Source organism: Flagellimonas aequoris (genome assembly GCF_003584165.1).
In the GTDB taxonomy this organism is placed as follows: Bacteria; Bacteroidota; Bacteroidia; order Flavobacteriales; family Flavobacteriaceae; genus Flagellimonas; species Flagellimonas aequoris.
In genome coordinates this window covers 251522-336725 of record NZ_QXFJ01000031.1, presented here as the reverse complement: position 1 = coordinate 336725, position 85204 = coordinate 251522, and the positions used below count along the sequence as shown (strand labels likewise).

Here is an 85204-nt window from a genome sequence, read left to right as displayed (position 1 = left end):
CGTAGTCTCAGGCAGACTCGAACTGCCGACCTCTACATTATCAGTGTAGCGCTCTAACCAGCTGAGCTATGAGACTGTCTTGGCCTAAAAATTCGCCAGTATATCAAAAAAACATATTGTGAACGACAGCATAAAGGTAAAGGACCACCTCGTGCGGGGCCCGAACAACCTCCGGGCGTCTCTTTCTCTAGAAAGGAGGTGTTCCAGCCGCACCTTCCGGTACGGCTACCTTGTTACGACTTAGCCCTAGTTACCGATTTTGCCCTAGGCCGCTCCTTGCGGTGACGGACTTCAGGCACTCCCGGCTTCCATGGCTTGACGGGCGGTGTGTACAAGGCCCGGGAACGTATTCACCGGATCATGGCTGATATCCGATTACTAGCGATTCCAGCTTCACGGGGTCGAGTTGCAGACCCCGATCCGAACTGTGACCGGTTTTATAGATCCGCGCCCCCTTGCGGGGTGGCTTCCCTCTGTACCGGCCATTGTAGCACGTGTGTGGCCCAGGACGTAAGGGCCGTGATGATTTGACGTCGTCCCCACCTTCCTCACGGTTTGCACCGGCAGTCCCGTTAGAGTCCCCATCTTTACATGCTGGCAACTAACGGCAGGGGTTGCGCTCGTTATAGGACTTAACCTGACACCTCACGGCACGAGCTGACGACAACCATGCAGCACCTTGCAGGCAGTCCGAAGAAAGGGATGTCTCCACCCCATGCAGCCTGCATTTAAGCCCTGGTAAGGTTCCTCGCGTATCATCGAATTAAACCACATGCTCCACCGCTTGTGCGGGCCCCCGTCAATTCCTTTGAGTTTCATTCTTGCGAACGTACTCCCCAGGTGGGATACTTATCACTTTCGCTTGGCCACGGAGCACGAATGCCCCACAGCTAGTATCCATCGTTTACGGCGTGGACTACCGGGGTATCTAATCCCGTTCGCTACCCACGCTTTCGTCCATCAGCGTCAGTACATGGTTGGTCACCTGCCTTCGCGATCGGTGTTCTATGTGATATCTATGCATTTCACCGCTACACCACATGTTCCGGCAACCCCACCATGACTCAAGACCTGCAGTATCAAAGGCAATTTTATGGTTGAGCCACAAACTTTCACCCCTGACTTACAGGCCCGCCTACGGACCCTTTAAACCCAATGATTCCGGATAACGCTCGGACCCTCCGTATTACCGCGGCTGCTGGCACGGAGTTAGCCGGTCCTTATTCTTACGGTACCGTCAGCCACCTACACGTAGGTGGGTTTCTTCCCGTATAAAAGCAGTTTACAACCCATAGGGCCGTCATCCTGCACGCGGCATGGCTGGATCAGTCTTCCGACCATTGTCCAATATTCCTCACTGCTGCCTCCCGTAGGAGTCTGGTCCGTGTCTCAGTACCAGTGTGGGGGATCCCCCTCTCAGGGCCCCTAACCATCGTTGCCTTGGTAAGCCGTTACCTTACCAACTAGCTAATGGTACGCATGGCCATCCCTGTCCGATAAATCTTTAATCAGGTCATCATGCGATGTCCCGATACCATGGGGCATTAATCCAAGTTTCCCTGGGCTATTCCCCTGACAGGGGCAGGTTCCATACGCGTTCCGCACCCGTGCGCCGGTCTCAAGGGTGCAAGCACCCTCTACCCCTCGACTTGCATGTGTTAGGCCTGCCGCTAGCGTTCATCCTGAGCCAGGATCAAACTCTTCATTGTATTTCCTTGAATGTCTGTCCGACACCCGGAAATATCCGGGCCCCCGCATCAAAATGGTTCTTATTCTCTTTACGCTGTCGTTACAATATGTATATGAACTTCTTCTTGTTTTTCCCGAAAAAAAAATCGGCCACTCGACCAATCCCCCTCTCGAAAACGCCCTGCCTCATCAGCTAAGCGGGTGCAAATATAAGAACGTTATCCCGACTCCACAAAATGTTTTTGGATATTTTTTTAAAAAATTTACACCTCACTGAAAACCAGACTTTTAAATTACAAAAAAATATTATTTCCACCAAAAAAAGCGTACTGAATTTTATAACGCACTGATTGAACATAACTTACTAAATGAGTGACGACCCTATTGTAAGCATCAACTCAAGATAGTATCTTTGCGCTCCATGTATAATATAAGGATTAAATGATTGAGATTACATTGCCAGATGGCGCGGTAAAGAAAGTTCCCGAAGGAACTACTCCCATGGATATTGCTAAGAGCATCAGCGAAGGATTCGCACGAAACGTTATTTCGGCCAAATTCAACGATACTACCGTGGAGACGGTAACCCCTCTTACCGAAAACGGTTCCCTTACCTTATATACATGGAACGACGATGCCGGAAAGAAGGCCTTTTGGCATTCCACATCGCACGTAGTGGCACAAGCCTTGGAGGAATTGTACCCCGGCATTAAGCTGACCATTGGGCCAGCTATTGACAATGGCTTCTATTATGATGTCGATTTTGGCGACCAATCCATCTCGGAAAAAGATTTGCCAGAAATTGAAAAGAAAGCCTTGGAAATTGCCCGTGGTAAGTTTGACTATAAAATGAGGAGCGTTTCCAAAGCGGATGCCCTTAACTATTATAAGGACCAAGGCAACGAATATAAGGTAGAGCTTATTGAAAACCTGGAGGACGGAACCATTACTTTTTGTGACCATAGCACATTTACCGACCTATGTCGCGGTGGACATATCCCAAATACGGGTATCATCAAGGCCATAAAGTTGTTGAGCGTGGCCGGTGCCTATTGGCGTGGTGATGAAAAGAACAAGCAATTGACCCGGGTGTATGGAATCTCTTTTCCAAAACAAAAAGAGTTGACCGAATATCTTGAACTTTTGGAAGAGGCCAAAAAAAGGGACCATCGTAAATTGGGCAAAGAACTGGAACTTTTCACTTTCTCACAGAAAGTAGGACAAGGTCTTCCGTTGTGGTTGCCCAAAGGTGCAGCACTCAGGGAACGTTTGGAGCAGTTTTTAAAGAAGGCCCAGAAGAAGGCCGGTTATGAAATGGTGGTCACTCCCCACATCGGCCAAAAGGAATTGTATGTTACTTCTGGGCATTATGCCAAATACGGAGCAGATAGTTTTCAACCTATCCATACTCCAAAAGAGGATGAGGAGTTTTTGTTGAAACCCATGAACTGCCCCCACCACTGTGAGATATACAACAGCCATCCGTTCAGCTATAAAGATTTACCCAAACGTTATGCTGAATTTGGCACTGTATATAGATATGAACAAAGTGGCGAATTGCATGGTCTTACCCGTGTACGAGGATTCACCCAGGATGATGCCCACATTTTCTGTACCAACGAGCAACTGAACGATGAGTTCAAAAATGTAATCGACCTTACCTTATATGTATTGAATTCTTTGGGCTTCAACAATTTTACGGCACAGGTATCGGTCCGTGACTTGGAACATCCTGAAAAATATATTGGGAATTCGGAGGATTGGGAAAAGGCCGAACAGGCCATCATTGATGCCGCGGAAGAAAAAGGATTGAACTACGTGGTAGAAAGCGGTGAGGCCGCATTTTATGGTCCTAAATTGGACTTTATGGTGAAGGACGCCTTGGGACGTAACTGGCAATTGGGAACTATTCAGGTGGATTACAACCTACCCAAACGTTTTGACCTTACCTATAAAGGAAGTGACAACGAGCTCCACCGTCCGGTCATGATCCACCGTGCACCTTTTGGCAGCATGGAACGGTTTGTGGCGCTTTTGCTGGAACACACCGGAGGAAACTTCCCATTGTGGTTGATTCCCGTACAGGCTATAGTACTGCCCGTCAGCGAGAAACATGAAAAATATGCCGAAAAAGTTTTGAATTCGCTGGAAAATAACGAAATTCGCGCGCTCATTGATAACAGGAATGAAACGGTAGGGAAAAAAATCCGTGAGGCCGAACTGAAGAAAATCCCGTTCATGCTTATCGTTGGGGAGCAGGAAGAAGCTTCCGGAACTATTTCGGTAAGAAGGCATGGAGGTGAGGATTTGGGAAGCTTGAGCACCGATTCATTTTCCGACTTGGTATCTACTGAAATAAATAGTACCTTAAAGTCGTTCTAAAAAATTAAGTTTAACTAAAAAGTATACGTCATAGCAATACGAAGAAAATTTAAGCCCCAACCCCAGAGGGAAAACAAAAACCCTCACAATATCAATGAAAAAATAAAGGCCCGCGAGGTAAGGCTTGTGGGAGATAATGTGGAGATGGGTGTTTACCCCATTGCCAGAGCAATGGAAATGGCCAACGAACAGGAACTGGATTTGGTAGAGATTTCACCAAACGCCAATCCTCCTGTTTGTAAGATTATCGATTACAAAAAGTTCCTTTACGAGCAAAAGAAAAGGGACAAGGCCCTGAAGGCCAAGGCAACCAAAGTTGTCATCAAGGAAATTAGGTTTGGTCCACAGACGGATGACCATGATTATGACTTCAAGAAGCGACATGCGGAAAAATTCTTGAAGGAAGGTGCCAAACTGAAAGCCTATGTGTTCTTTAAAGGACGATCCATCGTTTACAAGGACCAAGGTGAGATTTTGTTGCTCAAACTTGCCCAAGAACTTGAAGAATGGGGAAAAGTGGAGCAAATGCCAAAATTGGAAGGTAAGCGTATGACCATGTTCATTGCGCCCAAGACAAACAAGAAATAAAAAAATACTGGACACTGTCCAGGATAATAAGCGGAGTTAAAAACTAGGAAAATGCCTAAGATGAAAACAAAATCCAGTGCCAAAAAGCGTTTTAAGCTTACCGGCTCTGGTAAAATCAAGAGAAAGCACGCTTTTAAGAGTCACATTTTGACCAAAAAGTCTAAAAAGCGTAAGCTTAAGTTGACTCATTCCACATTGGTACACCCATCGGATGAGAACAGCGTTTTGGAACAATTGCGTTTAAAATAATCGTTCCAACGGTACATTAATTATTAACCCTGGAGTTGGGCCCATAAAGTTCCCGTTTTGGGACGCCTGCTACAAAAAAATGACACATTATGCCAAGATCAGTTAATTCAGTTGCTTCACGCGCTAGGAGAAAAAAAGTGATGAAGCAAGCCAAAGGTTACTTCGGAAGACGTAAAAACGTTTGGACAGTAGCCAAAAATGCGGTAGAAAAAGCAATGCTATATGCTTACCGCGATAGAAAAACCAAAAAACGCAACTTCCGTTCCCTATGGATCACCCGTATCAATGCCGGGGCCAGAATGCACGGAATGTCTTACTCCCAGTTCATGGGGAAAGTTAAATCCAACGGAATTGAGCTTAACAGAAAAGTTCTTGCGGATTTGGCCATGAACCATCCTGATGCTTTCAAGGCCATCGTGGAAAGAGTAAAGTAAAAATCAATATAAACTTACCCCGCTTATTAAAAATCCCGCCCAGTGCGGGATTTTTTATTTATTGGCCTAAAACAAGTTGACACGAATTATTCGAATTGGCTCGAATGGTTCTGTTTTTATTGCTTCCTGTAAAAAAAAGAACAAACCGATTGTTGCCCTGCCCTATCTAGCTCCTTAAATTGTTTATTGAAAATTGCACATTGTCAATTGTTTATTGTCCAAAAGCAGTGATGACCAGCTTTCTTCCAAAGGCATGGTTTCTGTGCTCACACAGGTAAATACCCTGCCATATGCCCATGTTCAGTCGCCCTTGGGAAATCGGAATCTGTACCGAAGCACCCATCAAAGAAGCCTTAATATGTGCCGGCATATCATCTGGCCCTTCATAATTGTGAACATAATAAGGGGCATTTTCAGGCACCATTTTGTTCATGTGGCTTTCAAAATCCGTACGTACGGTTGGATCGGCATTTTCATTAATGGTCAAACTGGCCGAAGTATGTTTGATGAATACCTGCAACATTCCCGTTTCAATTTTACTGAGTTCCGGCAATGACTCTAAAACGGTGTCCGTAATTAAATGGAAGCCTCGCTTATAGGGCCTTAGTTGTATTTCCTTTTGATAATATTGCATAGTTGTGGTACTGGTGCTGCACGAAATTAATACAAACTTTACCAAACAACCATGAATCTTTGATAGGAAGGGAATACCTTTGCAGCTTAATTTTTTAGCATGGACCTATCGCAGATAAAAATGGTGGTTTCCGATATGGACGGCACTTTGTTGAATTCCAACCACGAAGTGAGCCCCCGTTTCTTTGAGATTTTCAAAGAGCTCCAAAAAAGGAACATCACCTTTGTTGCCGCCAGCGGAAGACAATACCACAGTATGGTGGATAAGTTGGATTCCATAAAGGATGAAATCATTGTGATAGCGGAAAACGGGGCCCTTGTTAAACAACAGGAAAACGTACTGCTCACAACGCCCATCCATAAATCGGAAGTAAATCGAATTTTGGATACCGTAACTCCTTTGGAAAATGTACATCCCGTACTTTGCTGTCAAAACAATGCTTTTGTGGGAAGCGACTCCGATGCCTTCCTCACCATGCTCAAGGAGTATTACTCCGAATTTCGAATTGTGGAGGATCGGGCCAATGTGGACGAAGAGGTCCTTAAAATCGCCATTTATCATTTTGAAAGCTCAGAAAAATATATCTACCCTGCGGTTAAACATCTTGAAAATGAACTTAAGGTAAAAGTTTCGGGCGCCAATTGGGTCGATGTTTCCGATATGAACGCACACAAAGGGTATGCATTGCATAAAGTGATGGAACAGCATAACATAGCACCCCATGAGGTTATGGTCTTTGGGGACTATAACAACGATCTTGAAATGTTGGAACTTTCGGAATACAGCTTTGCCATGGCCAATGCACACCCCAACGTACTAAAGGCCGCCAAATTCAAAACATTGAGCAACAATGAATTTGGCGTGGAAAGGGTTTTAGAGAAACTTCTTTAAGTTTTCTGTTTCTTTTTTCTAGCTGCCGGGAACAATACGTTGTTCAAAATCAACCGATATCCCGGTGATGTCGGGTGAAGGTCAAGTTCCGTTTTGGGATCCCCTACCCTGTGTTGGTAGTCTTCCGGATCATGGCCCCCATAGAACGTAAAGAAGCCTTTTCCTTTTATACCGTGGATATAGCGGGCCTCCCCATTGATTTTGTTTTCTCCCAATACCATTACGGTAGGTTTTATCTCATCCCTTGCAAAAGCAGTAGTCTGCCCCATAAACCCCTTTACCAAACTGGTATGGTTCTGGGTCAACATAGTGGGTACGGGATCCCATTTGGCAGAGAACTCCATCAAAGAAAAGTAATCGGACTCCTTGGGCACATTGCCTCTTCGGTTGGTCATATCGATTGAAGAAAACTCATAACGCAAGGGGTTACGTTCCAAAATAAAATTGGTAAATGCAAAGGTATTCCCAAAATCCAATTTGGCCTGATAATTGGCATCCGAAGGATCACCATCGAACATGGGTTCGCAGATATCCACATTTTCTGCGGCCAAGGCTATATCAAAACTATCCGTTGCGGAGCACATGGCGAACATAAAGCCACCTCCGATCACATAGTTCCTGATTTTGAGGGCCACGGCCAACTTTTCGTCGGATACTTTGGCATAGCCCAATTTTTGGGCCAATGCCTCAGCTTCTTCCTTGGCCTCAATATACCATGGAGCTGCTCTATAATGTCCATAGAATCTACCATACTGACCTGTAAAATCTTCGTGATGCAGGTGCAACCAATCGTAAAGGGCCAATTTGTCTCCCAACACTTCTTCGTCATAAATAGTGGTATAGGGTATCTCGGCATAGGTAAGTACCATGGTCACGGCATCGTCCCAAGGTTGATTTTCCTTTGGGGAATACACAGCAATTTTGGGTGTTTTTTCCAAAATTACCGCATCTTGGTTTTGGGAAGGACTGCTGATCTCATCCAAAATCTGTTCCGCTTGCCCGTCCGAAAGTACCTCGAACGAGACGCCCCTAATCTGGCATTCCTTTCGTATGGCATCCCCATCGGGCAACAAAAAAGAACCACCCCGATAGTTGAGCAACCATTGTACTTTTTGCTGTTTGGACAGCACCCAATAGGTAATCCCGTAAGCTTTTAAATGATTTTCCTGACTCTCGGCATCCATGGGAATAAGGATGACGGAGGCGAAAGATTTGCCAACAAACAGGAAAAGTAAAAGAAGAATGGTGAGATTTCGCGCTTTTGCTCGAAATGACAAAAATTGAACTATTTTAGAACGGCACGTCGTTATCATCTGGGTCATCGTCACTGTTCATTGCGCTGCCAAAAGCTTCGTCCGCACTAGGGAATTTTGGCGTTGCAAAGGGATTTTCCTCATCCGCATTCATCTTCGATTGGAATTCGAATGGGGAATCAAAGTCATCCAAGTTATCAAATTTACCCAGAGCACCCACAAATTTTAACCTAATATTATCCAAACCACCGTTACGGTGCTTGGCCACAATGAACTCTGCTTGACCTTGGGTCGGGGTGCGCTCTTCATCGTCCCACTCGTCAATTTTGTAATATTCGGGCCTATAGATGAACGATACAATATCGGCATCCTGCTCAATGGCCCCAGATTCCCTAAGGTCTGAAAGTATGGGGCGCTTGCTTCCCCCACGGGTCTCCACCGCCCTGGAAAGCTGTGAAAGAGCAATAACTGGTACATCCAATTCTTTAGCCAATGCCTTCAGGTTTCGGGAGATGGTAGAAATCTCCTGTTCACGGTTCCCTCCTTTTTGGCTCCCTCCTGCCGTCATCAACTGCAAATAATCGATGATGATGAGCCTGATCTTGTGCTGTGATGCCAATCGGCGTGCCTTGGCCCGCAGGTCAAAAATGGAAAGCGAAGGGGTATCGTCAATGAACAAAGGTGCCTTTTCTAAAGCCTTCACCTTTACGTTCAATTGTTCCCATTCGTGTTTTTCGAGTTTACCGGTCCTTAATTTTTCAGAAGAAAGACCGGTTTCCGAAGAAATCAAACGGGTAATCAACTGTACCGATGACATCTCCAAGGAAAAGAAAGCAACCGGAATATCCGAATTTACGGCGATGTTACGTGCCATGGACAAGGTCAAGGCCGTTTTACCCATACCAGGTCTGGCCGCCACAATGACCAAATCACTGGGTTGCCATCCTGAGGTTAAACGGTCTAATTTGTCAAAACCGGATGGAATTCCGCTGAGTCCTTCCTTATTGGAAATTTCCTCAATTTTCTTTTTGGCCTGGATCACCAAATTTTGGGCAGTTTCTGCAGACCGTTTCAAATTACCTTGGGTTACCTCGTACAATTTGGCTTCCGCAGTGTCCAAAAGATCAAAAACGTCAGTGGAATCGCTATAGGCATCCTCAATGATTTCGTTTGAAATCTTGATAAGGCTCCGCTGAATATATTTTTGTAGAATAATCCGGGCATGGAACTCGATATGCGCGGAAGAAGCCACTTTTTGGGTGAGTTTTATCAAATAAAAATCCCCTCCAACAGCTTCGAGCTTACCATCCTTCTTTAATTGCGAGGAAACGGTTAATAAATCCACTGGTTCAGAGGATTCGAACAATTTGAAGATAGCCTCGTAAATGTATTTATGGGCATCCTTATAAAAAACGTCGGGGTGTAGGATATCTATTACTTCATCCACCCCTTTCTTGTCAATCATCATAGCGCCCAACACAACCTCCTCTAAATCAACTGCTTGTGGAGGTATTTTACCTTTTTCAAGGCTTATCAGAGTAGATTTATCCACTCGATGTCCGACTACGGGGCTAGGCTTATCCATGAATGCGAAAGTAGCTAATTAACCTTTAGTTAACTTTAATAATGACAGAAGCGATTTCCACAGGTACTCAACAATTAAAATGTTGATAACTTAAAATACCTGTTGATAACATAAAAAAATTCTAGGATATAACCTAATTAAAAAGGTTAACCTCTGAAAACCATGACTTATTCGTCGTAGACACCCATTTCGGAGTATTTTTCCATTCGGGTTTTGACCAGTTCTTTTGGTGATAACTTTTTAAGTTCCTCGTAATGAGATGAAATTTTATTTTTGACGGTCTCAAAAGTTTTCTCTCTATTGCTATGTGCCCCACCAAGGGGTTCCTTCACGATCTCATCGACCAATTTCTGCTTTTTCATATCGGCAGCGGTCAATTTTAGCGCATCGGCAGCTTGTTCTTTAAACTCCCAGCTTCTCCATAAAATGGATGAACAAGATTCAGGGGAAATTACCGAGTACCACGTATTTTCCAACATCAATACCTTATCGCCCACTCCAATGCCCAAGGCACCGCCTGAAGCTCCTTCCCCAATGATGATGACAATGATCGGCACTTTAAGTCGGGTCATTTCTAAAATATTTCGGGCAATCGCCTCACCCTGTCCTCTTTCTTCGGCCTCGATACCTGGGTATGCTCCTGGGGTATCTATGAAACTCACCACAGGAATCCCGAATTTCTCGGCCGATTTCATCAATCTTAAAGCCTTTCTATATCCCTCAGGGTTGGCCATACCGAAGTTACGGTACTGCCGAGTTTTGGTATTGTATCCTTTTTGTTGGCCGATGAACATATAACTCTGGTCACCTATCTTGCCCAAACCACCGATCATGGCCTTGTCATCCTTCACATTCCTATCCCCATGTAGTTCCAAAAAGGTGTCTCCACAAATGGCCTTGATGTAATCCATGGTGTAGGGCCTATTGGGATGTCTGGACAGTTGTACCCGTTGCCATGCGGTCAAATTTTTATAGATATCCTTTCGGGTCTCTTCCAGTTTCTTTTCAATCTGTGAGCAGGTCTCTGTGACGTCCACATCACTTTCTTCCCCGATGATCATACATTTTTGAAGTTGTTCTTCAAGTTCTTTGATGGGAAGTTCAAATTCTAGATATTCCATGGAAAGTTGATATTTTCAATAAAAACAATGGGGACAAATATATAACATTATAGGTTACCCAAATAAATTGTCCAAGCCATTTAACGTCAATTCAATACGAGGTTTTTATGTATTATCGTTTGGCCTTCATGAGCATGTAAACGGCAAAGGCACCAAAAATTAGGTTGGGGATCAGCACCGCCAATAAAGGCGAAAACCCTGATTGCTCGGCCAAGGTGCCGAATACCTTGTCAAAGAAAATATAGACAAAGGCCACGCCTATACCGAACGCCAGATTGAGCCCCATTCCACCACGTCGTTTTACGGAAGAAACCGCTACTGCAATCACGGTTAGAATGAACGCAGCAATGGGCAATGCCCAACGCTTGTACTTGACCAGTACATAGGCATTGATGTTAGATGCCCCTTTGCTTTTCTGGTCCTTGATAAAATCATTCAGTTCGAATAGGTTTTTGGTCTCAGCGATATAAGAAACAGGAGTAAGATCATCTATCTCGAATGAAAAAATGGTATCCAACCTACGTTTTGAATTTATGTATTCCGTTTCGTTCCTGACCTCGCGTTTCTCATAATTGGTCAATCGATATACGCTGTCCTTTTCCACCCATCTGATGTTACTGGCAGATATTTTATAATCCAACTTACCGATGGTATCAAAATGTTCATAGGTAAAATTGTACCCGATCTGTCGGTTGGGGTCGAAACTGCTCACATAGATATAATCCGTTTCGTTCAACTGATTGAAAATGTTTTCCGTGACCCGGTCCTGACGGCCTTTTTTGAAGTATTTGTACTCGAACTCGTTGAATCCAATACTCGCATGGGGCACAATGAACATTCCCATCATAAAAATAAGGATGGCGACCAATGTGGCCCCGATGAAATAAGGCCGTAAGAATCGCCAATACGATACCCCCGAACTCAAAATAGCCACAATTTCGGTATTGCTCGCCAACTTGGAGGTAAAGAAAATAATGGAAAGGAAAAGGAATATGGGCAATAACAGATTACCGATCACTAAAGTGAAATTGCCGTAAAAGACCATGACTTCGGAAAGTGGCGCCTCATTATCGATGATCTTCCCAATCTTTTCCGCCAGATTGGCCATGATCCCAATGGGAACAAAAAGCATGAGCATTCCCAAAAAGGTGACCAGATAGCGTTTTAAGATATACCTGTCGAGTATGGTGAGCATCAGAGTCTTTTATCCATTTGTTGAACCATTTTGGTTTTCCATTCCAGAAAATCCCCTGCTAAAATACGTTCTCTGGCCGTACGTACCAACCAAAGATAAAATCCCAGATTATGGATAGTAGCAATCTGTTTGCCCAAATACTCATTGGCCGCGAACAAATGTCGCAAATAGGCCTTCGAATATTCCGTGTCCACAAAAGTGATTCCCATCTCATCTATGGGAGAAAAATCGTTCTCCCATTTTTTATTTTTGATGTTGATGGTGCCGTGTGCTGTGAACAACATTCCATTCCGGGCATTTCGGGTCGGCATGACACAATCAAACATGTCCACCCCCAATGCAATATTCTCCAAAATATTGATCGGTGTCCCCACGCCCATCAAATAACGGGGTTTATCCTCTGGAAGAATGTCGCAGACCAGTTCCGCCATTTCGTACATTTCTTCGGCCGGTTCCCCTACCGAAAGCCCTCCAATGGCATTTCCTTCGGCACCAACCGAAGCTATATATTCTGCTGATTGCTTTCTTAAGTCCTTATACGTGGAACCTTGAACAATGGGGAAAAAACTTTGTGCATATCCATATTTATATGGAAGCTTCTCTAAATGGTTGATGCAACGGTCCAACCATCTGTGGGTAAGGTGCATGGAACGTTTGGCATAATTATAATCGCAGGGATATGGGGTACATTCATCAAAGGCCATAATGATATCAGCCCCGATGGTACGCTGGATCTCCATCACATTTTCTGGGGTGAACACGTGATGGGAGCCATCAATATGGGATTTGAACTTTACTCCTTCCTCTTTAATCTTCCGGTTTTCGGAGAGCGAATACACCTGGTATCCCCCACTATCGGTTAGAATATTTCGGTTCCACCCCATAAATTTATGCAGTCCCCCTGCCTCTTCCAAAATTCCTGTGCCGGGTCTAAGGTATAAATGGTAGGTGTTGCCCAAAATGATGTCAGGATTGATCTCATCCGTCAACTCGCGTTGGTGAACCCCCTTTACCGAAGCAACGGTACCCACCGGCATAAAAATAGGGGTTTGGATGGTGCCATGATCCGTGGTCATCTCCCCTGCCCTGGCCTTGCTTTGGCTATCCTTCTTTATTAAGGTAAAATCCAATGGTTTCGTTTAAAAGCGCAAATATAACGATCTCATTTTCGCCAACCCTTAACAAAAAAATAAAGTTTGTCAATAAGGCTCTTGATAAATAATGCGTTTCCGTTTGTTTAGCCGATCGAATGCTTTTACTTTTGATACATTAAATATTACGCAATGCCAAATACGAAAGAATTACAGGACTTGGTCATACAGGTCAGAAGGGACATCTTACGAATGGTCCACAACGTAAATTCAGGACATCCGGGAGGATCCTTGGGCTGTACCGAATTTATGGTAGCCCTCTACAACGAAATTATGGATCTAAAGGAAGGGTTTGATATGGATGGAATTGGAGAGGACATCTTCTTTTTGTCCAACGGACACATCTCCCCTGTTTTTTATAGCGTTTTGGCGCGAAGGGGTTATTTCCCCCTTGAGGAACTCAACACTTTCAGGTTGATCAATTCAAGATTACAGGGACACCCTACCACCCACGAAGGCCTACCTGGCGTACGCGTGGCATCCGGTTCATTGGGCCAAGGGATGTCCGTGGCCATTGGGGCCGCATTGGCCAAAAAATTGAACGGGGACGACCATTTGGTATTCAGTCTCCATGGGGATGGAGAACTTCAGGAAGGACAGAATTGGGAGGCCATCATGTTTGCCGCAGGCAACAAAGTAGATAACCTCATTTCCACCATAGACAGAAATGGCCAACAGATAGACGGCCCTACCGAAAAAGTACTGCCGTTGGGCGATGTTGCCGAAAAATTCCGGGTGTTTGGATGGGATGTATTGGAAGTGGAAAGTGGCAATGACCTGGAAAGAGTGGTCGCCGGATTGAAAGAAGCCAAAAGCAGAACGGGAAAAGGCAAACCCGTTTGTATGGTTATGGATACCGAAATGGGCCATGGAGTGGATTTCATGATGCACACCCATGCTTGGCACGGTAAAGCTCCAAATGATGAGCAATTGGCCACTGCATTAGCGCAAAACCCAGAAACTCTAGGCGATTATTAATTAAGAAACAGACACCATGACTAAATATACAGATCAAGGAAAACAGGATACCCGAAGCGGCTATGGCGCAGGAATGACGGAACTGGGAAGGACCAACCCCAATGTGGTGGCACTTTGTGCCGACTTGGTAGGTTCCTTAAAAATCGAAACGTTCATTGAGGAGAATCCCGAAAGATTTTTTCAAGTGGGGATTGCCGAAGCGAACATGATGGGCATCGCAGCTGGATTGACCATTGGTGGAAAAATCCCTTTTGCCTCTTCCTTTGCCAATTTTGCAACAGGAAGGGTCTACGACCAAATTCGCCAGTCCATTGCCTATTCGGACAAGAATGTAAAAATATGTGCTTCCCATGCGGGTCTTACCTTGGGAGAAGATGGAGCCACCCACCAAATTTTGGAGGATATCGGTTTAATGAAAATGCTTCCCGGGATGACGGTGATCAACCCCTGTGACTTTAACCAGACCAAAGCGGCCACCATTGCCATTGCAAAACACCATGGCCCAGTCTATCTTCGTTTTGGAAGACCTAAAGTGGCCAACTTTACCCCAGTTGATCAAAAATTCGAAATTGGGAAAGCCCTTATGTTGAGTGAGGGAACCGATGTCACCATCGTTGCTACCGGACACTTGGTATGGGAAGCCCTACAAGCAGCCGAAAGTTTGGAGAACCAGGGCATTTCTGCAGAAGTGATCAACATACACACCATCAAACCCTTGGACGAAAAAGCCATTTTGGACTCCGTGAAAAAGACAGGATGTATAGTGACCGCGGAAGAGCATAATTATTTGGGAGGCCTTGGGGAAAGCGTGGCCGGCGTATTGGGTATGCACCATCCTACCCCTCAAGAGCTTGTGGCCACCAAGGATACTTTTGGAGAAAGTGGTACACCCGAACAACTCATGGAGAAGTACGGTTTGAACAATAAAGCCATAGAAGCGGCCGTTTTAAGAGTGTTGAAGCGGAAATAGTTTCCGATATCTTTTGATATTACTTCAACCCATTAAAACGAACATGTATGAAAAAAACGCTTCTAGTAGCAGTATTTGCCCTTATTGGGGCAACTGCCTTAGCCCAGAGTGGCTCAGGATTCGGTATTAAGGCCGGATTATCTTACAACAAAAATGGTGACTTGATCAGTTCTGTAGGCGATGGCGGACAGGATATCGTTGAAGGTGCCAAGGGTAAAGCAGGGTATCATTTTGGTTTTTGGGGAAAATTGGATTTTCCCAAAATTTACCTTAGACCTGAATTGGTATATTCCAAAACCAAAAGTTCCTATGACGTGGATGGAGACACCCAAGATTACGACATCTCCAAATTGGACATGCCGGTGCTCTTGGGGTATAAACTGATCGGCCCTTTGCACATTTTTGCAGGTCCAGCCTTCCAATATACCTTGAACAATGACTTGGGTGATTTGGAAGTAGAGGATGTTAAAAATGACTTCACCGTTGGATTAAATGCCGGTGTCGGGGTCAATTTAGGAAATATTGGATTGGACGTACGCTATGAACGTGGCTTCTCTAAAAATGAAGCAGAATTTATTAGTGATAATGTTGCGGATTTATCCGGAAGGGTCGATTCCAGGCCTTCACAGGTTATATTCGCTCTTTCACTCAAGTTGTAAAATGTAAAATCCACAAATTGAAATAAAAAAAGGCCCGATGGATCCATCGGGCCTTTTTTATGTTTAATTGGTATCTGGGTCCAAGTAATCCGGAATCCCATCCCCATCCTTGTCCGGATAGGGTTTTATGATGTTTCCATTATCATCGGTAATTTCATTTCTTGTGGAAACCCCATCCCCGTCATCGTCCGCATCATTAAAATTAGGTGAGGGGGGAGCAAAGCGACTTTCGCTGTCCGCATCCGTATTGTCATCATTCAAATATCCGTTCCCATTCAAATCCTCTTCTATGGAAGGTATGCCATCATTATCCCTATCCGTATTTTCCACATACAGCCCCAATTCAATCTTGAAAACCAAAGGTGAATAACTGGGTATAAGGGAGCTGTTTGAATTATTGAAGTATGCAAGACCAGATGGTATCACAATTATTCCCAAGCCGCTATTCGTGATATTGTAGGTCCCATCAGGGTTTTCAACTATTTGGTCTTCGGTGCCCGCATTAAACTTGGATACTCCATTACCATACCCTCTCACCGTAATAGGAAGTTCCTGCCAAACAAAGTCCTGGCTTTCATCGAACAATTTTCCGTTCAACAGGGAACCTTGATATCTAACCAAAGTGGAATCGGCAAAAGTTGGGCTGCCCCCACCTCCTTTACGTACCTCAATGTAGTACAGGGTATGGGAAATGTCCTCTTCGCCTGCACTTAATCCCAAGTAACTGGAGGAAACTTTGATGACCATGGATTGGGCATCTTCCATCAGGGATCGTTTACCTGCATTGTCCCCAGATAGGGTATCGATGACAATTTTATGGTCAAACCCATCGGGCTCGTTTTCAAAATCCTCGTAATTATAGAAATGTGTATTCAGATATTCCCTGATCGTTGCATCATCTTCCGGAGCCACATCGCTCAATAGACTCGGTGGTACTTCCACCACACCATTATCATCCTTTTTACATGAAACAACGGCCAATACAAAAATCAAAGAAACAAAAATCCCGTACCTCATCAAGTATGTCATTTAGCTGCGCAAGATACAATTTTCCGTTATTTTTGCTCTGTCCATTAACAAAGAATTGCAAAGCCATGCGGATTGACAAGTACCTTTGGTGTACCAGATACTACAAAACCAGGAACCTCGCCTCCACTGCCGTAAAGAAGGGTCAGGTGAAGGTAAATGGAAGCGATATAAAGCCTTCGAGGGAAGTGTACCCCATGGACAAGATTGTTCTTCGCAAAAACCAGATTGACTACCAACTGACCGTTCTGGACATTCCCGAAAACCGTGTAGGGGCCAAATTGGTGGACATTTATAGAAAGGACACCACCCCACAAGAGGCCTTTGAACATAACGAACTGCTCCAACATGCAAAAACCCATTACCGTAAAAAGGGATTGGGGCGCCCCACTAAAAAGGATAGACGGGACATTGAGGATTATTTGGACGAATCTGAATGAACTGTTTTATCTTTGATAACCTTAAGCAACAATATAATGAACCGCATACTTACCCACGAACAGATCCAGCATATTGCAAAACGCATTGCCTACCAAATCTACGAGACCAATGTGGATGAAAAAGAGATCATCATCGCCGGAATAAATGGTGGTGGGATGAGTTTTGCAAAGAAGATTGCGGCCATACTCAAAAAAATCACTGATGCCGACATTATATTGTGCAAGATGGATATGGACAAAAAAAATCCATTGAAAAGTGGGGTGAACACCTCTATGGATGAACAGGAGTATACTAATAAGTCTATTGTTTTAGTGGATGATGTACTGAATTCCGGCACTACCTTGATCTATGGCACCCATCACTTCTTGAAAACGCCCATCAAACAATTAAAGACGGCCGTACTGGTGAACAGGAATCATAAAAAATACCCGATTAAAGCTGATTTTAAGGGTATTTCACTTTCCACTTCTTTGAACGAACACATCAAAGTGGTGTTCGAGGCCAACAATGATGCCGTTTACCTAGAATAAGATTTTTTTGATTTCCGCCATGACCGTTGCAGGGTCTCCCTTTCCATTCACCATATGATTAGCTTGGGAATAATAAGGAACGCGTTCAAACAGGTGTTTCCCCACAAATTCTGGCAAATCCATATCGGGAATATCCTTAACTAACGGGCGATGTTCTTTCTCCCCGGCAATCCGGTCCACCAAATCGGGGATGGACATTTGTAGGTAGATAGAGCAATCTGCTTGTTCCAAAATGGTTTGTAAATTATTTCCGTAGCAAGGGGTGCCCCCTCCGGTAGACAATACAACGGATTCGTTTTCCTGCAATATTTTTTGTAGGGTCCGGTGCTCCAATTTCCGGAAATAGATTTCACCTTTTTCAGAAAAAATATTTTTGATGGATTTTTTTTCCTGCTCCTCGATATAGTCATCAAGGTCGATGAACCGTATCCCTAATTCACTGGCCAACAGTTGCCCAACGGTTGACTTTCCACTTGCCATATATCCCATCAAAACTATTTTCATATACTCGGATTCCTAGTGATTTCAAAAAAACACAAATTTATCATTAATTCACCTTGTAAAATAGATTATTGATGTTATATTTGCAGCCGCTTAGCAAAACAGCTTGGCACTGTTAAAATGACCTGGTAGCTCAGTTGGTAGAGCATTTCACTTTTAATGAAAGGGTCCCGGGTTCGAGCCCCGGCCAGGTCACTTGAAACGATTTCAAACCATATCAAAACCTTGCAATCAATTGATTTGCAAGGTTTTTTGTTTTTGGGCCACACCAAACTTGCCACCACACAGATCTATACCAAGGTATTGGACAAAAAGGTCAGTGATGATTTCAACCGACTGTGATTAAAGCTTGGGGGAATGATATGTCTTAATTCAACTTCCATCATGGTGATGGTATTTTCAAGATTAAAGAGTTAATAATGTTAGCGACATCTATGAAACACCTTCTAGGTACATATCTCAACAGACATTTTTTTATAATCTGTCAGTGGAGTATGAGTATAATCTCATTTGTCGATTTTCCATCCATCCCGTTATGACCATAATAGACACCAAGACCAATTCATGCGATATGCACAAGATGATTTTCTCCGGTATTTACAAATTACAGTAAATAGTGTTGATGCTTTTCCTAAAAAATATTGTATAATCCTGAAAACAAAGAAATAAGAAGTTTTATGTGTATGGTTTTGGACATTCCCATTATTCGGTTTCCTTTTGTAACACCGAAATAGGGGTATTCCTTACAATCCCAACATTACTGCCAACCCCTATGACAAAAACAAGAAAGGTTATGGTCGGCAATATGATGACAAAAGGTACTGAAGAAGGCACAAAAGCTGTATCGAACAACATATATGCCAATAAGGAACTACCCACAACGGACAATACCACTCCCATAAAAGCACCCAAAAATCCCAAAACGGCATATTCCAAAGCTATCATCTTTAAAATCTGGGAGCTTTTTGCTCCTAAGGTCCGCAATAATGCACCTTGTCTCATCCGTTGATGCTTGCTACTGTATATAGCTCCCACAAGTACAGCAATGCCAACAAATATGCTGAAAAAGGCCATAAAATTGATGACCCAACCTATTTTACCCAGGATATCCTCCAGTAATCCCAAGATACGCTTGAGGTCCAGTATGGAAACATTGGGAAATTCACCAACCAATCGTTGTTGCAATTTGGCGGAACCTTCATCCGTGGAAGTTCTAGTGGTCATTACCCCAAACTGTGGAGCATTTTCAAGCACGCCAATCGGAAAAACAATGGAGAAGTTAGGTTGCAATCGGGTCCAGTCCACTTCCCGAATACTCCCAACTATTGTCTTCATTATCTTCCCCTGTACATTAAATGTTATCTCATCCCCAACGTTGACTTTTGCCATATTTGCAAAATCACTACTGACGGAAATGGGTATGCTATTTTCATTTTGTGCTCTCGAAATCCAGTGGCCAGCCAAAATTTTCTCAGAGTTGACCAAACTATCGCGGTATGTGACCCTGAATTCATGGTTTAAAATCCATCGACCTATTTCCGAAGTGGAATCCTTTCGAATTTCCGACACATGTTCATCTTTCAAAGCTTCTACCCGCATGGTCACAATCGGGATTTTATCAATCACGGGGAATCCTGAAGATTGAATGGTTTTTGCCACGTTGTTCACTTGTGTAGTCTGGATGTCCATCAAAATCATATTTGCCGTATCGGCCCTATCTTCAATGGCCGCTTTCTCCAATAACATGTCTTTGGTAAAATACAGCGTACTGATCAAAAAGGTTCCTATCCCTATGGACAAGACCAAAACCAAGGTTTGATTCTGTGGTCTGAACAAATTCCGTAAACTTTGTCGTGCAACAAATCCCCAAGAATGTGGAAAGAACTTTTTGAGCATCGACATAAAAAATTGTGCCACGGCGGTAAGAATCAAAAACACCGCAAATAGCCCTGAAACAAAATAAAGTGACCTCGCCAGATCGCCCAGCAACCAATAGGCAAAGCAGAACACAAACCCTACAATGCCCAATCCTACGGCGACGGTTGCCCTGGTTGACCTAGAGGTATTTTCCTTTACTACCCTTAACGTCTGTAATGGAGAGATATATAAGGTCCTCATCAAGGGATATAGCGCAAACAAAACGGACATGGCCATGCCAAGGGAGAGTCCCAAAAGTACACTTTGGAAGGACATGGTAATGTTTACATCGACTGGAAGGAGGTCTCCCAACAAAAATGGAAACAATTGCTGCAGAAGATACCCGAGCAAAATTCCGAAAACACCTCCTATCAATCCCATACAAACAATCTGGATAAAGAAAATGAGATAGCTCTGCTTTTTGGAAGCTCCCAAACATTTTAGGATGGCAATAGATCGTATTTTCATTTGTATATAAATGCCCATACCACTGGCAATGCCCACACAACCCAACAATAGCGCAATAAACCCAACAAGGTTCAAAAACTTTCCAAAGTTATCGTAGCGTCTACCCAATCGTCTGGCTTCGGACAGGTGGGTATCCATATCGGCATGCTCCTCGTCCAATGTGGACCGCAACTTCTTGTTCAAATCTTCCAGATCTTGGTTGTCCTTGGCCCTGAAATAATATTTGTAGTCAATTCGACTACCGGTCTGAATGAGCCCCGTTTCCTCAATAGTAGCCAAGGGAATCAGTACTGGGGGTGCTATAGCACCAAAAACCGAGGTACTGCCCGGGACAGATTCCAAAGACCCGGCGATTGCAAAGCTTTTGACTCCCAATTTTATACTATCCCCAACTTTTAGGTTGAACTGGATCATGGTAGTTGCATCTACCAAAGCCTGCCCTTTGGAATAGGTCGAGGCAGCCTGCTGGGGTATTGTTTCCAATTCTCCATAAAATGGGAAACCAACATCTACACCTCTGACCTCAACAAACTTGGATGCCCCTTTTTCTGGAAAGGAGGCCATGGATGGAAAATTGATTTCCCGAGCATCGGCACCACCAAGGGAATCTATGATCCTTGCCACTTTTTCCGTTATGGGTTGATCGCTTTGAATTACAAAATCGGCCCCTAGGAGAGCCTTGGAACGTTGGGAAATATTTTCCTTGAGCAATCCACTAAAACTGTAAACACTCACCACAGCCGCAACGCCCAAGGATATGGAAAAGACAAAAAGGAGAAGCTTGCCGTAACTGGCCTTTCCGTCTCGCCAAGCCATTTTTACCAACCATAAAAAGCCTGCTTTCGTTTCCATTCCCATGATCAACCGATTGTTTGTTCGATCCTACCGGACCTCAGTCTGATATTTTTGTCCGCTTTTTGAGCCAATTCCATATCATGGGTAACAATCACCAGTGCTGTCCCCTGTTCTTTATTCAATTCGAAAAGTAATTTTTCTATTTTGGCCCCGGTCTCGTCATCCAAATTCCCAGTGGGTTCATCCGCAAAAAGGATGGTGGGTCTATTTGCAAATGCACGTGCCAAAGCCACTCGTTGCTGTTCACCTCCAGACAATTGGGATGGATAATGCCCCGATCGATTCTCCAATCCGACCTTGGCCAACAATTCCCTACCCTGTTCCGCTGCCTTCTTGGTTCCCCTCAACTCCAAAGGAACAATGACATTCTCCAATGCCGTCAACGTGGGTAACAACTGAAAATCTTGAAATACAAAACCAACATGCTGATTGCGTAACAATGCCCTTCCGTCTTCGTCCAATTCGACCAAATTTTGATCACAGAGCCAAATTTCGCCGTCGTCCACTTTATCCAAACCTGCACACAATCCCAGTAATGTAGTCTTCCCGCTTCCAGAAGGCCCCACAATGGCAAAGGTTTCGCCACTGGCCACTTCAAAGGAAACATTATTGAGCACATGAAGGTGCTGATCTCCGCTCCGATAGGTTTTAGAGAGGTTTTGAACTTTTAATATCTTTGACATAACACGTGTTTGGTTGAATTTCTCAAAATACTAAAATTGATCATGACCAAGATACCATCCAGCAACCCATTGCCGTTAATGTTTTGTTATTTTTTGATGTTGATTTGCATAGCTTGTGGTGAAAATGCTTCAAAAAAAACGGAAGAGACAACCACTGACGATACCAATCAAAAAATTGAAACTACCAGTTCAAGTTCCAAAATTCTCTTTTTTGGAGACAGCCTTACGGCTGGATATGGCTTAGAGGTAAGCCAGGCCTTTCCTGCCCTCGTTCAACAAAAATTGGATTCTTTGGGATTGCAATACAGTGTTGTAAATGCAGGTTTGAGTGGAGAGACCACTGCAAGCGGAAAGAATAGGCTGAATTGGGTGTTGGAGGAAGGTATAGATATTGTGGTCTTGGAACTGGGAGCCAATGATGGTCTTCGTGGCATCCCATTGACGGAAACGCGGTCCAATCTACAAAGTATGATCCAAATGATCAGAAATAGACTTCCTGAAGCCAAGATTATTTTGGCGGGGATGAAAATACCACCGAACATGGGACCTGAATACACCTCAGAATTTGAAAGCATCTTCCCCGAACTGGCCACACAGGAAAATGTTGCCCTGATCCCTTTTTTACTGGAAGATGTAGCGGGAATTCCCGGTCTCAATCAAGAGGATGGAATCCATCCTACATTACAAGGTCAAAAAATAGTGGCCAATAATGTTTGGGATGTCTTGGCTCCGTTGTTGTAGTTCCATCACTCCCTCTAAAAGGGACTATGCCTTTATTTTCAAACATATCCAAATGTGTAACCTCTCTTACCCTATTGTCACTATCTGAACAGGACAGATAAATCCATCCTATATAAAAAGAAATGGCAGGGATTTCTCCCTGCCAGCCTTCATCTACTAACGCAACAACTAAAACTAACTAATCGAATTATAATTATGTATTCCAAATACACAGCTACATACATAAGACTTCAAAAACATGACATCCAAGCTTATACATTTTGGCATATTTGTTTCTGTCTGCCCAAATGTTCTATTTCAAGTTCGAGAATATCTTTCCGTTTCAAGTAAACCTTCACCTGGAGGGGTACCAGTAAGAACCATATCACCTTCCTCCAACGTCATGAACTGGGATAGGTAAAAAATGATAAAATGCACGGAAAAAATCATATTATCGGTGTTTCCTGATTGTATGTTGGCCGTTCACCCAAAGTTTGCATTTTCAACTCTTGAGGGTTTTCAATGAAATCCACATCCAGTAAAAAAGGCCATATAGGTGTGAAATTATCGCATGATTTGCCCTTTGTCCATTGCCCTCCCCGTTCCAACTGAAAGGCTCTCTCCGAAACGTCATTGGCCAAACAATAACCTTTGGGTTCTTCCACAGAACCCAGATATCTTGCTCTTTTGCCCATGCCGAAATCAAACTCATCAAGGAAGCAGTAAAACAATTTGACCAATTCTATTTGGCCCAGTGTACGATTTATACTAGCCTGGAACCATGCCCTATGTGTGTACCCCTGCCATTTATTGCAGTGGTATTGGCAGACTGGTTAATGTTTTGGACAAGGCCAAGTACTATGATATTGTTGGAAGGGAAAATCCAAATTGGGTCTTGGGATTCCCTACAAGGGAGATATTATAGAGTGGTGCAAGAAAAGTGGAAGTTTTAGTCCGTTTTTGCACAAAAATGTTAGTGAAAAACACCTTGTGAAAACAGGAAGATTATAGGTTTCCATCTTTTTTTTAATTTCAGTCCATTGGGGTTGTAGCAAAACAGATAAGGATTTTACCCTAGATGAAAAAAAAGGGAAAGCACAACAATAGGAAACATTCGATGCAGTTTGGAAGAAATAGATGGATAATTTCCAGAAATCGTCATGAACTAAAAGCATAAGGCCAAACAATCAATGATTATTTGGCCTTATTTACTGAACTATCAAGGTGCACTTTAACAGTCTATTTAACTCGCTGTATTTTCATAGGATTTTCATAGGATTTCCTTAGCCTTGCAAAAAAAAAGGGAACCCAAGAGGTCAACTTCGTGCGATTATGGATTTTCATGTTCTAGATGAGCTCCATAAAAATTTGAAATATCATGCCCATGCTATGGATTTTGGTCATTCAATATTTCAATTGTTACTATGGAACCAAGGCATACGTAAATTCTATATTGGTTTGGACAATGCTTCCATCCACTTCCGTAATGTTATAAACATTGGAATACGAAAATTTCGTTTCATCTTCATTGAATTCCAAGGCAGTGATATACAACTGGCATGAGGTGACCAGACTCAAGTTATTGGTTCGCAACTGCCAAGTTCCTTTGGAAGGGATGGTGTAATCACAATCCTCGGCATTGCGTCCCAACTCATAGGTATAACTACGATCCGTTTTAAAGATATAAACCACATCCTTTTCACAATCACTGTATTGCACAAAAATATCCTTTGAGGGATTGTCCGTGTCATCGTCCGTCAAATCAATTTCCTTTGCCGACAGAACCCCTGATAAGACCCACTCCCCTACCAATGGCTCCTCCTCAGTTATCAAGGCTCCGCTAAAATTGGCGGGACAATTGGTTTCCCCATCTGAATTACACGATAAAAGCATTATACCGACCATCAATACCGATAGTACATTCAAAAACTTCTTTTTCATTTTTTTACTTTGCTTGTTTATCGATGAGATGACCAATTTGAAAATTGGTTGTGTATAACCGTACATGAATTTTTCATTCCACTTTTGTCATGATTATTTTCAACCAAATTCAAATACTCTGGTTGCGTATTTTTTTCTCCACTGATCATTTTTCAGTAATGGGTAATTCGTCCGTACACACCATAGCCATCCATCATATATAGGGAATACCACCATGCTCTGGACATCTTGTCTTTGTGATTTGGGTAGTATTAGAAATTTTGGCTATCTCCATATCGGGCTTAAGTATCACCTTTTCTTTCCCAATGGAGTAGGCGGAACGACCAATGCAGTAGCCAAAATGAAAGTAGCTTTAGGTATCAAACCATTTAGGTTAATCGAGTAATTAAAATCCTTTTTATTGCTTGTCCCTATTAATTCCCCTATTTAAAAACCATTGATGATCTCTTTCTTTTTGGAACCGATTGCTAATAGAAACAAGTCCATCGCTTAAATGGATACCATCCATTATAATAGGCCGGGAATCATGGCCCGGATTGTTCATTTCTGTTCTGTAAGCTAAATCACAGATTGGATAAAGGGAAAAAATGGTATCATAAAGGAAAAAACTCCTCAATATCCTGTCTTCCCTCTACCAAATCCAATATGGTCGTGTTCTCCAATACCTTGATGAATTTGGATTTGTTCGCACCAACAAGTTTATGGAGTACACAGGGATTGTCCATATCACAATTATGGATACCCATGACGCACGAGTTTACCCTTCTTTCCCCGTCAATGACTTTGACAATATCCATTAAGCTCCGTTTCCGGTCCTGCTCACTTAAATAAAACCCTCCTTTGGCTCCCCTGGTGGAGGAAATGACTCCCTGTCGGGACAACTCCTGTAGCAATTTGGCGAGATAGGCTTCCGGAACATGGACCACCTCAAAGATATCCCTGACCAGAACCTTATGGTCCTCATCTGAGTTCAGGGCCAAGTAGAGTACCCCTTTGATGGCATATTTGGTGGAGTTGGACAGCATAATCCCAAATGTTAAACAAAGATTAAAAGATATTTTTATCCTTTTTATGATTTATATCATGTTACAGTCCCTATACCCTATTTACATTTGACCAGAATTTTAACCATTTATCACATGAAAACGATAACAAAAACCTTAGTCCTGCTCATTTCCCTGTTCATAATCGCGTGTGGAGGAAAGAAAGAGGAAAAAAAAGAGGAGGGTTTCACTGTACAACGAAAAAAGGCCGAAACGGAGCAACCTGTTGAGTCCAGTACCACCAGTGATGCAAAGGCTTCCGAACGTGTGGATCTGACCAATAAGGGAATAGGCCCCATCAAATCGGTTGAACTGGCCCCCGAAGTCGACCAAGCCCTGGCCGAGAAAGGCAAAGGGATTTATGAACAAATGTGCCTGGCCTGCCACAGGATAGGTAAGAAATTCATCGGACCACCTCCCAATGGGGTATTGGAAAGAAGGACCCCGGAGTGGGTGATGAACATGATCCTGAACCCTCAGGAAATGGTGCAGCAAGATCCCTTGGCAAAAGACCTGCTCCAAGAGTTCAACGGGTCGCCCATGTCCAACCAAGGGTTGACCGAAGACCAGGCAAGGGCCGTTCTCGAATACTTCAGGACATTAAAATAATCAATATGAGATCAACCATTAGACTTAGCATGATGGGGCTGGTACTACTGCTCGCACTAAACAGCAGTTGTAAGGACAGGCCCGAAAACGAAACCCTGGTTTCCGACCAAAACGAGTCGGAGGCCATTTTGGAAAACAACAAGGGACAGGCCTTTATTGAGGATGATGAATCCACTCCCAATGTATTGCAGATAGCCATGGGATCGCCCGACCACAGTATCTTGGTTGCGGCGGTACAGGCCGCGGAATTGGAGAACGCCTTGGTCAACGCAGGGCCCTTGATGGTATTTGCCCCTACCAATGCCGCCTTCGATGCATTACCCGCAGGTACCGTTGAAGACTTGCTAAAGCCAGAGAACAAGGAGGCCTTGGCCAACATCCTCAAGTACCATGTAACCCCTGGTAATTATTCCAAGGACTTTTTGAAAAAATTCAAAAAACTCGGACAGGCGAACAACCAAAATGTCCCTGTCGAGACCAAAGGCGATGATGTGTATGTCGGGGGTGCCAAGATCATTGCCAGCATCCCTGCGGGCAATGGAATCGTCCATGTGGTGGACAAGGTCATCCTACCTCCTACCCAATAAACCATGTAAAACCAGAAAAACGAATAAATCCAAAAACGATGAAGATTCATAACCATTTGATTTTGACCTTTGGAACGGCCCTGATGCTGTTTTCCTGCGGTCAACAGAACCAAAATTCCAACGGGGCCCTGTCGTCCAGTGCCGCCGAAAAAGTATATGTTGCCCCTGGGGAGCAGGATGAATTTTACGCCTTCCTTTCCGGGGGATACAGCGGTAACCTAACCGTATATGGACTGCCATCAGGCAGAATGTTCAAGGAAATTCCTGTGTTCTCCCAGTTCCCTACTTCAGGATACGGATATTCCGAGGAAACCGTTCCCATGTTGAACACCTCCCATGGATTTGTGCCTTGGGACGACCTTCACCACCCCGATATTTCCCAGACCAACGGGGAATTGGACGGCAGGTGGATCTTTGTGAACGGGAACAACACGCCTCGTGTCGCCAGGGTAGATCTGAGTACATTCGAAACTGCTGAGATCATCGAGGTTCCCAATAGTGCCGGGAACCATAGTTCGTCCTTCATCACGGAGAATACCGAGTATGTGGTGGCCGGCACACGATTCTCCGTTCCCGTTCCCCAACGCGATATGCCCATAAATGAATATAAGGGAAACTTCAAAGGGGCGTTGACCTTTATCAGTGTCGATCCCGAGCATGGCCATATGGCAATCAAATTCCAGCTTTTGATGCCCGGATTCAACTATGACCTCTCCCATCCTGGCCGTGGAAAGTCCCATGGATGGTTCTTCTTCACCACCTATAACACGGAAGAGGCCAATTCCCTTTTAGAGGTGAACGCCTCCCAGAACGACAAGGATTTCATTGCAGCCATCAATTGGAAAAAAATCGAGGAATATGTAAACAACGGTGGCGGCACCAAAATGCCAGCCCACTATGCACACAATGTCTATGATGAACATTCCCATACCGGGACATCCACTATGCGCAAGGAGGTACTGACAGTGGATCCTACCAAAGTACCGGGAGCAGTTTATTTTCTGCCCACCCCTAAATCACCCCATGGATGTGATGTGGATCCCACTGGCCAGTACATCATTGGTAACGGTAAACTCTCCGCTGACCTTACCGTACATTCCTTTGACAAAATGATCGCTGCCATCGAGGGCAAAAAATTCGATGGGGAAGCCTATGGAATCCCAATACTAAAATTCGAGGATGTATTGGCCGGACAAGTGAAAAGTGGTGGCCTTGGCCCACTACATACTGAGTTTGACGGCGAGGGCAATGCCTATACCACTTTCTTCATTTCCTCCGAAGTGGTAAAATGGCAATTGGGCACTTGGGAGGTCCTCGATAGAAAACCCACCTATTATTCTGTGGGTCACTTGATGATTCCCGGAGGAAACTCCAGAAAACCTTTTGGTAAGTACGTCGTTGCCATGAACAAGATCACCAAGGACCGGTATTTGCCCACAGGCCCTGAAATGGAACACTCTGCTCAATTGTATGACATCTCCGGGGACAAAATGGAATTGATCTATGACTTCCCGACCCATGGTGAGCCCCACTATGCCGCTGGATGTCCCGCTGAATTGTTGACCACGAATTCCAAAAAAATCTACCGCTTGGATGAAAATAGGCACCCTTATGCGGTGACCACGGCCGATGGATCCAAAGTGATCCGTGACGGAAACGAGGTCCATGTGTACATGTCCACCATCCGAAGCCATTTTACCCCTGACAACATCGAGGGCATCAAGGTCGGCGACAAGGTATATTTCCACATTACCAATCATGAACAGGACTTTGATGTGCCCCATGGCTTTGCCATCCTGGGCCAAAACTCATCCGAACTCCTCGTGATGCCTGGACAGACCAAGACTTCTGTTTGGGAACCCAATGAGGTTGGGGTATGGCCTTTCTACTGTACTGATTTCTGTTCCGCCCTGCACCAGGAAATGCAAGGATATGTGAGGGTCTCCCCTGCCAATTCCAATGTAGAACTGAAATGGTCCCTAGGTGAATAGTAAACCATCATAAAACAAAGCGGGCCGTGTCGATGACCTGCCCGCTTTTTTACAAATGGAATCAAAAGCAATCCACCAAGAAACCGTTCCCAGTTTGTAACCTCTAAATCGAAAAAAATGAAAAAGGCTAGTATACTCATGATCCTTGGCCCACTCTTCTTATTGGGACTCTACGTCTTCCCGCTTTGGAACATCATGTTGGGTGCTCCCCAATACCCGGACCCATTGGGATTGAACATCCACATCAGCGGTCTAAAGGGTGTCAATGAATTTGATATCCAGAACATTGATGGCCTCAACCATTATATCGGCATGCACACCCTTCCCAAAGTGGAGGACATGTGGGAATTTGGCACATTTCCGATGGTCATAGGCGTCATGGTCGCCCTAGGGGTTGTCATAGGTGTTTTGGGCTATTGGGACAAGGTAAGCTATAAATGGTTTCTGGGGTGGTTCCTGCTCATGTCCGTTATGGGTATATTGGGCATGTACGATTTCAATGCATGGTTGGTGGATTATGGTACCGATCTAGATCCCAATGCCATCATGAAACTGACCAATCCGGATGGAAGTCCAATGACCTATAAACCCCCGTTATTGGGCCATGTTAAAATGCTCAATTTTGATGTCACCTCTTTACCGGCCATCGGGGCCTGGTTGATGTTCGTAGGTATGATGCTCACCCTGGTGGCCGGCATTTTGGGGTGGAAAAGCACTAAGAACAATAATTTGACTCCCATGAAAAAACAGATTATCCCCTTGTTGGTTTTCCTTGGCCTTGCCCTCGGATGCTCCGTAAGTCCCCAGCCCATTGACTATGGCCATGTGGGTTGCCATTACTGCAGCATGACCATTGTGGACAAACAACATGCCGCGCAATTGGTCACTTCCAAGGGCAAGGTCTTCAATTTTGATGCAGTGGAATGTATGATGAACTCTTTAAAAAGTGGGAATGTTTCGGACATTTCCCTCTTTTTGGTCAATGATTTTGACCATCCCGGGGAATTGGTGGATGCCACCAAGGCCACCTACCTGATCAGCGAGAAGATTCCCAGCCCCATGGGGGCCTTTCTCAGTGCTTTTTCCGAACAGCAGGCCGCCCAACAGGTATTGGCCATGAACGATGGAACCCTTTTATCCTGGAACGATTTAAAACAACAATACGAACAATAGCAAAACATCCAAGGCCCATGTATAAGATCGATATCGATAACTCCATTGCCCAACAACCGTTCCATGACCTTCAAGTGGCAGTAGTGGTCAAAAACCCAACAATGGAAATCTTGAGCATCAGTTTGGCAAGGGATTCCCTCTTCCCAAAACACATCTCCCCAAAAGATGCCCACTTGATCGTCTTGGAAGGCTCCATTAATTTTTATATCGAGAACCAAATCATTAATTTAACAACACAACAACATTTTAGTTTTTCCAAGGAAGTGGAACATTGGGTGGAAGCCTTGGATGATTCCAAATTTCTCATCATCAGATAATCGACCCTTTCCCGAAAAGAAACATCATGGTACTCCACAATACATATCATAGATATCTCCTTTGCCTGCTCATGCTCCTTTTGGGGCACCCTATGTGGGCCAAAACATGGACCATATGCCCAAGTTGTGTGGATAGTACCCTAAAAGGTACCATTGCACGTGCCCAAGCAAATGATACGCTATTGGTCCAAAAGGGCACCTACAGGGAATTTGAGATCATTGTGGACAAACCGTTGGTGATCAAGGGTATCGGTTACCCAATAATTGATGGAGGGAAAAAGGGTGAGATCTTCAGGATACAATCTGACAACGTGACCCTTGATGGTCTGTTCATCATCAATGTCGGTGTAAGTTATACCAAGGACAACGCCGCTATCCGGGTGGTCCGCAGCAAAAATTTTCTTATCCAAAACATGGTGTTGGAGCAATTGTTCTTCGGTATCTATTTGGAAAAATCCTCCCATGGCAAGGTGTTCCACAATAGGATCATTGGGGAGGCCGTGGACGAATACAATTCGGGCAACGGTATCCAGCTCTGGTATTCCACAGACATCGAGGTACGCAAGAACCATGTCCAAGGTACCCGAGACGGCATCTACCTGGAGTTTTCCGACCGTATCACCATCACGGAAAATGTGAGCATGGACAACCTTCGCTATGGGCTCCATTTTATGTTCTCGAACCATGATGTCTACACCCGGAATACCTTTGAAAACAATGGGGCCGGGGTTGCCGTCATGTTTTCCAAGTTCATCACCATGAAGGACAATACCTTCCATAAGAATTGGGGGACCGCCGCCTATGGCATGTTGTTGAAGGAAATCAATGATGCCGAGATCGTTGGCAACACCTTTGAGGAAAATACCATTGGGATCAACATAGAGGGGTCCAACCGAATCCAATACACCAACAACGACTTTATTGGCAATGGCTGGGCCATTAGGGTCATTGGGGCCTGTTACACCAATAGTTTCAAAGGCAACAATTTTTTGTACAACTCCTTTGACATCTCTTATAACAGTAAGTTGAACGACAACGTGTTCGAAGGTAACTTTTGGAGCAGTTATACCGGCTATGACCTGGACAGGAACGGTATTGGTGATGTGCCCTATCGTCCGGTCAAATTATTTTCCTATGTGGTGAACCGGACCCCGGAGACCATTGTACTGTTACGGAGCCTGTTCATGGATATCATCGATTTCTCCGAAAGGGTCTCCCCTGTATTCACTCCGGACAACCTTAAGGATACCCAACCCTTAATGAAAATACGACCATGACCATAGAAATCAAAGATCTTTACAAACAATTCGGTAAGAACCAAGTTCTAAAAGGGATCGATCTCTCCATCGGCGAAGGTCGTATTTATGCCATTTTGGGGCCCAATGGCTCGGGCAAGACCACCTTGATCAAGAGCATCTTGGGGATGGTAATACCGGACAAGGGGCATATCACCGTACTGGAAAGGCCCGTAAAAAAAGATTGGAAGTATCGGAAAAAAATAGATTACCTGCCCCAGATTGCCAATTTTCCCCCCAACATCAAGGTAAAAGAGCTGATCCATATGATCAAGGACCTCAGGAACAGTCCCAGTGCCGAGGAAGATTTGATCCAGCTCTTTGGCCTTGGACCCTTCTTGGGCAAAAAGCTGTCCACCCTATCCGGCGGAACCAAACAAAAAGTAAACATTGTCCTGACCTTTATGTTCGACAGTCCCCTCATTATCCTGGACGAACCGACCACGGGACTGGACCCCATGGCATTGATCCATTTAAAGCAATTGATCCTAAGGGAAAAAGCCCAAGGAAAGACCATATTGATCACCTCACACATCATGCAGTTCGTGGAAGAGATGGCCGATAAGATCCTTTATCTATTGGAGGGGGAAATCTATTTCCAAGGAAGTATCGTGGAACTTTTGGAACAAACGGGGGCACCTGATTTTGAACATGCCGTTGCGGCACTAACCATTACTGAAAACCATGCTGAAGATTCTTAAATACAGTTTTTACGACCTGATCCGCAGCCGTTGGAGCTACGTATATTTTTTGTTTTACCTCATCCTGGGTTTCGTCCTCTTGTTCCTGAACAATGATGTTTCCAAGGCCGTCATCACCCTGATGAACGTGATCATTGTCCTGATTCCATTGATCGGGACCATTTTTGGGGTCATGTACTACTATAATTCGAGGGAGTTCACGGAACTCCTCTTGGCACAGCCCATCAAACGGAGTTCCATTTTCATGGGCCAATATCTAGGGGTCTCGGGTTCATTGGCCCTCAGCCTTGTTTTGGGTCTGGGCATTCCCTTTGTGCTCTATGGCCTGTTGCAGAGTAATGCCATCTTTGATTTCTCCCTATTGTTGGTCACAGGGTCCTTTTTGACCTTTATTTTTGTGGGGCTGTCCTTTATCATTGCCATATCCAATGAAAATAGGATCAAGGGATTTGGATACGCCGTATTGTTATGGCTCTTTCTGGCCGTGGTCTATGATGGGCTGTTCCTGATGTCGCTTATCGTTTTCGAGGAATACCCCTTGGACACTTTTTCCTTGGTCGCGACCATGCTCAACCCCATCGATCTTTCAAGGATACTGATCCTACTTAAATTGGACATTTCAGCTCTATTGGGATATACAGGGGCCATTTTCAAAAAGTTTTTTGGTACCGACCTCGGTTTTCTGGTCTCCATGGCCATTCTCTTCCTATGGACCGTTTTGCCTATTCTGGGGTTGGAGTATAAAGCCAGAAAGAAGGACTTCTAAACAACACCAAGGAATTTATCCGGAAAAATATGAAGGAACGATCATATCAACGGCACATTCAGGTGGCCATGGCCTATTTTATCATGGCCGCCCTATTGGGTATCCTGCTCCGCTCCTATCCTATTTTCTTCTTTGGCTTCCATTACAGGTATATGGTACACGCCCATTCCCACATAGCCTTATTGGGCTGGGTATATGTGGCAATGACCACCTTGCTACATTACTGCTTTGTGGAAAAGGATACTTCCGGGAAAAGATATAGGCGGATCTTTGGGGCCACACAGGTCACTTTGATCGGGATGTTGCTCACCTTTCCGTTCCAAGGATATGCCCTGTTCTCGATCATCTTTTCCACCTTGTTCCTGATTGTATCCTATGTATTCTTTTATCATTTCTCAAAGCATATCCATCCCAAATTCAGGGATAGTAAGGCCTTGGTCTGCATGAAGGCCGCACTCTGGTACATGGTCATCTCAAGTTTGGGGCCTTGGGCCCTAGGGGTCATCATGACCACTTTGGGGGCTCAATCCATCTGGTACCGATTGGCCATTTATTTTTACCTGCATTTCCAATACAATGGCTGGATGGTCCTGACCTTGATAGGATTGTTTCTGTTTGCCTTGGAACAACGAGGTTTTGTGTTCCCCAAAAAAAGGTTCATCCAATTTTTTTGGGCCCTGAACATAGGTATCGTACTCAGTTTTTTCCTTTCCGCTCTTTGGACAAAGCCATCAACATGGATATACCTCGCTGCGGGACTCGGGGCCATGGCGCAGTTGTACGCCATGGTTCTGTTATGGCTCATGACCACTAATGGTTTCTTAGCTCTGCCCCTATCTAAAATGCAAGACCGTTTACTCAAGACGGCAATGGTCCTGCTTTGCATTAAACTGATCTTGCAATTGTTGACCACCTTCCCTTATTTTGCCCGGATGGCGGTCACCTATCTGGACCTTACCATTGGTTATTTACATCTTACCTTTTTGGGGGGCATCAGTATCGGGCTCTTCTTTTTTGTGGACTACTTTGGGTTGTTCAGGATATCCCGCAGCACCTATCGATGGTATTTTTTGGGATTTCTATTGACTGAGATCCTTATTTTCTATCGAGGTTTTATGGTTTGGCAGCATTGGACCATGCCCAAAGGGTTTATGGAAATTTTGGCGCTTTCCAGTCTCTTGATCCTCATTGGACTATGCGGGATGTTCTTGCAAAACCATAAACGGACCTAGGGTTTCTACTCCATCGCCCCATCTCCGATCATGAAGTACCTATTGGACGGAAAAAGAAAAGCAATCGGAAAAAAACAATAAAGGACATTTTTATCCTATTAAAATAAATGGTATCTTTGATGCAAATAAAGTTATCTTGATGTTTTCAAAGGCCTGTGAGTATGGTATTCGGGCAGCCGTCTATATAGCACTGCAATCCTTGGACGGAAGACGTGTAAGCGTTAATGAGATTGCCGAGGAAATAGATTCCCCTTTGGCCTTTACCGCTAAGATCCTGCAGCAGCTCTCAAAAAGCAAGGTTATACATTCCGTAAAGGGTCCAACAGGAGGGTTTGAAATCGAACGTACCGATATGGACCACGTGAAATTGAGCAAGATCGTCCATGCCATCGATGGGGACGAAATCTTTGTAGGCTGCGGTCTTGGACTAAAGGAATGCAATGCCCAAAAACCCTGCCCCTTGCATGATAAGTTCGTGGACATCCGAAATAATCTGAAAAATATGTTGGAGCAAACCAGTCTCTACGAACTGGCGACAGGTTTGGAAGTGGGCTTGACCTATCTAAGGCGCTAAAAAAATTTAACATAATAAAGGACAATTTTATCCGAATTAAAAATAACATTATCATGAACCTTACCTTGGAAAAAACAGTCGGCCAAATGGTGGCGGAGGATTATCGCACGGCCCAAATATTTAAAAACCACAAGATCGACTTCTGTTGCAAAGGCAACCGGACCCTACAGGAAGTTGCGGAAAAAAAAGGTCTGGACACGGAAACCCTTCTCAAGGAACTGGGTGATGTCCAAGACCGAGATCAAGGGGATTCCCCCGATTTCAATACATGGCCCTTGGACCTTTTGATCGACTATATCGAAAAAAAGCACCATCACTATGTCGAACAGCACATCCCTATCCTGAAACAATACCTCAATAAACTATGCCAAGTGCACGGTAACCGGCATCCGGAGCTGTTCGGGATTTTTAAACATTTCAGTGCTTCCGCAGGAGAACTGACCATGCATATGAAAAAGGAGGAACTGGTGCTCTTCCCCTGTATCCGTAAAATGGTCCATGCAGCCCCGGATGGTACCATTTCGGACCCACCCCATTTCGGAACGGTCAGGAATCCCATCCAAATGATGATGGAGGAACATGACAACGAAGGGGAACGGTTTCGAAAGATTGCCACCTTGAGCAGCGACTATACCCCTCCTGCCGATGCCTGTAATACCTACAGGGTCACCTACTCCCTACTTCGGGAATTTGAGGAGGACCTCCACCGTCATATCCATTTGGAGAACAATATCCTATTCCCAAAGGCTGAGATCCTGGAAAAAAAATTGTTCGGCAATTAAAAGCGCCATGTCACATACTCCTATCAAAAGAAACAAGTCATTTCAGGGCGTAAGCCGTGAACACAGTCACGGCCTCTGTGCTGGAAAATACGGACGAGGCTCTCAAAAAAAATGGCCCCAGAGCTAATCAAGCAATATACGGATTGGTTTTACACTACCCGGACAGGTCACAAAAAAAATTAAAACCTTGACAATCACAGATTAATCAAGGTTTTGTTTTTTTAGGCCTTTTTGCTTGATGGTCTCCGAACCGTTTTACAGACTTAAAGGTTGCCAACTTTTTATTCTATAAACCCATACGGACATATCATTATAGAAGGTTTACGTGACGATTGAAAATACCAAGAAATTTTTTTTAGATCTATTCCATTTTGTAGACCCTTACCCAATCAATGTATACCGAGCATGGAAACTGGGCTTCCGGTACAATAGGGCCGCCGTAGGTATAATCACTGCCCCCCACCCCTGCGCTAAGAATGGCGTACATTTTATGCTCAAAAGGATGCCATTCATCAAAATGGTTGGAATACTCGGAAATGGTAACCCTACGCCCATCGACCAGTTCCACAGATTTTTCATCCTGTCCATCCACGGTATATGCACCACCATCTTTTAAATAGTGGATATGGTAAATACTATCGTCCACAAAGAACTCTATCCGGTCATCATACCAATCTATGCCGTATTCGTGAAATCCCGAACTTCCCGCGTTGGGGTCATTTTCTGGAGGCGGGAAATTTCCGTAGCCAGGCTCTTCGGGATTGGGTGTCTGTTGGGTTTCGTAACTATAATATCCACCCAAGTGCCCATGGTTCCAATCTTGGTATTGGTTGTTCTGCCACTCCCAAGCATAATGGACGGTTCCCAAATTGTGGTAAGGTATGGAACCTACATACTCCATAATATCAATTTCACCGCCTTGGGGCCACATGATGGCATCCACTGTAACAGGTTTTTCCTGGGGCATCATCCAAAAGGCAAAACCCTGCCCTTGATGCCTGACACCACTGGCTTTGACCCGAGCCACTATTCGATGCCCAGGTCCCCAAGAACCTTTGTCCCTGGTATTGATCCTCCCACTGGTATATTCCCGGTCCATAAAGGTTTCATCGCGTGTAGTAATCACCAAGCAACCTCCATCTGCATCTATGATCCCATTTTGAAAGCTGATATTTTCAGATCTATCGGTTGCACGATCCAATTGTCCGGTTCCCCAATCCCCGTTGACCCCAGTACCCGTTTCATAGTTCCATTTGTTGAGGTCAAGACTTCTGTTGTTGAACTCATCGGACCATATCAGCCCTATAAGTTCTTCAACATAAACCGTAACGGAAATGGTCTTGCTTATAAATTGTCCTTGGTTATAGGCCGATACCACTATGCTATAATCATGGGTGCCTTCGTCAGTAAAGGTATAGGACAAGGTATTGGAGGTAGATTCCTTAAGTTGACCTTCGATAAGTATCTTGTATAGTGTTGCATTGGCCGCCTGAAAGGTAAGATTGACCTCTCCACTACCATCCCCATTAGGATTTTCACTGGATTGCCCCGCAATTTCGACGTCAATGGATAGATTGGAAGGCTTTAAATTGTTGACAGGGCCTTGATCTGTCGTATCCCCACTACACGAAAGAATCAGAACCATGAACAAAAACAGCATACAGTTTATTCGTACCATGGCACTTGCATATGTTTAGTTATTTATGAATTCAATATAATTTAGATCGAACCCTCCCTTTTCGAACATCACTTTTAGCTTGTGGACACCTTCTTTTAAATCAACACCAGATAAGATAGCTGTTTTGTATGAAGTTTCATTTCCTGTGGCATCCAACTCCAAACTGCCCGATACAGTTTCCCCGTTAACTTTTAGGGAAATTTTTCCCTTCCCCTCCAAGCCAGAATATCTCACGTTCATATTATAGGTGCCAGATTCCTTAACATTTACTGTGAACAGCAACCATTCCCCATCCTGTATATCAAAAACTTCGTAGCCATTGCTATTGCTGTCTGCACAGTTTTGGATGTCCACCCCATCGTTCCGCATTTTACGGCCTTTGTTCCATGCCCACTGTTCCCCGGTACTTACCCTATAATTGATATAATCGGCATCTTTGTATGCATAATTGTTGGTGCCCATATCATACTCTGTGGCATAGATGAGACCAGGAATTGCATGCTTTTTGTAGGCTTTGGTCTCAAAAGTGTGTACCTGTCTGAACATGGCATCCACAACGCCGGGCTTAACGGTCACATTTTCCATTTTATAGTTCTCGGCCAACTGCATCAAGGCATTTTTTGCATACTCAACGGATGGCTTTTTTCCTCCATTCTGCCAATAGTTCAAAAGCGTTTCATACCCAGGGTTTTTGGTGACCGATGTAACGCCTGCAATATTTTCCACCTTTTTCATGGGCCAAAATGCCCAGCCAATGTTATGGGATTCCATCAACGATAAAACATCCTTGAACCAGACATTGGAATTTTCCCCACTCTCTCCCAGCCAAATCGGCGCATTGTACTTTTCCCTATAATCCAGTACTTGTTGAATGGATGCCGTGGTGTTGAAATTCCAATACTTGTGGAAGCTTATGACCAGATTGTCGTCCCAAAGAGGAAAAACACCATTGTAATTGTTTCCCCAACAATTCCCTTCAATGATGATGATGTGGTCCTTATCTATTTTTCGGATAGCCGTGGTAATATCCACCATCAATTGGCGCAATGGGGCATTGTTCATTTCATCACATCCATTGGGGTTTTCGCCTTCAAAGTTCCAGTTGGGCTCGTTAATGATGTCGTAGCCACCCATCCATGGGCTGTCCTTGTATCGTTCGGCCATCTTTTCCCAAAAAGCAATCATTTTTTGTTTGTTCGCCTCACTTTCCCAAAGGGAAGGTTTTGTGTCGTCATAATCCGAGATATTGGCATCATGGCCTTGTCCTCCCGGGGCTGCATGTAAATCAAGGATAAGGTACATCTCGTTATCCGCACACCATTTCAAAAGATTGTCGGTCATGATGAATCCTTTTTCCAACCATGTATTTGTTCCATCCTTTTCTTCTTCAATAGGTGGGGTGTACAGGTTGTAGTGCATGGGCAACCTAACGGAATTGAATCCCCAAGCTTTTAGTGAATCTATGTCACGTTTGGTAATCCCATTCGCCAAATAGGCCTCATAGAACTCCTCAGTATTTCTCTTGCCAATGAGTTCCGTTATCTTTTGTTTGATGGAGTGCTGTGGCCCAGCAAAACCAGCTGTTTGCAACATATACCCCTCCTGTACCATCCAACCGCCCAGACCGAGACCCCTAAGGAGCACATTGTTGCCTTGGCCGTCAACGATTTTTTGTCCATCGGTATGCAAAAAGCCTTGACCGAATACTGTTGAACTTATAAGAATGGTTAAAAGGAATAGTATTTTTTTCATGAGGTTGTCCATTTTATTGTTTCCAAATATAGGTAGCGACCGCACCAGGACTCAGTGAAGTGGAGGTCCATTCGTTCTTATATTTAATGTTGAAAGATTCCAAAGCATCCCCATCATTTTCTACAAGGAGGACTATATTATCATCAGGTGTTTTGAAGGCAACGTTTTGAAGGTTTCCAGAAATATTGGAAGAAATTCGGGTGGACCCTTGTGGTACAAACTTTGAAGCGTGGGCCACAATATAATACCCCACATTTCTGGTGATATTACCTCCGGAACTTATGGTCAACCCTCCTTTACAGATGGAACAACCGCCATCCGTGTGCGGACCAAAGCTTTCATCATTAGCCAAGTTCCATTCCAGGGCATTTCGGCTCCAGTTGCGCATGGACCCTATGATCACATTTTTCACATGCCACTTCAAATCCCCGTCAAAAGAGCCATTGGAAGAGGTGTACTGCTCGGTAAAATAAAGATTCTTCTCTGGAAATGAGTTGTGTACCGTAGAAAGTGCACTGATGTCCCCATTGTACAGGTGAAAAGCGGAACCATCCACATAAGGGTAAGCATCTGGATCGCTCAGTACCGTAATGGGATATTGTGGATTGTCACAGTTATGGTCCCAAACAATGATCTTGGTTGAAATATTTGCCTCCTCAAATGCAGGACCAAGGTGATTCTTGATGAATTCGGCCTGTTCCTCAGCCGTCATGACCATACTGGGATTGTTCCCATCATGCATGGGCTCATTCTGAATGGTGATGGCATCAATGGTTATGCCTTCTGCCTCCATTGCTTGAATATATTTCACAAAATATTGGGCATACACTCCGTAATATTCAGGCTTAAGGCTTCCACCAACAAAACTGCCGTTGTCCTTCATCCAAACCGGGGCAGACCATGGAGAACCTAATATTTTGATATTAGGGCTTATTTCCAAAATCTCTTTAAGAACCGTAATGACACCTTCTCTATCCTGGTCCAGGCTAAAATTATCGAGTGATTCATCCGTCTCGCCATCTGGCATATCATCATAGGTGAAGGGTCCGGCATTCAGGTCGGATGCGCCGATACTTACCCTGACGTAACTGATGGATATATCGTTTTCCGAGGTACCGAACAATTCTTGCAGCAACTCGTTCCTATCACCAGTACTTAATTGGTTGATGACCTCCGCACTACCCCCTGTCAATGTAAACCCGAAACCGTCGATAGTTTGATAGGTCAAAGATGGATTTACCTCAATATTTGGATAGTTGTTGGGATTGGTACCGAACGGCAGGGCGTTCGCCTGTTTCGTCAGCAATACACTTTTGTCCGGCTTGGTCAACCAAACATCCACGGATTCCGAAACGGTAGGCGGTGTCCCTGTGTTTGGAGGGTTTGGTGTTGGGCTATCCGAACCACCATCATCAGTAGAAGATGAACAATGCACCAGCAACAATCCTATCGCAAAGGATGCGGCAATCAATATATTTTTTGTGTTCATGAACAACAATTTCTTTCTATTTAATTAATAGACAACCGTTTGAATGGCATGTGCAGGAATATCAATCCTTGTTTTTTGGTCGCCTACGTATAGATTATATGAAATGGGGCTATCAGTTTGATTCATCACCACGGTGGCCATTTTACCATCGGGATTCAAAAAGGAGGCACTGAGCAACGTACTTCTGCTCACTGCTGTTGCCACTCTTTTTGCCTGCGGCCTAACAAATTTTGAGAAGTGTCCAATATAGTAGTATGATGGCGTATAGATCAGCTCCCCTGTTCGGGTATCCGCATGAATCGGGGCAAAACAAAAATTGCCCACATGGTTGGGGCCTCCATTTTCATCCAAAAGGATGTTCCAATCGGTCCAACCGACGGTTCCATTATTAAAATCATTGATCATGCTTTTGCCATAGCGCTCTGCGTGTGGCCAAAACTGATATCTCGCGGCATCAAAACGGTCATTACAACCTTCGGTGAACAATAAATTCTTTGAGGGGTAGCTCTCTTGCACCTTTCCCACATTTTCATATAGTTGATCTCCACCGGACCAATCCTCATACCAGTGGAATCCCATTCCCCATATATATTTTGATGCTTCAGGATCACCAAAAATGACATTGGCCCTCTGATTCATCAAATCCCTGTTGTGGTCCCAGACCACAATATTCTTTTCGGCCAATCCACTTTTTTCCAAGGTTGGGCCCAAATAGTTCTTCACAAAATCCCTTTCTGCCTCCGAAGTGAAAATACAGGACTCCCAGGTTTGTTTCGCCATTGGTTCATTTTGAACCGTCAACCCCCAAATGGGAATATTCTCTTCCTCATAGGCCTGAATGAACTTTACAAAGTAATTGGCCCAAGATTGGTAGTATTCGGGCAACAAAGTGCCTCCCTGCAGCATATTTTTATTGCTTTTCATAAAAGCCGGTGGACTCCATGGGGAAACATAGGTTACCAAAGCCCCACCTGCCCTTGACAAGGCTTTCTTGATCATCGGGATACGGAATTCCTGATCATGGGCTATGGAGAAGGAGGTCAAAGCAGAATCCCCTTCTTGTATGTATGTGTAACTTCCACTGCTAAAATCGCAACTGTGGATATTGGTCCTCAGCAACGTGTAGCCCAGACCTTTGTCCTTGCCATAATAGGCATCCAACAGCTCTTCTTGTTTTGTAGCATCCAACTTCGCAAACGTTTCTGCACTGGCATCGGTAATGGCCCCGCCAATTCCCAAAATGGTCTGAAACATTTTTTTAGGTTCCACAAATACCGAAACCTCTTTTTCCAAGGGTTGCTCAGCGTCTGAGAATACAGGACCTTCAGAAACGGCAAGCCGAAGAGCAGTGCTATCGGCAGTGGTGTAAATGGTTATTGGTTTTCCCTTGGCGGAAAAATCTATGGCCTCTTCCTCTGCAGTATCGGAGGATGTACTGCTCTTTACGGTATCATCACAAGAAATACTTAGGAAACATAAAAAAGAAAAAATGTAAACGGGGGTAAATTTCATGGCATTGGGGCCGGCAAAGACCGGCATGTTTAAATAGCCCATGGTTCAGCATACCATGGGCTATGAACTTAAAAAAATCTAACTCAAAACTAAATTAACTAACTTTCTTTTAATTGGTTCCCCTTAACTCTACGTTATCAATGGTTATGGCTCCAACGTTTCCTCCGCCACATTTTATTACCAAATAAATGGTGGTATCCTCGTCAAAGCTTACCACATTGCCACTCCCTGCACAGCTAAGTTGAGACAGCTTGCCACTGAATGGGGTCCCCCCACAACCATTCCAAGTATTCAACCCAATTCTGGTACCATCAGCGGAATAATCGTTAAGCTGAACAGGGGCTGTAGTGGAAACATATACTTCAAACCAAGTATCAACGGAACCTTCCCCTTGGACATTCATATCCACAGCGTAGTTTTTACCACCCTGTACTTCGATGGCCTGAAAGATCCCTTGTTGGTTCCAATCACTTGCTGTTATGGTAGCCGAACCTGAATCAAACGTCCAACTGGCTCCTGATGCACTGATATTCAGAATGGTCCATTGGGCAATATCCTCGTCTGTTTCAAACTTACCACCGACCACAAGGTTACCTGCATTAGGGTCCGATTCTGGAACCACCAATTCTTGGGAAGCGCTTTTGCTCTCTCCTCCCCTACCAATGGCTATGTGGGTTATGTTATAGGTGCCGGCATCGGGTAAAAAAATCTCCTCTGTTGATTTTCCTTGGTAGATACCTTCACCGATATCCCATTTTGAGAAAATATAATTTAAGTTTTGTGCCTCCAAAACATACCTGTTCGCTGTTCCACTCACCGGTGTAATGGTGAAAGAAGCATCCAAATTCGGGTCGGTCAGCCCATTGTTCTCAAAAGAATCCTCTGGTTGGCAACCAGCCAGCATAACCATGCCCAGCACTCCAAGTACAACCGATCTATATTTAGTTTTCTTAAATATCATGACAAATCTATTTTTATCGTTTATCAATAGTTAGGGTTTTGGACAATCAAAGTATTCTCCATTTCCCGTAATGGTATGGGCAGCACTTCATTTTTTCCCGCTGTAAAACCTCTGTTAGAAAGTGCTGAGGCAGCATTTCCAGTTCTTACCAAATCAAACCACCTATGTCCTTCTCCCGCCAATTCCAAACGGCGTTCGTTCCATATGGCCTGGGTCGATACCGGAACGGAGGGCAATCCAACCCGTGCCCTTACGGCATCCAACAAGGCTTGCGCTCTTACACCAGATCCTCCTAAGGCTTCGGCCTCAAGTAAATAAGTGTCCGCCAAACGGATCATATAAACATGTTGTTGGTAATTGAGTTCCTTAACGCCGCCCCCTGTTGTGGCATCGCTGTTCAAGGGCATGAATTTCCTTAGATAGTAGCCCGTGTCCTGATCCCCGTGCAGGTATTCAATTTCGTCCGCCTCTTCATACGCTTTCAAATCAGCAACGGTTGCATCGAACCTAGGGTCGTCCTTGATCAAATCATAGAAACCTTGGGTAAACACATTGAAGCTCCAACCAGGAGCAAAATCAGGAGCGGTTGACCCTGAACTTCTTACGTAACTACGTGGCCCAACCATGATGTTGATACTGTTGCCTTCATCGGCACCAGAACCCCAAAAACCCCAATCCGCATTACTTTGGTTGGTATTGGTCGTTTCCAATATGGATTCTGAGTTGAACGTGTTTTGAAAATCCCACAGGTCGGCAAAATTATCCAACAACCTGTATCCATATTTGCTGGTTCCCCCTGGTGTTCCATTCACCTCGGCAAGCTCATCAGCCGCCTGGGCATTTTTTCCATCATAAAGGTACACCTTGCCCAATAGAGCCTGAACAGCACCTTTGCTAAAACGGCCTGCTTCTGTGGTAAGATTTACCATATCCGGCAAGCTGCTCTTCGCATCTTCCAAATCGGTTTCTATTTGGGCATATACCGCTTCCTTGGATGCCTGTTCCACGTTGTAGATATCCGCAGTGGGAAGGGGATCGACAATCAATGGTATATTTCCGAACATACGCACCAATTGAAAATAAAAGTAACCCCGAAGCGCCTTGGCCTCTGCCGTGAACCTTGCCCTGTTTGCTTCTCCCATTGGAATATCGGGGAGTTTAGAAATTAGCACATTGGCCCTAAAAATTCCCTGGTAGTAGTCTCCCCAATAACTCGCAGGAATAGTGGAGGCTGTAATCGAATAATTGGAGAACGCATGGATCCCGGCACCATCATCTGGACCTCCCCCACCTGCATAGTGATCATCTGAACCTGCGTTCATCATGGTCACCATATTTTCAAATCCCCTGGATTCCTTTCCCAAAACATCATAGATGGCGATCAAACCGGAATAGGCCTGGGTCTCATTGCTATAATAATTTTCTTCCAAGTAGGTCCCTTTGGGCTCCACATCCAAATACTCTTTACTACAAGAGGTAAATGCCAGAGCCATTATTGAACCAAAAACCAAATAATTTATGTTTCTCAGTTTCATGATATTTTTTTTAGAATTGTAAATTAACGCCCAACATTCCCGATCTGGCCTGTGGATAATATCCTCTGTCTATTCCCAGTACATCTCCACCTATTTCAGGATCAAAGCCAGTGTATCGAGTGAAGGTTATCAGATTCTCCCCTGTGATGTACAGCCTTAATTTTGATATCCCCACTTTCTCCATTACATCCTGTGGGAAGGTGTATCCAAATTGGATGGTTTTGAACCTTAAGTAGTCCCCATCTTCCAAATAAAAATCCGATGGATTTGTAAAGTTTTTATTGGTATCGTTGGTAGTAAGTCTAGGGAACGAATTGGAGGTTCCTTCCCCTGTCCATCTTCCCAACGCAGAGGTCTGATAGTTTGCACTTCCGATGTCCAATCTGCGCAAGGCCTGAAAGATCTTGTTCCCTGCAGCACCTTGGGCAAACACCAAAAGATCAAAGCTTTTATAGTTCAGGTTTAGGTTAATACCAAAAGTAACCTTGGGAATGGAGCTTCCCAAGAAATCCCTGTCGTTGTCAGTAATGGTACCATCCCCGTCAACATCTTTCCATCTAAAATCACCTGGCTTGGCATTAGGCTGCATGGGCACCCCTTCACCATTGGCATAAGCATCTATTTCCGCTTGATTTTGGAAAATACCATCGGTCACAAAGCCGTAAAAGGAATTTACGGGTTGTCCTACCTGTGTACGGGTAATGGGGAAAGTACTGGCCTGAACCGTTGTACCTCCTGATAAAAAGTCTACTCCGGCACCCAAGAAGGTTACCTCATTGTCCACTGTGGAAACGTTTCCACTCAATGAAAATCCAAAATCACCAAAATCCTTGTTATAGGACATTCCCAAGTCTATCCCCCTGTTTTCCATATCGGCCACGTTGCCGGCAGGACTTCCTGTGGCCCCAACGTAACCAGGTAGTGGGACATCCCTTAAAATACCTGTTGTTTTTTTCAGATACCAATCGAATGTAAGGCTCAATCCGTGGAAAAGTGTAGCATCGAAACCAATATTGGTCTGGCTGGTCTCCTCCCATTTCAAGTCTGGGTTGGCAGGTGCATCAGGGCTGTTGCCAATGGTAACGGATCCCCCAGTACCAACTGCATAGTTTCTACCATCACCTATGGTGGATAAATACCTGAAATCCCCAATCTGGTCACTACCGGTAACCCCGTAGCTACCTCTGATTTTCAATTGGTTCACTATTTCATTCTCCGGCCAGAAGTTTTCCCTGTCCGCTACCCAACCTAATGAGAAGGATGGGAACACCCCAAACTTGTTGTTAGATCCAAAGCGACTGGAACCATCCCTCCTTACAATACCTGTAAACAAATATTTTTCCTTATAGGCATAGTTCAACCTTGCGAAAAGCGAAGTGACCTTGTGGATTACCCCCGTGGATGCATTTGCATTGATCTGCTCGGTAGGAATATCAAAATTGAAAGAGGCATCCTTATAATTGTTAACCGGAATATTGTTGTAGGTAATGGACTGCCCTTCGGTGATGTTGTCCACATAAACACCCTGTCCCAAAAGTGCGGTGAAATCATGTTCCCCTATTTCCTTGGTATAAGATGCAGTATTCTCTATGTTCCAACCAAAACCCTTATTGGTATTTCTGGAAAGACTGTTCTGAGAGGTAACAAAGGAAGATGTTAAAAAGGCCACTGGGTTAAAGGACTGTCCGCCCCAATAGGCCAATTTACCTCCAAAGGTACTCCTTACCCTCAAATTCTTGATGGGCTCCACTTCCACATAGGCATTCCCTACAAAGTTATCCGCCCAAGTGTGGTTACCCAATCTTGTTTTGGTAAAAGCCAACGGATTCGTCATTTCCTGACCCACCAATGTAGATATCCCATAGGGATAACCATTAGGTGCCAAAATCAGGTCGGGTCTTAAGCTACCGGTATCATCCACATAGGGAACGCCACTGAGAACGGCAGGGTCAGTTTCTATATCGGGAGTAATGGGATCCAGGTTGACCGCAGAGGACAATGGCCCTCCGTAGAAAGTATTCCCATCAATGGCCGCATTTTTTTCATTGGAATATCCAAAGGTTTGACCAAATCTCAAATAGTCATTGATTTTGTGGGTCGAATTCAACCGGAAGTTCTTCCTAATGTAATGGGATATGTCTGACACTACGATACCTTCTTGATCCAAGTATCCAAAAGAGGCATAAAAAGTAGATTTTTCATTGCCACCACTTATGCTGACCTCATGGTTTTCCCGTTTGGCGCTATTGTTAAAAATAAGTTCTTGCCAATCCGTTCCCTTTCCATATGATTCTGGATTTGGGAAAAGTATACCCCCGCCTCCAGCAACAGATGCTTCGTTCCTGAGCGACGCATACTGTGTAGCATTGAGCAAATCCAGCTTTCTTGCCGGTGCCGACATACCCGTGTAGCCGCTGTAATTGACACTCAATTTACCAGATTTACCGCTTTTTGTAGTAACCAAAATTACCCCGGCGGCAGCCCGCGATCCATAAATAGCCGCAGAAGCTGCATCTTTTAATACCTCAATGGAGGCGATATCGGATTGATTCAAATACCCAATTCCACCCGCATCAACAATTACCCCGTCTACAACCCATAAAGGCTCGTTGTTGTTCAAGGTTGTTACACCTCTTACCCGAATGGTGGACGAAGACCCCGGTTGTCCGGAATTGGCCGCTATGGTAATCCCAGATGCCCTACCCTGGAGGGATTGTTCTACCCTATTGATGGGCAAATCTTGCAAGTCGGATTCCTTTACCCCTGAAATCGCACCGGTCACGACGCTTTTCTTCTGGGTACCATAACCGACCACTACAATTTCATCCAAAAGATTTACATCGGAATTCAAGGTGACCGAAATTTGTGATCTACCATTGACCGATTCTTCCACTGGCACATAGCCAATGTAACTGAAAACCAAAATCCCATCCGAGGGTGCTTCAATTTCAAAATTGCCATCAAAATCTGTAGAAGTTCCCTTATCTGTGTTTTTGATTATTACAGATGCCCCTGGGAGCGGGACACCACCATCATCCTTGACCATACCACGAACAGTGATGTTCTGGGCCTGTACATACATGGATAGCATTAAGGATAAAGCACACAGCACAAATGACTTAGTTAGCTTCATGTGTTTGTTAGTTTAAGTTAATTACTGTTAAAAAAATGTGCATTTGACAACGATATTAGGTATGATTTTATCGATATCACAATCATATTCCACTACAAAAACACATCAATATGGCAAAAAATATTTACAAAAACACATCAAAAAAAATATTTAAATATTGATTATCAACAATTTAAAAATTATAAATACTTACTTTTAGCGAACTCACTTTTGCAAAAAACACAACAATCCATAAATTGCCGTTCCCAGTTCATAAAAAACTTGGCATCTATTGATTTTGAAAGCATTTTCGGATGATAACCCAACCATTTTCATACATAACAATAACCTTTACCAACCGAATAGATAAGCCGGTAAAACTTTTGCTATTGTCGTTCTTTTTTACAACAATTACCCATGGTCAGATGAAGGGAACGGGTCTGCCCAACATCAAGAACTTCACGAAAACCGAATATCAGAGTGGAACCCAGAACTGGGACATACACCAAGACTCCAATGGAAATGTGTACTTTGCCAATAACAATGGTCTTCTACAATATGATGGTTCCACCTGGCGTACCTACCGAATTCCCAACTCCACAAATATTAGATCGGTAAAGTTCGATTCCATTTCCGGGAGGATCTATGTAGGTGCTTATAATGAGTTTGGATATTTTGAGTCAGACGAGAAGGGGAATCTGGATTATGTTTCATTGATTCCCAAAATTCGAGGTGATCGCTATAAGTCCACTGATTTTATCTGGAAAATCCATTTGCTCAATGACGAAGTGATATTCCAATCTTTCACCGCGGCTTACATATTAAAAGACGAATCCATTACCGTAATACCAGTTGAGGGAAGGTTTCAATTTTCATTCAAGGTAGAGGATAAAATATATTTCCAGGATATCACCAAAGGCATTGTTCAATACAAAAATGGGGATATGGTTCCCCTAGCTGGAACAACGGCGTTGAATGGTTACGAAATATGGGGGATTTTTCCCTTTGAAACGGATACATTACTCATTGCCACTTTGGAGGCCGGTCTTTTTGTCTATGATGGTCGCCATGTCGTGCCTTGGGATACCGAGGCCAATGAATTCATTAAAAAGAACAGTTCCCTGGGCGGGGTCATGGTCAACTCCAATACATTTGTGCTGAATTCCGTTTTAGGAGGAATCATCATCTGCAATAGAAAAGGGGAGATCATTCAACATGTAGACCTGAAAAAGGGTTTAAAAAACAATACCGTCCTGAGTTCGTTCATTGATAGTTCCAACAATCTTTGGTTGGGTCTCGATAACGGGATTTCCTATTTGAATATCAATTCTCCATTCACCTATTTCAGTTCCAGTCTTAATTTAAGTTCCGTTTATGCCTCAATAACCCATAATGGAATCTTATATGTGGCCACTAACCAAGGGGTCTTTTATCATCGTTTGCAAGGCAATTTCACCGACGATTCATTCAAACTGGTTGAAGGGACAGCAGCCCAATCTTGGAATATCCAAGTAATATCCGATGAGCTTATCTGCGCCAACAACAAAGGGGCATTGGTCATTAAAGAAGGTAAGGTGGATCGTATCCTGGACCATACAGGGTATTTTGGCTTTAAAAAAATTCCCGAGCACCCAAATCTTTTTATCGGTTCCAATTATGGTGGCTTTACCATCTTTGAGATAACCCCAAGTGGTTTTGCCTTTAAAAATAGGGTACAGGGATTTTACAACAGTTCAAAAGACTTTGATCTCGAATCTGGCTATCTATGGATGCTCCGCGATCAGCTTTTATATCAACTTGAATTCTCGGACAATCTTGAGGAATTCACCGTAAGAAATAAGTTTGCCACACTGGACAGTGATGGCAATGGAGTAAGCACACTTCAAAAAATCAACAACACCTTGTACTTTGTTGCCAATAACCATTTTTATACCTATTCCAAAAACTTTGATTCTTTTAGGGAAGAGACCGGATTAAGCGAACTCTTCAAAGAAGTACCTCCTATCAATTCCATATCCCAAGATTCATACGGAAACCTTTGGTATTCCTACAACGAATCGGAATCCCTAGGTGTTCTAATGAAAACTAGGGATGGTAGTTACACCAATGTTATGGAGCCCTTCTCCATCCTTAAAGGCAATTTTGTTTACAACTATCTATCCGTGAATACAATCGACCCCCATAACATTTTCATTGGCATGATCAATGGACTGGCTCATTATGACTCAGGATTTTCAAGCGATAACCTCACCAAACCCAAGGTTTTTATAAGAACCTTTTCTTATGGCGATGAAACCATAGTACAGGGCAATCCACAGGAAAAACCGGCCGACCTAGAGCTACCATATGCGAACAACAATGTAAAGTTTACTTTTTCCTCTCCTGATTTCGAGAACGCGGACAACATACAATATTCCTATCAACTAGAACCTTTTGACTTGCAATGGAGCCATTGGTCCAAACAGTCGATCAAGGAATATACTAATCTTAAAGAAGGTACCTATACCATGAGGGTAAAGGAAAAAAACAATTATGGCCTGGAATCGGAACCGGCAACCTTGGTCTTCACTGTTAATCCACCTTGGTACAGACATATTGTTGCCTATATCGGGTATTTTATGCTGGCCTGCCTGATTGTATATCTGATACGGCTACAGGTAAGGGCCAAGATAAGAAAGAACCGATATTATGAGACCATTGAGCAGCGAAGGCTGTACCTTGAAAAAGAGTCCAAAATTAGAATGGAACAATACCGATTGGAAAAGAAAATACAAAAACTCAATAGGGATCGATTAAAGACCAAAATTCTGGCAAAGGATAAGGAATTGGTGAACAATTCACTTCAGGTAGTGAAAAAGAACAAAATCTTGAGCAACATCATTCAAAAATTGAAAGAGATGGACACCGAATCCATGAATGATGAAAGTAAGGCTCAACTGAGCACCCTAAAGAAAAGCATCACGAAAGAAATCAATAGTAACAGTTGGAACGATCTTGAAAAACACATCAAGAATGTACATTTTGATTTCTTAAAGAGACTCAAGGAACAATATCCTGATATTTCCCCTAGGGAACTCGATCTTTCAACTTATTTGTTGATGAATATGTCCACCAAGGAGATTGCGGAGGTGATGAACATTTCCAATGGAGGTGTGGAGTTGGCCCGTTACAGATTGAGAAAAAAGCTGGGGTTGGGCAGAAAAGAAAACCTCAACGGATTTTTGATGAACATATAACACATCCGTCAAAAATAACAGCATTGATAATGAAGGCCAATCTTGCTTTCATCCAAAAACACCTACATTTATAAAGACCAAATAATTGTGGATAGACAGCATGAGTAGTTTGGAACTTATCGCCAGTTTGGGAAAAATCATCTTTTTTTTGATGGTGCTATTTTCATTTTTCTTGTTCACTGTCAAAAGCGAGAAGAAAATGGCCAATCGCATCTTTGCCATATTTCTGCTGGTTACCGCCTTGGATTTATCGGGACTGTTCCTCATTGGCTTTTTTATGGAGCATCCCAATTTCAGGATACTGAAAACTTCTTCCACACTGTTACAGATGCCCCTGTTCTATTTTTATGTGCTCTCGGTCTGTTACTCAGATTTCAGGATAAAACCTAAGCATTGGTTACACGGGGGGTTGTTTTTGCTTTTTGTGCTGGTCTTTAAAATCACATCCATTTCCGAGCGGAGTCTCTTCTATTTCAGTATCGTTGTAGAAGTGCAATACTTTAGCTATATCTTCGCTGTTTTTCATGCCCTAAAAAGATATAAGACCCTTTATCTGGAGAATTATTCCAATGCCGATCGTACCGGGTATCAATGGTTGTTTCAAGTAACCCTATTTTTCTGTTTTGCCCATGTTTTTGTATTGCTGAAAATGGGAGCTTTATTTTTGGGAAGTGAAGGCAACTTGATCCAGGTCCTATATATTATCATCAGTATTGTGGCCCTATTCATCATTTGCTGGTTTGTTTTGACCGCTTTGTACAACCCTCAACTTTTCACTGGCATTAAAACGGGACTTGTTCCGGTTCATTCCATCTTAAGGGAAAAAGAAACCGAGACGGAAAAGGACGACGAAACCCTTGAAGCTATCCAAAAATTGCTACACTTCATGGAAAACGAGAAACCGTATCTCGATTTCGAGCTTACCTTGGAAAAGCTGGCTTCCCATTTGCAAATACCCGATAGAGACCTGTCGATTTTAATCAACCATCACTTGGGCAAACACTTCTTTGATTTTATAAACGAGTACCGAATTGATAAGGCCAAAGAAATCCTTGAAAATCCGGATAATAGAAAACTCACCATTTTAGAGGTTATCTACCAGGTTGGTTTCAATTCGAAATCTTCCTTTTACACCGCCTTTAAGAAAATTACCCATCAAACCCCAACAGCCAACAGAAAAGCGGCCCTCTCACAATAAACCATCACTCACACAGTACAATATTTAGTCCGACTTTCTTATTCGGACACTTTTATGAAAAACGACCTCTATGTTTGGGTCATATTCATCATTGTACATCATGAGAAAAGCAATCTTACTTCTATTTCTTTTTGGCCTATCCTTTCAAAATTTCTTGGCGCAAAAAAATTACCAAAAAGAATTTCGCCAAGTCGATTCAATCCTTGGCAGTCACTATGATCAAAAAAAACCAGGCATTGCGGTTGCCATCATAAAAGAGGAGAAAACCATATATAAAAATCAAATTGGTATGGCCGATCTTGAACAGGAGATTTCCATTTCCGACTCAACAGCCTTTCATATTGCGTCGGTCTCCAAACAATTTACAGCTTTTCTGGCCCTTTTATTGGAGAAAGAGGGTAAGCTATCAATGAGTGACGACATACGGAAGTACCTGCCAGAATTGAAGGATCTTCCGTTCAAAATAAATCTTTACCAATTGGCCAACCATACCCATGGCCTACCTAATTTGAATGAATTGGCCCATCTGATCGGGATTGGACCTCAAGATCGAATGACACATAAAGAGGCAATAAAAATGCTATTGAACATTAAGACGACTAATTTTAAACCGGGAGAAAAATATGAATACAATAACACAGGTCTTGCTCTACTGGCAGAAATTATAGAACGTGTTGAAGAAAAATCATTTCAGCAGGCACTAAAAGACAAAGTTTTTGAACCATCTGGAATGATGCGGAGTAATGCTGTAGACAGTCCAGCGCTTATTGTGAAAAACAAGGCGCATTCATACAAGTTGGAACATGGGACCTACGTTAATTACCCCTTTAATTTAAAATCCAACGGTTCCACTGGGATAAGTACTACAATTAACGATATGGGTAAATGGGCATCTATGTTCCAAAACCCGTCCCCTGAAGCCAAAGAGATTTTTCAGGAGATGCAAAAACCAACTAAACTCAATTCAGGCAAAGTGGTTCAATATGGCTTAGGGTTGGAATTCAAAAATTATAAAGGCCTGAATTTGGTTTTTCATGGAGGTGGCGATTCGGGATATCGTTCATATATTCTGCACGTTCCAAAATTTCAATTTTCAGTTGTCATCCTTGGAAACAACAATGACTTTACGCCACTTGAGGTTGTCTACCAAATAGTGGATACATTCCTCAAAGACCATTTAAAAGAACCCTTGCCCCCCAAGAAAACACATTATACCGAAAGGGAGTTAAAATCATTTGAAGGTACTTATGAGATGTTTCCAGGAACTTATTACAACATTATTGCCGAATCGGACACACTCTATTTCCAATCCTATGGAACCAAGGATAAAGCCCCTCTTCCTGTGATAGGTGATGGTGAATTCCTATTTCCCTATATCCCAACCGCTAAACTTTCCTTTTATAAAAACGGTTTCATTTTTCATATTGCCGATTTCAAATACGATTGTGAAAAAATAACCTTGGAAACGATTCGACCTGAAGAGGTAAAGTTTACCGACTTTACAGGCTTATATAAAAATGAGGAATTGAACTCCATTTTTGAATTGGTCATCCAAGACGCAGTATTGATGGCAAAACATTGTTCAGATGAAGACATAGTACTCCAACCACTCGCTAAGGATAGTTTTTATTCCAGGAAATCCTTTTTTGGAAAATTGGATTTTATAAGGAACACGCAAGGTAAGATCGTTAAATTTAAGGTGTCCGGTCAAAATTTAAAGGACATTGAATTTGTTAGAATACATGACTAAGTTTTAATTATGGCAGCTAAACATCTTTCCAATGATTCTCCCTTGAACCCATGTTATTAAACCAAACAAAAATCAAAAAATGATCAAAAAACAAGCTTTACTGGTACTAGAAATTCTGGTTTTCCTTTCTTGCAAGCAAAACCAGAACGATACGGAAATCGAATGGGTTTTTGTAAAAGGTGGAACCTTTGAACAAGGCAAGAACCAAATCATCATCAGCCCAAAAGGAGATACCATTACAGGTTTCACCAGCCCCCATCGATTTGTGGAAATTAGCGATTTCTACATCAGTAAATACGAGATCACAGTGGAACAGTTCAAAGAGTTTTGTAAAAGCACCGGAAGAAGCATGCCGGAAGCACCCATTGAAAATGCTTATGGAAAAAAAGTGTTTTATCAATGGGAAGATGAAAAACCCATGTTGGCAACTTGGGATGAAGCAAACGAATTTGCCAAATGGGCCGGAGGAAGATTACCGACGGAAGCAGAATGGGAATACGCTGCAAAAGGCGGGCAAAAAAGTAAAGGTTTTACATATAGCGGGAGTAATGATCCAACGGAAGTGGGCTGGGTCCGGGAAAACTCGGATAGTACTTTTCACAAGGTAGGTCTACTCAAGCCAAACGAACTTGGTATTTATGATATGACCGGAAATGTAGGGGAATGGGTTTTTGATTGGTACAATCCAGAAAAAGATAGTTTGGTCAACAAAACAAACCCGCAAGGGCCACCGGAAGGTGCATATAAAATTTCAAAAGGGGTGAGTTGGTATTACGAAACACAAGATGCCAATGGAAAACCTTTGGAATATGGCATTCATATGCCAGAAGTCAGATACCAATCCCCTCCTGATACACGAAATGACGGATTTGGATTCAGGATTGCAAAAAATAAATAAAACGACCCCGACTTCCCATGTCTAAAATTATTGTGTATAATCATGAAAATCAATTGTTAAATAGATAATGCCCAATAAAACCTACTACAGGGATGCTCCTGCATATTGTCATTCCTTTTTTGACTTGGTTCAGACTGATGATCTGTTGAACGAACTTGAAAAAAGTAGAATTTTTACACAGGAGTTATTCCATCTCATAACACCTGATACCGAAAATTACGCTTATACACCCAGCAAGTGGACCATAAAAGAGGTCATCCGGCATGTCATCGATTGCGAGAGGGTATATACATATCGGGCTTTACGGTTTTCGAGGTTTGACTCTACCGAGCTTCCGGGTTTTGACGAGAACCAATACATCGAAAACCTAAAATCGATACACCTAAACCTATCCAATTTAAAAGAGGAATATGAATGTGTCAGGAGGTCCACCATAGCACTTTTTAAAAACATGACGGATGACATGTTGGATTTTAAAGGAAAGGCAAACAAAGTCAATTTCACACCACGAGCACTTGGTTTTATGACTGTAGGACATAATCTGCACCACTGTCATTTTATAATGACCAACTATTTGAAACTGCCAACAAGATTATACTTCAGCAATATTGAGTAAAACCCAACGGTCACAGATAAAAAAGCAGGCCTTTCGGCCTGCTTTCTATTACATATCTATAAAGTCTTTTAGGGCAAACTGTTTGCCAATACCAATATTTTGTTGGCCAAGGATTCGATTGCCGCGGCATAACGCTGGTCCCATTCCTCTAACCTATCGGTGGAAGTAAGCGATATTTCATATTCCAATCCCGGTAGGATCCAAGAGGCGTACCCACTAAATGGGTCTGTAGAGGCATACAAGGATTTATACCAAGAACCGTAATACATCCCCTTTTCATCAATAAAACTTTTCTCCAAGGCAATCAGTTGCTGGTTGATACTTGTAAGCTGCTTTTTGGACAATTTATCCCCGCTCAGAGCTTTGGACAAGGCTGCATCCAAGACAGTTGTGTTCTTTTCCAAGACAGCAATGGCTTTATCGACCTTTTCAAAACCTTTAAACCCACTATCGAACTGCTGTATTTTTTTGATGGCATTTTCAAAATGACCTTTTAGGTCGGTGGCATACCGTTTTATATCATAGGGAATCACTTCTGCATTGGCCATTCTCAGCGCCATTAAGCCGGCCCATTGCCCAATGGTCCCCCCCATTTTAAATTCTGGATCCACATAGGTCTCATAAAAATGGAAGTCGTCATAATTGGTATGGTACAGGGTAGGCCCGTGGGACCCGCCGCTTAGGGAAGGAACACCCACATGCATATAAAAACCGATATGGTCGGAACCTCCTCCAAGGTTTCCTATGGATGGTGTTTCCTTTGTCCCCCTCCATTGATCATAGAGCGTTTTGTCGGTATAAGGGTAATCCACTTTTTGGGCCATTTCGGTCACCAGACCTTTTAAAGTGGGGGAAGAAGCTGCCCCGAAATTTTTACCGGAAACACCCCCATCAAAATTGAGATAGGCAACCGCTTTGGCGCCCAATGCATCGCGCATTTGCTCTACCCATTCCGATGATCCAATCACACCGTGCTCCTCGGCATCCCAATGGGCAATAAGTATGGATCGTTTGGGGGAATGACCTTCTTTCACCATCTTGCCCAAAGCTTCGCTCAAGGACAAAAGCATGGCCGTACCACTGTTCGGGTCGGTGGCCCCAAAGGCCCAGGCGTCGTAGTGGCAGCCCAAGATAATCCATTCATCTGGATATTCGGTACCTTTAAAAGTTCCCACCACATTATTGATCCGTGTAAAATCCTTTTTCTGATCTACCTGTACCCGAACGGTAAACTCTTTTCCACCTTCCAAACGATAGGTATACGGCAAGCCACCTTGCCAACCCGAAGGAACCACTTTTCCGTTCATCCTTGCAAAAATCTCCTTGGCTGCACCATAGGCAATAGGAAGAACAGGAATAGTATGCAAACTGGCTTCGGACGGGTCCATCCGCTTAATCTTCTTTTTACCATCCAATGGTAGGGAAGGTTCAAAAGGAGTCAATGGGTCCCCTTCATAATCGGTGGTCAAGAGTGAACCTCTTTGTATGGCACTTTCATCATAATACACCCCGTTCGGATACACTAACCCTTTCATATATCCACTATCGGCCGGATCGGTATAGATGATCAATCCTGCCGCGCCATATTGCTCGGCGAACTTGGCCTTGTATCCCCTAAAGTTTCCTCCATAACGGGCGATTACAATTTTTCCCTTGATCTCGATGCCCATTTCCGTGAGCTTTTCAAAATCTTCCTTGGTGCCATAATTGGCATAGACAACGGTAGAGGTCACATCCCCACTTCCTGAATAGGCATTCCATCCTTTACCCAAAGTAAGGTCTGAAGAAAAAGGGTCTTCAGGCATGATGTACTCCTGCTGGTTGAGGGGCAATCTAATTGGGGTGACGAGATCAATACTGGACGTTCCCCCATCTGTGGACATATAAATGTCATAGGGATAGAGATCCACCTTCATCCCAGCTCCTTCCATGACCTTTGCCATATAATCGGCTACTTTTTCATTGGCGGGTGTACCGGCAATATGGGGCCTTTCCGTTAATTTTTTCAAATGTTCTCTATAACTGGGAAAATCCATGCTCTGGAGCAACATGGCCTCCATTTTTTCTTGGTCTTGGAAAGAGGAAGTTGTATATCCGTTCCAATCTTGGGCCGCCACAAGGTGACTGGTCAATACTGTGATGGTGAAATAAAAAATTGATTTAAGGGAAATGCTGCGATTCATAATGTTATTGGTTTGGTATTCTCCAAAAATACGGCTTTAATCCTTCAAGATTTGTCCCTTTTGTTCCTAAGGAACAACTTTTAGATTTTTCTTGGTATGTCCCATCAATAATTATGGATTAACCCATATGTACTTCAGCTTTCCTTCGGGAAAGGCAATAAAAAAACCAACTAAAAGGCCAAAATCAATGTTCGGACGTATCCATGGTCAGGGAGGTGGGAAATTCAAAAACTTCCAAGGAAAAATAAGGTAAGGCGGCCAGTAAATGATCAAAGATATCGGCCATGACATATTCGTAGTTCTCCCAACGCTTATCGGAGCTAAAGGCATAGATTTCCAAAGGAATGCCCTTTGGGGTAGGTTCCAATTGCCGTACCATCAAGGTCATGTTCTTGTTGATGGCAGAGTGGTTCTGGAGATAATTGGTGACATATTTCCGGAATACCCCAAAATTGGTAAGGTTACGGCCGTTCACCAATAGTCCTTTGTCAATATTATTGTCCCTGTTGTAGGTATTGATCTGTTCGCTTCTGGTGTTGATGTACGATTCCACCAGTTGGATTTTCTTCAAGGCCTCAAGATCTTTCTCGGTCAAAAACCGTATGCTTTTTTGACGGATGATCAAAGCCCGCTTGATACGTCTTCCACCCGATACCTGCATCCCTCTCCAGTTTTTGAAGGAATCCGAAATCAAAGCGTAGGTAGGGATGGTGGTAATGGTCTTGTCAAAATTCTGGACCTTTACCGTGGCCAAGGAAATTTCGATCACATCCCCATCCGCACCGTACTTTTCAAAGGTTATCCAATCCCCTATCCGTACCATATCGTTGATGGTAACTTGAATACTGGCCACCAGCCCCAAAATAGAATCCTTAAAGATGAGCAATATGATGGCCGAGGCGGCGCCCAATGCCGTAAAAAACTTCCAGACCGTGGTCTCGGTCACAATAGCAAATATGGTAAGGATACCCACTACCCAAGCAAAGATCATGAACACCTGAACATAGCTGTCGATGGGCTTATCCTTGAACCTTGGCAATGTTTTTAAATAGCCGTTGGTACTTTTGAAGAATTTTCTAAAAATGACCAGGGTAAGGAATACAAAAAGAATTTTGATGGTCTTCAACGCAATGGTCCCCGCATAGTCGAAATCCATGAAGGCAATGGGGACAAACTCCAGTAGAAGCACCAATGGAAATATATGTGCCACGTAGCGGGGCACTTGGTGCATCACCAAAAAATTGTCAAAGTTATTCTTCGACTTACGAGCCAACCGGATGGAAACCGAACGCAACACCTTCCATAAAATCAGGTCGAGCACGAAGGCCACGATCAAAACCCCCAACAACAATATCAACAAGTTGATATAGGAAGCCAATCCTTCCCCCATCCCTGCTTTTAGGAGGTAATCGTAGAGCAACCTCCCCCAATCCTTGTACATGGCTATAATTTCCGCTAACATGGTGCAAAACTACAGCATCTGATCGAGCTGTATGCAATTATTAACTCCTTATTCAGAAATGACTTTTTCGGGCTTTATTAAAAACTGGACAATGATCAAAATGAGCAATCCCAAGCTTAAATAACTTATTCCCAATCCAATCTGTGAACTTGGATGCACTGCACCTACAATGGCGTAGCTTGAAATGGATGTAAGAAAAAAAGCGGATCCTCCTATGAATCCTCCGGATATTCCGGCCATCTTAGGAAATCTGCCAATACAATAGGCAAAGTAATTGTTGAAGATAAAGCCCACCCCAACATGTACCAAAAAGGCAAAAAATAGCATGGTATAGATATTTTCCAACCCATTTGCACTGAAAATCATCAGCAGGGTCACTCCTATTCCCAACAGGCTGGCCACACGAAGTTTGGGAATAAAAGGTTTGTTGATGAGCGCCTTACCAATAAACCCACCGCTCAACCAAGCGATTCCCATGGCCAAAGAAGCATATCCGGCCACTAAAGGAGGAAATCCCATTCCATGTTCGATAATAAAAGCCCCAGATAGATTGAAAACCATAATGGTCCCGTAACAAAGCCCGCTACAGATTACCCCGAACACGAACATCGGTGTCCGCAACATGATGCCATAATCCTTAATGATCGTGGCTCTATTGAAAGGCCTAAACTCACGAACAGTTTCCCCTGAAAAGAAAAGTTCCAAAATCAACAAAAGGGTGGCATACCCGGCAAGGACATAAAAACTGGCCTGCCAATTAAAATAATGCTGAAGGTAACCCCCAATAAAAGGGGCGATAATCGGTGCAATGGACCAAACAATGGACATGATACTGAGATAGTTTTTACGGGCCTCACCATCGTGTACATCCACAAAAAAACTACGCTTGGAAACCCCGATACAGCCTATGGCCACCCCTTGCAGCACTCGCATGGCGTAAATGGGTTCTATGCTGGTAGAAACAGCAATTACAATATTGCTCAATATAAACAGACAGAGGGCCAAAATGGTAATCCGATACCTGCCATAGCTGTCCATAATGCTTCCCGCAAAAAATTGTACTATCGCATAGCTCAATAGAAACAAGGTCAGTGTCAACTGGATGGAGGATTCGGATTGGTGTAGTTCCGTAGCCATGGTGGGCATGGATGGCGCATAAATATCCGTAACGAAACCTGACAAGGGTATCATTAAAAAGGAAATGATGGTCGCCTTCTTTTTGTACTTGGAGGGCAACCTTTTTACATCGGTATACGAACGGGTATTTAAAACGTTCAACTTGGAGGGCATGATGGGAGGTTTTTATGACGTGGAGTTCAAAAAAATAATAGGTGACCCAATATCGGGTCACCCATTAGAAAAGGATTGTTGGTAAAACTAAACCTTGTTTGCCTTGATGACCATTGGGGCTTCCTGCAGTTTTCCGTTGGCAAAAGCCTGGAATTTTTTGATATGGGGCTGTCCATTATGCTTGTCCAAACCTTCTTGATCTTCCCAAATCTCATAAAAGATGAATCGGTTTTCATCCTCTTTGTCCCGATGAAGGTCATATTGAATACAGGCTTCTTCCTTATGGGTTTCCTCCATAAGCTCTACCAAGGCATTTTTAACCTCACCCATGTATTCCGGTTTACTGGTAATGATGGCAATTACATATACTTTCATGATGCTGTTGTAAATGGTTATCTATTTTATGATGTTTTCGAGATGATTTCTGTATTCGCGAAGATACATCTCAATTTGTGGATCTTTGATCACATTGAAACAATGAAAATTGGGCAGTACCTCATATCCGCAAAATCGATAATTGACTCCTACATTGTACAGTACATCGTCCGCGGTCTTACCACTCAACAAATATTGATCTTTGTTCGCAGAAAATTCTTCCGGGGCATTCCATGAAGTTACCATGGTCATTTTTCTTCCCTGCATCAGCCCGCCAGTGCCATAATTTTTGGAGGGATCCTTTCGGGTACGTCCATCATCTTTCAACAATTTACCCAAAGCCAACCCGGTATTGAAGACCTCGTCCACGTATTTTTTATGGATCCACGGCGTATTGAACCAATAGACGGGCGTATGCAATACAATATAATCCGCCTTTACATATTTTTCCACTTCCTCCGCAGGGTCATACCCATCCTCAATTATGGTTTCGGAATAGGTATATCCGTGATCTTCACAGAAAGTCTTGGTGGTTTCTGCCAAGGTTTTGGTCAGTTTTCCTTCGGAAATGCCTTGATAATATTGATGGGCGTTGATAATGTGTAAATGTTTCATTGGTTTGTTTTAAAAATAATATTTGGACGGATGACCCAGCGTCTTCCGTATGAAGATTAAAAAATGTAAATAGGGTGTTATAGGGATTGGACCACGGCTTCGAGATCCATCCTGGATTTTTGTTTTAGGGCCGGCTGATTGGCATCGTCCTCATCGCGGTATCCTATGGCAACGGCAAACAAAGTGGTATATCCATCCAGTTTCAAAATGGAGTCGTATCCTTCCTTTTGGATGCCTTCCATAGGTGTGGAATCGATTCCCATGGAGGCACAAGCTCCTAAAAAGAAGCCAAGGGATAAATACACTTGGTGAGATAGCCATGACTTGATCTCATCTTCCGGTAGGGGCTTTAAAAATTGTTTGAAGTATCCTACACTCCCCGGCTGTAAATGCTTTTCTATTTGTTCCTCAAATTTATTGATGTCACTGACTACCGTAAACACTACCAAATGGCTGGCATCCTTAATCTTTTGTTCATTGAAAAAAGACTGTTTGGCCAGTTTCTCTTTTATGGCTTCATCAGACACAAATATGAATCGCCATGGCTGACTGTTGATGGAAGAGGGACTCAACCGAAGAATGTTCTTCAATTCAAGTATTTGATCTTCGGGTATTTTTTGATCGGGATTATATTTTTTTGTTGTGTAACGTTGTTCTGCCAGATGTAAAAAATCCATTATTCCAGTGTTATTTATATACTATACTTTTTATAGTTACAAACGTATGTATAGTTTTATATCTTTGCAATAACGGTCAAAATGTATAGCATGCATTTTTAAAACAATTTTAACATATGTATTGTGTTGACAACAAACATTTCCCTTGCAGTACCAGCCTCACAATGAAATACATAGGAGGAAAATGGAAGTCGGTGATATTAATACATCTCACCAGGGGCAAAAAAAGGTATAATGAGCTTCGCAAGGAAATCCCCACGATCACCGAGCGTACCTTGAGCCTTCAACTCAAGGAATTGGAAGCCGACGGTCTCGTATGTAGAAAAGTGTACACGAGCAAACCCCCGCTGAAGGTGGAGTATGGACTTACCCCGTTTGGTCAAACACTGATCCCCGTTCTGGATGCCATATCCCATTGGGGCAAAGAGGCTTCAAAGGCTCATAAAAAAATCAAGATTGAGCCTTGAATAAAATACCTATGGCAGTTTTCTTTCAGGAATGGATACTTATCATCAGTCTAAAAAATAAGTGCGCCTGCCTAAAACAAGCGCACCGAAAATTTTATTTTAACCCTAGGGCCAACAAGATTTTTTGAAAAATCTCGGTATTCTCATATACCCCGTTAAAATCTTCCGCATGCGGGCCATACGCAAACAAGGGTACCATAATTCCTGTATGATCCACGGTCAAGAAATCACCTTGAACTGTACCATCATGCAAGCTTCCTCCAACGATTCCAAAGCCTGATGTTTCATGATCCGCGGTAATGACCACCAACGTATTTTGATCGGCATCCGCAAAACGGATGGCCTCTGCAATGGCCTCGTCAAAATCCAACATTTCCTGGACAATATCGCTGGTACTGTTAGAGTGTCCCCCATTATCGATCTGTGCTCCTTCCACCATTAAGAAAAAAGGTTCGGACTTGGCACCCAATACATCCAATGATTTTTTAACCGCTTCGGGCAATGCTTTTCCTCTTCCATTCTTCATGGAGGGTACTTTGTTCTCACCTAGGTAAACCGCAGTTGGTCCGGAAAAATCTTCAAACGCATCAAAACTTATGGTTTTAAAAACGTTGGAAATAGTACTCTCCTGATTTTGGCCGCCTGCCATGAAAAAATCCAATGGGCTCTTTGTCAAATCTGCCACAAGACCCTCGGTATTGTCACGCTCCACTTGGTGGGCAAAAAAAGCAGATGGGGTGGCCCCGTAAATGGCATCCGTAGAAATAATGGCCGTATTGAAACCTTTTTGGTTCGTAATGTCAACCAGATTGGTCAAGATTTCACCTTTGGGTCCCACACCAATGGCACGGTTGTTCGTTTTGTTGCCCGTGGCCATGGCAGTTGCACCGGCAGCCGAATCGGTTATCAAATCATCAAAAGATGCTGTCTTTACCAAACCGATGTTCTTCAAACCAGCAACGGTAAGCCTTCCACGGTTGGCAATCATGGCCGAGGTTATCTGGGCCAATCCGTTGCCATCCCCGATCATTACAATGACATTCTTAGGTTTGGACTGGGGATTGTAACTATATTTTGGTTCGTAAACAGCAATCTCATTTTTAAGTCGGAAGGTATTTCCATCAAGTTTTTCCAGATATTGCACCGCCAAGGCAGGTTCATCGGTGTTGATAAAATCCACTCCCATTTTAGCCAATCGGGCCCACGCGGTCTTGGTATCGGGCGTGGCCCAAAAACGAAATGGTCTTCCTGATGCCTTGGCCTTAGCAATGGCCTTTTGAACAGTTTCAAAATCTGGTGCCGTCATTCTACCATATCCGTTCCAAACCGAAAAATCCTTAAAACTGACGCTCACCAAACCTACCTTGGTTAAATCGATGTTGTCCAGTTCCTCCAAATTCTGATGGTCGAACCAAATAAAATCAGGGTAGTTTTGATATTCCTCGGATTTGGGGCGATTTCCCGAAATGACAAACTTAACCTTGCCCAAAGATGGGTAGTGTCCCAACACCTCAACCAGCTTCTTCAAGGTCGAATGGGCCTCGGATTTTACATCAATGAGCAATTGAAGGTTCCTTAATTCCCCTGATTTCTCCAAACTTGCCAATCTGTCCAGATAAAGTTTTTCCAAGGTTTTCCCTTCCTTGATTTCGTTTTCGGCATGGGTCACATACAGCGTTCCATTTTTAAGGAATACATCCGCCTCGATGGATGCTGCCCCATTGCTATAGGCATACCAAAACGGCAGTTCCTGTTCATAATCGTTGTGGGAATGGACTTTGTAGGTTTCCTGGGCCAACAAATTATGTTGCACACCCAAAAACCATAATATCAGCACTGCTACTCCAATGATTTTTTTCATCTTATTGCTTGTTCTGGTTCAGCGATTGTAAAAACTTATGATAAATTTCGTTGTTCTCATAGATTCCCTGAAAATTTTCAGCTCCTTTTCCTTCCGCAAAAACAGGGATCAACTCTCCGCTATGCTGGTTGGAATTAAAATAGACGGCAACCTTGTCGGCCACTTCCATCTTATTTCCGGTACTTTCATCCACTTCATAGTACTTGCCGATGCTCACCCCTCCTGTTTCATGATCGGCGGTGACCACTAACAACGTATTGGGATGCTCTTTTACATAATCCAGTACCGTCCCCAAGGTTTTATCAAAATCAAGTACTTCTGTAACCATCATATCGGCATCTTCCGCATGTCCGCCCCAGTCAATATAAGAACCTTCCACCATTAAAAAGAAAGGTTTTCCCTTTTGATCAAAATGATCCAAAGCCATTTCCGTGGCATCCTTTAGAAAATCCCCCCTACCCTCTATTTTTGAGGGAACGCCGTCCTCGGCCAACACATAAGCATTGGGTCGATCCAAAACCGGATTGGAAAGTTGTAAGGTATCCAAATGATAATTTTCATCCACCAAATATTGAAAGAGATCTTTTCCATCCTTCCTTTGGTTGAAGAATTTTTTACCGCCTCCCGCAAAGAAATCCACCTTGGATTTCACCAATTGCGCGGCTATTTCCTCATGCATGTCGCGGTCCTTTACATGTGCATAAAAACTGGCCGGCGTAGCATGGGTAATGGAAGTAAGACTAATCAATCCTGTCTGGTAGCCTTCTTTTTGAAGTTGTTCCAAAATAGTTTCTTGCGGAATACTGTCCACCGAAACGCCGATGGCCCTTTTATACGTTTTTTGTCCGGTTGAAAAGGCAGTGGCCCCAGCAGCCGAGTCAGTGATTTTGGAGCTTTTGTCGGAGGTTTTGTGCAAACCGATATGGGTAAACCTTGAAAAATTGGGGGTTCCCTCCCCAAAATAATAGGCCGAGGACACCTGTGGAATGCCCATGCCGTCGCCAATCATAAAGATAATGCTCAAGGGTTCCTCTTGGGTTGTTTCGGATGGCTCTTCTTCTTTCTTTGCCGTGCAGCCCAGTACTAACATTGCTAAAATCGAAGCAATGGTTTTCTGATATGAAATCTTCATTTTTTCATTCGTTTGATTTGTTCATAAAAAGCAAGCGGCAAGAGGAAAATCCATCTTGCCGCATGTGCTAAAAAATACACTTGATCAATAGCCTTCATTCTGTTCCAGATAGCCTGGCACATTCGATGCTCCATCGATGGCATCCTGTGGGATCGGGAACAATCTATGATGCACATCGTTATCCGTTTTTTCGGTCCAGGAATCCTCGTAGTGGCCAAATCGAATCTGGTCACTTCTCCTAAAACCTTCCCAGTACAGCTCAAATCCGCGTTCACGGAAAAGGGTTTCCAAATCAATGGATGGCAAGGCCTCCGGAGTTTGGTCTGGGCGTGCATTCCTTTCGGTCCTAATGAAATTTACATCGGCCAAGGCACCTGCACTGTCCCCTTTTCTCAATTTTGCTTCGGCACGCATCAAATAGATTTCTGCCAAACGCATCAACACAAGGTCCACGCTGCTATAGTTGTTACCATTGGGCGAGGTATGGCTAAACTGGTACTTGGATACCCTGTAACCATTTCGGTGCAACCTTCCCTCGTTTGTAAAATCAACTTGCAGCACGTGGTTCACATAATCCACATCCTTATCGGGTCCATTCCCTTTTCTTTGGATGACAGGGTAGATTCGGTATCCACCATCACACGTATAAAAAGAACCACCTTCATCTTTCCTTGGTCCCCAAATGACACCTCGGATGATTCCCCTATTGATCTCGAAATCCTCTGCGGAGATACAGTAATAATGGTCTTCATCATTTTCTGGAGTAACCCCTGTCAAATCCTGCAATTCGGCTGGAATCATTTGGTTTTCCTTGAAGAATCTCGCATCTGCCTCAGCTGGGTCGGTAGCGCCATAGGCATCCACCCAGGTTTGGTAGAAATCGGAGGTAATGGCCGGACCGTCGGTACCATCTGCATCCGGGAATTCAGGTCTAGGAAACCAAGAGCCTGCCAATGACCAATAGGCCCATCGGCTGTGCTCATTTTTCATGACACCGCGTTGATCAGCGGCAAAAATGATTTCGGAGTTATCATTGTTGTCATCGTTGAACAGATCAAAGTACTCTGGCGACAATGAAAATGCTCCCGAGTTGATGATATTGTCCGTGTATTGGATCACTTTGTCCATATCCTCATTGCTGAAGCTTGGGGTTCCGTAGGGGTCACGATAGACCGCCGCATTTAGGTTCAATCGTGCCAAAAAGCCCCACACCGCTGCTTGGGTAATCCTTCCCGGTCCCTTACTGGTGTTGATGACATCCACAACGGACAAGAACTCACTTTCTATATAGTCAATGGCATCCTGCCCCCTCAAAATCTCGGAAAGGTCCTCGGAAGTCTCTTTTTTGAACACCAATCCCCAACTATCGAGCACCAACATGTTCATATAGGCTCGAAGTGCGATCATTTCGTAAAGTGCTCCTTCGGCCTCTGTATCACCTGCCTCGGCAAGGGGTTGTAATACTTCAATGGCCGAAAGGGCCCTTGAAATGTTCTTGGTCACTTCGTTCCAAGAGCTTCCCACCAAATCATTACCTGTTGAAATGGTATGAGCATGGGTTTCCAAGAATTTACCACCATCATACCAATCCGTTCCTCCACGGTATGGCAATATGGCCTCATCGGCCGCAATCAATTGCAGTCCGTAATAATTGGTATGCCTCCAAGTCCATGCCACTTGCCCATAAGCTGGTGCAATGGCTCCGCTGATCAGTTCCGCCTGTCCGCTTCCTTCCAAGGATTCGTCCAAAACTTCTTCTTCCAAGTCGGTACAGCTCAGGTTTGAGAATAAGGAGATCCCCAATAGTGCTATTATTATTTTGTTCTTCATCTTTGAAGTGTTTTTTTGATTAGAATGATACATTTAAGCCAAATACAACCGTTCTTGCCTTAGGATAATTGAAGTAATCGATTCCGAAGGTCTGGATGCCATCAATGGTCAAGTTCGAGTTGATCTCAGGATCAAAACCAGTGTAATCGGTAATTACGAAAAGATTCTGGCCGGTCACGGAAAGACGTATGGTATTCACCAAACCATCCAAACCGATGAGGGCCGGTCTAAGACTGTAACCCAAAGTGGCATTGTTCAGGCGCAAGAAATCCCCTTTTTCCAGATAACGGGTAGAAACCGCATTGGAATTGGTAATGTCCTCATTTGGATATTCCGAAGCAATCGATGTGGTGTTGAAATTGGAAGCCAACAATCCTTTTTTGAACAAGGACATGGCAGTATGGTTGTACACCTTGTTGCCAGATACACCATTGAAGTTCAACCCAAGGTCAAAATCCTTGTATTTAAAATTCAGGTAAAAGGCATATACCAAATCTGGAAGGGCGCTGCCCACCACTTTTCTATCTTCGGACAAGATGCTCAATCCATCATCACCGATACCCAAAAACTCTTGCATATAGAAAGATCCGATAGGTTCACCATTGATGTTTCCGTTGATAGTGGCATCCGTTTGACCTGCTCCTTGCGCGGCACCTGTGGTTAACACTTTGTAAGGCGAGTTGGCCACCTCATTTTTGGTATAGGCCAAGTTTCCACCAATGTTATAGGAAAAATCCTTGCTATAATCGCTATGGTAATCCAAGGCAAATTCAATACCGTTGTTCTTGATTTCCATATCAGGAATATTGGTCCAGAATTTATCCGTCGGTTGTATGGGGTCCGCAGGGGTAACCTCCAACAAAATGTTCTTGGACACTTTCTGAAAATAGTCCAAGGTTCCTGACAAACGATTGTTGAACAATCCAAAATCCAAACCGATGTCGGTCTGTTGGGATACTTCCCACTGGATATCGGGATTTGCCAAACGAGTAAAAATAGTACCGTATGGATAGTCCTCCAAAGAACTCTCATCTCCATTGATAGGATAGGAATCGTTTCCATCCTTGCTATCGGTATAGCTCAATTTGGTGATCTTGGATGGAATCTCTTGGTTACCGGTCTTACCCCAACTGGCTCTTAACTTCAGGTTATTGATGGTTGCGTTGGTGCTCATAAAATCCTCGTTCATGATGTTCCAGCCCAATGCCACGGAAGGGAAATAACCATACTTGTTGTTCCCCCCAAATTTTGAGGAACCATCGGCACGCATGGTCGCAGTCAACAAATATTTATTGTCAAAAGCATAATTGACCCTACCAAAGAAAGACTGTAGTTCATTTTCAGTGGCATAGGTGTACATATAGGTCTGGGTGCTTTCCCCACTGATCTGGTCCTGATACTTAGGCTCTATGCCATTGTCCGCAAAACCTTCCAATTCAAAGCTTTTCTGGTGCACAAAAGTTTTCTGGTAGGTATGTCCTGCCAGAACCGTAAAGTTGTGTTTGTCCTTTTCGAAATTATAGGTTAGGGTATTTTCTACCAAGGTGTTCTTGTTGGTCGTGTACGTTGAAGTCAACGATCCATTGGCATAGCCTTCCAACAAAGAATAGGGTATGTACTGCACATCACGATCCGTAGTGGAGTAATCAACACCCAAGTTCAGTTTATATGTCAACCCATCAATGATTTCAATGGAAGGTGCCACATTGGCCAAAATCCTGTGGTTAACGGCTTCATCACTAAAGATTTTCTCGCGGGTCAAAGGGTTTAATGCATTGTCCAGCAAGGTGGGTTGCCCGTCGGTATACAAGGGAAGGGTTGGGTTCAACTGAAGCATGTCCCCAACTATGGACCTTGCATCTGCCCTGAGGTTTTCCGTTCTACTGGCGGTCATGTTGAACTCTACCTTGAAACGGTCGTTCAAAGCTTTCTGGGTCAGATTCAAACGGCCGGAATACCTTTTTAGGTCATTGGCCCTCAAAATACCTTCTTGATCATTCACACCCAAAGAGGCATGATAGGTAAACTTGTCCGCGCCACCGCCCATGGACAAATTCACATTTTTGGAAAAACCGGTACGACTTAAGGCATCTTGCCAATCGGTATTGGCCCCGCCATCATCCAAATTTCCACCTGCAGCCACCACTTGTTGACGGAACTCATTGGCGCTGAACACATCCACTTTATTGGCCAAAGACGAGAAACCTGTAGAGACACTCAAGTCCATTTGGGTACGTCCCGATTTTCCTTTTTTGGTGGTAATCACGATTACCCCGTTGGCCGCCCTGGCTCCATAAATAGCTGCAGCGGAGGCATCCTTCAACACATCGATACTTTCAATATCCTGTGGGTTGATAAAGTTCAAGGGATTGGTAGGTACCCCGGTACTTGTATTGTCCAAAGCAAAACCATCGATTACATACAATGGCGTAGTCCCGGAACGTAAACTTCCCACCCCACGGATGATCACATCCTGTGCGGCACCTGGCTCACCACTTACATTGGAAATGTTCACACCGGCAACCTTACCTTGCAAGAGCTGCCCTGGGTTCATCACGATTCCTTTGTTGAAATCCTCGCTTTCCACTGAAGCGATGGAACCGGTCACATCGGTTTTTCTTTGGGTTCCATACCCAACTACCACTACATCTTCCAATTGTGTAGCATCTTGCAGCAATTGCACATCAATGGTAGTGCGGCCGTCCACCGCAACTTCTTTTGGGGTGTATCCCAAATACGAAAATTGGAGCACTGCGTTGCTCTCCACATCAATGGTGTAATTACCATCGAAATCAGTAATGGAACCATTTCCCGTTCCCTTTTCCTGCACGGATGCACCCGCCAACGGAACCCCGTTTTCGTCGGTTACGGTACCTGTAACGGTGATAAAGGCAATTTCCACGACTCTTTTGGGTGCTTTGGGTTTTACATCTATGGAAATGGTATTGTTGATCCTTCTAAACGTAAGGTCCGCATCCTTGGCCATCAATTCCAAAATGGACCTAAGGGAAACTTTGTTGTAAGCAATGTCGTAAGTCTTGTGCAATCGTTCCACTTTGCGGTCATACACAAATTTGAAGTCTGTTTGTTCCTCTATCTGCTTCAAGACCTCAACTACCGTGGCATCGTTCACGGATACATCCACCCTGTAGTTCTCCAGTTTTTGCCCCCTTACATTGGCTGCCAACACCGGATTCAACAGTGCCAAGATGATCATAAAGCAAAATGTACGGAATGTCAACTTGATAAATTGTTTAATAGTTAGTGAATTCATAATTTCACATAATGTTTAAATGGTTATAAGTATTTGTAATCATTGAACTTTCGACAGCCTGTTTCCGCTCGCCAAAGTGTTGCAGGCTGTTTTTTTGTTAGGTTGTTTCATTTCATAGGCATTGATTTTTGATTAAGCTGGTTTTTTAGTCAGTGCATTTTCCTTTGATCAGGATCTTGTGATCCTCCAAAAATTCGTATCGTAATCCTTTTTTAGCGAATACGATGCTTTCCATTACCGTGGAAAGCAATTCATTATCGTAGCTTGCGCTGATATGGCAATCCCCGGCATTCTTGTTCTCCAACACAAAGGATACGCCATACCACTTTTCCAAGGTTTCCAAGACCTGCGAGAGTGGCACATCCTCAAAATGGATAATACCCTTTTTCCAATTCAGGGCTGTTGTAATATCCACTCTTTCCTTGGTCATGGATTTTGTTTTTGTGTTAAACACCCCTTGCTCATTGGGTTCTAAAAAAATCTCGCTTTCTTGGGATGCCACCTTCACTTTTCCAGTGGCCACGGTTACCGCAATTTGGTCATTGTCCGGATAAGTGTTTACATTGAACGAAGTGCCCAACACCGTGGTCCGTACTTCTCCGGATTCTATAACGAAAGGTTTATCGGGATTTTTTGCCACGTCGAAAAAGGCCTCGCCGATCAACGCTACATGACGCATATCTCCTTCAAATCGGTTGGGATATTTTAGGGTACTGCCCGAATTCAAACGTACTTGGGTACCATCGGCCAAGGTAAGGTTCAACTTCTGACCCCATTCCGTTGTTCGTACAATCTCCACAATAGGTTCTTCCACTTCCTTTGTTTCTGTTTTGGAATAAAGAAGATACCCTAAACTTGCCATCACGGCCAATGATGCCGCAACCCTGGTCCACTTTAAAAAGGAAATTCTTTTATCTGGGCCAGCTATATTTTGGGACAGTTGCTTTGCAACACGTTTTTTGTGCCTCTCGTTTTTGAAGATGCCTTTACGGTTTTTGGACAAAAGGTTGCCGTCAAACTGTTCCAGAAGGGATTCCTCTTTTTTGGTAATCGTACCATTAAGGTACTTTTCCATTAATCCCTTGATTTCATTTTCGGTCATTGTATGCTCGTTTCAATAACAAGTACCATTGGCATACAGGTACGCACATTCCCAAAATGGGTTTTAATGATTCCTTAAACTTCCTGGCGCCTAATTAACCTTTAGGTAAAACGGAGGGGTTTTAAAAAAACAATGACTTAACAGTGGAAAGTTCTTTGCGTAGTCTTCGAAGGGCAAAAGAGATTTGATTTTCCACGGAGCGTTGGGAAATGTTCAATTTTTCGGCTATCTCCTTATTGTTGATGTGGTTCATACGGCTCAAGATGAAAACTTCCTGACATCTTTTGGGCAAGCTTGAAATGGTCTCATTGATTCTTTTGGAGAGGTCCATGACATCCGCTTCCATTTCTACTTCAGAACTGATACAAACAGCATGGGCCGCCTCAATCTGTGTTTGATTGAACTTCATATCCCTAAGTGCATTGTAGCACTTGTAACGAATCGCCTTAAAGAGATAGGACTTTATATTTTCAACTTCGACTGCTTCCCTACGCTGCCAATAATCGATCCAGACTTCCTGTACCAAATCCTTAGCAATGGAATCGTCCATAATCAGTGAAGACGCATAAATGTACATGGGCTCCCAAAGTATTTCAAACAGGGAATTGAATGCGTTCCTATCCGATTGGTTAATCATTTTGGCGAGCTTTTCTGGAGTAGCCTTGTCGTATGAGTACTCTATCATCGAACACAAATTTCATAAAAATAAGAGAGGCCGGAGATTATGATATTGTAAACTTTATATGGGTTTTGTGTATCCTGTAAACTGAAAAACATTTCCTCTTTTTAATTTCATTTCACTGGCTATCCGAGAGGTCAAGGTCGTTTTAAGAAAAATTAATCCCGAAAATTGCCCCCTTCGGTTACCATAATGTACCCTTTGCCATATTCCACCTATTCCAACCATAATGCCTTGACCAATTTTGCCCCCGTATCAATCAAAAAGAGTTATCATGAGATCATTGATGGCGTTGGCTTTTTTCTGTTTGTTGCTATTGAAAACCCATGGGCAAACCAAAAGCACGGATATCACGGGAACGTGGTTGAACGATAAAGAGGATGCCCATGTTGAGATTTATCAAAAAGGGGATGATTTCTTCGGGAAAATTGTTTGGTTGAAGGAACCCAACGCACCCAATGGAGAACCCAAAACGGACCAAAACAATCCAACCAAATCCTTACGAACCAGAAAAATAATGGGTATTAACATCATATCAGACCTGTCTTTTGACGGTAAAACTTGGGAAGATGGCAAAGTGTACCTACCCAAAAAAGGTAAAGAAGCCGATTGTAGTGCGGAGCTGTCCGAAGACCACAATAGTTTAGCGCTCCATATTACCAAACTCTGGTTTTCTACCAGCGTAACATGGACAAGATTATAATGAAGGTGGCGAGATTGCTATGGATTTTGATGTTCTTGGTATGTTCCAAAAACCTGTTTGCCCAACAGGATCCCAACACTATTGTATTGTTCAATGTGAACGAGGCCATTGCATATGGCAAAAAGTACAATATAGATAGAAACATCCAAGAGCTTCAACAAGATAGGGCCCGCGCGGAACACAAACTATCAAAAAGCTATCTTCTACCCACAATTTCAGGGAGCTTTACCGCCCAAAACAACCTGAACTTGGCCACTACTCCTATTCCAGGGGAGTTGGTAGGACAGCCTGGCACACTGGTCAATGTTCAATTTGGGCAGGATTACAATTATAATGCGGGGATAACCATCACACAAACGGTTCTGGATTGGCAAAACAGCATCAAGTCCAGAATTGCCAAGGTGGGTACAGAAATCACCCAAGTGCAATCAAGTCTTTTCGATGAAAAACTCACGGAGCAAATCGCTTTGTTCTACTATAATGCTATCATAGCCCAAAAAGCACTGGAAATCAATAAAAAAGACCAATCACTGGCCGATAGCATCCGCACATTGACCCAAGATAAGTTCAACAATGGATTGATCGACAAATCATCACTGAATCAGGCAATCATCAACGTTAACAACATTGGGCAAAATGTACTCGCCAACCATAGTTCGTTGGAGCAGTCCCTCAACCAGTTGAAAAACTTGCTCGGGTTGCCAGCAGATTCAAATATAGAACTGCAAGAAGTCGAAAAAACTGAAGAACAGGGATTTCCCATATCTGAAACATTGGCCATGGACAAGAACATTCTGTTGTATGAACGCCAACTGGAACAAGCACGATTGGATGTAAAACAGCAAAGGGCCCTACATTATCCTAAGCTTTCCCTAAACGCCTATTTTGGGCAACAACAGTTCCAAAACGATTTTACCTTCTCCTTGGATGGTGAGGCATGGACAGATTATAGTTATGTGGGTCTCAACCTTTCAGTACCCATTTTTACAGGTCTTGCCAACCACAATAAAATCAAGGTCTCCAAAATTGAGTACGGTATCGCCCAAAAAAACCTGGAACAGGAAAAGCAGCAATCAGCATTACGGGATGACTTGTTATTGAAAGAGTATGGCATCAGCCTTCAAGCCTTGGCCACCGCCTATGACAATTTCATGCTATACCAAGACAATGTGGATTTGACCTTTCAGAAGTTGCAACAGGGAATCATTGGGCTCGATGCCTATTTCAAGGTTTTTGAAGACTATCTAAGAGCCGAGAACAACTATTTGAATACACTCTCAAATGTGTATGGCAATTATGCAACCATCCTTTCCAGAAAAAATGACAATGAACTATAAAATCATATACAAAATCTTGTTGGGCTTCAGCTTTTCATTCCTTATCGGTTGTGGGAAAAACAACACCACTACCCCAATGAAAAGGGATATCATCGATGTGGTCTTCGCCAGTGGCTACTTGGCCAAAACCAACGAGTATACCGTTACGGCCAATACCGAAGGGTTCCTCAACCTCAGTTTGGTGAAGGAAGGGGACCAAGTGAAAGTCGGTGACGATCTGTTCCGATTGTCCAATGGTGTACAATCCAATCAATTGGACAATGCCTTGGTGAACTACCAAGATGCGGTGACCAAGGCAAAACCAAACTCCCCACAAATTGCACAATTACAGCTTCAAATTGAACAGGCAGAGACCCAATTGGAACTGGACCGTAAAAACCTAGATCGTTACAGTGCACTCCTCCAAACAAATGCCGTATCCCAATTGGATTTTGACAAAGCCAAGGTACAGTTCGAAAATTCCAAGGCCCATGTAGAAATCTTAAAAAAATCGCTGTCCGACCTTCAACAATCATTGCAGGTGAACTTGTCAAATGCCAAGAGTCAGTTAAGAATCCAACAAGAGAACAACGACGATTATTTTATCAAATCCCAAATATCAGGCACCGTGTTGAATGTGTACAAAGAACAGGGCGAGCTTGTAAAACGAGGGGAAAGCATCGCAAAAATTGGCGGCGGCGGAAACATCCTCAAACTGTTTGTGGCCGAGGAAGATATTTCAAGAACTGCTTTGGGACAACGGGCGAAAATATCCCTGAACACTGAAAAAGACGCCACTTTTGATGCCGTGATCACCAAAATTTATCCCGCCTTTGACGAGAAAGAGCAATCCTTTGTGGTAGAGGCCACTTTTACCAATGCACCGACTTCCATCTATGCAGGGACACAACTACAGGCCAATATTGTGATTGCCGACATAAAAAATGTATTGGTCATTCCAACTGATTATTTGGTGAAGGAAGACATGGTGATTTTGGAGAAGGACAAAAAGGAAGTACCAATCAAAATCGGCATCAAAACCAGTGAATGGGTACAGGTTATGGAAGGTTTGGATGAATCCACACGTATCATCACCCCTAAAAAGGAGAAGGAATGATCGTGAACAAAACCAATTACAAGATTGCCAACGCCCATTTGACCTCTCGGTTAAAGCAAACCTTGGTGGCCATCTTGAGTGTGACCTTTGGCATTTCCATGTACATTTTCATGAACAGTTTCATGACTGGGGTGAATGATACACAGACCGGTCTCGCATTCAGCACCTTGGCCCATATCAGGATCTACAACGACATCCCCAAGGACAACACCAACTTGTTTGCAGGTCGGGTGGACGAAAACACCTTGGTCAACATTAGAAATCCCAAAGTGATCCAGTACACCGAAGGCATCAAAAATTCGGACAAAATATTGAATCTATTGGATTCCGTTCCAGAAATCAGTGGGGTCACCCCCCAATTGAACATCAATGTATTCTTCAGGAACGGTGCCACCAAAGTCAATGGGATGCTATCAGGTATCGATGTGGTCAATGAGGACCAACTTTTTGGAACCGCACAATATGTTGTCGAAGGTGATTGGATGGACTTGAACCGAAGGAGCGACGGTATTCTTTTGGGCAGTGGACTGGCCAAAAAATTAAGTCTTCACCTCAACGATAATGTTGTGGTGACCACAGAGGAAGGTATCACTAAAAATTATAAGGTCATCGGAATTGTGGAAACCACCTTGGCCAGTGTGGATAATGCCAAAGCCTATATCCGTATTGGATTTGCTCGACAGCTGATTTCCAAAAACATGGGGTATGTCACCGATATCCAGGTGAATTTGAAAGACTACAACAAAACAGTGGAGCTCTCCAAGCGACTTGGTAAGATGACACCTTATAAAGTGGAACCCTGGCAAGAGGCCAACGGACAATTGGAGGCCGCCAACAAGCTTCGGAACATTATTGCCGTGGCCGTATCCTTGACCATACTCATTGTGGCCGGATTTGGCATCTACAACATTATGAACATGACAGTGAACGAGAAGATTAGGGAGATTGCCATTCTCAAGGCCATGGGATTTGATGGGAAGGACATCATCCAGATATTCCTTACCCAATCCGTGATCATCGGTATTTTGGGAGGCGTTGTTGGCATCATACTTGGGTATTTGGTTTCCTTATTGGTCAACCACATTCCCTTTAAGATCGCCTCATTGGAAACCTTGCCGATAACCTACAGGACCAAAGATTATATCATGGCTTTTGTATTTGGTCTGATTACCACTTTTGTGGCAGGTTATCTTCCATCCAGAAAGGCATCACAAGTAGATCCCGTTGAAATCATTAGAGGTTAAAAGGATGGAAAATTTAGCATTGTCTGTCAAGGAACTGAACAAATATTTTTATGACCCACAGACCTTTCATGTGTTGAAGGATATCTCTTTCGATATTAAAAAAGGGGAGTTTTTGGCACTTACGGGCAAGTCCGGTTCCGGCAAATCTACCTTGCTTTATATTCTTTCTACCATGGATACAGCCTATGAAGGCTCCCTGACCATTAATGGCACAACGCTAACAGGCAAGGCCCAGAATAAACTGGCCGCTTTTCGGAACGAGCATATCTGCTTTGTGTTCCAATTCCATTATCTGCTACCAGAGTTTTCCGCATTGGACAATGTGATGCTCCCAGCGTTAAAATTGGAGAAAAAAACCGCGGAGGAAATCGAGGAAAAGGCCATGGCCAACCTAAAACTTTTGGGGCTGGAAGACCAGGCATTGAAACCTGCCAACAAACTTTCGGGCGGGCAGCAGCAAAGGGTGGCCATTGCCAGGGCACTCATCAACGAACCGACCATTATTATGGGCGATGAACCCACTGGAAACCTGGATTCCAAAAACACCCAGATCGTATTCGACATTTTCAGGGAATTGGCCGTGGAAAGAGGCCAGACCATCATCGCCGTGACACACGATGATGATTTTGCCGCCAATTGTGACAGGGTCTTGGAACTGATGGACGGAAAATTGATCCACCAATAAAAAAGCATGAACAGAAATTTATACCGTAGCCTCGTTATAATACTCCTATCCTTTTCATCATTGAAAAGCTTTGGTCAAGAAAAATCCCCATTCTACATCAAATATAGCCATACCCCTATTGAAGAAGTGGATGGTGGTCATATTTCCCAACTGGAAGCGCAACTACTGCTACCCATACACAGAGGAATAACATTCAGTTTAGCCACTGGTATCGCCCCCGAAGTGATGTATTTGGAAAACTTTCCGATGGACATTGGCAATAGGGTATATGGATTGGGAATCCCCGTTGGGGGAAAACTGAAACTGAACGACAGGGATGAGATGTTCTTGGCCACCAAGATGGTATTGAGTAGTGATTTGGAGGATATCTCTACTGAGGATTTCACATTTGCAGTAGGCATTGGCCTGCATCGAAAGTTCTCGGAGAACTTGACTTTGGGATTGGGATTGGGATATTCCCACCAATTTTTTGGCAACCAGCTTATTCCCCTTTTCGATTTTGACTATCAGATCAGTGAAAAGTTACATTTTTATGGAAGGTTTCCCATACAGGGTACCTTGGCTTGGAATTTGGGAGGAAGAAGCACCTCTGGATTGGAATGGAACCTAGGTGCTGACAGCTATCGGCTATCCGAAGAAACCCATAATAGTGAATACCTCCAATACCGTCATTTTAATGGTACAGTTTTTTATAGCCACAGGCTTTACAAGAATTGGCATGTAAAAGTATCCGGGGGCATTGCAGGTCAAAAATACCAATGGTTCAACGATTCGGATTCCGGAGGATGGACCATCGTGACGATTCCCCTGTCCGACCAACCGGAACCCATTGAGGAATTAAAGAATAATGGGCCCTTTATTCAGATAGGCTTCCTATACTCTTTTTAGGGTTTTCTATATCATTTCAACAAGCATTTTTTTAGGTTAGTGATGTTTGTAAGAGCCTTGGGATATTTTTCCCAGGGCTTTTTTCTTTGAACGACAGTTTCCTCTACATCGACATCCATCCAAAAAAAATCCCGGATACTGCATGTAACAATATCCGGGATCGGGGGCAATTGGGAAAAATACAATCGTTATATCAGTCTTCAGAAATGCTGATGTTGTTCAAATCCACATAGAACACCTCTCCACTGTCAAACTCTACCCGAGCTTCATCCTCATCAACAAACTCCACAGTGCCTTTATAGGTATAGGTGACGTTGGAATGACTATACGTCTGCACCAATGAAAAAGTGGCGGTTCCGGTATATATCTTATTCGATTCCTTGGATACCAAAACCCCCTCGATATCGCTCTCAAAAGTGAGTCTATACGTTTCACCATTATAATTGGATTCCCATTCACCTTCGCGTAGATAACTTCCCTCATAATTTTCATCGGCGCTGGTATCTTCCAAACCTGAAATATCAAAACTCAAATCAATATCATGATCGTAGTTATATCTGAGTGATTTCATGTTCTGCGTTGCGGAGAGTTGGTAATCCACTGCCATATCAGGTTCACAGGACCACATATATTCCTCTTGATAGTTGTATTCATAACTGATATAGCCAGTAATGGTCTCGTCGTAAAAAGAATCGCTTTCTTGGTACAACACATCGCAATCGCTATTCTCCTGGATTTCATTGCTGGCCTTGTTCATATTGGCCACCAAGCCATAGGTTGCATACGAAAGTGATACAGCTACCGCTTCTTCTGCATCTTCATAGGCATAATACCGAGTTATCACGATGATCTCATCATCGTCATCACAACTCTGTAAGAAAGCCAATGCTCCCAAGAGCACGGACATCAATATCAAAAACAAAACTCTTTTCATCATCATCTTTTTGGTTTCCATTTATTATTGGTTTGTATAACCCACTACTTCATATTTCACCAAATTCTCCACGAGGATTCTTTTATAAATCACCTCCCTATATTCGAAATACTCCCTTTCATCTATAATGGTCACTCGTGCACCTTCGGGCAGGCTGGGCACTATGGTGCCAACAGGCGGCACAACCACTTTATACGATTCCGATTGTTCAATCCTCACATAAAACACACCATCCGCATAGTAGTAAGGATTACCTGCGTAATAAACGGGTGTGTAATATCTGGGAAGAGGTACCGGTGCCACCACAACCGGGCGGGCCACTGGATATACGTAGGGTCTTACCACGGGGCGTCTCACTACCGTTACCGCTGGCCTACGCACCACTACCTGTGCACTCAGTTCAGAAGTAAGTGCAAAAAACACAAGGGGGATCACCCACAATTTTGATGTTTGAATGATTTTTTTCATAACGCTACTTTTTAAAGTTCAGTAGCAATATTACCCTAGGTCTTTATACTGAATTGTCCATAATCAATGCAAGTGGACAAATCCAATGCTGAAGTAACATTATGGCTCCCCGAAGTTTTTAAGATTATCCCTAAAGGAGAAGTATTATCGCTCTTTGAGCCAGCCCAAGAAGACCGGGCTTCTCTTTTTGCTTACCAGCAATGGTGTTGGAACATCCACCAACATATTCACACACATCTTTCTGGAAACATAGGATTCCACCGAACTTATGGCACTGTACGAAATGATATATTGTCTATTGGCCCTAAAGAACATTTTGGGATCCAACAATTGTTCCAACTGCTCCAAGGTATAGGGCAGTGTATAACTTTTACCAGACATGGTGTACAATTTTGTAATACCGTTTTCGGTATAAAAAAAGGCAATGTCCACCACCCCGATCGGAATCATCTTATCCTGGAAGGAAATCAAAAAATTGGATCGGTATGTTTGCAGTTGACCTTGCACTTTCTGCAAAAGTTGCTGCAGATGTGGATTGTTCCTTGCAAAATGGTCGTTCAACAACTGGTACCTTTTTAGGCTTTTAGAAAGCTTGTCCTCGTTGATGGGTTTCAGCAGATAATCAATGCCATTGGCCGCAAATGCCCTTATGGCATATTCGTCATAGGCCGTGCAGAATATTACGGGACAGCTAACGTCCACTTTTTTTAAGAGCTCAAAACTGAGACCGTCCGCCAGTTGAATATCGCTTAAGATCAAATCGGGTTGTCCGTTTTTTCGGAACCATTCCGTTCCCTCAGAAATGCTGTCCACAATATCCAAAACCTTCAAATCCATATTTAGGTTATGGATAGTTTCTTCCAAATCCTTGGCTGTAGCTGGTTCGTCCTCTATGATCAAAATATCCATGGCACCTATATTAATAATGGTAATAAAACTTTGAACCTATTATTGTCTTCCTTGATCAATATCTCCTTTTGGGCAAGCAGCCAATATTGTTCTTCCATACTTCCCAAACCGAAACCGTGGGAGGTTTCCAAGGACACCTTAGGTTGTACTTGGTTGCTCACTACGATCATTTGGTTATCCACGCCGATCTCAATATCCAAGGGTTTGGTCTTTGATACGATGTTATGCTTCACCGCATTTTCCAGGAGCAGTTGCAGGGTCAAGGGAGGTATTCTTGTATTGATATACTTTTCAGGGATGTCCACCTTAACCCGAATGTTGTTCTTGAACCGGACCTTCAGCAAAAAAATATAGGCGTCAATAAAATCGAGTTCTTCCTTTAGACTGACCGTTTGATGCTCCCGATGCTGAAGCAGATAACGATACACCTCCGATAGTCGTATCACAAAATTGACCGCTCCATCACTGTCCCTTTTGATGACGGATATGAGTGAATTGAGCGAATTGAACAAGAAATGGGGGCTCATCTGCTCCTTCAGGGAAGACAAGTTGGCTTCCAATTGTTTCTGTTTCAACTGTTCGATCACCAAGGCATTTCTTTGCTTCTCCCGGATTACATCCAAGTAATTGACTACAAAAGAAATGAGTGCACCCAACATCAATCCCCTAAAAAGGATTAGGAGGAAATACCGAAGACTTCCCGAATGCATGATGGGTTTTATGGAAAACCCAATGATGGTAGTGAAAATAAAGTTCAGGACAAAGGCAAAGACAATGGTAATGGAAGTACAAAATGCAAAATAAGTGCCCCGCCCTTTGGAGAGGTTAAAATATCTGCTTTCCAAAACCCGATGGAAAATATACCATGAAAGCAAGGTGATGATCAAATTATAGGAGATCGACCTCAAGAACAGGTTTACTTCGTCCGTGGAAAAATGAAGCAGTATGGGCAATGAGCCCAACACCGATAATATCACCGAAAACGGGATTCCTATGCCCCAATTCACCTTTTTCATCGGGCAAAAGTATTGGGCATGCCCTGGAATACTAAACGCCTGTAGTCCCAAACAGAAAATTTTCAGGGTGAAGTATCCTATTTCCCTGTTGAAACAATACAACCCAAAAACGAGGGTCGGAAAAACAAATTTTAAGGTTGATCTACCTAAGCTTGCCATTTGGTTTCTTCACCTACCAATACAGTCGTTTCATTCCTTTTTGAAATCCTGGGCCAAAACCCAAGCGATACTTTCGCAATGTATAATTCATCAATTTAAATATCGAACATGAGAAGAATCTTGCTTTTGGCCTTTGGGGCCATCACATTGGGGGCCAGTGCCCAAGAAAATTCAGGTTATTATCCCATTTACAGTATCCACGACCCGCATTTTGGGATCACGTTTGGGCCCCAGGTCACCAGCTTCCATAACGACCCTTATGACTCCGAGTTCCAATTTGGTTTCTTCATAGGCGGATCTCTGAGCTTGCCCCTCAGCAAACGCATTGGTCTGGAACCCCAACTTCTTTATTCCAGAAAAGGTGGTAAAGGAGACTATTACATCAACAATTACTATGATGGCACCATCAGGTTTAAACTGCAATACATTGAAACCCCGCTATTGCTGAACATCCATACCAGAAGTGTTGCGGATATAGTTCTAGGAGGATATGCAGGGTTTTTATTGGATACCAATTTTGATTACAGCACCCCTTACTACTATGGCTATGGCGAACTGGACAATGATCAATTTGAAAAAATGGATTTTGGCCTGATAGGCGGTATAGGGATAAATCTGCCCAACGGAAAGATCGTGTTCAAATACAACCATGGGTTGAGCGACGTGGCCAAGAAAGGCAATGCCTATCTATTCTTGGAAGGAGCAAAGAACCACGGGTTCTCCTTCTCATATATCGGTTATCTGAAGTAAACTTAAAAACCGAATTTGTAGTCCATCGATTTGTGCAAAACAATTATATTTGCAAACCAAAAGTTAAGTGCTTTGCTTAACTTTTTTTGTTTAAATCCATGAAGGCCCACGTGGTGAAATTGGTAGACACGCCATCTTGAGGGGGTGGTGTTCGTAAGGACGTGCTGGTTCGAATCCAGTCGTGGGCACAAAACCGCAAATTGTTGCGGTTTTTTTTATAATGGATATTCCTCAACACTTCCACCATTCTATTGACAAAAACCTTGGTTTTTTAGAAATCCCTTCCAAATTTTAAGATAAAAAAATAGGTTGGCATCGTTTAAATTGTAAATTTGTTTAACGTTTACTTAAAAAAGATGAACAACGTAAAAAAATCTTTCAGTATTCGGGATATGGAAAACCTGTCGGGGATCAAGGCCCATACCATTCGAATCTGGGAAAAGCGGTACAACCTGTTCAGTCCAGAAAGGACCGATACGAACATCCGTACCTATAATGTAGTTAGCCTTCAAAAGTTACTGAACGTGACCATGCTCTACAACAATGGGTACAAAATTTCCAAGATTGCCAAATTGGATGACACCAAGATACCTGTTTTGGTCAGGGATATTGTTGCCAAGAACAGCGAAAAGAGCCATGCATTGAATTCCCTTAAACTTGCCATGCTCAATTTTGATCAATCGCTTTTTCTGCAAACCTATAACAGTCTTTTAAAGGAAAGGTCCTTTACCCAAATCTTCAATGAGGTATTTATCCCCTTTTTGAACGAGCTTGGATTGCTCTGGCAGACCAACACCATCAGTCCAGCTCATGAGCATTTTGTTTCCAACCTGATCAAACAGAAAATCTACATCCATACGGAACAGGTACAACTTAACGAACCCACGAAAAAGGATCAGGTTTTCGTACTATTCCTTCCAGAGAACGAAATCCATGAAATTGGATTGCTATATATCAATTACGAACTGGCGAACAAGGGGTACAAAACCATTTACCTCGGACAGACCATGCCCATAGAAAGTTTGGTAGACCTGCTCAAATATTACAGTAACATCAGGTTCATCTCCTATTTTACAGTGTCTCCGATGTTAAATGAACTGGAGGACTACTTCAACCGGTTCAAAGAGGTATTGGACATGTCGCCCGGATCTAAATTGTACGCGTTGGGGCATCAGATACAACAAGTGTCCGAAAACAAGCTACCGAACAGCGTTAAAATTTTTAGTTCTATTCACCAACTACTTGAAACCGTCTAAACAATGAAAAAAGCCATCGTCATCGGTTCCGGTTTCTCTTCCCTCTCCGCTTCTTGCTATTTGGCCAAGGCGGGGTTTGAGGTCGAAATATTTGAAAAGAACGATACCGTTGGCGGTCGGGCCAGACAATTGGTCAAAGATGGGTTTACTTTTGATATCGGCCCCAGTTGGTATTGGATGCCCGATATCTTCGATAAGTTTTTCAACGACTTCGGCAAAAAGACTTCAGACTATTATCATCTGGATAAACTTAACCCAGCCTATAAAATATTCTTTGAGGACGACACCCTCACCATTGGGGACTGCATGGAAACCATTTGTGAGGAGTTTGAGCGCATTGAATCAGGAAGCAGTGAGCACCTTAAAAGATTTATAGACCAAGCACAGGAAAACTATGATATTGCCATCAACAAGGTAGTGCTCCGGCCCGGTCTTTCCCCTTTGGAACTGGTGACCAAGGATACCGTTCTTCGGGTAGACCAGTTTTTCAAGACGATAAGTCAAGAGGTACGCAAGCGGTTCAAAAACCCAAAACTGGTCTCCACTTTGGAGTTTCCAGTACTTTTTTTGGGAGCAAAGCCGAGCAACACCCCATCGTTCTACAACTTCATGAACTTTGCCGACTTCGGTTTGGGTACCTGGCATCCCAAAGGTGGTATGTATGAAATCATCAAGGCCATGAAAAGTCTTGCAGAGGAACTGGGAGTAAAAATACACACCCAAAGCCCTGTCTCCCATATTTTGGTGTCCGATGGAGAAGTGATCGGCATCCGCAGCCAGGGTAAGAACCAAATTGCCGATTACGTGGTCAGTGGGGCGGATTACCATCATTCCGAAACCCTGTTGGACCAAAAATATCGGCAATATTCCGAAGAATACTGGGAGAACAAGACCTATGCCCCTTCTTCCCTGCTGTTCTATATCGGCTTCAACAAAAAGTTGAAAAACATTGAACACCACAACCTGTTCTTCGATACCGATTTTGAAAAACATGCCCAGGAAATCTATGATAATCCCCAATGGCCGAGCAATCCCTTGTTCTATGCCAATTTTCCATCGGTGACCGATGGCTCCATGGCTCCCAAGGATAGTGAAACAGGGTTCTTCTTGGTTCCCATTGCACCAGGACTGGAGGATACACCCG

Annotated in this window: 75 protein-coding genes, 3 tRNA genes, 1 rRNA gene and 1 pseudogene (1 of these 80 only partly in view); 41 read left to right on the top strand and 39 right to left on the bottom strand. The window is 43.5% G+C overall.

What is annotated here, in order from left to right:
* Positions 1-2: 2 nt before the first annotated feature.
* Together D2U88_RS19365 and D2U88_RS19360 are read right to left on the bottom strand one after the other, a co-directional pair.
* Positions 3-76: transfer RNA gene (locus tag D2U88_RS19365), tRNA-Ile, on the bottom strand.
* 115 nt (positions 77-191) lie between these two features.
* A 16S ribosomal RNA gene (locus D2U88_RS19360) occupies positions 192-1709 on the bottom strand.
* A 421-nt stretch (positions 1710-2130) separates the two neighbouring features.
* Here D2U88_RS19360 and thrS point away from each other — a divergent pair.
* The 4 genes from thrS to rplT all read left to right on the top strand — a co-directional run bounded on the left by thrS (position 2131) and on the right by rplT (position 5342).
* Positions 2131-4071, top strand: a complete 1941-nt coding sequence (thrS, locus tag D2U88_RS19355) for a threonine--tRNA ligase (protein ID WP_119642237.1) — start codon at positions 2131-2133, stop codon at positions 4069-4071.
* Positions 4072-4107: 36 nt separating this feature from the next.
* Positions 4108-4659, top strand: coding sequence for a translation initiation factor IF-3 (infC, locus tag D2U88_RS19350; protein ID WP_262696618.1), 552 nt, complete (start codon positions 4108-4110; stop codon positions 4657-4659).
* Positions 4660-4710: 51 nt separating this feature from the next.
* Positions 4711-4908 carry a 50S ribosomal protein L35 gene (gene rpmI, locus D2U88_RS19345; RefSeq protein WP_072879913.1) on the top strand — a complete coding sequence of 66 codons (198 nt, stop codon included), beginning with the start codon at positions 4711-4713 and terminating at the stop codon, positions 4906-4908.
* An 89-nt stretch (positions 4909-4997) separates the two neighbouring features.
* Positions 4998-5342, top strand: coding sequence for a 50S ribosomal protein L20 (rplT, locus tag D2U88_RS19340; protein WP_119642233.1), 345 nt, complete (start codon positions 4998-5000; stop codon positions 5340-5342).
* 211 nt (positions 5343-5553) lie between these two features.
* Here rplT and D2U88_RS19335 read toward each other — a convergent pair whose 3' ends face one another.
* The gene (locus D2U88_RS19335) at positions 5554-5976 is read right to left on the bottom strand and encodes a secondary thiamine-phosphate synthase enzyme YjbQ (RefSeq protein WP_119642231.1); all 423 of its coding nucleotides are present in this window, start codon (positions 5974-5976) and stop codon (positions 5554-5556) included.
* Positions 5977-6075: 99 nt separating this feature from the next.
* Here D2U88_RS19335 and D2U88_RS19330 point away from each other — a divergent pair, with 99 nt between their 5' ends.
* Complete coding sequence (locus D2U88_RS19330; RefSeq protein WP_119642228.1) at positions 6076-6867, top strand: HAD family hydrolase; 792 nt, start codon at positions 6076-6078, stop codon at positions 6865-6867.
* On the opposite strand, the gene D2U88_RS19325 is transcribed toward D2U88_RS19330, so the two are convergent.
* The 5 genes from D2U88_RS19325 to tgt form a co-directional block, all read right to left on the bottom strand.
* Positions 6864-8180: an asparagine synthetase B gene (locus tag D2U88_RS19325; protein WP_119642289.1), complete on the bottom strand. Its 1317-nt coding sequence runs from the start codon at positions 8178-8180 to the stop codon at positions 6864-6866. The two genes, D2U88_RS19330 and D2U88_RS19325, sit on opposite strands and share 4 nt — an antisense overlap.
* Positions 8158-9705, bottom strand: coding sequence for a replicative DNA helicase (gene dnaB / locus D2U88_RS19320; RefSeq protein ID WP_119642226.1), 1548 nt, complete (start codon positions 9703-9705; stop codon positions 8158-8160). Before dnaB ends, D2U88_RS19325 begins: the two co-directional genes overlap by 23 nt.
* 167 nt (positions 9706-9872) lie before the next feature.
* The gene (locus D2U88_RS19315) at positions 9873-10826 is read right to left on the bottom strand and encodes an acetyl-CoA carboxylase carboxyltransferase subunit alpha (RefSeq protein ID WP_119642224.1); all 954 of its coding nucleotides are present in this window, start codon (positions 10824-10826) and stop codon (positions 9873-9875) included.
* Between the two features lie 112 nt (positions 10827-10938).
* The gene (locus tag D2U88_RS19310; protein ID WP_119642222.1) at positions 10939-12021 is read right to left on the bottom strand and encodes an LptF/LptG family permease; all 1083 of its coding nucleotides are present in this window, start codon (positions 12019-12021) and stop codon (positions 10939-10941) included.
* Entirely contained in the window at positions 12021-13151 is a 1131-nt protein-coding gene (gene tgt, locus D2U88_RS19305; protein ID WP_119642220.1) for a tRNA guanosine(34) transglycosylase Tgt, read from the bottom strand. Before tgt ends, D2U88_RS19310 begins: the two co-directional genes overlap by 1 nt.
* 153 nt (positions 13152-13304) lie before the next feature.
* Between tgt and D2U88_RS19300 the strand changes: the two genes are divergently transcribed.
* Genes D2U88_RS19300 through D2U88_RS19290 form a run of 3 tightly spaced genes read left to right on the top strand, consistent with a single transcriptional unit; the run spans position 13305 to position 15779 of the window.
* A complete protein-coding gene (locus D2U88_RS19300; RefSeq protein WP_119642218.1) occupies positions 13305-14150 on the top strand; it encodes a transketolase in 846 nt (281 codons plus the stop codon).
* A gap of 16 nt (positions 14151-14166) precedes the next feature.
* Positions 14167-15120 carry a transketolase family protein gene (locus tag D2U88_RS19295; RefSeq protein WP_119642216.1) on the top strand — a complete coding sequence of 318 codons (954 nt, stop codon included), beginning with the start codon at positions 14167-14169 and terminating at the stop codon, positions 15118-15120.
* A 47-nt stretch (positions 15121-15167) separates the two neighbouring features.
* On the top strand, positions 15168-15779 hold the full coding sequence (locus tag D2U88_RS19290; protein ID WP_119642214.1) for an outer membrane beta-barrel protein: 612 nt from the start codon (positions 15168-15170) through the stop codon (positions 15777-15779).
* A gap of 63 nt (positions 15780-15842) precedes the next feature.
* Here the strand turns inward: D2U88_RS19290 and D2U88_RS19285 are convergent, their stop codons facing one another.
* Complete coding sequence (locus D2U88_RS19285) at positions 15843-16796, bottom strand: FKBP-type peptidyl-prolyl cis-trans isomerase (protein ID WP_119642212.1); 954 nt, start codon at positions 16794-16796, stop codon at positions 15843-15845.
* 77 nt (positions 16797-16873) lie between these two features.
* On the opposite strand from D2U88_RS19285, the gene D2U88_RS19280 reads away from it, so the two are divergent.
* On the top strand, positions 16874-17245 hold the full coding sequence (locus tag D2U88_RS19280; RefSeq protein WP_119642210.1) for an RNA-binding S4 domain-containing protein: 372 nt from the start codon (positions 16874-16876) through the stop codon (positions 17243-17245).
* 33 nt (positions 17246-17278) lie between these two features.
* A complete protein-coding gene (locus tag D2U88_RS19275) occupies positions 17279-17776 on the top strand; it encodes a phosphoribosyltransferase family protein (RefSeq protein WP_119642287.1) in 498 nt (165 codons plus the stop codon).
* Here the strand turns inward: D2U88_RS19275 and D2U88_RS19270 are convergent.
* Positions 17768-18280, bottom strand: coding sequence for a shikimate kinase (locus D2U88_RS19270; protein WP_119642208.1), 513 nt, complete (start codon positions 18278-18280; stop codon positions 17768-17770). The genes D2U88_RS19275 and D2U88_RS19270 overlap by 9 nt on opposite strands.
* A 119-nt stretch (positions 18281-18399) precedes the next feature.
* On the opposite strand from D2U88_RS19270, the gene D2U88_RS19265 reads away from it, so the two are divergent.
* Positions 18400-18472: transfer RNA gene (locus D2U88_RS19265), tRNA-Lys, on the top strand.
* A 507-nt stretch (positions 18473-18979) separates the two neighbouring features.
* Here the strand turns inward: D2U88_RS19265 and D2U88_RS19255 are convergent.
* Together D2U88_RS19255 and D2U88_RS19250 are read right to left on the bottom strand one after the other, a co-directional pair.
* Positions 18980-21520, bottom strand: coding sequence for an ABC transporter permease (locus D2U88_RS19255; RefSeq protein ID WP_235855838.1), 2541 nt, complete (start codon positions 21518-21520; stop codon positions 18980-18982).
* Positions 21521-21522: 2 nt separating this feature from the next.
* Positions 21523-22200 (bottom strand): ABC transporter ATP-binding protein, encoded by a 678-nt coding sequence (locus D2U88_RS19250; protein ID WP_119642204.1) that lies wholly within the window; start codon positions 22198-22200, stop codon positions 21523-21525.
* A gap of 42 nt (positions 22201-22242) precedes the next feature.
* Between D2U88_RS19250 and D2U88_RS19245 the strand changes: the two genes are divergently transcribed.
* A complete protein-coding gene (locus D2U88_RS19245) occupies positions 22243-22941 on the top strand; it encodes an arylesterase (RefSeq protein ID WP_119642283.1) in 699 nt (232 codons plus the stop codon).
* A gap of 297 nt (positions 22942-23238) precedes the next feature.
* On the opposite strand, the gene D2U88_RS19895 is transcribed toward D2U88_RS19245, so the two are convergent.
* Both D2U88_RS19895 and D2U88_RS19235 read right to left on the bottom strand, forming a co-directional pair.
* Positions 23239-23370, bottom strand: a complete 132-nt coding sequence (locus tag D2U88_RS19895; RefSeq protein WP_119642202.1) for a fumarylacetoacetate hydrolase family protein — start codon at positions 23368-23370, stop codon at positions 23239-23241.
* Positions 23367-23615 carry a fumarylacetoacetate hydrolase family protein gene (locus tag D2U88_RS19235; protein ID WP_119642200.1) on the bottom strand — a complete coding sequence of 83 codons (249 nt, stop codon included), beginning with the start codon at positions 23613-23615 and terminating at the stop codon, positions 23367-23369. Before D2U88_RS19235 ends, D2U88_RS19895 begins: the two co-directional genes overlap by 4 nt.
* Between D2U88_RS19235 and D2U88_RS19230 the strand changes: the two genes are divergently transcribed.
* On the top strand, positions 23511-23873 hold the full coding sequence (locus tag D2U88_RS19230; RefSeq protein ID WP_119642198.1) for a deaminase: 363 nt from the start codon (positions 23511-23513) through the stop codon (positions 23871-23873). The genes D2U88_RS19235 and D2U88_RS19230 overlap by 105 nt on opposite strands.
* Positions 23874-24342: 469 nt before the next feature.
* Here the strand turns inward: D2U88_RS19230 and D2U88_RS19225 are convergent, their stop codons facing one another.
* Both D2U88_RS19225 and D2U88_RS19220 read right to left on the bottom strand, forming a co-directional pair.
* Positions 24343-24861, bottom strand: coding sequence for a DUF5004 domain-containing protein (locus D2U88_RS19225; protein ID WP_119642195.1), 519 nt, complete (start codon positions 24859-24861; stop codon positions 24343-24345).
* Between the two features lie 593 nt (positions 24862-25454).
* Complete coding sequence (locus D2U88_RS19220) at positions 25455-25886, bottom strand: RrF2 family transcriptional regulator (RefSeq protein ID WP_119642193.1); 432 nt, start codon at positions 25884-25886, stop codon at positions 25455-25457.
* A 114-nt stretch (positions 25887-26000) separates the two neighbouring features.
* Here D2U88_RS19220 and D2U88_RS19215 point away from each other — a divergent pair, with 114 nt between their 5' ends.
* The 12 genes and pseudogenes from D2U88_RS19215 to ric all read left to right on the top strand — a co-directional run bounded on the left by D2U88_RS19215 (position 26001) and on the right by ric (position 35931).
* Positions 26001-26513 carry a c-type cytochrome gene (locus tag D2U88_RS19215; protein WP_119642190.1) on the top strand — a complete coding sequence of 171 codons (513 nt, stop codon included), beginning with the start codon at positions 26001-26003 and terminating at the stop codon, positions 26511-26513.
* 5 nt (positions 26514-26518) lie between these two features.
* Positions 26519-27100, top strand: coding sequence for a fasciclin domain-containing protein (locus D2U88_RS19210; RefSeq protein WP_119642188.1), 582 nt, complete (start codon positions 26519-26521; stop codon positions 27098-27100).
* Between the two features lie 38 nt (positions 27101-27138).
* The gene (nosZ, locus tag D2U88_RS19205) at positions 27139-29091 is read left to right on the top strand and encodes a Sec-dependent nitrous-oxide reductase (protein ID WP_119642186.1); all 1953 of its coding nucleotides are present in this window, start codon (positions 27139-27141) and stop codon (positions 29089-29091) included.
* 117 nt (positions 29092-29208) lie between these two features.
* Positions 29209-29811, top strand: a pseudogene (locus D2U88_RS19200) (hypothetical protein); the annotation flags it as partial.
* Between the two features lie 18 nt (positions 29812-29829).
* The gene (locus tag D2U88_RS19195; RefSeq protein ID WP_119642281.1) at positions 29830-30264 is read left to right on the top strand and encodes a nitrous oxide reductase accessory protein NosL; all 435 of its coding nucleotides are present in this window, start codon (positions 29830-29832) and stop codon (positions 30262-30264) included.
* A gap of 17 nt (positions 30265-30281) precedes the next feature.
* Entirely contained in the window at positions 30282-30581 is a 300-nt protein-coding gene (locus D2U88_RS19190) for a cupin domain-containing protein (protein ID WP_119642184.1), read from the top strand.
* Between the two features lie 92 nt (positions 30582-30673).
* A complete protein-coding gene (locus D2U88_RS19185) occupies positions 30674-31858 on the top strand; it encodes a nitrous oxide reductase family maturation protein NosD (RefSeq protein WP_119642181.1) in 1185 nt (394 codons plus the stop codon).
* Entirely contained in the window at positions 31855-32577 is a 723-nt protein-coding gene (locus D2U88_RS19180) for an ABC transporter ATP-binding protein (RefSeq protein WP_119642179.1), read from the top strand. The genes D2U88_RS19185 and D2U88_RS19180 overlap by 4 nt, the downstream gene beginning before the upstream one ends.
* Complete coding sequence (locus D2U88_RS19175) at positions 32561-33343, top strand: ABC transporter permease (protein ID WP_119642177.1); 783 nt, start codon at positions 32561-32563, stop codon at positions 33341-33343. The genes D2U88_RS19180 and D2U88_RS19175 overlap by 17 nt, the downstream gene beginning before the upstream one ends.
* Before the next feature lie 29 nt (positions 33344-33372).
* A complete protein-coding gene (locus D2U88_RS19170; protein WP_119642174.1) occupies positions 33373-34575 on the top strand; it encodes a hypothetical protein in 1203 nt (400 codons plus the stop codon).
* A gap of 139 nt (positions 34576-34714) precedes the next feature.
* Positions 34715-35149 (top strand): RrF2 family transcriptional regulator, encoded by a 435-nt coding sequence (locus D2U88_RS19165; RefSeq protein WP_119642172.1) that lies wholly within the window; start codon positions 34715-34717, stop codon positions 35147-35149.
* A gap of 53 nt (positions 35150-35202) precedes the next feature.
* A complete protein-coding gene (ric, locus tag D2U88_RS19160) occupies positions 35203-35931 on the top strand; it encodes an iron-sulfur cluster repair di-iron protein (RefSeq protein WP_119642170.1) in 729 nt (242 codons plus the stop codon).
* A gap of 361 nt (positions 35932-36292) precedes the next feature.
* On the opposite strand, the gene D2U88_RS19155 is transcribed toward ric, so the two are convergent.
* From D2U88_RS19155 to D2U88_RS19125, 7 genes are all read right to left on the bottom strand, one after another.
* Positions 36293-37609: a glycoside hydrolase family 16 protein gene (locus D2U88_RS19155; RefSeq protein WP_220473522.1), complete on the bottom strand. Its 1317-nt coding sequence runs from the start codon at positions 37607-37609 to the stop codon at positions 36293-36295.
* 15 nt (positions 37610-37624) lie between these two features.
* Complete coding sequence (locus D2U88_RS19150) at positions 37625-39361, bottom strand: cellulase family glycosylhydrolase (protein ID WP_119642280.1); 1737 nt, start codon at positions 39359-39361, stop codon at positions 37625-37627.
* 13 nt (positions 39362-39374) lie between these two features.
* The gene (locus D2U88_RS19145) at positions 39375-40850 is read right to left on the bottom strand and encodes a glycoside hydrolase family 30 protein (protein WP_119642167.1); all 1476 of its coding nucleotides are present in this window, start codon (positions 40848-40850) and stop codon (positions 39375-39377) included.
* Positions 40851-40874: 24 nt separating this feature from the next.
* Positions 40875-42404 (bottom strand): glycoside hydrolase family 30 protein, encoded by a 1530-nt coding sequence (locus D2U88_RS19140; protein ID WP_235855834.1) that lies wholly within the window; start codon positions 42402-42404, stop codon positions 40875-40877.
* A gap of 67 nt (positions 42405-42471) precedes the next feature.
* A complete protein-coding gene (locus D2U88_RS19135) occupies positions 42472-43323 on the bottom strand; it encodes a hypothetical protein (RefSeq protein ID WP_147378623.1) in 852 nt (283 codons plus the stop codon).
* Positions 43324-43346: 23 nt separating this feature from the next.
* On the bottom strand, positions 43347-44858 hold the full coding sequence (locus D2U88_RS19130) for a RagB/SusD family nutrient uptake outer membrane protein (protein WP_119642162.1): 1512 nt from the start codon (positions 44856-44858) through the stop codon (positions 43347-43349).
* Positions 44859-44868: 10 nt separating this feature from the next.
* On the bottom strand, positions 44869-47991 hold the full coding sequence (locus D2U88_RS19125) for a SusC/RagA family TonB-linked outer membrane protein (RefSeq protein WP_119642160.1): 3123 nt from the start codon (positions 47989-47991) through the stop codon (positions 44869-44871).
* Positions 47992-48359: 368 nt separating this feature from the next.
* Between D2U88_RS19125 and D2U88_RS19120 the strand changes: the two genes are divergently transcribed.
* The 5 genes from D2U88_RS19120 (at position 48360) to D2U88_RS19100 (ending at position 55668) form a co-directional block, all read left to right on the top strand.
* Positions 48360-51206 (top strand): triple tyrosine motif-containing protein, encoded by a 2847-nt coding sequence (locus tag D2U88_RS19120; protein WP_235855833.1) that lies wholly within the window; start codon positions 48360-48362, stop codon positions 51204-51206.
* 100 nt (positions 51207-51306) lie between these two features.
* Positions 51307-52404 carry a helix-turn-helix domain-containing protein gene (locus D2U88_RS19115; RefSeq protein WP_119642156.1) on the top strand — a complete coding sequence of 366 codons (1098 nt, stop codon included), beginning with the start codon at positions 51307-51309 and terminating at the stop codon, positions 52402-52404.
* A gap of 70 nt (positions 52405-52474) precedes the next feature.
* Complete coding sequence (locus tag D2U88_RS19110) at positions 52475-54154, top strand: serine hydrolase domain-containing protein (RefSeq protein ID WP_119642154.1); 1680 nt, start codon at positions 52475-52477, stop codon at positions 54152-54154.
* Positions 54155-54233: 79 nt separating this feature from the next.
* Complete coding sequence (locus D2U88_RS19105; protein ID WP_119642152.1) at positions 54234-55052, top strand: formylglycine-generating enzyme family protein; 819 nt, start codon at positions 54234-54236, stop codon at positions 55050-55052.
* A 67-nt stretch (positions 55053-55119) separates the two neighbouring features.
* Complete coding sequence (locus tag D2U88_RS19100) at positions 55120-55668, top strand: DinB family protein (RefSeq protein WP_119642150.1); 549 nt, start codon at positions 55120-55122, stop codon at positions 55666-55668.
* Positions 55669-55736: 68 nt separating this feature from the next.
* Here D2U88_RS19100 and D2U88_RS19095 read toward each other — a convergent pair whose 3' ends face one another.
* The 6 genes from D2U88_RS19095 to D2U88_RS19070 form a co-directional block, all read right to left on the bottom strand.
* Complete coding sequence (locus tag D2U88_RS19095) at positions 55737-57851, bottom strand: M28 family peptidase (protein WP_182859226.1); 2115 nt, start codon at positions 57849-57851, stop codon at positions 55737-55739.
* A 184-nt stretch (positions 57852-58035) separates the two neighbouring features.
* The gene (locus D2U88_RS19090; protein WP_119642274.1) at positions 58036-59292 is read right to left on the bottom strand and encodes a mechanosensitive ion channel family protein; all 1257 of its coding nucleotides are present in this window, start codon (positions 59290-59292) and stop codon (positions 58036-58038) included.
* 69 nt (positions 59293-59361) lie between these two features.
* Positions 59362-60603, bottom strand: coding sequence for an MFS transporter (locus D2U88_RS19085; RefSeq protein ID WP_119642148.1), 1242 nt, complete (start codon positions 60601-60603; stop codon positions 59362-59364).
* A gap of 87 nt (positions 60604-60690) precedes the next feature.
* Positions 60691-60978, bottom strand: coding sequence for a putative quinol monooxygenase (locus tag D2U88_RS19080; RefSeq protein ID WP_119642146.1), 288 nt, complete (start codon positions 60976-60978; stop codon positions 60691-60693).
* Between the two features lie 21 nt (positions 60979-60999).
* On the bottom strand, positions 61000-61593 hold the full coding sequence (locus tag D2U88_RS19075; RefSeq protein WP_119642144.1) for an NAD(P)H-dependent oxidoreductase: 594 nt from the start codon (positions 61591-61593) through the stop codon (positions 61000-61002).
* 77 nt (positions 61594-61670) lie between these two features.
* Positions 61671-62270: a nitroreductase family protein gene (locus D2U88_RS19070; protein ID WP_119642142.1), complete on the bottom strand. Its 600-nt coding sequence runs from the start codon at positions 62268-62270 to the stop codon at positions 61671-61673.
* 116 nt (positions 62271-62386) lie between these two features.
* On the opposite strand from D2U88_RS19070, the gene D2U88_RS19065 reads away from it, so the two are divergent.
* Positions 62387-62737: a winged helix-turn-helix transcriptional regulator gene (locus D2U88_RS19065; protein WP_119642141.1), complete on the top strand. Its 351-nt coding sequence runs from the start codon at positions 62387-62389 to the stop codon at positions 62735-62737.
* A gap of 94 nt (positions 62738-62831) precedes the next feature.
* Here the strand turns inward: D2U88_RS19065 and D2U88_RS19060 are convergent, their stop codons facing one another.
* The 6 genes from D2U88_RS19060 to D2U88_RS19035 all read right to left on the bottom strand — a co-directional run bounded on the left by D2U88_RS19060 (position 62832) and on the right by D2U88_RS19035 (position 72621).
* Positions 62832-64598, bottom strand: a complete 1767-nt coding sequence (locus D2U88_RS19060) for an alkaline phosphatase (RefSeq protein WP_119642139.1) — start codon at positions 64596-64598, stop codon at positions 62832-62834.
* 1 nt (position 64599) lies between these two features.
* Positions 64600-65730, bottom strand: a complete 1131-nt coding sequence (locus D2U88_RS19055; protein ID WP_119642137.1) for an alkaline phosphatase — start codon at positions 65728-65730, stop codon at positions 64600-64602.
* 84 nt (positions 65731-65814) lie between these two features.
* The gene (locus D2U88_RS19050) at positions 65815-67560 is read right to left on the bottom strand and encodes a RagB/SusD family nutrient uptake outer membrane protein (protein ID WP_119642272.1); all 1746 of its coding nucleotides are present in this window, start codon (positions 67558-67560) and stop codon (positions 65815-65817) included.
* A 19-nt stretch (positions 67561-67579) separates the two neighbouring features.
* Positions 67580-70834, bottom strand: a complete 3255-nt coding sequence (locus tag D2U88_RS19045; protein WP_119642135.1) for a SusC/RagA family TonB-linked outer membrane protein — start codon at positions 70832-70834, stop codon at positions 67580-67582.
* A 145-nt stretch (positions 70835-70979) separates the two neighbouring features.
* The gene (locus D2U88_RS19040; RefSeq protein WP_182859225.1) at positions 70980-71909 is read right to left on the bottom strand and encodes a FecR family protein; all 930 of its coding nucleotides are present in this window, start codon (positions 71907-71909) and stop codon (positions 70980-70982) included.
* A gap of 148 nt (positions 71910-72057) precedes the next feature.
* Positions 72058-72621 carry an RNA polymerase sigma-70 factor gene (locus D2U88_RS19035; protein WP_119642132.1) on the bottom strand — a complete coding sequence of 188 codons (564 nt, stop codon included), beginning with the start codon at positions 72619-72621 and terminating at the stop codon, positions 72058-72060.
* Between the two features lie 268 nt (positions 72622-72889).
* On the opposite strand from D2U88_RS19035, the gene D2U88_RS19030 reads away from it, so the two are divergent.
* The 6 genes from D2U88_RS19030 to D2U88_RS19005 are packed head-to-tail and all read left to right on the top strand — an operon-like array spanning position 72890 to position 78568.
* Positions 72890-73318 (top strand): DUF2147 domain-containing protein, encoded by a 429-nt coding sequence (locus tag D2U88_RS19030; protein WP_119642130.1) that lies wholly within the window; start codon positions 72890-72892, stop codon positions 73316-73318.
* Positions 73303-74655 carry a TolC family protein gene (locus tag D2U88_RS19025; RefSeq protein WP_119642128.1) on the top strand — a complete coding sequence of 451 codons (1353 nt, stop codon included), beginning with the start codon at positions 73303-73305 and terminating at the stop codon, positions 74653-74655. Before D2U88_RS19030 ends, D2U88_RS19025 begins: the two co-directional genes overlap by 16 nt.
* A complete protein-coding gene (locus D2U88_RS19020; RefSeq protein ID WP_182859224.1) occupies positions 74645-75751 on the top strand; it encodes an efflux RND transporter periplasmic adaptor subunit in 1107 nt (368 codons plus the stop codon). Before D2U88_RS19025 ends, D2U88_RS19020 begins: the two co-directional genes overlap by 11 nt.
* A complete protein-coding gene (locus tag D2U88_RS19015; protein WP_182859223.1) occupies positions 75748-76995 on the top strand; it encodes an ABC transporter permease in 1248 nt (415 codons plus the stop codon). The genes D2U88_RS19020 and D2U88_RS19015 overlap by 4 nt, the downstream gene beginning before the upstream one ends.
* A 4-nt stretch (positions 76996-76999) precedes the next feature.
* A complete protein-coding gene (locus D2U88_RS19010; RefSeq protein ID WP_119642124.1) occupies positions 77000-77680 on the top strand; it encodes an ABC transporter ATP-binding protein in 681 nt (226 codons plus the stop codon).
* Between the two features lie 6 nt (positions 77681-77686).
* On the top strand, positions 77687-78568 hold the full coding sequence (locus tag D2U88_RS19005; RefSeq protein WP_147378622.1) for a DUF6268 family outer membrane beta-barrel protein: 882 nt from the start codon (positions 77687-77689) through the stop codon (positions 78566-78568).
* 193 nt (positions 78569-78761) lie between these two features.
* On the opposite strand, the gene D2U88_RS19000 is transcribed toward D2U88_RS19005, so the two are convergent.
* From D2U88_RS19000 to D2U88_RS18985, 4 genes are all read right to left on the bottom strand, one after another.
* Positions 78762-79523: a hypothetical protein gene (locus D2U88_RS19000; protein ID WP_119642120.1), complete on the bottom strand. Its 762-nt coding sequence runs from the start codon at positions 79521-79523 to the stop codon at positions 78762-78764.
* Positions 79524-79526: 3 nt separating this feature from the next.
* Positions 79527-79970, bottom strand: coding sequence for a DUF6515 family protein (locus D2U88_RS18995; RefSeq protein WP_119642118.1), 444 nt, complete (start codon positions 79968-79970; stop codon positions 79527-79529).
* Between the two features lie 144 nt (positions 79971-80114).
* Positions 80115-80879, bottom strand: coding sequence for a LytR/AlgR family response regulator transcription factor (locus tag D2U88_RS18990; RefSeq protein ID WP_119642117.1), 765 nt, complete (start codon positions 80877-80879; stop codon positions 80115-80117).
* A gap of 5 nt (positions 80880-80884) precedes the next feature.
* Positions 80885-81895, bottom strand: coding sequence for a sensor histidine kinase (locus tag D2U88_RS18985; RefSeq protein ID WP_182859222.1), 1011 nt, complete (start codon positions 81893-81895; stop codon positions 80885-80887).
* Positions 81896-82162: 267 nt separating this feature from the next.
* Between D2U88_RS18985 and D2U88_RS18980 the strand changes: the two genes are divergently transcribed.
* The 4 genes from D2U88_RS18980 to D2U88_RS18965 form a co-directional block, all read left to right on the top strand.
* Positions 82163-82804 (top strand): porin family protein, encoded by a 642-nt coding sequence (locus tag D2U88_RS18980; RefSeq protein WP_119642115.1) that lies wholly within the window; start codon positions 82163-82165, stop codon positions 82802-82804.
* A 104-nt stretch (positions 82805-82908) separates the two neighbouring features.
* A tRNA-Leu gene (locus tag D2U88_RS18975) sits at positions 82909-82992 on the top strand.
* A gap of 168 nt (positions 82993-83160) precedes the next feature.
* Positions 83161-84060 (top strand): MerR family transcriptional regulator, encoded by a 900-nt coding sequence (locus tag D2U88_RS18970; protein WP_119642114.1) that lies wholly within the window; start codon positions 83161-83163, stop codon positions 84058-84060.
* 3 nt (positions 84061-84063) lie between these two features.
* A protein-coding gene (locus D2U88_RS18965; RefSeq protein WP_119642112.1) for a phytoene desaturase family protein crosses the window boundary here: on the top strand, positions 84064-85204 show its 5' portion. 320 nt of this gene lie beyond the right edge of the window; only the first 1141 of its 1461 coding nucleotides appear in the window; it begins with the start codon at positions 84064-84066; its stop codon lies off the right edge, out of view.

Bases quoted from the DNA above. Each gene is read 5' to 3' on its own strand.
- thrS (WP_119642237.1), top strand. From the start codon at position 2,131: ATGATTGAGATTACATTGCCAGATGGCGCGGTAAAGAAAGTTCCCGAA.
- rpmI (WP_072879913.1), top strand. From the start codon at position 4,711: ATGCCTAAGATGAAAACAAAATCCAGTGCCAAAAAGCGTTTTAAGCTT.
- rplT (WP_119642233.1), top strand. From the start codon at position 4,998: ATGCCAAGATCAGTTAATTCAGTTGCTTCACGCGCTAGGAGAAAAAAA.
- D2U88_RS19335 (WP_119642231.1), bottom strand. From the start codon at position 5,976: ATGCAATATTATCAAAAGGAAATACAACTAAGGCCCTATAAGCGAGGC.
- D2U88_RS19330 (WP_119642228.1), top strand. From the start codon at position 6,076: ATGGACCTATCGCAGATAAAAATGGTGGTTTCCGATATGGACGGCACT.
- D2U88_RS19325 (WP_119642289.1), bottom strand. From the start codon at position 8,180: ATGATAACGACGTGCCGTTCTAAAATAGTTCAATTTTTGTCATTTCGA.
- dnaB (WP_119642226.1), bottom strand. From the start codon at position 9,705: ATGGATAAGCCTAGCCCCGTAGTCGGACATCGAGTGGATAAATCTACT.
- D2U88_RS19315 (WP_119642224.1), bottom strand. From the start codon at position 10,826: ATGGAATATCTAGAATTTGAACTTCCCATCAAAGAACTTGAAGAACAA.
- D2U88_RS19310 (WP_119642222.1), bottom strand. From the start codon at position 12,021: ATGCTCACCATACTCGACAGGTATATCTTAAAACGCTATCTGGTCACC.
- D2U88_RS19300 (WP_119642218.1), top strand. From the start codon at position 13,305: ATGCCAAATACGAAAGAATTACAGGACTTGGTCATACAGGTCAGAAGG.
- D2U88_RS19295 (WP_119642216.1), top strand. From the start codon at position 14,167: ATGACTAAATATACAGATCAAGGAAAACAGGATACCCGAAGCGGCTAT.
- D2U88_RS19290 (WP_119642214.1), top strand. From the start codon at position 15,168: ATGAAAAAAACGCTTCTAGTAGCAGTATTTGCCCTTATTGGGGCAACT.
- D2U88_RS19285 (WP_119642212.1), bottom strand. From the start codon at position 16,796: ATGAGGTACGGGATTTTTGTTTCTTTGATTTTTGTATTGGCCGTTGTT.
- D2U88_RS19280 (WP_119642210.1), top strand. From the start codon at position 16,874: ATGCGGATTGACAAGTACCTTTGGTGTACCAGATACTACAAAACCAGG.
- D2U88_RS19270 (WP_119642208.1), bottom strand. From the start codon at position 18,280: ATGAAAATAGTTTTGATGGGATATATGGCAAGTGGAAAGTCAACCGTT.
- D2U88_RS19255 (WP_235855838.1), bottom strand. From the start codon at position 21,520: ATGGGAATGGAAACGAAAGCAGGCTTTTTATGGTTGGTAAAAATGGCT.
- D2U88_RS19250 (WP_119642204.1), bottom strand. From the start codon at position 22,200: ATGTCAAAGATATTAAAAGTTCAAAACCTCTCTAAAACCTATCGGAGC.
- D2U88_RS19245 (WP_119642283.1), top strand. From the start codon at position 22,243: ATGACCAAGATACCATCCAGCAACCCATTGCCGTTAATGTTTTGTTAT.
- D2U88_RS19895 (WP_119642202.1), bottom strand. From the start codon at position 23,370: ATGATTTTTTCCGTGCATTTTATCATTTTTTACCTATCCCAGTTCATG.
- D2U88_RS19235 (WP_119642200.1), bottom strand. From the start codon at position 23,615: ATGGGCAAAAGAGCAAGATATCTGGGTTCTGTGGAAGAACCCAAAGGT.
- D2U88_RS19225 (WP_119642195.1), bottom strand. From the start codon at position 24,861: ATGAAAAAGAAGTTTTTGAATGTACTATCGGTATTGATGGTCGGTATA.
- D2U88_RS19220 (WP_119642193.1), bottom strand. From the start codon at position 25,886: ATGCTGTCCAACTCCACCAAATATGCCATCAAAGGGGTACTCTACTTG.
- D2U88_RS19215 (WP_119642190.1), top strand. From the start codon at position 26,001: ATGAAAACGATAACAAAAACCTTAGTCCTGCTCATTTCCCTGTTCATA.
- D2U88_RS19210 (WP_119642188.1), top strand. From the start codon at position 26,519: ATGAGATCAACCATTAGACTTAGCATGATGGGGCTGGTACTACTGCTC.
- nosZ (WP_119642186.1), top strand. From the start codon at position 27,139: ATGAAGATTCATAACCATTTGATTTTGACCTTTGGAACGGCCCTGATG.
- D2U88_RS19195 (WP_119642281.1), top strand. From the start codon at position 29,830: ATGAAAAAACAGATTATCCCCTTGTTGGTTTTCCTTGGCCTTGCCCTC.
- D2U88_RS19190 (WP_119642184.1), top strand. From the start codon at position 30,282: ATGTATAAGATCGATATCGATAACTCCATTGCCCAACAACCGTTCCAT.
- D2U88_RS19185 (WP_119642181.1), top strand. From the start codon at position 30,674: ATGTGGGCCAAAACATGGACCATATGCCCAAGTTGTGTGGATAGTACC.
- D2U88_RS19180 (WP_119642179.1), top strand. From the start codon at position 31,855: ATGACCATAGAAATCAAAGATCTTTACAAACAATTCGGTAAGAACCAA.
- D2U88_RS19175 (WP_119642177.1), top strand. From the start codon at position 32,561: ATGCTGAAGATTCTTAAATACAGTTTTTACGACCTGATCCGCAGCCGT.
- D2U88_RS19170 (WP_119642174.1), top strand. From the start codon at position 33,373: ATGAAGGAACGATCATATCAACGGCACATTCAGGTGGCCATGGCCTAT.
- D2U88_RS19165 (WP_119642172.1), top strand. From the start codon at position 34,715: ATGTTTTCAAAGGCCTGTGAGTATGGTATTCGGGCAGCCGTCTATATA.
- ric (WP_119642170.1), top strand. From the start codon at position 35,203: ATGAACCTTACCTTGGAAAAAACAGTCGGCCAAATGGTGGCGGAGGAT.
- D2U88_RS19155 (WP_220473522.1), bottom strand. From the start codon at position 37,609: ATGGTACGAATAAACTGTATGCTGTTTTTGTTCATGGTTCTGATTCTT.
- D2U88_RS19150 (WP_119642280.1), bottom strand. From the start codon at position 39,361: ATGAAAAAAATACTATTCCTTTTAACCATTCTTATAAGTTCAACAGTA.
- D2U88_RS19145 (WP_119642167.1), bottom strand. From the start codon at position 40,850: ATGAACACAAAAAATATATTGATTGCCGCATCCTTTGCGATAGGATTG.
- D2U88_RS19140 (WP_235855834.1), bottom strand. From the start codon at position 42,404: ATGGGCTATTTAAACATGCCGGTCTTTGCCGGCCCCAATGCCATGAAA.
- D2U88_RS19135 (WP_147378623.1), bottom strand. From the start codon at position 43,323: ATGATATTTAAGAAAACTAAATATAGATCGGTTGTACTTGGAGTGCTG.
- D2U88_RS19130 (WP_119642162.1), bottom strand. From the start codon at position 44,858: ATGAAACTGAGAAACATAAATTATTTGGTTTTTGGTTCAATAATGGCT.
- D2U88_RS19125 (WP_119642160.1), bottom strand. From the start codon at position 47,991: ATGAAGCTAACTAAGTCATTTGTGCTGTGTGCTTTATCCTTAATGCTA.
- D2U88_RS19115 (WP_119642156.1), top strand. From the start codon at position 51,307: ATGAGTAGTTTGGAACTTATCGCCAGTTTGGGAAAAATCATCTTTTTT.
- D2U88_RS19110 (WP_119642154.1), top strand. From the start codon at position 52,475: ATGTTTGGGTCATATTCATCATTGTACATCATGAGAAAAGCAATCTTA.
- D2U88_RS19105 (WP_119642152.1), top strand. From the start codon at position 54,234: ATGATCAAAAAACAAGCTTTACTGGTACTAGAAATTCTGGTTTTCCTT.
- D2U88_RS19100 (WP_119642150.1), top strand. From the start codon at position 55,120: ATGCCCAATAAAACCTACTACAGGGATGCTCCTGCATATTGTCATTCC.
- D2U88_RS19095 (WP_182859226.1), bottom strand. From the start codon at position 57,851: ATGAATCGCAGCATTTCCCTTAAATCAATTTTTTATTTCACCATCACA.
- D2U88_RS19090 (WP_119642274.1), bottom strand. From the start codon at position 59,292: ATGTACAAGGATTGGGGGAGGTTGCTCTACGATTACCTCCTAAAAGCA.
- D2U88_RS19085 (WP_119642148.1), bottom strand. From the start codon at position 60,603: ATGCCCTCCAAGTTGAACGTTTTAAATACCCGTTCGTATACCGATGTA.
- D2U88_RS19080 (WP_119642146.1), bottom strand. From the start codon at position 60,978: ATGAAAGTATATGTAATTGCCATCATTACCAGTAAACCGGAATACATG.
- D2U88_RS19075 (WP_119642144.1), bottom strand. From the start codon at position 61,593: ATGAAACATTTACACATTATCAACGCCCATCAATATTATCAAGGCATT.
- D2U88_RS19070 (WP_119642142.1), bottom strand. From the start codon at position 62,270: ATGGATTTTTTACATCTGGCAGAACAACGTTACACAACAAAAAAATAT.
- D2U88_RS19065 (WP_119642141.1), top strand. From the start codon at position 62,387: ATGTATTGTGTTGACAACAAACATTTCCCTTGCAGTACCAGCCTCACA.
- D2U88_RS19060 (WP_119642139.1), bottom strand. From the start codon at position 64,598: ATGAAAAAAATCATTGGAGTAGCAGTGCTGATATTATGGTTTTTGGGT.
- D2U88_RS19055 (WP_119642137.1), bottom strand. From the start codon at position 65,730: ATGAAGATTTCATATCAGAAAACCATTGCTTCGATTTTAGCAATGTTA.
- D2U88_RS19050 (WP_119642272.1), bottom strand. From the start codon at position 67,560: ATGAAGAACAAAATAATAATAGCACTATTGGGGATCTCCTTATTCTCA.
- D2U88_RS19045 (WP_119642135.1), bottom strand. From the start codon at position 70,834: ATGAATTCACTAACTATTAAACAATTTATCAAGTTGACATTCCGTACA.
- D2U88_RS19040 (WP_182859225.1), bottom strand. From the start codon at position 71,909: ATGGAAAAGTACCTTAATGGTACGATTACCAAAAAAGAGGAATCCCTT.
- D2U88_RS19035 (WP_119642132.1), bottom strand. From the start codon at position 72,621: ATGATAGAGTACTCATACGACAAGGCTACTCCAGAAAAGCTCGCCAAA.
- D2U88_RS19030 (WP_119642130.1), top strand. From the start codon at position 72,890: ATGAGATCATTGATGGCGTTGGCTTTTTTCTGTTTGTTGCTATTGAAA.
- D2U88_RS19025 (WP_119642128.1), top strand. From the start codon at position 73,303: ATGGACAAGATTATAATGAAGGTGGCGAGATTGCTATGGATTTTGATG.
- D2U88_RS19020 (WP_182859224.1), top strand. From the start codon at position 74,645: ATGAACTATAAAATCATATACAAAATCTTGTTGGGCTTCAGCTTTTCA.
- D2U88_RS19015 (WP_182859223.1), top strand. From the start codon at position 75,748: ATGATCGTGAACAAAACCAATTACAAGATTGCCAACGCCCATTTGACC.
- D2U88_RS19010 (WP_119642124.1), top strand. From the start codon at position 77,000: ATGGAAAATTTAGCATTGTCTGTCAAGGAACTGAACAAATATTTTTAT.
- D2U88_RS19005 (WP_147378622.1), top strand. From the start codon at position 77,687: ATGAACAGAAATTTATACCGTAGCCTCGTTATAATACTCCTATCCTTT.
- D2U88_RS19000 (WP_119642120.1), bottom strand. From the start codon at position 79,523: ATGGAAACCAAAAAGATGATGATGAAAAGAGTTTTGTTTTTGATATTG.
- D2U88_RS18995 (WP_119642118.1), bottom strand. From the start codon at position 79,970: ATGAAAAAAATCATTCAAACATCAAAATTGTGGGTGATCCCCCTTGTG.
- D2U88_RS18990 (WP_119642117.1), bottom strand. From the start codon at position 80,879: ATGGATATTTTGATCATAGAGGACGAACCAGCTACAGCCAAGGATTTG.
- D2U88_RS18985 (WP_182859222.1), bottom strand. From the start codon at position 81,895: ATGAAAAAGGTGAATTGGGGCATAGGAATCCCGTTTTCGGTGATATTA.
- D2U88_RS18980 (WP_119642115.1), top strand. From the start codon at position 82,163: ATGAGAAGAATCTTGCTTTTGGCCTTTGGGGCCATCACATTGGGGGCC.
- D2U88_RS18970 (WP_119642114.1), top strand. From the start codon at position 83,161: ATGAACAACGTAAAAAAATCTTTCAGTATTCGGGATATGGAAAACCTG.